99 protein-coding genes and 2 tRNA genes (2 of these 101 cut by a window edge) are annotated in these 115,343 nt (G+C 68.9%); 48 read left to right on the top strand and 53 right to left on the bottom strand.

Features of this window, described 5'->3' with window-relative positions; translation table 11 throughout:
• A protein-coding gene (locus ABZ420_RS14665) for an LLM class flavin-dependent oxidoreductase (RefSeq protein WP_357121994.1) crosses the window boundary here: on the top strand, window positions 1-326 show its 3' end. Its footprint begins 523 nt before the window's first position; 326 of the gene's 849 nt are visible here — the last part of the coding sequence; its start codon lies beyond the left edge, outside the window; its stop codon occupies window positions 324-326.
• A gap of 109 nt (window positions 327-435) precedes the next feature.
• Here the strand turns inward: ABZ420_RS14665 and ABZ420_RS14660 are convergent, their stop codons facing one another.
• A complete protein-coding gene (locus ABZ420_RS14660; protein WP_062972681.1) occupies window positions 436-1,371 on the bottom strand; it encodes a 4-(cytidine 5'-diphospho)-2-C-methyl-D-erythritol kinase in 936 nt (311 codons plus the stop codon).
• 91 nt (window positions 1,372-1,462) lie between these two features.
• Window positions 1,463-2,215, bottom strand: coding sequence for an SDR family oxidoreductase (locus ABZ420_RS14655; RefSeq protein WP_357121991.1), 753 nt, complete (start codon window positions 2,213-2,215; stop codon window positions 1,463-1,465).
• 77 nt (window positions 2,216-2,292) lie between these two features.
• Between ABZ420_RS14655 and ABZ420_RS14650 the strand changes: the two genes are divergently transcribed.
• A complete protein-coding gene (locus ABZ420_RS14650) occupies window positions 2,293-2,886 on the top strand; it encodes a TetR/AcrR family transcriptional regulator (RefSeq protein WP_357121988.1) in 594 nt (197 codons plus the stop codon).
• On the opposite strand, the gene ABZ420_RS14645 is transcribed toward ABZ420_RS14650, so the two are convergent.
• A complete protein-coding gene (locus tag ABZ420_RS14645) occupies window positions 2,883-3,776 on the bottom strand; it encodes an Abi-alpha family protein (RefSeq protein ID WP_357121985.1) in 894 nt (297 codons plus the stop codon). The genes ABZ420_RS14650 and ABZ420_RS14645 overlap by 4 nt on opposite strands.
• Window positions 3,767-5,041 (bottom strand): hypothetical protein, encoded by a 1,275-nt coding sequence (locus ABZ420_RS14640; RefSeq protein ID WP_245549089.1) that lies wholly within the window; start codon window positions 5,039-5,041, stop codon window positions 3,767-3,769. The genes ABZ420_RS14645 and ABZ420_RS14640 overlap by 10 nt, the downstream gene beginning before the upstream one ends.
• Window positions 5,042-5,281: 240 nt before the next feature.
• Between ABZ420_RS14640 and ABZ420_RS14635 the strand changes: the two genes are divergently transcribed.
• Window positions 5,282-6,160, top strand: coding sequence for an Abi-alpha family protein (locus ABZ420_RS14635; protein ID WP_083864042.1), 879 nt, complete (start codon window positions 5,282-5,284; stop codon window positions 6,158-6,160).
• 445 nt (window positions 6,161-6,605) lie between these two features.
• Window positions 6,606-7,133 carry a nuclear transport factor 2 family protein gene (locus ABZ420_RS14630; RefSeq protein WP_357122137.1) on the top strand — a complete coding sequence of 176 codons (528 nt, stop codon included), beginning with the start codon at window positions 6,606-6,608 and terminating at the stop codon, window positions 7,131-7,133.
• 1 nt (window position 7,134) lies between these two features.
• Here ABZ420_RS14630 and ABZ420_RS14625 read toward each other — a convergent pair whose 3' ends face one another.
• Window positions 7,135-8,778: a peptide chain release factor 3 gene (locus tag ABZ420_RS14625; RefSeq protein WP_357121982.1), complete on the bottom strand. Its 1,644-nt coding sequence runs from the start codon at window positions 8,776-8,778 to the stop codon at window positions 7,135-7,137.
• 303 nt (window positions 8,779-9,081) lie between these two features.
• On the opposite strand from ABZ420_RS14625, the gene ABZ420_RS14620 reads away from it, so the two are divergent.
• Window positions 9,082-9,672, top strand: a complete 591-nt coding sequence (locus tag ABZ420_RS14620; RefSeq protein ID WP_357121979.1) for a 50S ribosomal protein L25/general stress protein Ctc — start codon at window positions 9,082-9,084, stop codon at window positions 9,670-9,672.
• Window positions 9,644-10,252: an aminoacyl-tRNA hydrolase gene (pth, locus tag ABZ420_RS14615; protein ID WP_357121977.1), complete on the top strand. Its 609-nt coding sequence runs from the start codon at window positions 9,644-9,646 to the stop codon at window positions 10,250-10,252. The genes ABZ420_RS14620 and pth overlap by 29 nt, the downstream gene beginning before the upstream one ends.
• A 36-nt stretch (window positions 10,253-10,288) precedes the next feature.
• On the opposite strand, the gene ABZ420_RS14610 is transcribed toward pth, so the two are convergent.
• Both ABZ420_RS14610 and ABZ420_RS14605 read right to left on the bottom strand, forming a co-directional pair.
• Window positions 10,289-11,941 carry a fatty acyl-AMP ligase gene (locus tag ABZ420_RS14610; protein WP_357121974.1) on the bottom strand — a complete coding sequence of 551 codons (1,653 nt, stop codon included), beginning with the start codon at window positions 11,939-11,941 and terminating at the stop codon, window positions 10,289-10,291.
• 98 nt (window positions 11,942-12,039) lie between these two features.
• Window positions 12,040-12,699 carry a lysophospholipid acyltransferase family protein gene (locus ABZ420_RS14605; RefSeq protein WP_357121971.1) on the bottom strand — a complete coding sequence of 220 codons (660 nt, stop codon included), beginning with the start codon at window positions 12,697-12,699 and terminating at the stop codon, window positions 12,040-12,042.
• A 105-nt stretch (window positions 12,700-12,804) separates the two neighbouring features.
• Between ABZ420_RS14605 and ABZ420_RS14600 the strand changes: the two genes are divergently transcribed.
• A complete protein-coding gene (locus ABZ420_RS14600; protein ID WP_357121968.1) occupies window positions 12,805-13,359 on the top strand; it encodes a TetR-like C-terminal domain-containing protein in 555 nt (184 codons plus the stop codon).
• A gap of 21 nt (window positions 13,360-13,380) precedes the next feature.
• Here ABZ420_RS14600 and ABZ420_RS14595 read toward each other — a convergent pair whose 3' ends face one another.
• Window positions 13,381-14,571, bottom strand: coding sequence for an aminotransferase class V-fold PLP-dependent enzyme (locus tag ABZ420_RS14595; protein WP_357121965.1), 1,191 nt, complete (start codon window positions 14,569-14,571; stop codon window positions 13,381-13,383).
• Window positions 14,572-14,747: 176 nt separating this feature from the next.
• On the opposite strand from ABZ420_RS14595, the gene egtA reads away from it, so the two are divergent.
• From egtA to egtD, 4 genes are all read left to right on the top strand, one after another.
• Window positions 14,748-16,088: an ergothioneine biosynthesis glutamate--cysteine ligase EgtA gene (gene egtA / locus ABZ420_RS14590; RefSeq protein ID WP_357121962.1), complete on the top strand. Its 1,341-nt coding sequence runs from the start codon at window positions 14,748-14,750 to the stop codon at window positions 16,086-16,088.
• A gap of 100 nt (window positions 16,089-16,188) precedes the next feature.
• The gene (gene egtB / locus ABZ420_RS14585; RefSeq protein ID WP_357121959.1) at window positions 16,189-17,535 is read left to right on the top strand and encodes an ergothioneine biosynthesis protein EgtB; all 1,347 of its coding nucleotides are present in this window, start codon (window positions 16,189-16,191) and stop codon (window positions 17,533-17,535) included.
• A gap of 87 nt (window positions 17,536-17,622) precedes the next feature.
• On the top strand, window positions 17,623-18,432 hold the full coding sequence (gene egtC, locus ABZ420_RS14580) for an ergothioneine biosynthesis protein EgtC (RefSeq protein WP_357035832.1): 810 nt from the start codon (window positions 17,623-17,625) through the stop codon (window positions 18,430-18,432).
• A gap of 17 nt (window positions 18,433-18,449) precedes the next feature.
• Window positions 18,450-19,421 carry an L-histidine N(alpha)-methyltransferase gene (gene egtD, locus ABZ420_RS14575; protein WP_357121957.1) on the top strand — a complete coding sequence of 324 codons (972 nt, stop codon included), beginning with the start codon at window positions 18,450-18,452 and terminating at the stop codon, window positions 19,419-19,421.
• A 22-nt stretch (window positions 19,422-19,443) separates the two neighbouring features.
• On the opposite strand, the gene ABZ420_RS14570 is transcribed toward egtD, so the two are convergent.
• From ABZ420_RS14570 to ABZ420_RS14545, 6 genes are all read right to left on the bottom strand, one after another.
• Window positions 19,444-20,091, bottom strand: a complete 648-nt coding sequence (locus ABZ420_RS14570; RefSeq protein WP_357121954.1) for a DUF2461 domain-containing protein — start codon at window positions 20,089-20,091, stop codon at window positions 19,444-19,446.
• Window positions 20,092-20,141: 50 nt separating this feature from the next.
• A complete protein-coding gene (locus tag ABZ420_RS14565; protein WP_357121952.1) occupies window positions 20,142-20,990 on the bottom strand; it encodes a hypothetical protein in 849 nt (282 codons plus the stop codon).
• A gap of 104 nt (window positions 20,991-21,094) precedes the next feature.
• Window positions 21,095-21,355 carry a hypothetical protein gene (locus tag ABZ420_RS14560; RefSeq protein WP_357121949.1) on the bottom strand — a complete coding sequence of 87 codons (261 nt, stop codon included), beginning with the start codon at window positions 21,353-21,355 and terminating at the stop codon, window positions 21,095-21,097.
• Window positions 21,356-21,449: 94 nt separating this feature from the next.
• Window positions 21,450-22,430 carry a ribose-phosphate diphosphokinase gene (locus ABZ420_RS14555; RefSeq protein WP_357121947.1) on the bottom strand — a complete coding sequence of 327 codons (981 nt, stop codon included), beginning with the start codon at window positions 22,428-22,430 and terminating at the stop codon, window positions 21,450-21,452.
• On the bottom strand, window positions 22,427-23,917 hold the full coding sequence (gene glmU, locus ABZ420_RS14550; protein ID WP_357121944.1) for a bifunctional UDP-N-acetylglucosamine diphosphorylase/glucosamine-1-phosphate N-acetyltransferase GlmU: 1,491 nt from the start codon (window positions 23,915-23,917) through the stop codon (window positions 22,427-22,429). The genes ABZ420_RS14555 and glmU overlap by 4 nt, the downstream gene beginning before the upstream one ends.
• Before the next feature lie 90 nt (window positions 23,918-24,007).
• Window positions 24,008-24,078: transfer RNA gene (locus tag ABZ420_RS14545), tRNA-Gln, on the bottom strand.
• 419 nt (window positions 24,079-24,497) lie between these two features.
• Between ABZ420_RS14545 and ABZ420_RS14540 the strand changes: the two genes are divergently transcribed.
• The 5 genes from ABZ420_RS14540 to ABZ420_RS14520 all read left to right on the top strand — a co-directional run bounded on the left by ABZ420_RS14540 (window position 24,498) and on the right by ABZ420_RS14520 (window position 31,478).
• Window positions 24,498-25,112 carry a TetR/AcrR family transcriptional regulator gene (locus tag ABZ420_RS14540; protein ID WP_040869782.1) on the top strand — a complete coding sequence of 205 codons (615 nt, stop codon included), beginning with the start codon at window positions 24,498-24,500 and terminating at the stop codon, window positions 25,110-25,112.
• A gap of 181 nt (window positions 25,113-25,293) precedes the next feature.
• Window positions 25,294-25,941 carry a TetR/AcrR family transcriptional regulator gene (locus ABZ420_RS14535; RefSeq protein WP_357121941.1) on the top strand — a complete coding sequence of 216 codons (648 nt, stop codon included), beginning with the start codon at window positions 25,294-25,296 and terminating at the stop codon, window positions 25,939-25,941.
• Window positions 25,942-26,681: 740 nt separating this feature from the next.
• Complete coding sequence (gene mfd / locus ABZ420_RS14530) at window positions 26,682-30,293, top strand: transcription-repair coupling factor (protein WP_357121938.1); 3,612 nt, start codon at window positions 26,682-26,684, stop codon at window positions 30,291-30,293.
• A gap of 149 nt (window positions 30,294-30,442) precedes the next feature.
• Window positions 30,443-31,084, top strand: coding sequence for a MazG family protein (locus ABZ420_RS14525; RefSeq protein WP_357122134.1), 642 nt, complete (start codon window positions 30,443-30,445; stop codon window positions 31,082-31,084).
• A gap of 70 nt (window positions 31,085-31,154) precedes the next feature.
• Window positions 31,155-31,478, top strand: a complete 324-nt coding sequence (locus tag ABZ420_RS14520; protein WP_357121935.1) for a hypothetical protein — start codon at window positions 31,155-31,157, stop codon at window positions 31,476-31,478.
• A 241-nt stretch (window positions 31,479-31,719) separates the two neighbouring features.
• Here the strand turns inward: ABZ420_RS14520 and ABZ420_RS14515 are convergent, their stop codons facing one another.
• The 6 genes from ABZ420_RS14515 to ABZ420_RS14490 all read right to left on the bottom strand — a co-directional run bounded on the left by ABZ420_RS14515 (window position 31,720) and on the right by ABZ420_RS14490 (window position 42,423).
• Window positions 31,720-33,096 (bottom strand): aminotransferase class I/II-fold pyridoxal phosphate-dependent enzyme, encoded by a 1,377-nt coding sequence (locus ABZ420_RS14515; RefSeq protein ID WP_357121932.1) that lies wholly within the window; start codon window positions 33,094-33,096, stop codon window positions 31,720-31,722.
• Window positions 33,093-39,491, bottom strand: coding sequence for an SDR family NAD(P)-dependent oxidoreductase (locus tag ABZ420_RS14510; protein WP_357121929.1), 6,399 nt, complete (start codon window positions 39,489-39,491; stop codon window positions 33,093-33,095). Before ABZ420_RS14510 ends, ABZ420_RS14515 begins: the two co-directional genes overlap by 4 nt.
• Before the next feature lie 72 nt (window positions 39,492-39,563).
• Window positions 39,564-40,136 carry a GNAT family N-acetyltransferase gene (locus tag ABZ420_RS14505; protein WP_357121926.1) on the bottom strand — a complete coding sequence of 191 codons (573 nt, stop codon included), beginning with the start codon at window positions 40,134-40,136 and terminating at the stop codon, window positions 39,564-39,566.
• Window positions 40,137-40,699: 563 nt separating this feature from the next.
• Entirely contained in the window at window positions 40,700-41,275 is a 576-nt protein-coding gene (locus ABZ420_RS14500; RefSeq protein WP_040869776.1) for a TerD family protein, read from the bottom strand.
• Between the two features lie 70 nt (window positions 41,276-41,345).
• A complete protein-coding gene (locus ABZ420_RS14495) occupies window positions 41,346-41,825 on the bottom strand; it encodes a hypothetical protein (protein ID WP_357122131.1) in 480 nt (159 codons plus the stop codon).
• Window positions 41,826-41,967: 142 nt separating this feature from the next.
• Window positions 41,968-42,423, bottom strand: coding sequence for a flavodoxin domain-containing protein (locus ABZ420_RS14490; RefSeq protein ID WP_357121923.1), 456 nt, complete (start codon window positions 42,421-42,423; stop codon window positions 41,968-41,970).
• Between the two features lie 544 nt (window positions 42,424-42,967).
• Here ABZ420_RS14490 and ABZ420_RS14485 point away from each other — a divergent pair.
• A complete protein-coding gene (locus ABZ420_RS14485; RefSeq protein ID WP_357122128.1) occupies window positions 42,968-44,392 on the top strand; it encodes a stealth family protein in 1,425 nt (474 codons plus the stop codon).
• On the opposite strand, the gene ABZ420_RS14480 is transcribed toward ABZ420_RS14485, so the two are convergent.
• The 7 genes from ABZ420_RS14480 to ABZ420_RS14450 all read right to left on the bottom strand — a co-directional run bounded on the left by ABZ420_RS14480 (window position 44,340) and on the right by ABZ420_RS14450 (window position 52,916).
• On the bottom strand, window positions 44,340-45,293 hold the full coding sequence (locus ABZ420_RS14480; protein WP_357121920.1) for a phosphodiesterase: 954 nt from the start codon (window positions 45,291-45,293) through the stop codon (window positions 44,340-44,342). The genes ABZ420_RS14485 and ABZ420_RS14480 overlap by 53 nt on opposite strands.
• Window positions 45,294-45,456: 163 nt before the next feature.
• Window positions 45,457-46,545: a glycerol dehydrogenase gene (locus ABZ420_RS14475; protein WP_357121917.1), complete on the bottom strand. Its 1,089-nt coding sequence runs from the start codon at window positions 46,543-46,545 to the stop codon at window positions 45,457-45,459.
• 350 nt (window positions 46,546-46,895) lie between these two features.
• Window positions 46,896-48,299, bottom strand: a complete 1,404-nt coding sequence (locus ABZ420_RS14470; protein ID WP_357121914.1) for an MATE family efflux transporter — start codon at window positions 48,297-48,299, stop codon at window positions 46,896-46,898.
• A gap of 73 nt (window positions 48,300-48,372) precedes the next feature.
• Window positions 48,373-49,404, bottom strand: coding sequence for a cysteine synthase family protein (locus tag ABZ420_RS14465; protein WP_357121911.1), 1,032 nt, complete (start codon window positions 49,402-49,404; stop codon window positions 48,373-48,375).
• 33 nt (window positions 49,405-49,437) lie between these two features.
• Entirely contained in the window at window positions 49,438-50,820 is a 1,383-nt protein-coding gene (locus ABZ420_RS14460; protein ID WP_357121908.1) for an alanine racemase, read from the bottom strand.
• A gap of 16 nt (window positions 50,821-50,836) precedes the next feature.
• Window positions 50,837-51,847: an ornithine cyclodeaminase family protein gene (locus ABZ420_RS14455; protein ID WP_357122126.1), complete on the bottom strand. Its 1,011-nt coding sequence runs from the start codon at window positions 51,845-51,847 to the stop codon at window positions 50,837-50,839.
• A complete protein-coding gene (locus tag ABZ420_RS14450) occupies window positions 51,819-52,916 on the bottom strand; it encodes a TauD/TfdA family dioxygenase (protein WP_357121905.1) in 1,098 nt (365 codons plus the stop codon). The genes ABZ420_RS14455 and ABZ420_RS14450 overlap by 29 nt, the downstream gene beginning before the upstream one ends.
• A gap of 381 nt (window positions 52,917-53,297) precedes the next feature.
• On the opposite strand from ABZ420_RS14450, the gene ABZ420_RS14445 reads away from it, so the two are divergent.
• The 9 genes from ABZ420_RS14445 to ABZ420_RS14405 all read left to right on the top strand — a co-directional run bounded on the left by ABZ420_RS14445 (window position 53,298) and on the right by ABZ420_RS14405 (window position 62,779).
• Entirely contained in the window at window positions 53,298-54,815 is a 1,518-nt protein-coding gene (locus ABZ420_RS14445; RefSeq protein ID WP_357121902.1) for an ABC transporter substrate-binding protein, read from the top strand.
• Window positions 54,812-55,741, top strand: a complete 930-nt coding sequence (locus ABZ420_RS14440) for an ABC transporter permease (RefSeq protein ID WP_357121899.1) — start codon at window positions 54,812-54,814, stop codon at window positions 55,739-55,741. Before ABZ420_RS14445 ends, ABZ420_RS14440 begins: the two co-directional genes overlap by 4 nt.
• The gene (locus ABZ420_RS14435; RefSeq protein WP_357121896.1) at window positions 55,738-56,559 is read left to right on the top strand and encodes an ABC transporter permease subunit; all 822 of its coding nucleotides are present in this window, start codon (window positions 55,738-55,740) and stop codon (window positions 56,557-56,559) included. Before ABZ420_RS14440 ends, ABZ420_RS14435 begins: the two co-directional genes overlap by 4 nt.
• On the top strand, window positions 56,556-58,388 hold the full coding sequence (locus ABZ420_RS14430; protein ID WP_357121894.1) for an ATP-binding cassette domain-containing protein: 1,833 nt from the start codon (window positions 56,556-56,558) through the stop codon (window positions 58,386-58,388). Before ABZ420_RS14435 ends, ABZ420_RS14430 begins: the two co-directional genes overlap by 4 nt.
• A gap of 81 nt (window positions 58,389-58,469) precedes the next feature.
• Entirely contained in the window at window positions 58,470-59,195 is a 726-nt protein-coding gene (locus ABZ420_RS14425) for a lytic transglycosylase domain-containing protein (protein WP_357122123.1), read from the top strand.
• A gap of 114 nt (window positions 59,196-59,309) precedes the next feature.
• Window positions 59,310-60,596: a phosphopyruvate hydratase gene (eno, locus tag ABZ420_RS14420; protein ID WP_040869660.1), complete on the top strand. Its 1,287-nt coding sequence runs from the start codon at window positions 59,310-59,312 to the stop codon at window positions 60,594-60,596.
• 91 nt (window positions 60,597-60,687) lie between these two features.
• A complete protein-coding gene (locus tag ABZ420_RS14415) occupies window positions 60,688-61,302 on the top strand; it encodes a septum formation initiator family protein (RefSeq protein WP_357121891.1) in 615 nt (204 codons plus the stop codon).
• Complete coding sequence (locus ABZ420_RS14410) at window positions 61,299-61,832, top strand: DUF501 domain-containing protein (RefSeq protein ID WP_357121888.1); 534 nt, start codon at window positions 61,299-61,301, stop codon at window positions 61,830-61,832. Before ABZ420_RS14415 ends, ABZ420_RS14410 begins: the two co-directional genes overlap by 4 nt.
• Window positions 61,832-62,779, top strand: a complete 948-nt coding sequence (locus ABZ420_RS14405; protein WP_357121885.1) for a Ppx/GppA phosphatase family protein — start codon at window positions 61,832-61,834, stop codon at window positions 62,777-62,779. Before ABZ420_RS14410 ends, ABZ420_RS14405 begins: the two co-directional genes overlap by 1 nt.
• Window positions 62,780-62,800: 21 nt before the next feature.
• Here the strand turns inward: ABZ420_RS14405 and ABZ420_RS14400 are convergent, their stop codons facing one another.
• Window positions 62,801-63,319 carry an SRPBCC family protein gene (locus tag ABZ420_RS14400; RefSeq protein ID WP_357121882.1) on the bottom strand — a complete coding sequence of 173 codons (519 nt, stop codon included), beginning with the start codon at window positions 63,317-63,319 and terminating at the stop codon, window positions 62,801-62,803.
• 410 nt (window positions 63,320-63,729) lie between these two features.
• Between ABZ420_RS14400 and ABZ420_RS14395 the strand changes: the two genes are divergently transcribed.
• The 3 genes from ABZ420_RS14395 (at window position 63,730) to ABZ420_RS14385 (ending at window position 66,493) form a co-directional block, all read left to right on the top strand.
• A complete protein-coding gene (locus ABZ420_RS14395; protein ID WP_357121879.1) occupies window positions 63,730-65,238 on the top strand; it encodes an amino acid permease in 1,509 nt (502 codons plus the stop codon).
• A 46-nt stretch (window positions 65,239-65,284) separates the two neighbouring features.
• On the top strand, window positions 65,285-66,202 hold the full coding sequence (locus ABZ420_RS14390) for a ribonuclease Z (protein ID WP_357121876.1): 918 nt from the start codon (window positions 65,285-65,287) through the stop codon (window positions 66,200-66,202).
• 217 nt (window positions 66,203-66,419) lie between these two features.
• Window positions 66,420-66,493 (top strand) — tRNA-Leu (locus tag ABZ420_RS14385).
• Window positions 66,494-66,748: 255 nt separating this feature from the next.
• Here the strand turns inward: ABZ420_RS14385 and ABZ420_RS14380 are convergent.
• From ABZ420_RS14380 to ABZ420_RS14365, 4 genes are all read right to left on the bottom strand, one after another.
• Entirely contained in the window at window positions 66,749-67,849 is a 1,101-nt protein-coding gene (locus tag ABZ420_RS14380) for a hypothetical protein (RefSeq protein WP_357121873.1), read from the bottom strand.
• A gap of 41 nt (window positions 67,850-67,890) precedes the next feature.
• Window positions 67,891-68,394 carry a hypothetical protein gene (locus ABZ420_RS14375; protein WP_357121871.1) on the bottom strand — a complete coding sequence of 168 codons (504 nt, stop codon included), beginning with the start codon at window positions 68,392-68,394 and terminating at the stop codon, window positions 67,891-67,893.
• Between the two features lie 422 nt (window positions 68,395-68,816).
• The gene (locus ABZ420_RS14370) at window positions 68,817-69,131 is read right to left on the bottom strand and encodes a hypothetical protein (protein ID WP_357121868.1); all 315 of its coding nucleotides are present in this window, start codon (window positions 69,129-69,131) and stop codon (window positions 68,817-68,819) included.
• A 318-nt stretch (window positions 69,132-69,449) separates the two neighbouring features.
• Entirely contained in the window at window positions 69,450-69,935 is a 486-nt protein-coding gene (locus ABZ420_RS14365) for a DNA-directed RNA polymerase subunit beta (protein ID WP_357121865.1), read from the bottom strand.
• A 205-nt stretch (window positions 69,936-70,140) separates the two neighbouring features.
• Here ABZ420_RS14365 and ABZ420_RS14360 point away from each other — a divergent pair, with 205 nt between their 5' ends.
• Both ABZ420_RS14360 and ABZ420_RS14355 read left to right on the top strand, forming a co-directional pair.
• The gene (locus ABZ420_RS14360; protein ID WP_357121862.1) at window positions 70,141-71,373 is read left to right on the top strand and encodes a hypothetical protein; all 1,233 of its coding nucleotides are present in this window, start codon (window positions 70,141-70,143) and stop codon (window positions 71,371-71,373) included.
• An 11-nt stretch (window positions 71,374-71,384) separates the two neighbouring features.
• Window positions 71,385-72,110, top strand: a complete 726-nt coding sequence (locus tag ABZ420_RS14355) for a 5-formyltetrahydrofolate cyclo-ligase (RefSeq protein ID WP_357121860.1) — start codon at window positions 71,385-71,387, stop codon at window positions 72,108-72,110.
• Between the two features lie 169 nt (window positions 72,111-72,279).
• On the opposite strand, the gene ABZ420_RS14350 is transcribed toward ABZ420_RS14355, so the two are convergent.
• Both ABZ420_RS14350 and ABZ420_RS14345 read right to left on the bottom strand, forming a co-directional pair.
• The gene (locus tag ABZ420_RS14350; protein WP_357121857.1) at window positions 72,280-72,510 is read right to left on the bottom strand and encodes a hypothetical protein; all 231 of its coding nucleotides are present in this window, start codon (window positions 72,508-72,510) and stop codon (window positions 72,280-72,282) included.
• A 6-nt stretch (window positions 72,511-72,516) separates the two neighbouring features.
• Complete coding sequence (locus ABZ420_RS14345) at window positions 72,517-73,320, bottom strand: SDR family oxidoreductase (protein WP_357121854.1); 804 nt, start codon at window positions 73,318-73,320, stop codon at window positions 72,517-72,519.
• A 458-nt stretch (window positions 73,321-73,778) separates the two neighbouring features.
• Here ABZ420_RS14345 and ABZ420_RS14340 point away from each other — a divergent pair, with 458 nt between their 5' ends.
• Entirely contained in the window at window positions 73,779-75,182 is a 1,404-nt protein-coding gene (locus ABZ420_RS14340) for a three-helix bundle dimerization domain-containing protein (protein ID WP_357121851.1), read from the top strand.
• 96 nt (window positions 75,183-75,278) lie between these two features.
• The gene (locus ABZ420_RS14335; protein ID WP_357121848.1) at window positions 75,279-75,614 is read left to right on the top strand and encodes a hypothetical protein; all 336 of its coding nucleotides are present in this window, start codon (window positions 75,279-75,281) and stop codon (window positions 75,612-75,614) included.
• Window positions 75,615-75,620: 6 nt separating this feature from the next.
• Here the strand turns inward: ABZ420_RS14335 and ABZ420_RS14330 are convergent, their stop codons facing one another.
• The 5 genes from ABZ420_RS14330 to ABZ420_RS14310 form a co-directional block, all read right to left on the bottom strand.
• Window positions 75,621-81,788, bottom strand: coding sequence for an amino acid adenylation domain-containing protein (locus tag ABZ420_RS14330; protein ID WP_357121845.1), 6,168 nt, complete (start codon window positions 81,786-81,788; stop codon window positions 75,621-75,623).
• A 204-nt stretch (window positions 81,789-81,992) separates the two neighbouring features.
• Window positions 81,993-82,544 (bottom strand): hypothetical protein, encoded by a 552-nt coding sequence (locus tag ABZ420_RS14325; protein WP_357121842.1) that lies wholly within the window; start codon window positions 82,542-82,544, stop codon window positions 81,993-81,995.
• 137 nt (window positions 82,545-82,681) lie between these two features.
• Entirely contained in the window at window positions 82,682-83,293 is a 612-nt protein-coding gene (locus ABZ420_RS14320) for a DUF305 domain-containing protein (protein WP_357121839.1), read from the bottom strand.
• Between the two features lie 87 nt (window positions 83,294-83,380).
• Window positions 83,381-83,875, bottom strand: a complete 495-nt coding sequence (locus tag ABZ420_RS14315) for a hypothetical protein (protein WP_357121837.1) — start codon at window positions 83,873-83,875, stop codon at window positions 83,381-83,383.
• 48 nt (window positions 83,876-83,923) lie between these two features.
• Window positions 83,924-84,499 (bottom strand): hypothetical protein, encoded by a 576-nt coding sequence (locus tag ABZ420_RS14310; protein ID WP_357121834.1) that lies wholly within the window; start codon window positions 84,497-84,499, stop codon window positions 83,924-83,926.
• Window positions 84,500-84,723: 224 nt separating this feature from the next.
• Here ABZ420_RS14310 and ABZ420_RS14305 point away from each other — a divergent pair, with 224 nt between their 5' ends.
• Both ABZ420_RS14305 and ABZ420_RS14300 read left to right on the top strand, forming a co-directional pair.
• Window positions 84,724-85,875: a methyltransferase gene (locus tag ABZ420_RS14305; RefSeq protein WP_357121831.1), complete on the top strand. Its 1,152-nt coding sequence runs from the start codon at window positions 84,724-84,726 to the stop codon at window positions 85,873-85,875.
• Window positions 85,876-86,009: 134 nt separating this feature from the next.
• Window positions 86,010-86,873 carry a Bax inhibitor-1/YccA family protein gene (locus tag ABZ420_RS14300; RefSeq protein ID WP_357121828.1) on the top strand — a complete coding sequence of 288 codons (864 nt, stop codon included), beginning with the start codon at window positions 86,010-86,012 and terminating at the stop codon, window positions 86,871-86,873.
• A gap of 57 nt (window positions 86,874-86,930) precedes the next feature.
• Here ABZ420_RS14300 and ABZ420_RS14295 read toward each other — a convergent pair whose 3' ends face one another.
• Genes ABZ420_RS14295 through ABZ420_RS14285 form a run of 3 tightly spaced genes read right to left on the bottom strand, consistent with a single transcriptional unit; the run spans window position 86,931 to window position 89,565 of the window.
• Window positions 86,931-88,151, bottom strand: coding sequence for an acetyl-CoA C-acetyltransferase (locus tag ABZ420_RS14295; protein ID WP_040869638.1), 1,221 nt, complete (start codon window positions 88,149-88,151; stop codon window positions 86,931-86,933).
• A 40-nt stretch (window positions 88,152-88,191) separates the two neighbouring features.
• Window positions 88,192-89,043: an SGNH/GDSL hydrolase family protein gene (locus tag ABZ420_RS14290; protein ID WP_357122120.1), complete on the bottom strand. Its 852-nt coding sequence runs from the start codon at window positions 89,041-89,043 to the stop codon at window positions 88,192-88,194.
• A gap of 60 nt (window positions 89,044-89,103) precedes the next feature.
• Window positions 89,104-89,565, bottom strand: a complete 462-nt coding sequence (locus tag ABZ420_RS14285) for a hypothetical protein (RefSeq protein WP_040869630.1) — start codon at window positions 89,563-89,565, stop codon at window positions 89,104-89,106.
• A 103-nt stretch (window positions 89,566-89,668) separates the two neighbouring features.
• Here ABZ420_RS14285 and ABZ420_RS14280 point away from each other — a divergent pair, with 103 nt between their 5' ends.
• Window positions 89,669-91,057 (top strand): cystathionine beta-synthase, encoded by a 1,389-nt coding sequence (locus ABZ420_RS14280; protein WP_357121825.1) that lies wholly within the window; start codon window positions 89,669-89,671, stop codon window positions 91,055-91,057.
• Between the two features lie 95 nt (window positions 91,058-91,152).
• Here the strand turns inward: ABZ420_RS14280 and ABZ420_RS14275 are convergent, their stop codons facing one another.
• Both ABZ420_RS14275 and ABZ420_RS14270 read right to left on the bottom strand, forming a co-directional pair.
• Entirely contained in the window at window positions 91,153-91,632 is a 480-nt protein-coding gene (locus ABZ420_RS14275; protein ID WP_357121822.1) for a DUF4254 domain-containing protein, read from the bottom strand.
• A 288-nt stretch (window positions 91,633-91,920) separates the two neighbouring features.
• The gene (locus ABZ420_RS14270; protein WP_357121819.1) at window positions 91,921-93,555 is read right to left on the bottom strand and encodes an HD domain-containing phosphohydrolase; all 1,635 of its coding nucleotides are present in this window, start codon (window positions 93,553-93,555) and stop codon (window positions 91,921-91,923) included.
• Between the two features lie 278 nt (window positions 93,556-93,833).
• Between ABZ420_RS14270 and ABZ420_RS14265 the strand changes: the two genes are divergently transcribed.
• Window positions 93,834-94,820 carry a hypothetical protein gene (locus ABZ420_RS14265; RefSeq protein WP_357121816.1) on the top strand — a complete coding sequence of 329 codons (987 nt, stop codon included), beginning with the start codon at window positions 93,834-93,836 and terminating at the stop codon, window positions 94,818-94,820.
• A gap of 96 nt (window positions 94,821-94,916) precedes the next feature.
• Here the strand turns inward: ABZ420_RS14265 and ABZ420_RS14260 are convergent, their stop codons facing one another.
• On the bottom strand, window positions 94,917-96,092 hold the full coding sequence (locus ABZ420_RS14260) for an acyl-CoA dehydrogenase family protein (RefSeq protein ID WP_357121813.1): 1,176 nt from the start codon (window positions 96,090-96,092) through the stop codon (window positions 94,917-94,919).
• Window positions 96,093-96,324: 232 nt separating this feature from the next.
• On the opposite strand from ABZ420_RS14260, the gene ABZ420_RS14255 reads away from it, so the two are divergent.
• Window positions 96,325-97,467 carry a cystathionine gamma-synthase gene (locus ABZ420_RS14255; protein WP_357121811.1) on the top strand — a complete coding sequence of 381 codons (1,143 nt, stop codon included), beginning with the start codon at window positions 96,325-96,327 and terminating at the stop codon, window positions 97,465-97,467.
• A gap of 97 nt (window positions 97,468-97,564) precedes the next feature.
• On the opposite strand, the gene greA is transcribed toward ABZ420_RS14255, so the two are convergent.
• Window positions 97,565-98,059 (bottom strand): transcription elongation factor GreA, encoded by a 495-nt coding sequence (greA, locus tag ABZ420_RS14250; protein ID WP_043731660.1) that lies wholly within the window; start codon window positions 98,057-98,059, stop codon window positions 97,565-97,567.
• A 297-nt stretch (window positions 98,060-98,356) separates the two neighbouring features.
• The gene (locus tag ABZ420_RS14245) at window positions 98,357-98,827 is read right to left on the bottom strand and encodes a DUF4307 domain-containing protein (RefSeq protein ID WP_357121808.1); all 471 of its coding nucleotides are present in this window, start codon (window positions 98,825-98,827) and stop codon (window positions 98,357-98,359) included.
• A gap of 102 nt (window positions 98,828-98,929) precedes the next feature.
• Here ABZ420_RS14245 and mca point away from each other — a divergent pair, with 102 nt between their 5' ends.
• From mca to ABZ420_RS14220, 5 genes are all read left to right on the top strand, one after another.
• Window positions 98,930-99,814: a mycothiol conjugate amidase Mca gene (gene mca / locus ABZ420_RS14240; protein ID WP_357035992.1), complete on the top strand. Its 885-nt coding sequence runs from the start codon at window positions 98,930-98,932 to the stop codon at window positions 99,812-99,814.
• Complete coding sequence (locus tag ABZ420_RS14235) at window positions 99,811-100,089, top strand: hypothetical protein (protein ID WP_357121805.1); 279 nt, start codon at window positions 99,811-99,813, stop codon at window positions 100,087-100,089. The genes mca and ABZ420_RS14235 overlap by 4 nt, the downstream gene beginning before the upstream one ends.
• Window positions 100,090-100,249: 160 nt before the next feature.
• Window positions 100,250-101,560, top strand: a complete 1,311-nt coding sequence (locus ABZ420_RS14230) for an FAD-binding oxidoreductase (RefSeq protein WP_357121802.1) — start codon at window positions 100,250-100,252, stop codon at window positions 101,558-101,560.
• 455 nt (window positions 101,561-102,015) lie between these two features.
• Window positions 102,016-102,594 carry a TIGR03086 family metal-binding protein gene (locus tag ABZ420_RS14225; RefSeq protein WP_357121799.1) on the top strand — a complete coding sequence of 193 codons (579 nt, stop codon included), beginning with the start codon at window positions 102,016-102,018 and terminating at the stop codon, window positions 102,592-102,594.
• 533 nt (window positions 102,595-103,127) lie between these two features.
• A complete protein-coding gene (locus ABZ420_RS14220) occupies window positions 103,128-105,182 on the top strand; it encodes a thioredoxin domain-containing protein (RefSeq protein ID WP_357121796.1) in 2,055 nt (684 codons plus the stop codon).
• Between the two features lie 46 nt (window positions 105,183-105,228).
• On the opposite strand, the gene ABZ420_RS14215 is transcribed toward ABZ420_RS14220, so the two are convergent.
• Window positions 105,229-106,857 (bottom strand): adenylate/guanylate cyclase domain-containing protein, encoded by a 1,629-nt coding sequence (locus ABZ420_RS14215; protein ID WP_357121793.1) that lies wholly within the window; start codon window positions 106,855-106,857, stop codon window positions 105,229-105,231.
• Window positions 106,858-106,903: 46 nt separating this feature from the next.
• Entirely contained in the window at window positions 106,904-107,542 is a 639-nt protein-coding gene (locus tag ABZ420_RS14210; protein WP_357122117.1) for a hemolysin III family protein, read from the bottom strand.
• Between the two features lie 261 nt (window positions 107,543-107,803).
• On the opposite strand from ABZ420_RS14210, the gene ABZ420_RS14205 reads away from it, so the two are divergent.
• Entirely contained in the window at window positions 107,804-108,583 is a 780-nt protein-coding gene (locus ABZ420_RS14205) for an isoprenyl transferase (protein ID WP_357121790.1), read from the top strand.
• A 61-nt stretch (window positions 108,584-108,644) separates the two neighbouring features.
• Window positions 108,645-109,244 (top strand): hypothetical protein, encoded by a 600-nt coding sequence (locus ABZ420_RS14200; RefSeq protein WP_357121787.1) that lies wholly within the window; start codon window positions 108,645-108,647, stop codon window positions 109,242-109,244.
• Between the two features lie 6 nt (window positions 109,245-109,250).
• Here the strand turns inward: ABZ420_RS14200 and coaA are convergent, their stop codons facing one another.
• On the bottom strand, window positions 109,251-110,183 hold the full coding sequence (gene coaA / locus ABZ420_RS14195) for a type I pantothenate kinase (protein WP_040869612.1): 933 nt from the start codon (window positions 110,181-110,183) through the stop codon (window positions 109,251-109,253).
• 181 nt (window positions 110,184-110,364) lie between these two features.
• Here coaA and ABZ420_RS14190 point away from each other — a divergent pair, with 181 nt between their 5' ends.
• A complete protein-coding gene (locus ABZ420_RS14190; protein ID WP_357121784.1) occupies window positions 110,365-111,564 on the top strand; it encodes a DUF885 domain-containing protein in 1,200 nt (399 codons plus the stop codon).
• A 182-nt stretch (window positions 111,565-111,746) separates the two neighbouring features.
• Here the strand turns inward: ABZ420_RS14190 and ABZ420_RS14185 are convergent, their stop codons facing one another.
• Both ABZ420_RS14185 and ABZ420_RS14180 read right to left on the bottom strand, forming a co-directional pair.
• Window positions 111,747-112,196, bottom strand: coding sequence for a nitroreductase family deazaflavin-dependent oxidoreductase (locus ABZ420_RS14185; RefSeq protein WP_357121781.1), 450 nt, complete (start codon window positions 112,194-112,196; stop codon window positions 111,747-111,749).
• A gap of 16 nt (window positions 112,197-112,212) precedes the next feature.
• Window positions 112,213-112,680 carry a PaaI family thioesterase gene (locus ABZ420_RS14180; protein ID WP_040869741.1) on the bottom strand — a complete coding sequence of 156 codons (468 nt, stop codon included), beginning with the start codon at window positions 112,678-112,680 and terminating at the stop codon, window positions 112,213-112,215.
• Between the two features lie 85 nt (window positions 112,681-112,765).
• Between ABZ420_RS14180 and ABZ420_RS14175 the strand changes: the two genes are divergently transcribed.
• Together ABZ420_RS14175 and glyA are read left to right on the top strand one after the other, a co-directional pair.
• Complete coding sequence (locus ABZ420_RS14175) at window positions 112,766-113,344, top strand: TetR/AcrR family transcriptional regulator (protein ID WP_357121777.1); 579 nt, start codon at window positions 112,766-112,768, stop codon at window positions 113,342-113,344.
• Window positions 113,345-113,459: 115 nt separating this feature from the next.
• Window positions 113,460-114,755 (top strand): serine hydroxymethyltransferase, encoded by a 1,296-nt coding sequence (gene glyA / locus ABZ420_RS14170; RefSeq protein WP_357121774.1) that lies wholly within the window; start codon window positions 113,460-113,462, stop codon window positions 114,753-114,755.
• Window positions 114,756-115,029: 274 nt separating this feature from the next.
• Here the strand turns inward: glyA and ABZ420_RS14165 are convergent, their stop codons facing one another.
• Window positions 115,030-115,343, bottom strand: partial view of an ESX secretion-associated protein EspG gene (locus ABZ420_RS14165; protein ID WP_357121772.1) — the end only. Its footprint extends 427 nt past the window's final position; 314 of the gene's 741 nt are visible here — the last part of the coding sequence; its start codon lies beyond the right edge, outside the window; its stop codon occupies window positions 115,030-115,032.

Here is a 115,343-nt window from a genome sequence, read left to right as displayed (position 1 = left end):
CGCCGCCCTCCTGGGCGGGCAACCTCTTCGATACCGTGCGCCGTTCCTGGACCGACCACGGCCGCTCGGGTGACCCGCGGATCGTCGCCCAGGTCAACGTGGCGCTCGGCCCGGATCACGTCATCGAGGACGCCCGCGCGTCGATGGGCGCCTACTACGCGTTCAGCGATTACACCGAGGGCTTCCTCGCCGGAATGCTCACCACGCCCGCGCAGATCCGCGCCACCATCGCCGAGTTCGGCGATCTGGGCGCGGACGAGGTGATGTTCTACTGCTACGGGCGCGACGCCGATCAGGTCGATCGGCTCGCCGACGCGCTGCCCTGAGCAACGCGCCCTCGTGCAGCGGCGGAGGACTGGACGCTTCCGTCCGGCCGGGGCTGTCCTCGCGTCGCTGCCGGTCGGGCGCCTTGGTCCGTCGGAGAGGCGCTGCCGGTCAGTGCTTCCCCGACGGGTCGGCGCTGAGGATGCGCGCGCCCGGCACAGGCCCGCCGGCCGTCCGCACGCTGCGGCAGACGCCCGCGCCCGCGAGTTCGGCGGCCACCGAGATCGCCGATTCCTCGCTCTCGCACAGGAACGCGCACGTGGGCCCGGAGCCGGACACCAGCCCGGCCAGCGCGCCCGCCGTGACGCCCGCCCGCAGCGTGCGGCGCAGTTCCGGCTTCAGCGACACCGCCGCCGCCTGGAGGTCGTTGCCGAGCAAGGGTGCGAGCTGGTGCGCGTCGCCGGAGGCCAGCGCCTGCATCAACTGCTGCGGTTCGCCGACCCGGGGCGGATCGCCGTGCTCGCGCAACCGGTCGAGTTCGGCGAAGACCGCGGGCGTGGACAGGCCGCCTTTGGCGAATGCGAGCACCCAGTGAAAGGTATTGCGCGACAGCACCGGCAGCAGGCGCTCCCCGCGGCCGGTGCCGAGCGCGGTGCCGCCGTGCAGGGCGAACGGCACATCGCTGCCGAGTTCGGCCGCCACCGCGCTCAGTTCCTCCCTGGACAATCCCAGGTCCCACAGCTCGTTCAGCCCGACCAGCGCGGCGGCGGCGTCGGCGCTCCCGCCCGCCATGCCCCCGGCCACCGGAATGCCCTTGGCGATGGCGATTTCCACCAGGGGAGCGCGGCCGCCGAGGTGCGCGAGCCGGACGGCCGCCTTCCAGACCAGGTTCGTCCGGTCGGTCGGCACGTCCGCGGCGCCCTCTCCGGTGACCCGGACGGCCAGCGAACCCGAGGGGGAGATCTCCAGATCGTCGCTCAGGGACAGCGCTTGGAACACCGTGGTCAGGTCGTGGTAGCCGTCGGCACGCAGGTCGCCCACTCCGAGATGGAGGTTCACCTTCGACGGCGCCCGCACGGTGACGGGACTCGGCACAACTGACAGCACGGTGCTCAAGCCTAATGGGAGCGGCCGGGCGATGCCGTTCAGTAGCGGGCGTCGCGAAAAGGAACCGGGGGCGGGCCAAATCCCCGGGCCGTTACAGCAGTCCGCCGCCGGTGGCGTCGATCCACTGCCCGGTCACCCAGCGCGCCTCGTCGGAGGCGAGGAACGCGACCACGTCGGCCACGTCGGCGGGCTGACCCACTCGTTTCAGCGGGGACATCGCCGCCACCGCCGCCTGGCTTTCGGCGTTGCGCAGCCAGTTCGCGTTCATGTCGGTGTCGATGATGCCCGGGGCCACCGCGTTAACCGTGATGCCGCGTGTTCCGACATCCTTGGCGAGCACGCTGGTGAAACTGTCGATCGCGCCCTTGGTCATGGTGTAGGCGATCAGCTGCGGCATGTACGCGCCGTGGGTCAGGCCGGTGGAGATGTTGACGATCCGTCCGCCCGGCCGCAACCGATCCAGGCCGAGACGGGTGATGAAGAAGGGCGCCTTGGCGTTGATCGCGAAGACCCGGTCGAACGCCGCCTCGTCGGTCCCGGCGATCGGCTCCCGGATGCCGTCGGTGCCCGCGTTGTTCACCAGGATGTCCAGGCCGTCGGCGTGCGCGTCGAAGGCCGCCCACAGCGCCTCGGCGTCACCGGGCACGCCCAGTTCGGCCCGAATCGCGAATGCCGCGCCGCCCGATGCCTCGATCGCGGCCACGGTCGCCTTCGCGGCCTGCTCGTCGCTGTTGTAGTGAACCGCCACCCGTGCGCCGTCACGGGCCAGTCGTTCGGCTATCGCCCGGCCGATACCCCGGCTGCTCCCGGTCACCAGTGCTGTCTTGCCCGTCAGTGCGCCCATCACGGGCCCCTTTCTCTAGCGGCCGCTACAGAAAGAAAGGTAGCACATTCTCTAGTGACCGCTATAAAATTGGCCGCATGAGCACCACGACCCGCGGGCGGCCCCGATCCTTCGACCGGGACGCCGCGCTGGAGAAGGCCATGCGGCTGTTCTGGGAACGCGGGTACGAGGCCACGTCGATCGGAGACCTGACCGCGGCGATGGGAATCGGTGCGCCCAGCCTGTACGCGGCGTTCGGGGACAAGAAGACGTTGTTCGCCGAGGTCGTCGCGAAATTCGGCGCGCGCTACGGTGGATTCGTCACGCGGGCGCTCGCCGAGGAGGGCACCGCCGACGCGGCGGTCCGGCGCATCCTGCGCGAGGCGGCGGTGGAATACACCCGGCCGGAGTGCCCGCACGGCTGTCTGGTGATCAGCGCGGGCGTCAACACCACGAGCGCCGAGATCGCAGATTTCCTGCGCGACCTGCGCAACCGGAACATCGACGCGTTCGCCGCGCGCATCCAGGCCGACATCGACGCGGGCGTCCTATCGCATCACCTGGACGCGCGCACGCTGGCGCGCTATGTCGGCACGGTGATGCAGGGAATGTCCCAGGCGGCGCGGGACGGCGCGAGCCGGGCCGAATTGCAGCGGGTGGCCGAGCTGGCGCTGCGCGGGTGGGAACCCTAGTGCCCCGAGGCGCGTCCGTCCTGCACCACCACGGGCAGGCAGGTGCGCACGAAGTCCGCGCCGAAGTCGGTGAGCACCACGCTGCGGTAGATCACCTTGGTGCCGAAGCCGGACCGCTTCAGCATCTCCCGCACCGGTGACTGCGCCTCCAGCAGCTGATACCGGTTCGGATTGCCGACCGGCTCGCGCGCGTGCTCGACCAGGCCCAGTCTGCGCAGGTTGGTCAGGTACTGCTGGATTCGGTTGGGGAAGCGCAGGCCGGCGTGCTCGCCGATCAGGGTGAGCATCGAGCCGAGGCGTTCGGAGCCGAGCGCGCGCGGACGTCCGGTGCGGATGTCGATCGAGGGCTGCGGCCCGTCCAAGTGCAGGAAACGCAGGATGCGCGCTTCGTCGGGGGTCAGCTCGGCGAGCATGCCCGCGAAGGCCGGATGGTTGTCGTCCTCGCCGTGCGGGCTCGCCGACAACCGCAGCAGCGCGGCGCCTTGCTCGCGCAGCGTCGGCACGGCGTCCTGCGCGGGCGGTTGCGCGGCGGCGGACAGGCCGAGCGCTTTGCGCATCGCGTCACGGACTTCGGACTCCGCCTCGGCCAGCACTTCTCGCGGCGGCGCTCCCTCGATGCTGCGTCGCACGACGGTCGAGGTGACGTCGACCGCGGTGCCGACTCCCCAGGAGGTCACCCCCGTGACGGCGGTCCACGCCACCCGTGCGACGCCCGTCGCGGCACGCACGGTGGCCACGGGAACCGTGACCCGTCTTGGTAATTCGTCGGTGTGAGCGATGTCCGAAGCCGGCCGCCGGGCGATCTCCTGCGATGGCCCGGCATTCGCCGCCGTCGCGTTGAGGTGCTCGACGGCCTCGAGATCGCCGTCGTCCGGACTCGCTACAGCCATGATGTCGCCACTCCCGTTCCGAAGATCAGGATATGAGCGTATCCGGCGAAGAGCCCCAGCACGCCGCCATGGACGAAAAGGAGCCATTCATCCTGCTTGATGGCCGCGCGGAGCATGTCGACGAAGTCCGGCGGCGACAACATCGCCATCTGCCTGGCGATGTATTCGTTGATCTGCCTGCCCTGGCGGACATTGAACTCCGGGTCCGCGAACGCGATCGGCGCGATGGACATGGCTTCGTTGGTGAAGGTCGATTGCAGCGAGTCGTATTCGCGGCTGCCGAGCATGAACTTGACCGCAGGTCGAGCGGGGCCGAGCGCGCGGTCGGCGGCCGGGCGCAGCGTGTCCTCCAGCATCTGCATGGTGCGATCCGAACGCGGGCCGTTGAGCAACTCGTCGCCGATATTCGCCACGGTGATCACCTGGCTGGAAACCAATTCCGCGTATCCGTCGGTGATTTCGGACTTGCGTTTGATCAGCAGGCCCTGCCGCCACGGGACCCACCACTTCGGATATGCGGGCGCGAAGATCATATTGATGCCGATCCAGTTGACCACCCAGCCGATGATCACGCCGCCGATCGGCAGCACGACCAGGCTGGACCAGCCGCTCAGATGCAGGATGGCCACCAGCAGCACGCCCATCGGCGCGCCGAAGTAGAAACCGAAGTTCTGCATGAATCGCAGTTCCTTCGCGCCGAGCACTTGGAACAGCGTGTTGAGCAGATGCGGTCGGGCCTGGAAGTAGCGGATCACCATCTGCTTCACATCGAGCAGCTGATCGATATTCGCGCCCAATTCCTCGGTCAGCTCACGCAGGATCTCCGGCAGCTGCTGGCGCACCCTGGCATGCACCATGTCGCGCACCTGGGCGGGCAGGTTGTACCAGAGCTGAGGATGCTCGCGGCGCAGGATGTCCTCGACGATGTCCTTGATCTGCGCGTCGGCGATGCTGGTGAGATGCTCGGCCAGCTTGTCCGGCTCGAGCTCCCGGTAGAAGTCGGCTACGCTGCCGAGTTTGGCCAGGCCCTTGTCGACCGCGATGCTCGCCATCTTGTCGGCGCGCGACGGGACGATGCCCTGCCACCCGAACCGGCCGTCATAGCTGAGCAGCGGGAGGACCTGAATTCGCTTGGGCAGGAATGGATACAGCGCGCGCAGCCCGGGAACTCGGACACCGTGGAAGGCGACCGGCTTGAACAGCATGAGCACGCCGGTCCAGTTGGTGATGTAGCCGATCACGCCGGTGAAAAGCGGTATGGTCACGAGCTCGAGGAGGATCGTGGGGTGGATTCCGAATACGCTCTCTAACACGACACCCTCCTGCCGATACACCGGTGATCGCCGCCTCACCGGCAACCAAAACTAGCACCCCCTCCTCGAAGAAACCCTATTGCGCGCCGCGTGCCGGTCGCACTGTCCGAGTCAGGCGGTGCGAATGACCCGCGACACAAGGGGAAGTAATCTGTGGAGCGGATTCGTTCCCCCGGCGATATCGGAGAAAACGTGGCAGACGACAGGACCGGACAGGACGTGGCCCGGCCAGGTTCCCGCGCCGTCGAGCGCAGTTCGGATGTCGAACAGCGGCAGATCAGCAATGAGGCACGGCTGATCCGCGGCGTGTTCCGCGCGGCAGGAGTGGCCGCGGGCACCGTCGTGCGCGGAAGTCAATGGGCGGTCGGCACGACCTACGAGGTCACCAGGGAAATCACCCAGGCCGCGCTGGACGGGGAGTCCTCGGCGGAGATCGCCGAGCGAACCGGAAACGCGTTGCGTTCCATCGCCCGCAGCGCGCTCGGCGTCACCGAGGGCTCGGTCCGGGAGATCGTCAGCTACGTCCCGACCTCCAACGGCCCCACCTCGCAGCAGCCGCTGACCGTCGGCCCCTACCTGCGCTCGGCGAGCACCGAGGAGTTGCGCCGCCGTGGCGACGCGCTGCTGGCCAGGTCCGCCGACGTCTACTTCACCGAGGACGTGCACCCGGCCTACGACCGCATCCTCGACGAACTCGCTCCCGACGAGGCGCGCATCCTGCGCTTCATGGCGCTCAACGGGCCGCAGCCCGCGGTCGACGTGCGCACCAACCGGCCGCTGGGGATCGGCTCGGAACTGGTGCAGGGTGATCTCACCTCGGTGCCCGAGCAGGCCGGCGTGCGCTACCCCGACCGCGCGCGGTCCTACCTGATCAATCTCAATCGCCTCGGGCTGACGCTGACCTCGGACGATCCGGTGGTGCTGAGCCGGTACATGGTGCTCGAGGTACAGCCCGTGGTGGAGGCGGCACTGAAGAAGGCGGGCCGGGCGCCGAAGATCGTGCGCAAGAGTCTCCGGCTGACCGAGTTCGGCGAGGACTTCTGCCGTACCTGCTTCACGATCGGAAGCTGACTCCCGAAGTTGATCTTGACCGGAATGTTCCGCTCGCCGTGATAGCAATCTGATACAACCCTCCCAATCCGGCACTCGGGATGGGATTGTTGAGGGTATGGATCAGCGAACCGGCGGGCAGGGGCGCGGCGACCCAGGTTTGGGCATCGCTGGGCAAGTGCGTAACGACCGGGGCACGGGCTCCGGTGGGCCGCAGCACGACGACCTGGGATTTCCCCCGGGCGGCCGAGAACGCGGCGGGGTGGACATCGATTCCGGCATACCGGAGCCGGAGGAACGAGATTTCGACCCGGTCGGTGCGGGTCCGGACCGCGACAGGGGGGCGACCAGCGCCGGTGAAGGGGATGCCGACGCCGATGACCGGCTGCGCTTCGACGCGGGAACCATCGACTTCGGGCAGGTGCGCGACGATCCGCGGGCGGGCCGCGGCCGCGACGAGCGGGAGCTGGACGACGTCTCGGCGATCTCCCGGCTGAAGTACCGGTACCTGCGCACCCTCGACACCAAATCCTGGGACGACTTCGCCGACACCATGGTGCCCGAGGCGACCGCGACCTACAGCGAATATCTGCAGTTCGAGTCGCGCGAGGCGTTCATCGCGTTCATGCGCAACACGCTCGGGCCGCACGTGATCACCGAGCACCGCTGTGATCACCCGGAGATCGATGTGGACGGCGACACCGCGACCGGCACGTGGTACCTCGCCGACACGGTGCTCATTCCGGGCCACAACATGCTGCTGCGCGGCGCGGCCTTCTACACCGACCGCTACGTCCGCTGTGACGACGGCCGCTGGCGCATCTCGCACACCGGCTACGAACGCACCTACGAAGTGGTGCTCTCCCTCAGCGACCTGCCCAGCCTGCGGCTGACCTCGAGCCGCTGGGGCCTGATCGCGAAAGAAGACGGCATCTCTTCGATCGAACGCGACCCCGGGGCCCCGCCGATGCGGCCGGAGTCCGAGGCCGGCTGACTCAGTCGGCGGTGGCCACCAGGGGCTCCAAGGTGAGCGCCGGGTGCTCCTTCTCGATGTATTGCAGCCGCCATTTATCGCTGAACAGCGCGAGCAGCGCACCGTCTGAGCGGGTGAACACCTCCACCCCGCGCTGCCGCCCGAGTTCGTCCGCCGACGCGGCATCGGTGCGCCGGGCCAGCGTGTAGCCGAGGTGCTCCATCGTGGTCTCGACGTTGAACTCCGTGAGCATGCGCGCGGTCACCACTTCGAACTGCATCGGGCCGACGGCCGCCAGGACCGGAGCGGCGTCGCCGCGGATGTCGTTGCGCAGCACCTGCACGACGCCCTCGGAGTCGAGCTGGTCCATCGCCTTGCGGAACTGCTTGTACTTGCCCGCGCTACGGGCCCGCAGCACGGCGAAATGCTCCGGTGCGAACGACGGGATCGGCGGGAACTCCACCTTCTTGTCCACGAACAGCGTGTGCCCCGGAGCCAGCGCCGTGGCGTTGACCAGGCCCACGACATCACCGGGGTAGGCGGTGTCGACGGTGGCGCGTTCGCGGCCGAACACGGTCAGCGCGTACTTGGTGGCGAACGGCCGCCCGGTCTGCGCGTGGGTGACCACCATGCCGCGTTCGAACTCGCCCGACACGATCCGCATGAACGCGAGCCGGTCCCGGTGGGCGGCGTCCATGCCCGCCTGCACCTTGAACACCACCGCGCTGAACGGATCGCCGGTCTCGCGCGGCTTGCCCTCGACGTCGCGGCGCGGACCCGGGGCCGGCGCGAGCGCCACCAGGGTCTCCAGCAGCTGCCGGACGCCGAAGTTCAGCATCGCGGAGGCGTAGATGACCGGTGAGGTCTGCCCGGCCAGGAACAACTCCTGGTCGTGGTCCTGGCCGGTGGCCGAGAGCAGCTCGCTCTCCTCCGCGGCGGTGGTCCACGGCTCGCCTTCGCGCGCCTGCGCGGCCTCCGGAGTCAGCGACTCCTCCGGCGCGATGGTCGCGCCGCCCGCGGTGCGGGTGAAGTGGATGTATTCGAGCGCCGCGCCGTCCGGGCCGCGGCGCAGCAGACCGCGGAAGTCTCCCGCGATACCGACCGGGAGGAACAGCGGGGTGGGGGTGAGGCCGATCCGCTCGTCGATCTCGTCGAGCAGTTCCAGCGGAGCCCGGCCCGGCCGGTCCCACTTGTTGATCACGGTGATCACCGGGATGCCGCGGTGGCGGCAGACCTGGAACAGTTTCAGCGTCTGCGGCTCCAGGCCCTTGGCGGCGTCGATCAGCATCACCGCGGCGTCGACGGCGGTGAGCACCCGGTAGGTGTCCTCGGAGAAATCGGAGTGGCCGGGGGTGTCCACCAGGTTGATGACGCTGTCGACCTCGGACCCCGCGGCGCGGTAGTTGAACTGCAGCGCGGTCGAGCTGACCGAGATGCCGCGCGCCTTCTCCATCTCCATCCAGTCCGAGACGGTGGACTTGCGCCCGGCCTTGCCGTGGATCGCGCCCGCCTCGGAGATCATCCTGGCGTGCAGGGCGAGTGCCTCGGTGAGCGTGGACTTGCCCGCGTCGGGGTGGGAGATCACCGCGAACGTGCGCCGGCGGGCTACCTCGGCGGACAGCCCGCGGGGTGCGGGCGCGACAACACCCTCAGGGGAGGCGCTCAACGCAAGACAACCTTTCGCAGACAACCGATCGGCAACCACGCCAGCGTACGCGACTCGCTCCAGCGCGAGCCGAACCGCCGGTGACCACCCGATTCAAAGAGCGCCTCTGCGCTGGGGTATGGTGTTCGGGTTGTCTCGGCGAGGGTGACCGCAGACCAGTTTGCGGCACCGTGATCGACGCGGCTCGGCTTCCGGCCGTCCTCGTTCGGTCTTCGCCCCGACGAGTAGACCACCCCCGTCAGGTGTGCGGAACCCCTGACGTGTAACTGCCAGCCCGGAAGAGCCGTAGGAGTAGATCCAGTCATGTCCGACGTCAACCTTCTCGAAGCATCCGTACGTACCGAGTTCGGCAAGGGCGCTGCCCGCCGTACCCGTCGTGCGGGCAACGTCCCGGCCGTGCTGTACGGCCACCAGGCCGACCCGCAGCACCTGTCGGTGAACGCCCAGGCCTTCGCCGCCATCCTGCGTGAGCACGGCACCAACGCGGTGCTGAACCTCGTCATCGACGGCCAGAAGCAGCTCGCGCTGACCAAGTCCGTCGTGGTGCACCCGATCCGTCGCTACATCGAGCACGCCGACCTGCTGATCATCAAGCGCGGCGAGAAGGTCACCGCCGACGTGAACGTCACCGTCGCCGGCGACGCCGCCCCCGGCACCCTGGTCACCCAGGAAGCCACCACCGTTTCCATCCTGGCCGACGCGATGAAGCTGCCCGAGGCCATCGAGGTCTCCGTCGAGGGCATCGAGGCGGGCACCCAGATCACCGCCGGCGAGCTGCAGCTGCCCGAGGGCGTCGAGCTGGCCACCGATGCGGAGATCCTGGTCGTCAACGTGATCGCCGCCCCGGCCGCCGAGTCCGCCGAGGGTGAGGCCGAGGGCGAGAGCGCTGAGTAACAGCGCACCGTCCGCCGGGCCCGCGCTCGTCGTCGGACTGGGCAACCCCGGTCCCGAATACGAGCGCACCCGGCACAATGTGGGTTTCCTGGTCGCCGACGTGCTCGCCGAGCGCGTCGGCGGCCGTTTCGGTGTGCACAAGAAATCCGGCGCCGACCTGCTGCAGGCGCGGCTGGACGGGCGCCAGGTGCTGATCGCGAAGCCGCGGTCGTTCATGAATCTGTCCGGGCGGCCGGTGGCCGCGCTGGCGAAGTTCTTCTCCGTGCCGCCGACCGAGGTGATCGTCGTGCACGACGAACTCGATCTGCCGTTCGGCGCCATCCGGCTCAAGCGCGGCGGCGGCGAGGGTGGCCACAACGGTCTGCGCTCCGTCTCCAGCGCACTGACCACCAAGGACTACCTGCGCACCCGCATCGGCATCGGCCGCCCGCCGGGCCGCCAGGATCCGGCCGACTACGTGCTGAAGCCGTTCTCCGCGCCGGAGCGCAAAGAGGTCCCGGTGATCGTCGAGCAGGCCGCCGACGCGGTGGAGCTGTTGCTGCGCGTGGGTCTCGAGACCGCGCAGAACCGAGTGCACTGAGGCGCACCTCGCTCGATACGCGGTGCGCCCGGCCGATCATCCGCGCGGCAGATGGATCGCGGTCGCGGCCCTGCGCAGTTTGCCCGAAGAGGTCTTCGGCAGTGCGCCGGGCCCGAGCACGGTGACGGTGCGCGGCCGAGCGCCGACCTCCGCGAACACCGAATGCACGATCTCGCGCTCGATGCGCTTGACCTCCTCGGGGTTCTGGTGGCTGCCGCTCTCCACCACCACGGCGAAACTCTCCCGCTTCTGGCCTGCGTCCAGGCGCACCGCCACCGCGTTGCCCGGACGTACGCCGCTCACCCTGGTCGCGGCGCGCTCGATGTCGGTGGGGTAGATGTTGCGGCCGCCCATGATGATCACGTCCTTCATCCGGCCGCACACCACGATCAGCCCCTCGTCGGTGAAGTAGCCGATGTCGCCGGTGTCCAGCCAGCCCTCGTCGTCCTGGGCCGGTTGGAATCCGTCCACCGTCACATACCCGGAAGTGACCGCGGGGCCGCGCAATTCGATCACACCCACCGACCGGGTAGGCAGCGACTGGCGTTCGCTGTCGACGATCCGGCCCTCCAGATGGTCGACCAGATAGCCGAGGGTGGGCAGTCTGCGGATGTTGGCGGGCTGGCCGTGCTCCTCCGGCACGGGCACCGCCTTGCCGATCGCTTCGAGCAGATCGGCATCGATCACGTCGAGCACCTGTCCGTGACCGGCGTCGGGGATCGATACGGCGAGCGTGGTCTCGGCCATGCCGTAGACCGGGGTGAGCGCCATCGGGTTGAGCCCGAAGCGTTTCCCGGCGGCGGCCAGAGCGTCCATGGTGTCCGGGTCCACCGGTTCGGCGCCGTTCCACATGTAGCGCACGCTGCTGAGGTCGAACGCGCCGTCGTCGGCCTGCCGCAGCCGCCTGGCCAGCAGCGAATAAGCAAAATTCGGTGCGGCGGTGACGGTTCCGCGGTACTTGCTGATCAGCTCGGCCCACAGCAGTGGCCTGGTGAGGAAGTCCAGCGGTGTCACACACACCACTTCGGCGCCGAATTGCATCGGGACGCTGAGGAATCCGACCATGCCCATGTCGTGGAACAGGGGCAGCCAGCTGACCATCACGTCGTCGTCGGGCTGGAATTTCACCCGATCGAACATGGCGTGGGCGTTGACGAAGAAGTTCTCGTGCGTGATCCGGACCGCCTTGGGCGAGCCGGTGGAACCGGAGGTCAACTGCTGCAACGCGATATCGCCCTCGGCGGTGGGCACCGGGTCGATATCGGGACCGTCGGGCAGCTGGTCGATGCGCACCACGGTGATGCCGCGTTCGCGCAGCAGCGGCTCGGCCGCCTCGAACGGCGCGCCCAGCACGACCGCGCGCGCTTCGATCATGGTCAGCACGGTCTCGGTGTCGCGCGCCCAGACGACCAGATCGGTGCGCGGAGTCGGCTGGTGCAGCATGGTGATCGACGCGCCGCGCATCCAGACGGCCTGGCAGGCCGGGGCGATGTCGACCGGCATGCCCGCGAGCACGCCGACCGCGTCGCCGTGCCCGATGCCCGCTTCGGCCAGCCCGCCCGCCATGCGCCGGGCGATCCGGTGGATCTCCGCCCATGTGCGCCGCAGCGGGGCGCTGGGCTCGCCGGTTACCAGTCCGCGCTCGGAGTTTCGCGCCGTGGCATACATCTCGTCGGTGAACCTGCTCAACGTTCATCTCCTAACCACCAGCTGTCGCCGGGAACCGGCCTCCCCCCACTATCCCGCCATCGCGGGGCGGCGTTAACCCCTTTTCCGGGGGCCGCAGGTCACAGCGACGAGAAGGTGGCCGCGTAGCGATCGACATAGCACCGGCCCGAGCGCGCGGCCAGCTCGCGCATCAGCTCGTCGGTGGCGGCGCGCACCATGTGGCGCTGTTCCGCGGGCGGGTAGCGGCGCGGCGCCCCGAACTCGATGCGCACTTTGCCGAACCGCGGCAGACGACTGCCGCGCGGGTTCACCCGGTCGGTACCCGACAGCGTCACCGGAACGACCGGCGCGCCGGTGGCCATGGCGACCCGCAGGGTGCCGGTGCGGCCGCGGTAGATCCGCCCGTCCGGTGATCGGGTGCCCTCGGGATGGATCGCCCAGACCCCGCCCGCTTCCAGGATGCGGGTGGCCGCCGCCAGTGCGCCCGCGGCCGCGTCGCCGCCGGTCCGGTCGACCGGGACCTGCCCGGAGACCGAGTAGAACCACCGATTGAACCGGCCGCGCAGGCCCGTCCCGGTGAAGTACTCCTGTTTCGCCAGGAACGTCACGCGCCGGGGGACGACCAGCGCGAGGTAGAGCGAGTCGATCACGGCGAGGTGATTGGCCGCGATGATCACCGGCCCGGTGCGCGGGATGTTGTCCAGCCCCGCGACATCGGGCCTGCCGAGCAGCCGCAGCAGCGGACCGAGCAGCACGTACTTGAACAGCGAGTACCACATGTAGACCTCCGTGGACGAATGCGTAGACACTGTCTACCGCATCGCGTAGACAGTGTCTATGTGCGGGAGTGTGGTTCTGCCGTGGCACGCGTAGACAATGTCCGCATGGCCGAGAGCGAGACGCTGCGAGATCGACTGGTCGACGTCGGCGTCGATCTGCTCGAAGAGGTGGGCGCCGCGCACCTGGGGTTGCGTGCGATCACCCGGGCGGCGGGCGTCTCGCACGGTGCGCCGCGGCGCTACTTCCCGACCCACCGCGCACTGCTGGCCGCCATTGCCGCGCGGGGGTTCGCCGACCTCGCCGACCGGTTCACCGCGGTGGAGGCCGAGTCCGCGCGCGACCGTCTCGGGCGGATGAGCGCCGAGTACATCGAGTTCGCCGCGCGGCGGCCGGAGATGTTCACCCTGATGTTCCGGCACGATCTGCTCGAAGGCTCCGGCGAGAACCTGCGGTCGGTCACCTTGCCGCTGTTCGCGCGGTTCGCCGAACTGGTCGGCGCGGCGGCGGGCACGACCGATCCGCGCGACCGCGCGATCGCCCTGTGGACGAATCTGCACGGCATCGCCACCACGCGGGCCAATCGCAGCCTGCGTCTGGTCGCACCCGGCGCCGACGTCGAGGCTCTGGTGGCCAGGGCACTCGCGGTGCATCTGGCCTGAGTGTCGCGGGCCGCTCGCGGCTCAAGCGCGCAGTTCCGCCACCGCGGTGACGAAGCGATCGAGTTCGTCGAAGCCGACGAAGCAGTGCGGCGAGGCGCGCACGACGGAGTCGAGGCCGCGGCCGGTCATATCCAGCAGGGTCGAACCGGCGTGGCTGACCGTGACCGTGATGTCCTGCGCAAGCAGCCGGTCGCGCACCTCGACGGAGTCGACGCCGTCCACGGTGAACGACACGATGCCGCTGTGCCGCAGACCGATGTCGCGCACGGTCACCCCCGGAATCTCCGGCAGCGCCTTGCGCAGGTGCTCGGCGCGGGCCGCGATCGCGGCGTAGACGTCTTCCGGGCCCAGTTCGAGCAGGTATCGCACAGCGGCGCCCAGGCCGAGCCTGCCCGCGACGTCGCATTCCCAGAACTCGAAGCGGCTGGCATCGGGCGCGAGCCGGTAGTCCTGCGGGCCGGTCCATTGCGCGCCGTGCAGGTCGAGCCGGGCGGGTTCCATCGAGCGCGCCAACTCCGGCCGCAGGTAGAGGAAACCGGTGCCGCGCGGGCCGCGCAACCACTTGCGGCCGGTGGCCGACAAGGCGTCGACGCCGAGCTCGGCCACGTCCAGGGGCAGCTGCCCGGCGGACTGACAGGCGTCCAGCAGCACCAGCGCGCCGACCGAGTGCGCGATCCGGGTCGCCTCGGCCGCGGGATTGACCAGCCCGCCGTTGGTCGGCGCGTGCAGCACCGACACCAGCTTGACCCGCTCGTCGACCAGCGCCGACAGCGCGTCCAAGTCGATCTGCCCGGTCCCGTCGCTGGGAATCCTCTCCACCGTGGCGCCGGTGGCGCGGGCCCGCTGCAGAGCGGCGATGGCGTTGCTGGCGTAGTCGGCCTCGGAGACCAGGATGCGATCGCCCGCGGCGAGCGGTACCGAGTAGAAGAAGTCCGCCCACGAACGCGTGGCGCTGTCGCTGAGCGCGATGCTCTCGGGTGCGGCGTTGATCAGCGCGCCGATCGCGGTCTTGACATCGGCCAGATCGTCGAGCCGCTCGTTCGCGGCGCGATAGCCGCCGATCTCCGCCTCCCTGCGCAGATGCGCGACGACGGTGTCGGTGACGACCCGAGGGGGCAGCGACGAGCCGGCGCTGTCGAGGAAAACGGGTCCCGGTCCGGGCCCCGGCGCGCATCCGGGAGTGTCGGCTCGTACGCGATCGTCATCCAGCATGGAGCCGACCCTATCGGGTGAATTGTTCGGCTTCATGTCGGTTTCTTGTCGGCCTGCGTCGCTACGCTGGATGGATCGCCGCACGCGAATTTCGGCCGGGGAGTGGAATACCGCCGAGCAGAATGGCGATAACCGAAGAGCAGCGGACTACGTCCCGGAGCCCACTGGAGGTTGGCATGGCGGTCACGCTCGAGAGTCCTGAGTCGGCCGGGTGTGCCACCGAGCAGGGAGAACTGTCCTCCCGCGCGGCGGCCGAAGCATATGTCGGAGGGGTGTGTTTCAAGCTCGGGCCACCAGCGCTGATCGGCGCCGAACTCGAATGGCTCACGGTGCAGGGTGAGTGTTCGGCGTCGGGTCCTTCGGCCGCTCCGCGCCCCCAGCTGTCCGCCATGGCGGACGCACTCGGACCGTACGCACCACGGTCCATCGCCCCCGATTCGCCGGCGCTCGCCTTGCCGGGGGGCAGCCGGGTCACTCTGGAACCCGGCGGTCAGATCGAACTCTCCAGCGCTCCCTACGGAGCTGCCGCGCAGCTGTGTGATCGGCTGCGCGATGATGCCCGCCTGTTGCGGGAACTTCTCGAATCCCGGTCCATCCGCCCCGTTTCCGTCGCCGCCGACGCGGACCGCCGCCCCAAGCGCTTGCTTCAGCTGCCGCGCTATCGCGCGATGGAGCGTTCCTTCGGTGGCATCGGACCGTTCGGCAAACTGATGATGTGCAATACCGCGGCCACCCAGGTCAGCGTCGACGCGGGGGCCGACCGCGCGGACGTCATCGCGCGCTGGAGCGCCCTGTACGCCGTCGGACCGGCGCTGCTGGCCGCCTTCGCCTGTTCACCCGGCCTGCGTGGCGCGCCGCCGGGAACATGGGCGTCTCAGCGCATGCGGGCCTGGTTGCGGCTGGACAACACGCGCACCCGCCCGCCGGTGCTGGACTGGGCCGACCCGATCGCCGCGTACGGCAGATGGGCGCTGGACGTGCCGCTGCTGTGCGTGCGCCCACCGGACGGCGGCGCCGAGGGCGGTGACGGCGACTGCGCGGAATGGTCCGCACCGCCCGGTGCGACCTTCGCCGACTGGCTGTCCGGCGCACTGGACGACGAGGTCGGCCGCCGCCCCGGCATCGGCGACCTCGACTACCACCTGACCACGCTGTTCCCGCCGGTGCGCGCTTCGGGCCACCTGGAGGTCCGCTACATCGACGCCCAGCCCGGCGATGCGTGGACCGTGCCGGTGCACGTGATCGACGCGCTCATGTCCAGCCCGGCAGTGGTCGCGGAGGCGAGCTCGATCGCCGCGCCGCTGGCCGGCCGCTGGGTCGATGCCGCCCGCTACGGATTGGCCGATCCCGACATCCGGGCCGGTGCGGTCGCCCTGCTACGCCTGGCGGCCGAGCACACCGCGACCGACGACGCGGCCCGTGCCGTGGAATCCGCCGCGAAACGATGTCGTCACGGACGCACCCCGACTGAAGACGACACCGAGCACAGCACGGAGCCCACGGAGACAGCCCTGTGACCAGCAGCCGACCGCATTTCCCCGACAGCGACCCGGTCGACCACGCCGAGTCGCCCAGCAGCGCAGACGCCGATCAGCACGAATCCCGGAGACGTTTCCCGTGACCACTTCCCATTCCGCCTTCACCGACCACTCCGGTACCGAACAGCTGCGCGACCGGATCGCCGAGGTGCTCACGCGCGCCCGGCAACGAACCCTCACCCTCACCGATTGCCTCGACGAAGCCGAACTGGTAGCCCAGCATTCGCGCCTGATGAGCCCACTCGTCTGGGACCTCGCGCACATCGGCAATCAGGAAGAACTCTGGCTCGTGCGCGACGTCGGCGGCCGCGACGCGGTGCGCGCCGACATCGACGAGCTCTACGACGCCTTCAAACACGCCCGCGCGAACCGGCCCGAACTACCGTTGCTCGATCCCGGCCAGGCCCGCGACTACGTCGGCGCCGTGCGGGACAAGGTGTGGGATGTGCTGGAGCGCAGCGACCTACGAGGCCGGCCACTGATCGATGACGGGTTCGCGTTCGGCATGATCGCCCAGCACGAGCAGCAGCACGACGAGACCATGCTGGCCACCCACCAGTTGCGCGCGGGCGCACCGGTGCTCGCCGCGGCGGCCGCACCCACCGCCGCGGCGCCGGTCACCGGGGAAGTCGTGATCCCCGCGGGCGAATTCACCATGGGCACCTCGACCGACGTGTGGGCGCTGGACAACGAACGCCCCGCGCATCCGGTCCGGGTGCCCGGCTTCGCGATCGACGCCGCGCCGGTGACCAACGAGCAATACCTGGCTTTCGTCGAGGACGGCGGCTATGAGCGGCCCGAGCTCTGGTCCGAGCGGGGCTGGGCGCACCGCACCGAGGCGGGCCTCGTCGCGCCGCAGTTCTGGGAGCGTGATCCGTCCGGGCGCTGGTGGCGGCGGGTATTCGGGGTGATGACCCCGCTGCGGCCGCGGCAGCCGGTCGTGCACGTGTGCTGGTTCGAGGCCGAGGCCTACGCGAACTGGGCGGGTAAGCGCCTGCCCACCGAAGCGGAGTGGGAGAAGGCGGCCAGGTTCGATCCGGCCACCGGCGCGTCGCGCCGATTCCCCTGGGGTGATGCCGATCCCGACGCGACCACCGCGAATCTCGGGCAGCGGCATCTGGAACCCGCCGAGGTCGGCGCGTATCCGTCCGGCGCGTCTCCCGCAGGCGTGCACCAGCTGATCGGTGACGTGTGGGAATGGACCGCTTCGGGTTTCGAGCCGTACCCGGGTTTCCGCGTGTTCCCGTACCGGGAGTACTCCGAGGTGTTCTTCGGCGGCGATTACCGTGTGCTGCGCGGCGGTTCCTTCGGCACCGATCCGGTGGCCTGTCGCGGCACCTTCCGGAACTGGGACCATCCGATCCGTCGCCAGATCTTCGCCGGGTTCCGCCTGGCGCGGGATCTGCGTCCGGGAGAAGGCGAGTGAGCGACGCCCGTCATTCCGGCCGGCGGCCGGACAGTTGTCCCGAGGTGAGCGGTCCGTACAGGTCGAAGGTGGCGTCGGCGGGTGCCGATGTGTAGACACCTGGGTTACATCGGCCCGCCGGTGCGGGTAGGCGACATGTTGACCCTCGGCTCCCATTCGCTGCACACGCAGGCATGGGCGCCGCGCGACATGCGCCACGGCGGCACCATCAACGCCGACGGGTTCGGCGTCGCCTGGTGGCGCGTCGGAGCGGACGACACGGTCACCGCCAGCCGTTACCGCAACGCGGCGCCGATCTGGACCGACCCGGCCGTGGACGAGGTACTTCCGCAGCTGGAGTCCGCCGCCGTGCTCGCAGCGGTGCGGTCGGCGACGGTCGGTATGCCGGTCGAGCGGTCCGCGTGCGCGCCGTTCACCCGTGACCGCTGGGCGTTCAGTCACAACGGCGTGGTGCCGGACTGGCGGCGCACGCTGACCGGCGTAGCCGAGGAGTTCGCGCTCATCGCCGCCGAACTCGGCGCCGAGGATCTGTTCACTCCCGCGCGGTTGCTGGAGGCGGAATCCGCCACCGACGCGGCCACGCTGTGGGTACTGCTGTGTGATCTGCTGGCGACCGGCGCACCGGACGGCGAGTGGTCCGCCGCTCCGGCGGCACTGCGGCTGCTGGTGTCCGCGATCCTCGACCGGGCGCCGGAAGCACGCCTGAATCTTCTGCTCTCCGACGGCGCGCAACTGTGGGCGACCACCTGCCACCATTCGTTGTCGGTGCTGGTCACCGACGATTTCGCGCTCGTGTCCTCCGAACCCTTCGACGACGACCCCCGGTGGCGGTCGATCCCGGACCGCAGCCTGGTGAGCGCCAGACCCGGCGCGCTGTCCGTCGACGCCCTCCTCTGACCCGAAAGGCCCGCGCCATGACCGCAGCCACGCTGGACATCCACCTCACCGAAGACGACCTGAACACGGCCCTGCGCTCGGACGCCACACAGGGCCTGACCGCGACCCCGAAATGGCTGCCGCCCAAATGGTTCTACGACGCCAAGGGCAGCGAACTCTTCGAGCGGATCACGGAGCTGCCCGAGTACTACCCGACGCGCACCGAGCGCGCGCTGCTCGAGCGGGTGGTCGACGAGATCGCCGACGCCGCCCAGGCCGAGGTGCTGGTCGAACTCGGCGCCGGATCGGCGGCCAAGACCCGTCTGCTGCTCACCGCCCTCAGCGCGCGCGGACCCTTGAAGACGTATGTACCGCAGGATGTTTCGTCCGCGGCGCTGCGGGCGGCGGCCGACGAGGTCGCGGCCGAGTTCCCTGGTCTCGGCGTGCACGGTGTGGTCAGCGATTTCACCGACACCCTCGACAACCTCCCGCGCGGCGGTCGCCGGATGATCGCCTTCCTCGGCGGCACCATCGGCAATCTCGTCCCCGAGGAGAGGGCCGAATTCCTCGCCAGGATCCACGCCGTGCTCGAGCCGGGTGAGCAACTGCTGCTCGGCGCCGGGCTGGTCACCGACCCGGCGGTGCTCGTGCCCGCCTACGACGACGCGGCGGGCGTCACCGCCGAGTTCAACCGGAATGTGCTGCACGTGTTGAACGCTCGCCTGCGCGCCGACTTCGCGCCGGAGAAGTTCCGGCACATCGCGGTCTGGGACGCGGCGCGGGAGTGGATCGAGATGCGGCTGGAGGCGAGCGAGGACATGACCGTCACGGTTGCCGACCTCGGTCTCACCGTGCGTTTCGGCCGCGGCGAACAGATGCGCACCGAGATCTCCGCGAAGTTCCGGGTCGATGGACTCGACGCCGAGCTCGCCGCCGCGGGCTTCGCCACCGGGCACGTGTGGACCGATCCGGACGATCGCTTCGCGCTGATCCTCGCCGGACGGCGCTGACCGGGGCTCCGGTCGGCGGCGGTCACCGGGAGGGCGCGCCGCCGACCACCGCCGCGAGCCACTCGACCAGCGGCCGCATCGTCTCCCACGCGGCGCGGACCTCCTTCGCCGTCCGCGGCGTGTCCAGCCAGCCGGGTGCGCCGAATTCCCTTCCGCACGTGATGGATTTGTGCCGCAACAGCTCGATGCGCGGATGGTCGGCGTCGTAACCCTTGGGTTTGGTCTTCAGCTTCTCCCCGCCGATGGTCAAGCCGGCGTCGGCGAGTTTCGCGAGGATCGCCGCCAGTTCGCCGCCGCGCACCTCGTCGTCGATGGTGGCGCGCAGTTGCGCGAGCTGATCGGGCGAGCCCTGATAGAAGCCGCTGCCGACGAACAGGCCCGCGGCGTTGATCTGGACGTACCAGCCGACGCCCGGCGCGGCACGCACCACCGCGCCCTGCGCGGTCTTGTACGGCGTCTTGTCCTTGGCGAATCGCACGTCCCGATATGGCCGGAAGATCTTCGCCGCGCCGAAATCCGGCTCCAGCTCGGCTACGAGCGCCTTCATCGGCGTGAGTACCGATTCGTCGTAAACATTCTTGTGCTCGGTCCAGAAAGCTTTGGAGTTGTCGGCCTCCAAGTCTTCGTAGAAGTCCAGCCCGGCCAGCGGGAAGCCCGTGAATCCGGTCATGCGCGCACACTCGCCGCGCTGGTGTCACCGAAGGAACGCATACCGGAAATCTACGTCGTGAAGTCTCCGCCGAACACGGCGAACCCCACGATGAAGCCGATGACCATCCCGACGGCCGCCGCGATCGCTGCCCATTTGCCGAGCGATTCGCCCTTGTTGTGCCCGACGATCCCCAGGATTATCCCGGCCGGACCGAACAAGATCGGGCAGAACAGCACCGCGGTCACCGCGCAGACGAACCCGATGATCGAGTACACCTGGCTCCCCGGCGGCCTCGGCGGGGTGGCATACGGCTCGTACCCCTCCTGCGGGTAGGACGGGTAGCCGTATTGCGGACCGGCCGCCGGTTGGTCGTACCCTCCGCCCGCCGGGTACTGAGGTTGCCCGGCCGGCGGATACGGTTGCCCGGCGTCGGCGGCCTGTCCGTACGGCGGGTAGGGCAGTTGTCCGCCCGACCCGTATCGAGCGTGGTCGTCCGGTGTGAACCGGCGTGTCTCCTCGTCGGTCGGAGGCTGGGGAGCGGAACCCGACAGCGGGGACCCCGGCGCGGCGGGTTCGGCGCCCCAGGACTGCTGGCCGCCCGGCCCGTCGGCGCCCCAGGGCTGAGGTTCGGCCGGTTGACCGCTGGGTTCCGCGCCCCACTGACCGCCCAGCGGGCCCGCGGGCGGTGTGCCGCCCGACTGCCACCATTGGTCCGCCGAACCCTGCTCGCTTTCCGGTGGCCGCGCGGCGGCCGGATCGTGCTCGGTGGGTGGTGCGCCGGTCTGGGCCGGGGCGGCGCCGGTCAGTGGCTGAGCGGGCTCGTCACCGGAGGTCTCACCGGTCTGTTTCGGCAACGACGGTGCCTCCGGCTCCCGCCGCTCGTCGTCGGTGTGGTCCGGATCCTTCGGCGTGCTCATCGCACCCTCCTCGTGTCGTCCCGGTCACGCAACCTATGCCTACCACGCTGCACGCGTCGTGATAGCCGATTGCTACAGCGTGGCGAGTCGGGGCGGTACTCGGCTCAGAGGTCCTCGTCGTCGACGATCTCGATCGCGGCCACCTCAGCGGACCGGTCGTCCGCCTCGTCGTCCTCGGTGCGGCCGTCGTGCGGCGTCCACTCCTGATCCAGCTCGTCACCGATGCCGAGCCTGCCGTCGTCCTCGTCCTCGTGGTAGCGGATGCGCAGGTCGTCGGGCGGATCCTCGATATTGCGCTGATACTCGCGGATCTCGTCCTCCTGGTCGTCATCCCCCATCTCGGTCTCCAACGGGTCAGTGTCCATACCCTCGGTATCCCCACCGATCGCCGCGGCTAACGCGAACGCGGAAACGGCGGCCCGGACCGGAGTCCGAGCCGCCGTTTCCGCGGTGTGAGGCTTAGGCGTTGCCGTTGAAAAGGCCGGTGACCGAACCGTTTTCGAAGACCTCGCGGATGGTGCGGGCCAGCAGCGGCGCGATGGAGAGCACGGTGAGCTGCGGGAACTTCTTCTCTTCCACCAGCGGGAGGGTGTTGGTCACCACGACCTCCTTGGCGCCGCAGTTGGCGAGGCGCTCGGCGGCGGGCGCGCTCAGCACGCCATGGGTCGCGGCGATGACCACGTCACCCGCGCCGGCCTCCTTCAGCACCTTGACCGCGCCCGCGATGGTGCCGCCGGTGTCGATCATGTCGTCGATCAGGATGCAGGTGCGGCCCTCCACCTCGCCGACCACGCGGTTGGACTTCACCTGGTTGGGCACCAGCGGGTCGCGGGTCTTGTGGATGAAGGCCAGCGGCGAGCCGCCCAGCGAGTCGGCCCACTTCTCGGCGACGCGCACGCGGCCGGAGTCAGGGGAGACGACGGTGATGTGTTCGAGGCTGTAGTTGGTGCGGATATACTCCGCCAGCTGCAGCTGCGCGTGCATGTGATCGACGGGGCCGTCGAAGAAGCCCTGGATCTGGTCGGTGTGCAGGTCGACGGTGATGATCCGGTCCGCGCCCGCGGTCTTCAGCAGATCCGCGACCAGACGGGCCGAGATGGGCTCGCGGCCGCGGTGCTTCTTGTCCTGGCGGGCGTACGGGTAGAACGGCAGCACCGCGGTGATCCGCTTGGCCGAGCCGCGCTTGAGCGCGTCGATCATGATGAGCTGCTCCATCAGCCACTTGTTCAGTGGCGCGGGGAAGCTCTGCAGGACGAAGGCGTCGGAACCACGGACCGACTCCTCGAACCGGACGAAGATCTCGCCGTTGGCGAAGTCCCGCGCGATCTGCGGCGTGACGTGGACGTCGAGTTCCTTGGCGACCTGCTCGGCCAGCTCAGGATGAGCGCGTCCCGAGAAGAGCATGAGGTTCTTCTGGTTATCGATCCATGACGCGGTCACTGCTGATTGCCATCCTTTTGCTCTATTGCCTGACCCGACATCTCCTTGGCCGCGACGGCTTCCGCCGCCGCGCGGGCCGCGTCCGTCCCCGGACGGTGTCGCTGCACCCAGCCCTCGATGTTCTTCTGCGGTCCGCCGGAGACCGCGAGAGCTCCGGGCGGAACGTTTCTGCGCAGTACAGTACCCGCCGCCGTATAGGCTCCGTCACCCACCGTCACCGGCGCGACGAACATGGTGTCGCTGCCGGTGCGCACATGCGAACCGACCACGGTGTGGTGCTTGGTCACCCCGTCGTAGTTGACGAAGACGCTGGACGCACCGATGTTGCTGTGCTCCCCGATGGTGGCGTCGCCGACGTAGGTCAGGTGCGGGACCTTCGAATGCGCGCCGATCGAGGCGTTCTTGGTCTCGACGAACGCGCCGAGCTTGCCCACCTCGCCCACGACGGTGCCGGGCCGCAGGTAACTGAACGGGCCGATGGTCGCCTTCGGGCCGATGGTGGCGCCCTCGCCGTGGGTGCGGATCACCCGGGCGCCGTCGCCCACGACGACGTCGGTGAGCGTGCTGTCCGGGCCGATCTCGGCGTCCTCGCCGACGACGGTGTTGCCGATAAGTTGCACGCCGGGGCGCAGCACGGCGTCCCTTCCGATGCGCACACCGGCGTCGACCCAGGTCGAGGCGGGATCCATGATCGTGACGCCCGCGCGCATGTGGCGTTCCAGGATGTAGCGGTTGAGCGTGTGCGCCGCCGAGGCCAGTTGCACCCGGTCGTTGACGCCGGTGACCTTGGCCGCGTCGACCAGGCGTGCGCCGTGCACCGGGTGACCGGCCTCGCGGGCCAGGCGCAGCACGTCGGTGAGGTACAGCTCGTGCTGGGCGTTGGCGGTGGACAGCCGGCTGATCATGGTGCGCAGCACCGCCGCGTCGAACGCGTACACACCGGAGTTCACCTCGGTGATCGCGGCCTGCTCCGGGGTGGCGTCGGCGTGCTCGACGATCTCGGCCAGCTGGCCCTCCGCGTCGCGCACGATGCGGCCGTAGCCGTTCGGGTCCGGCGGTACGAAGGTCAGCACGGTGACGGCGGGGCGTTCGGCGTAGCTGCGGTGCTCGTCGAGCAGTGCGGCCAGGGTGTGCCCGTCCAGCAGCGGCACGTCCGCGGAAGTGACCAGTACGTCACCGGTAAAGCCGACCGGCAGGGCGGCCAGCGCGCACTGCACGGCGTGCCCGGTACCGAGCTGCTGTTCCTGGATCGCCGGGGTGATCTCCCGGCCCAGCTCGTCGGCCACCGCGGTCACCGCCGCGCCGACTTGCTCGCGGTCGTGCCCCACCACGGTGATGAGGTACGCGGGGTCTATCTCGTTCGCCGCATGCAGCGCGTGGGCGAGCATGCTCCGACCGGCCAGCGAATGCAGGACCTTGGGGGTCTTCGACCGCATTCGCGTCCCGGCACCGGCTGCGAGAACGACGACGGCGGTCTGCTGTGGCATGGATCTCCCTCGGCTGCCTGTCCTCGTGCGGGGCATCGTCGTGCTTGGTCAGCGATCTGCGGGCCAACGATAGGGCATCGTGCTCTCGAGCTCCGCCGCCAGGACTCGAACCTGAACTCTCTGAACCAAAATCAGATGTGCTGCCATTACACCACGGCGGATTGCCACACCGGCGGTTGGCGAACACCCCGCCGCTGTGCCACGGCACGGGATGAATCCTCGCATACTCGGCCGCCTCCCCGCGAATTGTTCGGCCCGCCTGTCCGCGTATTCCGGCCGTACCAGGGCGGAGCCGGGACGGCCGGAGACACGCCGGCGGCGGACCGGTGGGCCGGGCGGGTGGATCCCCGTCCGGTCTGGGACAGTGGTATCCGAATGCCGGTGTCGTGCGTCGGAGCCCCGGTGCGACGGCCGACTCGACACGCACGAGGGCAACTCGCCGGGCTCGCCCGCGACCCGCCCGGCATGCGACCGTCGGTCGGAGGGAAACCGCCGAGGCACTCACGACCGGCAACAACGCGGAGAGGGCGGAGGAGCAGGGGTGTCTTCGGGTGAGTCGCATCGAGTGTCCCGGCCGCGGATGACCGGCACGCAGCGGCGTCAGCAGCTCATCGAGATCGGGCGCGCGCTGTTCGCCGAACGCGGTTACGACGCGACCTCCATCGAGGAGATCGCGCAACGCGCCCAGGTCTCCAAACCCGTGGTGTACGAACACTTCGGCGGCAAGGAGGGGTTGTACGCGGTCGTCGTCGACCGCGAGATGTCGATGCTGCTCGACATGATCACCTCCTCGCTCACGCAGAACCGATCGCGTATCCGGCTCGAACAGGTCGCGCTGGCACTGCTGACCTACATCGAAGAACGAACCGACGGGTTTCGAATTCTGGTGCGCGATCAGCCCGCCGCGGCGGCCGAGGGCAGGTACTCCAGTTTGCTCAACGAGGCGACCAATCAGGTGGCGCACATCCTGGCCGGAGATTTCGCGCGGCGCGGGTTCGACACCAGTCTGTCCACCCTCTACGCGCAGGCGCTCGTCGGCCAGGTCGCCACCGCCGCGACCTGGTGGCTCGATGAGCGCCAACCCTCGAAAGAGGTTGTGGCGGCACACTTGGTGAACCTGTGCTGGAACGGGCTGAGCCATCTGGAGGCCGAGCCGCAACTGAGTTCGGAGTGGCGCGCGAGCGCGGGTGAGTGACCCGGATTGTTAACCAGCAAATTGCGCGGCGGGTCTTGTCGAATGCTCGAATTGGCTGCCGGGCGCGCGCCTGGTGGTACGGTTCACCCATCCTTTGGGTGCTGTTCGGGCGGTAAGTCGGTCAACTTCGGGATGTCGGTCTACTTCAGGATGGCTGGTTTTGGGATGACAGGCGGATCTGATGGCTAGGCAAGCGCGCGCGGAGATCACCCGCGACTCCGTCCTGGCAGGCGCGGCCGATGTCTTTCTGCGCTTGGGATATGCGAATGCGAGCCTGAGCGAGATCATCGCGCAGTCCAATGTGACCAAGGGCGCCTTGTATTTTCACTTCGGTTCGAAGGAAGAGCTGGCGCGCGCCGTGGTCGACCAGGGCAACGAGCGACTGACCAGCTCGTGTCAGGGCTTCTTCGATCCCCGGGTGCCCGCGCTGGAAGCGTGCATCGGCATCACCTATGTCGTCGCCGATCTATCGATGAACGACCCGATGGTCGGCGCCATGCTGAAGCTGACCCACCAGATCGGCGACTACCGCGGCGCCCAAGGCGACAACATCGCCAAGAACTGGGGCGACACCTACCGGCTGCTCGCCGAGCGAGCCATCGCCCAGGGCGACCTGATCGCCGACCTGGACGCGGAGGTCATCGGCCTGCTCTGGCAGGAGATGGCCGCGGGCGTGCACATCATCGCCGTCGGCACCGAATCCATCGACCAGATGGCGGCCCGGATGGAGCGCGCGTGGTACTTCCTGCTCCCGGCCCTCGTGCCGCCGGAGAAGTTGTCCTACTTCCGCGAGTTCGCCGCTAGGCGCCTGCGCCGCTACGTGCCGTAGTCTTTGGCAGCGCCTTCGGCGCTGCGTGTTCGCGGCCCCTTTTTGGCTCGCGTTTGCGCGACCGCCGCTTGCTCCTTCGTCGCCTACGCGACGGCCGCGCAAACGCGAGCCGGGCCGCGAACGGCGCATGCTCGGTCTCGCTTCGCTCGGAACCGGGAGTTGGGGTACGCGGGGCGCGTCGGTGTTCGAAGTCGGGATGAAGTGCGCGCGGCTCGGGTGGGTGGGGTTCGGGTCGACCGGTGTGGGTGATTCGTTGACGGTATGGCCGCGTTCGGGCTCGCGGCGGGCCGGGAGCGGCGCATGCTCGGTGTCATTTGGCTCGAAACTCGGGGTTGGGTGAGCGGGGCCGCGTCGGCGTTCGAACTCGGGATTGCCCGGGAGCGGCTGACCGGTGTGCGCCTCGGTGCTGGTCGCGGCGGACGGGGCGGTGCCGGCACGAGTCCGGTCCGGGTTCGCTTCGCTCGTCCTCCTGGAGTCGCGCATGTCCGCTTATCGTCGAAGCCGGGGCTGACTCTCGGGACCTCCGCGACACGATGCGATCGCCGGTGCTCCGACCGGTCCGCCGGAGTGCAACCAGGTGATCGCGTGTTCGCGGCGGAGTCGCCCGAACGTGGTCGCTCCGGCGCACGCCGGCGGTAGCCGTGAGCGCGCGTCCCCGCAGGCGCTGCAATTACGGGACACCCGCTTAACTAGACTCGGTTGGCCGCTCGAACCGTGTCGCCTGCGCTCAGGAGTTGTCGATGTCCACCCACCGCCCACCGTTGGCGGGACTGGCCGCTGCGGCCGGTGCCGATACCTCGCTACGGACCGTCGCGGAGCTGATCGGCACCACGTCGGTCGAGCTGGTCGCGCCGTCGGCGGTGCGGCCGTTCGTCGCGGCGCGGGTGGCCGCCGAGCGGCCGCTGGTGGTGGTCACGGCCACGGGGCGGGAGGCCGACGACCTGACCGTCGAGCTGGCGGAGATGCTCGGTCCCGCGGTCGCGCAGTTCCCGTCCTGGGAGACGTTGCCGCACGAGCGGCTCTCGCCGGGCGCGGACACGGTGGGGCGCAGGCTGGAGGTGCTGCGCCGGATCGCACACCCCGACGACCCGCATTTCCCCGCGCCACTGCGCGTGGTGGTGACCACGGTGCGATCGCTGATGCAGCCGATGGCGGGCGGTCTCGGCGACATCGAGCCGATCGTGCTGCGCGTGGGCGTCGAGCTGGACTTCGACGAATTGCTCGTGCGGCTGGTGGAATTCGCTTACACCCGGGTCGACATGGTGGGCAAGCGCGGCGAGTTCGCGGTGCGCGGCGGCATCCTCGATGTCTTCCCGCCCACCGCCGACCATCCGGTGCGTGTCGAGTTCTGGGGCGACGAGATCACCGAACTGCGGCCGTTCGCCGTCGCCGACCAGCGCTCGCTGCCGGACGTCGCGGTGGACGTCGTGGTCGCGCCGCCGTGCAGGGAGCTGCTGCTCACCGCCGAGGTGCGCGAGCGGGCCGCCGAGGTGGCCGCCGCCAACTCCGCCGACGCGGCGCTGGTGGAGATGCTGGAGAAACTGGCCCAGGGCATCCCGGTAGAGGGCATGGAAGCGCTGCTGCCGGTGTTGCGACCGGGGCAGCTGCGGTTGCTCACCGAGGTGCTGCCGGAAGGCACCCACGTGCTGCTGTGCGATCCGGAGAAGATCCGCACCCGCGCCGCCGACCTGGTGCGCACCGGTGAGGAATTCCTGGAGGCGTCCTGGACGGCTGCCTCGTTCGGTGGCGCCGCGCCGCTCGGCGGCCATGGGCTCGACCTTGCCGCGTCGGCCTACCAGCCGCTGTCCGACGTCCACGCCAGCGCCGACCGGCAGGGTCTGCCCTGGTGGACGCTGAGCCCGCTCGCCTCCGGCGATTCGTCCGAGGTCGTCCTGCGGGTGCTGCCCGGCCCCACCGCGCGCGGGTCCGACGAACTGGTGGCGACAATGTTCGCCTCGTTGCGCGCCCACGTGACCACCGGCGGCAGGGCCGTGGTGGTCGTCGCAGGTCACGGCACCGCGCAGCGCATCATGGAACGGCTGGCGGATGCCGACGTGCCCGCCGCGGCGCTGGCGACCGGCGCCGAGCCGAACGAGGGTGTGGTGGGCGTGCTGTGCGGCTCGCTGCACGACGGCCTGGTGTTCGAAGACGCCCGTTTGGTGGTGGTCGCCGAGTCCGACCTGACCGGCAACCGGGTCACCGCGCCGACCGAGGGCAAGCGGATGCCCGCGAAGCGGCGCAACCAGGTCGACCCGCTCGCGTTGAGCGCCGGTGACATGGTGGTGCACGACCAGCACGGCATCGGCAAGTTCGTCGAGATGATCGAACGCACCGTCGGCGGCGCCCGCCGCGAGTACCTGGTGATCGAGTACGCGCCGGGCAAGCGGGGCCAGCCCGGCGACCGGCTGTTCGTGCCGATGGAGTCGCTCGACCAGCTCTCCCGCTACGTCGGCGGCGAGATGCCCAGCCTGTCCAAGCTCGGCGGCTCGGACTGGGCCAACACGAAACGCAAGGCGCGCAAGGCCGTTCGCGAAATCGCGGGCGAACTCGTGCAGCTGTACGCGGCCCGCCAGGCCGCGCCGGGCCACGCCTTCGGGGCCGACACGCCGTGGCAGAAGGAGATGGAGGACGCGTTCGCGTTCACCGAGACCGTCGACCAGATGACCGCCATCGCCGAGGTGAAGGCGGATATGGAGAAGCCGGTCCCGATGGACCGCGTGGTCTGCGGCGACGTCGGCTACGGCAAGACCGAGATCGCGGTGCGCGCGGCGTTCAAGGCGGTGCAGGACGGCAAACAAGTCGTCGTGCTGGTGCCGACCACGCTGCTCGCCCAACAGCATCTACAGACGTTCGCCGAGCGTGTCGCGGGTTTCCCGATCACAGTGAAGGGCCTGTCCCGCTTCACCGATCCGGCCGAGGCCCGCGCCGTGCTGGAGGGAATGGCCGACGGCAGCGTCGACATCGTGGTGGGCACCCACCGGCTGCTACAGACCGGCGTGCGCTGGAAGGACCTCGGCCTCGTCGTGGTCGACGAGGAGCAGCGGTTCGGTGTCGAGCACAAGGAGCACATCAAGGCGCTGCGCACGCACGTCGACGTGCTTACCATGTCGGCGACCCCGATCCCGCGCACCCTGGAGATGAGCCTGGCGGGGATCCGCGAGATGTCGACCATCCTCACCCCGCCGGAGGAACGCCACCCGGTGCTCACCTATGTGGGCGGATACAACGACAAGCAGGTAACCGCCGCGATCCGCCGCGAACTGCTGCGCGACGGGCAGGTCTTCTACGTGCACAACCGGGTGTCGTCGATCGACAAGGCCGCCAAGCGGATTCGTGATCTCGTGCCGGAGGCGCGGGTGGTGGTCGCGCACGGCCAGATGAACGAGGACGCGCTGGAGTCCACCGTGGAGGGTTTCTGGCAGCGCGAATACGACGTGCTGGTGTGCACCACGATCATCGAGACCGGCCTGGACATCTCCAACGCCAACACACTGATCGTGGAACGCGCCGATGCGCTGGGCCTTTCGCAGTTGCACCAGCTGCGCGGCCGGGTCGGGCGCAGCCGGGAACGCGGCTACGCCTACTTCCTGTACCCGCCGGAGAAGCCGCTCACCGAGACGGCCTACGACCGGTTGGCCACCATCTCGCAGAACTCCGACCTCGGCGCGGGCATGGCGGTCGCGATGAAGGACCTCGAGATCCGCGGCGCGGGCAACGTGCTCGGCGCCGAGCAGTCCGGTCACGTCGCGGGCGTCGGCTTCGATCTCTACGTGCGGCTGGTCGGCGAGGCCGTCGAGGCGTACCGCGCCGCCGCCGACGGCAAGCCGATCACCACCGAGGAGGTCAAGGAGGTGCGCATCGACCTGCCCGTGGACGCGCACATCCCGCCCGACTACATCGCCAGCGACCGGCTGCGCCTGGAGGCGTATCGCAAACTGGCCGCCGCGCAAGAGGATGCGGCGCTCGCACTGGTCGTGGACGAACTCGTCGACCGTTACGGCCCGCTGCCGGTGGAGGTCGGGCGCCTGGTGTCGGTGGCCAAGTTGCGGCTGCTCGCCCGCGAGTACGAGGTCACCGAGATCGCGGTCACCGGGACGACGTTGAAGATCTCGCCCCTGCATCTGCCCGATTCCAAGCAGATGCGGCTCAAGCGGCTCTACCCGAGCGCGGGATACCGCGCCGCGTCCGGAGTGGTGCAGCTTCCGTTGCCGCGTGTCGAGGACAGTGTCGGGGCCGAGCGCGTCCGAGATGTTGTGCTGCTGCAATTCGTCGCCGATCTGCTGCTGGCGTTGGACGGGAAGGCGCAAGGGGCGGTCGATCTCACCGTCGCCGCCGAGATGGCGCCGCGATGAGTTCTACGGGTCGCGACGAGTCCGTCCTTCGAGCCGCCCGGCATCGTGCCGCCGCGGGCGTGCCGTCCGGTAGCGCGCCGAACGGCGACTCGCTGCCGCCCACGGACACAGCGGTGGTCGCGGCGGGGCTGGCCGGTGCCGTCGAGGTGATGGACCGCCTCTGGCATTTCGGTGGGTGGGAGGTCACCCAGACCCACGATTCCCTGCGTCCCTATCTGCTCGAGGAGACCTACGAGCTGCTCGACGCCATCCAGCACAGCGATGCAGAGACGATCAAGGAAGAACTCGGAGACCTGCTGTTGCAAGTGCTGTTCCATTCCCGGATCGCCGAGGCAGCGGGGGAATTCACGGTCGACGACGTCGCCGCAGCCCTGGTCGCCAAGCTGGTCAACCGCAGCCCGCACCTCGTCGACGCCCCGATCGATCCGTCCGCCTCGGTAGCGGAGAAGATCGCCGCGCAGGAACGCGCCTGGGAGGAGCGCAAATCCGCCGAGAAGTCCCGCCGCTCCTGCCTGGACGGCATCGCCATGGCCCAGCCCGCCCTGGCACTCGCCGAGAAGGTCATCTCCCGCAGCACCAGGGCCGGTCTCCCGCCCGATCTCGTTCCCGAAGCGCTGCGGGTGGTGCGTCTCGGTGGTCCGGAAAGCGCCGAGGAACGTCTCCGCAAAGCGACGCTGACGTTCGCCGCCGCTATCCGTGCGACGGAGGACGCGGCGGAAAAAGAGCGCGGTGAACGTTTGCCGCTGACCGCCGAGGATTGGCGCGCTTTCTGGCCGGAGGAAGACGAGTAGGGAAGCCATGGTGCTCGGAGGCGGTCGGTGAAGAATCCTCGCGAACTTCCGGATCACGGACACTGAGAGAATGTCGTACCCCGAACTGAACGCGCAACCGCAATGGCACTCGACAGCGAACGGCAGATTTCCCGTCGCCGCTCACGTCGGCGGCCAGTGGTGGGTACTGCGGATGAATAGTTTCCCCGACCACCCGCTGTGGACACTGTTCATCGACGGCGCAGCACGTTTCGACATGGATGACACCCCGGCCACCTGGGGCCGGCCGAGCGCCCGATCCTTACCGCCGCTCGAGCCCAGCACCGCCGAACAGATCTTAGTGCCTATCCGGGACTTCACGGCGTACGGCAGTGAAGCAGGAAAACCCTGCGACGACCCAGTTTGCTGCGGATGACGAACGTGCGCATGGACATCTGGCCGAACCGACCTGCCGCGCGGAACGCCTGCGCGAGGACACCCGCCTTTGCGCAACCATCCGCGCGGCGGAAGGCGCCGGCCGAGAAGATCGCGGTCGGCGCCTTCCGGTCACCGTCCGCGATCGGCGCGAATTCCGGTCGAAGCGAATCCGGATTCGTAAACCTCGGGTTCGCCGATGCGCGCGGTCGACAGGCTGCCGACAGCGTGGCCGATGCGGATCATCTGTCGACCGTGCTGTCGGGGATCTGCTCGGCTCGGGCGATTGTTTCGGTGAGCAGATCCACCGTTCTGGTCAGCTGCTCTGCGGTGTGCTCGGAGGTGATGAAGAAGCGGAGGCGTTCCTGTCCGGCCGGGACCGCGGGCGAGGAGATCAGGCCCGAGTAGACGCCGTTCTCCAGCAAGGTGGAGGAGACGTACCCGGCGCGGATCTCGCCGGGAACGATGACGGGCACGATCGGCGTGCCATGGGAGACACCCAGATTCACGCCGCGTTCGGAGAGCGCACCGTGGAACAGGGCGGCATTCGCCCACAGGCGGGTCAAGCGTTCCGGCTCCTGCTCGAGCACGTCGAGTGCCGCGAGTGCGGCGCCGATCGCCGCGGGCGCGGGTGCGCCGGTGAGCATGGCCACGCCCGGCGCGGACGACTTCATCGCGCCGATGAGATCCGCGTCGGCCGCGACGAATCCTCCGGTGCTACCCAACGCTTTGGATAACGTCGCCATCCAGATGTCCACGGCGTCACCAGGCAGACCGTAGTGCTCGCGAATGCCGTGTCCCTTGGTGCCGAAGACTCCGAAGGAGTGGGCCTCGTCGACCATCACCGCACAGTCGTACTCCCGCGCGGTGGCGGCCAATTCCTCGATGCGGCCGACGGTGCCGTCCATGCTGTAGTGGCCCTCGAGCACCACCAGCGCACGATCGAAGCCGCTGCGCGAGGTACGCAGCACGGACCGCAGCGACTCGGGGTCGTTGTGCCGGAAATTGATGCGTCGCGCACCGGACCACTGAACGCCGGAGATGACGCTGCCGTGGATGAGCGAGTCGCAGACCGCTACATCACCCTCGCCGAGCAGAAAGCCGATCACACCGGCATTGGTGAGGTAACCGCTGGTGGTCACCATGGCGTCGCCGACACCGTAGATGTCGGCGAGGCGGCGTTCCAACTCTTCGTAGAGCGGGATCTCACCGGCGACGATGCGGCTGGCCGACGCCGAGGCCCCGAACTGATCCAGGGCCTTCTTAGCGCCGTCGACCACCCGCGGATGGTTGGCCAGGCCGAGGTAGTTGTAGGCGCTGAAGTTCACCAGATCCATGCCCGCCAGCCGCGGCTCCGTGACGTGGATAACCGTGTCGTTGGGTCCTGTCCGGGGCAGGAACAACGGGTTCACCAGCTGGGTCTGCTCATACAGTGACGCGATCACCGCTCGCTTCTGCACGGCCGCCGCCACGTCCGGATGATCGGCGAACTGGCGGCCCTGGCCGCGGCGTTGCCGCGACCGCGTCACCGGTCGCACCGGCGGCGCCGTCGCCGCGGTGCTCCCGGAACTGTTATCCGCCAGTAGTTTTCGCGCCAAGTCACGCGCCGACTCGGTCATGCCTGCACCGTCGCCGCGCCGATCGGTGCCCCATGTGAGCCGACGCCTTCGACGATCGCCTCCGCGGCCTTGGCGCCGGCTTGCTCCAGACTGAACGAGCGTCCGAGCTTCAGGGAGATCAGTTCGACACCCAAGGATTGCGTGACGAGCGAACCGAATTCCACCGCCATGAGCGAGTCCAGGCCCAGTTCCGGCAAGGGCAGGGTGAGGTCGATCGATTCAGCGGACACTCCCATCACCGACGCCAGCTGCTCGGCCAGCATGTGCGCGACCACCTCGTTGCGTTTGGCCTCGTCGAGGGCGGCGAGCTCGGTACGAAGGCGGCTGGCGGCGGAATCGTTCTGCGCCGCCGCCGCGATCATGGACTCGATCCGGCCGGTCAGGGCCAGCTGCGGGCCGGTGGCGGCGACCCGGGTCCAGTTGATCGGGAAGATGTCGACCCTCGTGACGCCGAGTCGCAATGCCTCCTCCAGATATTCCGGTCCCTCATCCATTTCGATCGTGTCGAATCCCGTGTTGACCAGGTAGCGCGCGAGATTCTCGTCGGCCGCCGCCATACCGGCTCCGGCCATATGGCCCCAGCCCACCGCCAGCGCGTTGACTCCTTCACGGGCGAGGACTTGCGCATACGCGTTCACCGCGATATTGGCCGCGGTGTAGGAGTAGTGGCCGATCCCGCCGAAGATGGCACTACCCGAAGAGAACAGGACGAACTGGTCGAGCTGTGCACCGGCCGCCGTGACTCCGGTGTACAGGGCTCGCGCCCCGTCGAGCTTGGGCAGGAAAACCTTGGCCAGGCTGTCGCGATCCATCGCGTGGATCCGCTTGTCGTCCACCGCACCGGCCGTGTGGAAGATGCCCTTGAGCGGATGATCGGGCCGGTGCGCCCGTGCTATCACCGCACCCACGGCCTCCGGATCGGTCACATCGACCAGCTCTGTGGTCACTTCGACACCCTGCTGCTCCCAGACGGCCAGTTGTTTCCTGGCCTCCTCGGTGGTCGCGCCACCGCGTCCGAGCAGGGTCAGGCGCCGAACGCCCTTGCCGACCAGCCAGCGGCCGATCGCCAGCCCGAACCCACCGAAACCTCCGGTGATCAGATACTGCGCGTCGGAGTGGAAGACGACATCGGGAATCCGCGGGCGCACCTGTGGCGCCTGTTCGTCCATGCGCAACACGACGCGGCCGATCCGCGTGGATCGCGCCACTTCCTCGAACGCCTGGGCTACCTCGGCAGTGCCGAACGTGTCGAAGGGCAGCGGCCGATAGGTTCCGTCGTTGAGTCTGCCGTTGACCGCTTTGACGAAATCGAAGACCTTGTGCTGCCGCAGCTTCATCATCCGGTCCAGGTCGAACGAGGAGTACGTCACGTTCTTGTCGAAGTGCCGCAGCTCGAGGACGCCGCCGAAGTAGATGTCCGCCTTGCCGACCTCGATGATGCGCCCGAATTCCGCGACCGCGGCGAAGTTCTGCACCACGATCTCGCCGGGGGCGGAGCTGATCACCACATCCGCGCCGCGACCGCCGGTGAGTTCGAGGACGTCGTCGACGAAGTTCAGCGACCGAGAGTGCAGCGCGTGGTCCGCACCTTGTTCCAGCACGTAGGCACGACGCTCGGCGGTGCCGGCGGTGCCGATCACCGTTGCGCCGTGGAGTTTCGCGATCTGCACTGCCGCCGAACCGACACCGCCGGCCGCGCCGTGCACGAGCACCGTCTCACCCGGCTGTAGCCGGGCCAGCTCCAGCAGCGCGTACTCGGCGGCGACGAACGAGGTCGAACTGCTGCATCGGCCGGGTTCGAAGCCGTCGCCGACACGCCAGACCAGGTCCGTGCTCAGGGTGTTGAAGCGGCCGATCATCCCCTTGCACGCCAAGCTGACCTGGTCACCGATCTCGAATCCGGTGACACCCGGTCCGACGCGGACGATGGTCCCGTCACCCTCCATACCCGGCGCGGTGCCGAAGAAGGTGTCGCCGAGTTCGCGATCACCGAGCAGTCCGATGACCCGCAGCGAGTCCTTGTAGTTGAGGCCGATGGCCGCCATGCGCACCTCGACCTCACCCGGACCGGGCTCCCGCCGCTCGCTACGCCGCCAGCCCAACCGCGAGAAAGTCTTGGTCCTGGGGATTTCCAACCGGAAATCGGCTTCCGGATCGGTCAGCGGCTCGGCCTCGTCCAGGGCGTCCAGGCGATCCTGCAACGTCCGGCTCACCACGGTGGTCCAGCGCAACCCGTTGCGCAGGAACACCTCGTCGGCACGGTCGAAAACGAAGGCTCCCGGAATGGTCAGTTCCGCGCGCAGATCCGCATCGGCGACGTCGGCTTCGACGTCGATCAGTCGCCACCGCAGCCGGGTCTGCTCATTGAGCAGCGCACGACGGGCGCCGGCCAGTGCGGCATGGCTCGGATTCGGCGCGGCATCGCCCTCCGGGTGGGTGTAGGCGCGCTCGGTGACGAGGGAGGCGTAGAAGGTGTCGTCACCGAGGACATCCCGGTCGGAACCTTGCTCTACCAGCCAGCTGTCGAGGAAGTCCTGCGCGGTGGAGTCGAGGAACTGTTGCGCGGCCAAAGCAACCCGCCGCAGTGTCCAGAGGTTGTCCATATCGTCGTAACTCGACCCGGCGACCACCACCAGGTGCAGGCGGCCGACGCCCGGCTGCGTCCGAGCGGCCCGAAGCCGTTCGGTCACCACGGATTCCAAATCGTCACGGTACGGGTCGCCGGTGACGATCAGGGGCGAAACCTCGCCCGGTACAACAGGAGCGGTGATGCGGACGATATGCTCGGCGCGCTCCGTCGCCGCGTGGTCCATCGCGACGACCACGGTGAACAGGTCGTCCGTCGCAGGCAGTGCCGCGCGGTCGATGGGATCGCGCATCTCCCAGCGGTCCTCGTAGAAGAAGTCGATCATCCGCTGCATCGGGCCGGGTCGCGGCGCGATCGATCCGAACCTCATCCCGACGATCTGCATGCGCAGGTTGTGGTCGGCATCGAGCAGGTCGATGTCCGCCGTCGGCTCGTCCGTAGTGTCCAGCCGAGCCACCACGGTGACCTCCTCGGGCAGCGACGCGAACAATCGCACCGCACCGACCGCGACCGGGACCATCGCGCCGTCCTGCTTGCTGCCCGCGCCCGCGAGCAGGGCGGCCACGCTCTGCAACGCCGCATCGACGACCGCCGGGTGTGCTGGATGCCCCGCCTTGCGGGCGATGGTGCCATCCAGGGTGCCGACGACCGTGGAGCCGGAGATCCGAATCGAGGTCGCGCGGCGGAATGTGGGCCCGTAATCGAGTCCGTGCGCCGCGAGGCCGGTGTAGAAGTCGACGGGATCGATCTCGAGCATGGAATCGTCGTCGGGCACGTCGATCTTGGCCGGTTCGTACACGCCCTCCACGAGCCGTCCGACGGCATTGATCGTCCACACCGAACCCGCCACGCCACGCGAGCGAATGGTGAAGCGCCGGGTCGACTCCTCGAGGTCGAACTCCATGATCGGCGTCTCACCCTCGTCGATCACCAGTGGTGCGACGAAACGTACGTCCTCGACCGCCACGGACGCGGACTCGGTCCGCAGCGCCGCGGCGCTGAGCGCGGCATCGAGATAGGCCGAACCGGGCAGGATCCGCGATCCGCCGACGACATGGTCGGCCAGCCACGGCAGCGATTCGATGCCCAGCTCGACCCGCCAGGTCGAGGCGTCGTCCGGATCCTGATCGCCCAGCATCGGATACGCGTCGGGAGTGCCGTGCCGCTTGCGCTGGTATGCCGGGATGTCGTTGCGCAGATGGGTCCGCTGCCACGGGTAGGCAGGCAGATCGATATGCCGTGTGGGGGAGGCCGAATCGGCGAACAGCGCGTCGATATCGAGTGCTCCGGCGTTGTACAGTCCCGCGATGGTCTGCCTGATGCTGTCGGCATCGGACTGCTTGCGGTTGAGCGTCGCGACGGACGCTCCGGTCTCGCCCGCGGCGATGAGGATTTCGCGGATATTGGCGCCGAGTACCGGATGCGGGCCGGCCTCGAGGAACACACGGCTGCCCGCGCGCACGAGTTCGGTGATCGCGTCGTGGAAGCAAACCGCCTGCCGGACGTTTCTGCACCAGTACTCGGCATCCCAATCCGCTCCGGTGACGCGCGCACCGGTGACGGTGGAGTACAGCGGGATGCGGGGCGGTCGCAGCTCCAGTTCGCTCAGTACGGAGCGCAGCTCGTCCAGGATGGGGTCCATCAGGTGGCTGTGGTACGGCACCTCGACCTGTAGTCGACGGGCGAAAACACCCTGTTCGGTGAGTGCTTCCGCGATTTCGTCCAGGCGGAGGGCGTCACCGGCGAGCGTGACGGCCGACGGACTGTTGACGGCCGCGACATCCACCCGTCCATCGCCGGCGATCAGTTCCCGCACGTCGGCGAGCGCCAGGCCGACCGCGAGCATCCCGCCGGATCCGGCGGTCGTGGCCTGTAGCCGGGCGCGGTGATAGCTGACCAGCAGGGCGTCGCGCAGCGACAGCATGCCGGTCACGTAGGCGGCCGACACCTCGCCGACGCTGTGACCGACGATTGCCGCGGGCTTGATGCCGAGCTCGTCCAGCATGGCGTACAGGGAGACCTGAACGAGGAAATTCGCGGGCTGCGCCACAGCGGTCGTCGTCACGCGCGACTCTTCCTCGGGCCGCAGCAGTTCCTCGACGATCGACCAGCCCGCGATCTCTCGGAACACCGCATCGATGCGCTCGGCTTCCGCGGCGAAAGTGCCACCCTCCTGCAACAGTTCACGACCCATCGCCCACCATTGCGGACCCATACCGGTGAACACGAATACCGGTTCGGGCACGTTGCGAGCGACGGTCCGGCTCACCCGTCCCGCGCCGCCTGCGAATTCGATCAACGAGCGGACCAATTCGGTGTCGTCGCCGAAGGGTATCCCGGCGCGAAGCAGATGGTGATTGCGGCGGGTCCAGGCGGCCTCGGCGAGGCGGCCCGGGTCGGCGCCATCGGCAACGCGTTCGGCGAAACCCCGCGCCAGATCCCGCGCGGCCTGCTCACTGCGCGCGGAAATCGGCAGCACCCCGAAGTGTTTCGGCTGACGTTCCGCCGCGATCGACGGGCGATATTCCTGCAGGATCGCGTGCGCGTTCGTGCCGCCGTAGCCGAATCCGTTGACCGCGACGGTCATCCGCTCGACCTCCGGTCCGACTTCCTCGGCCTCCAACTGCAACCGGAGCCCGAGTTCGTCGAAGGGGATGTCCGGATTCGGCGTTTCCAGCCAACCCTGCGGTGCGATGGTCCGTTTGGACACCGCCAGCGCCGACTTGATGACGCTCGCGATACCGGACGCGGCCTCGGTGTGGCCGAGCTGGGCCTTGACCGAGCCGACGCCCAGCGGTGTGCTGCGGCCCTCGACGGCGCCATACGCACGGCCGATCGCTCGTAGCTCCAGGGGATCTCCGACAGGGGTTCCGGTGCCGTGTGCTTCCACGTAGGTGACCTCGTGCGGCCGGATGCCCGCGCGACGGGTCACCATCTTCGCCAGCGCCTCCTGCGAGTCGGCGTTGGGTACCGTGATCGCCGTGGTGCGGCCGTCCTGGTTGGATCCCGTCGCCTTGATCACCGCGTAGACCCGATCACCATCGCGTTCGGCGTCGGCCAGCTTCTTCAGCACCACCATCCCGGCGCCCTCACCACGACCGTAACCGTCGGCGGCGGCGTCGAAAGGCTTGCTGCGGCCGTCGGCGGCGAGGAAGCCGCCCTTGCACATGGAGACGAACGGCTCGGGCTCTGCCAGCACGGTCACACCGCCCGCGACAGCGACCTCGCAGTCGCCGTTGTCCAGGGCTTGGCAGGCCAGGTGCACCGCGACCAGCGATGACGAGCATGCGGTGTCCACGGTGATGGCGGGGCCGACCAGGTTGAGCGCGTACGCGATCCGGTTCGAGATCATCGTGTAGGAGGCGCCGGCCGCGGTATGCATGTCGACGAACGGCAGCGCCGGGCCGCCGACCGAAACACCCAGCTGGTCCATGGTGAACGCGCCGGCGTACACGCCCAGCGGCGCGCCGTTGACCCGCCCTGCGATACCGGCGTCGTCGAAGGCCTCCCAGGTGACCTCCAGAAGGAGGCGCTGCTGCGGGTCCATCGCCGCCGCCTCGCGCGGTGAGATGCCGAAGAAGTCCGGGTCGAACGCCCACGGGTCACCGGTCATGAAAGCCGCGCGCTTGGTGTACATCCGGCCCGGTGTCCTGCGATCCGGGTCGTAGAAGCGCCGGTAATCCCAACGGCTCTCCGGGATATCCATGACACCGTCGCCTTTTCCGACGATGAATTCCCAGAAGGATTCGGGGGAATCGATACCTCCGGCGTACCTGCAGCCGATACCGATGATTGCAATGTCGGACACAACACTCCCTGGATCGAACTCGAAAATTTTCCCCGACGAGAATGGGAATTTGAATCGCGCTGCCGGTCCCGGCTACGCGTCGTCGTCGCGCAGCGGCCGACGAGCCACCACGTTCATTTCCGGACCATTTTTGCCCAGCACCGTCTTGGCCACCGGTTCGAGGCCGAAGGCGCGGTAGTAGTCGACATTGGCGTCCTTGCAGAGTCCGTACAGCAGAACCGATTGCGCGTCGGACTTGTCCACGAGTGAGCCGAACAGGGCGCGCCCGACACCGCTGCGCTGCACCCCGGGGTCGCACCCGAGGTACACACAGCACAGATTCGGCTCCGCGGGCGCCGCCCGCTCGATGGTGGTGTCCACGACGACTCCGCGTCGCGTCGCGGTGCCCATCGCGAACAGCAGCTGAACACCCGAGACGAGTTCGCGCCAAAAATCTTTTCGGTATCCGGCCGGATACCAGAGCAGCACTCCGGCCACCTTGTCGTCGACGATGGCAACCTCAGCGCCGCCCGCGGGCAGGAATCGGTACTCGATCATCAGCCGCAGCATCCGCGCAGCACGACGATGACGCACGCGCTCGTCCGGGAAGACGAAGTCCTCGATCGGATCGTCTTCGGCGAAGGCGGCACTGAGTACGCGCACCATTTCGGTCACATCATCCCGCGTCGCCGGACGCACGACCGGTCCGTTCGCCTGCTTCAAAACTGTTGTCCCTCATGGCATATCGATCATCTGCGGACTGCGCGGCAGCACTGTGAAAGAAGCTACCGACCAGTAGACTACATGAGTCCGCGTGCAGTACTACCCGCCGGTAGTGTGCAATATGTAACGCGTTCCAATGTCGTCCCGTGCGGCAGTCTTGAGTGGTTGGGCGCCACTCTGCAAATCTCTGGCTTACCATTCGTGGGAGTACCGGGACCGGCGGTGGGCCTCGAATTGGACATTTCAGGCCAAAGCAAAGTGCTATCAGTCGATGTGGTCGCGGCGATAATGCCGGCGATATCAGAGACGGCGAGCCGCACGCCATCGGCATCGTCGAGTGAGTGTCCGTCGCGGACGTCCGGCGGGCGCGCAGCGTCGGCACCTCGTCGTATCAGCGCCCCGCGAGAACGCGACAGATCGGCTCGCGCGCACGAGTCTCCCCGAACGGTGCTATGCGCACCGTCGAGCGGAAGACCCGGCGCGGCGGGCGTGCAAAGAGAACGCGATCAGACGTTGACGCCGTAGTCGCGGGCGATGCCCGCCAGGCCGGAGGCGTAGCCCTGGCCGATGGCGCGGAATTTCCACTCGTTGTTGTGGCGGTACAGCTCGCCGAAGATCATGGCCGTCTCGGTGGACGCGTCCTCGGTGAGGTCGTAGCGAGCCAGTTCGACGCCCGTGCCCGCGTCGACGACGCGGATGAAGGCGTTGCGGATCTGGCCGAACGACTGGCCGCGGGCGTCGGCGTCGTGGATGGACACCGGGAAGAAGATGTTGGTGATCTCCGGCGGGGCGGCGGTGAGGTCGACGTTGATCACCTCGTCGTCGCCTTCACCCGCGCCGGTGAGATTGTCGCCGGTGTGCTCGATGGATCCATCGGGCGAACGCAGGTTGTTGTAGAAGATGAAATGCTGATCGGACAGCACTTTCAGGTTCGGTCCGCAGGCCAGCGCGCTGGCGTCGAGGTCGTAGTCGGCGCCGGTGGTGGTGCGTACGTCCCAGCCGAGTCCCACCGACACTTTGGTGAGATTCGCCGCCTGCTTCGACAGCGAGACGTTGCCGCCTTTGGCCAGAGTGACGCTCATGATCCCCTTCCGTGCGGCACGGCCGGTGCCGCCTTCTCTCTGCTCCCGGAAACGTCGGGCTGGTTCAGTTCTAGTGGTCGACCCAGGACCGCAGTGTGCTGACCCGGTCCTTCAGCGCGCGCAGTTCGCTCTCGTCGTCGAGCACCGTGCGCTGGATGCCTTGCACGACCGCGAAGGCCGATTGGCGGTGGTCGTCGATCACGTCGACGTCGATGCGGACGGCGACGTAATCGTCGGCGCCGGGCATCTGCTCGGCGACCACATGCGCGGTGCCCCGGGCGCACATCGCCACGTTGCCCCCGCCGAGGATCAGCAGCGCCACCTCGGGATGGTCGCGCAGCCGGGCCAGCGAGCCGCGATCGTACTTCAGGCTCAGCAGGATTCGCCGGTCACCGGCCCGCACCGGCCAGGACACCGGAATCGCATGCGGCGCGGGATCGGTCGTCACCAGCACGCCGATCGTTTCCAGGGGCCATTCCGGGAGCACGTCCAGCTCGGGATGATCTGTCGAGTTGTGCTGACGTTGGGCGGGGCTCGCTCCGGCTGCCATCTTCGTCACCTCATGGATCGTCGAGCGCGGCGGGCTGTGCCGCGCTTGATAGCAGTCTAAGGCGCTGTGCCGCTTGCGCGCTGGCGCTGGGTGCTTTGTCCGGACCTCACTTCGGAGACCCGCGGCCGGTGCGCGGCGCCGGTCAGGCCGAGAGCAGCGCGGGAATGTCGAGCGCGGCGGCCCATCGCCGAGCCATGTCCCGGACGCGGATCTCGGTCGAGGCGTCGTGCCGCGCGTGTTCGCCGAGCTGGACGGCGCCGCGGGCGATGAGCTTCTCGGCGATGATCTCGCCGCCGCGGTTGAACGTGTCGCCGTAGACGGTGTCACCGAGCCCGAAGACGGCGAATCGCAGGCCGCTCAATTCGGGCGCGAGGCGGTCGAGCGCGTCGGCGAAGGGCTCGGCGCCGGTCGGCAGGTCGCCATCGCCGTAGGTCGAGCACACGACGACGTGGAAGTCGCGGACGTCCAGATCCTCGATGTCGAACTCCGCCATATCGTGCACCGAGACGTCGTGCGCCCCGCGCAGTTCCTCGGCGATGCTGTCCGCCGCGGACTCCGCGGTGCCCATCTCGGTTCCGAACAGGATGACGACACGCACCGGCGTGACCCTTTCTCCAGCATGAATATGGTGAGGCTACCCTAACTGTAGCCGAAGATGCGCTGCGGCTTCCACGGACGGCCGTCACCGGCGACAGCGGGCGAACACGGGCGGTCCAGCTGCAACGATTGACGGATTCCCCAGAGCGTTGCATCATTCGTAAGGGTGCCCGGTGTTTTCTGGGCTGATCCCTTTCCGCCGGCCGATGACCGTCCGGCTGCGCGGTTGCCACCCGTGCCCTTCGAGTTCTCGCACGAGTGCAGCGCTTCCATCCATGACGCTTCGCGCGTCCGGCCGTGAGTGAGGTGAAAACGAAATGGTCTACCAGTCGTCTGCGTTCCAGGTGATCAATTCGCGCGCCCGCTTCGGTTCCCTTCCCCACTTCTGAATGTCACCGCGCCGGGCGCGGTCTTCTCTCGCCGATGTCTCGCATCGGTGGACTCGCGGCTCGGCGCGGTGCCCCGGACATATCGAAACCGGTGGATCGACGGATGTGGAGACAGTCATGGTGGACAGGGGAGCAGTGGATTCGGGGGCTGTGGAAATGGTGACGCGGCTCATGGCGAGCAACTTCGCCGTGTCGGCCGCGACGATCGCGGATCTCGGGTATCTGCGCGCGGAGCTGGCGGCCGCCGAGGTGCCGTTCCTGCTCGTACGCGACGGCGAGCACCGGCTCGTGCTCGCGGCGGACGCGGCGCACCGCCTGATGGTGCGCCGGGTGACCGCCGCGGCGATCTCGGCCGGATTCACCTGCGTCGAGGTGCAGCACAACGTCTTCCGGCTCGGTCGCGACCATGATCCGGCGCATCACGTCGAGCTGGAACTGTGGGAGTACCACGGTGACACGGTGACCTGTCCGCGCCCGAACGCGCTGACCCGGACGGTCTTCGACGTCGCCGACGTCCAGCGCACGCAGGTGCGGCTGTTCGACCGGACCTGGCCCACCCTGGTGGACATGTTCGCGCCGCAGACCGACGACGTCGGTTTCGACATCGACCTGGTGTTCTCCTGGGTGGACGGCTCCGATCCGGAATTCCGTGCCCGCCGCGCCGGGATGCTCGCCCAGGTCGTGGTCGGCGAGGGCGACGACGCGGACGCCAGGATCCGGCAGATCGACGAGTTGAAGTACGCCCTGCGGTCGGTGCACAAGAACGCGCCGTGGATCCGCAGGATCTTCATCGCGACCGACTCCACGCCGCCGCACTGGCTGACCGCGCACCCGAAGGTGACCGTGGTGCGGGCGGTGGACCACTTCCGCGACGTCAGCGGTTTGCCGGTGTTCAACTCGCACGCGGTGGAATGCCAGTTGCAGCACATCGACGGGCTCAGCGAGCACTTCCTGTACTCCAACGACGACATGTTCTTCGCGCGGCCGGTGCGTCCGTCGATGTTCTTCACGCCGGGCGGCGTGAGCCGGTTCATCGAAGCGGACCTCAGGATCGGTCCGGGGCACAGCGACGAGCGGCGCAGCGGTTTCGAGAACGCCGCGCGGGTGAACCGGGCGCTGCTGGCCGATCGCTTCGGTCATGTCATCACCCGGCACCTGGAGCACACGCCGGTGCCGTTGCGGCGCAGCGTGCTGCTGGAGATGGAAGAGGAATTCGCCGGGGACTTCGCGCGCACCAGCGCGAGCCGGTTCCGGGCGGCCACCGACATCTCGGTCACCAATTCGCTATACCACTACTACGCCATGCTGACCGGGCGCGCGGTGCCGCAGGAGGCGGCGAAGGTGCGCTACGTCGACACCACCAGCTACCGCGGACTGACCTTGCTCGACGGGCTGGCGCGCAGGCGTGACATCGACTTCTTCTGCCTCAACGACGGCAGTTTCCCTGAGGTCGCCGAGTCGGAGCGGGTGCGGATCGTCTCGGAGTTCCTCGCCGCGTACTACCCGGAGCCCGCGCCGTGGGAGCGGTTCAGCACACCGCCTCGTCATCCGCTTCCGGAGTCGACGCAGGGCGCCGCATGACGTGCGGGATGCGCCCGGCGGGCGGGATCACGATGCCCTCCTCGGCCAGCCGCCGCTGCGCCTCCTCCGGCGTCGCGGGAACGCCGACCGTGCGGCCGCGTTCGATGGGCACCACCGAGTGCACCACGGTGTCCGGGTAGATGTGCACGTAGTTGAAGGCCTGCGCGCCGTCCCGGCCGCGCAGGCCGCCCTGCGCCACACCGAGATCCTGGCTGTAGCAGGTGGCCGACGCCACCGAGACCGGGATGCCCGCGAAGGTCGCGCTGGTGGAGAAGTGCAGGTGTCCCGCGAGGATGGCGCGCACGTCGCTGCCGTCCAGCACGTCGGCCAGTCTGCGCTGATCGCGCAGTTCCACGGTGACGGCGAGGTCGACCACGCACGGCACCGGCGGGTGGTGCATGGCCAGGATGGTGCCGAAGGGAGCGGGCTCGGCCAGCACCGAGCGCAGCCACTCCAGCTGGCCGTCGGAGATCTCGCCGTGGTGGTGCCCGGGGACCGAAGTGTCCAGGGCGATGACACGCAGCCCGTCGATCAGGTGCACTCGATCCAGCGGGGAAGTCGTGGGGTACTCGCCGAGCAGGCGGGCGCGCAGGGCGGCGCGGTCGTCGTGGTTGCCGGTCACCCACACAATGGGCGCTTGCAAACTTCTAGCGAACGGCTCGATGATCGACTTCAGCTTGGAATACGCGGCGGGCTCGCCCCGATCGGTGAGGTCGCCGGTGAACACGATCGCGGTCGGCCGGATCCGGCTGGCCGCGGCCTGCTCGAGCAGTTGCCGTAACCGCAGGTCGGCGTCGACATCACCGTACAAGGGGTCGTCGCCCGCGATGAGATGTGTGTCGCTGAAGTGGAACAACACGTGATCCGGACGCGGATACTCCGCGACTCTGGTGATGGACACCGGACCGAACTCCTCCTGGCGGTTTGCCCGCCATTGGCTTGGCTCCGTCGCCACGATAGCGTCGGTTACGGACAGGTTTCCCGACGTTCGATGAAGACACGCTTGCGGGAAGGTGAGTTTTCGGTGTCGAACGCTGGGGAAACGCCAGCCGGTGTGGGATTGGTCACCGGCCGAGCGCGTCGGCGGTGCGCAGGGCGTCCACCACCATCGCGGCGTCCACCGTGAAGGGTTCGTTGTGGATGGTCTCGCCTGCGGCGGTCGCCCGCTTCGCGATGGCCCACAGCGTCTCGTCGTCGGCGTCGTCCAGACCGAGTGTGGCGAGCGTGGTCGGCAAGCCCACCTCGGCGCAGAAATCGAGCACCGTGCCGATCTCGGACGCGGGCGCGCCCTCGAGCACCAGCTGGGTGACGGTGCCGAAGGCCACCTTCTCGCCGTGCAGGAACGGGCGCGTCCGCGCGGCGGCGGTGAGACCGTTGTGCACGGCGTGCGCCGCGGCCAGCCCCGACGATTCGAAGCCGAGCCCGGACAGCAGCGTGTTGGCTTCGACGACGCGCTCCAGCGCGGGTGTGACGCTGCGCGAGCGGACTGCGGTCAGCGCCTGCGCTCCGTCGGCGAGCAGGGTGCGGTAGCAGAGTTCGGCCAAGGCGGTGGCACTGCGCGTGGAGGCCCCGCCGCGCATATTGCGCACCTGGGCGGCGCTGCATGTGCGCGCCTCGAACCAGGTGGCCAAGGCGTCACCCATACCCGCGGCGAGCAGCCGGGCGGGGGCCTGCGCGACCACCGAGGTGTCCACCAGCACCAGCGCCGGATTCCGCCGGACCAGCTGATACGCCTCGAACTCGCCCGCATCGGTGTAGATCACCGACAGCGCGCTGCACGGCGCGTCGCTGGAGGCGGTGCTGGGGCAGCTGATCATCGGCAGGTCGAGATCGTCGGCGACCGCGCGCGCCGCGTCGAGCACCTTGCCGCCGCCCGCGCCGAGGACCACCGTGCCGCCGGACTGTTCGACGGCGTCGGCGATCCGCGCGATCTCCGTCCTGCTGCATTCCCCGCCGGACAGATGGATGGAATAGGCGATCTTCGCGTCGGTCAGCGAGCGTTCCCAGGTGTCGGCGAGCAGCCGGAAGGCGCTCGATCCGGCCACGATCAGCACCGGACCGCCGATCCCGAGCCGCGTCATCTCCGCGCCGAGCGCGGCGGTGGCATCCCGGCCCTGCACATAATGTCCCGGCGAGGAGAACACGCTCAGCACCTGGCACCTCCCGATCCCGCCCGCACGTCATCCCGGACCGGCCGACGACGATTCAACGTTACGCGAGGCTCCGCCTCCCGTGGCCGTGGTCAGCCGAACTTGCCGGCCCCTCGTTCGGACGGCGCGTCGCTTCCTGCGACGGTGCTCGGCTCGCTTCCGGCCGGGAACCGCGGCCCTCTGGGACTGCCGGTGCCGGAACGAATCTTGCGCTCCCGGGGACCAGGACTGCCGCAGCCGGAAACGATCTGCCATCCGCCGTGCGGTCGCTTGTCCGGTCCGAGGCGGCCGCTGCGATCGCGAGCGCCCCCTTCCCCGGCCCGTAGGTGGCGTAAGGAGCGCTCGCGGCCGGATCAACTCGGCGTGGTGAGGGTTTCCGGGAGCAGGCGGGGCCGGTCGCGTTCCCGCTCGCCGAGCAACGCGAAGTAGCGGCGCAGCATGAGGACGGCGGTGGTGGCCAGGCCCGCGGTGAGGCCCCACCAGACGCCCGCCGCGCCGAGACCCGCGGGGTAGGCCAGCAGCAGGGCGACGGGCAGGCCCACGCCCCAATAGCCGATCAAGGAGAGCCGGAAGCCCGCGTTGGTCGCCTTCAGCCCGCGCAGCAAACCGTTGCCGATGTTCTGGGCGGCGTCGAAGAACTGGAGCACGATGCCGATCAGCAGCAGGGTGTGCGCGACCCGGATGGTGTCGGTGTCCGAGGAATCCAGGAAGGGGCGCAGCACCAGATCGGGGGCGACCACGTACACCGCGCCGGTCACCGCCGCGATCACCGCGGCGTGCCGCAGCGCGAGCCACGCCAGCGCGCGTGCGTGCGAGTGCTCGTCGCGCGCGACCGCGTGGCTGACCAGGATCGACGCACCGTGCGACAGGCCGATCGCGACTTGGAAGACGATGTAGATGATCTGGTAGACGACGTTGTGGGCGGCCAGCGCCGCGGGGCCGATGCTGCCCATGACGAGGGCGAGCACCGAGAACATGCCCGCCTCGGAGCCGTAGGTCAACGCGATCGGCGTGCCGAGTTTCAGCTCGGCGCGCACGGTGCTCGGCCGGACCGGCAACGGCGTCACGGGCAGGGTGCGGCCGAGTTCCTCGTCACGCCACACCATCGCCCAGAACACGCCGAAGGTGATCAGGAAGACGAGCGAGGTCGCGACGCCGATACCGGTCAGCCCGAGCTCGGGCAGCCCGCCCTTGCCGTGGATGAAGCCGAGGGCCAGCAGCAGGTTCAGCGCCACCGAGCCGAGCGTCACCAGCAACAGCGCCTGCGGGCGCTGCATGCCGACCGTGTATTGGCGCAGCACCTGGAACCACAGGCAGGGCAGCAGGCCCGGTGCGAGCGCCACCAGCAGGGGACGGGCGTCGGCGAGCACGCCCGGGTCCTGCCCGAGCCACGGCAGCACCCAGCCCAGCCCGATCAGCACCGCGCCGCCGAGCAGGCCCGCGACCGTGGCGATCGCGAAGCTCGACCGCAGCAGGTCGCGGATCTCCGGATCCGGCGAATCGCCGCGTTTGCCTGCCGCGCTCACGGCGGTGGCGATCTGGTTGCCGCTGCCGGTGATCAAACCGACGCACATGGTGCGGATCTGGTTGAACAGCACGATCGCCAGGCCGCCGGCGGCCACCTGCCGCACGCCGAGCGTGCCCATCAGCGCGATGTTGGTGGTGGACACCGCGATCTGGGCCAGCTGGGTCAGCGCGATCGGCGTCGCGAGCGCGGTGAGCCGCCCGCCGTCGCCGTGGAAACTCGTCACGATCACCGGTTCTCCTTCGCGGAAGGCGGGAGCGCGGTCCCGCGCGGGCGCAACGTCATGCGGTACGAGCGACCGGACCTCACCGCGCTTGCACCAGCGTGTTCCTGGCAGCGGGCGTGTAGCGCCGCAGCAGTTCCGCGACCTCGTGTTCGGCGTCGGCGTCGAGCAGGTCGCGCTCGTTCATCCAGTCGTCGTCGAACACGGTGTCCAGGTATTTCTCCCCGCCGTCGCAGACGATGGTGACCACGGTCGAGCCCGGCGGGAACTCCTCGAGCCGGGTCAGCCCGGCGTGCACCGAACCGCCCGCCGACCCGCCGATCATCAGGCCGAGCTCGGCCGCCACCGCCCTGGCGGTCGCGAAGGCCGCCACGTCGGAGACCTTCACGCCCTCGTCCAGCAGCGAATAGTCGACGGCGGTGCCGATGGTGGCGCCCGGCGGGGTGCCGGTGCCCGACTGCCAGTACGGGCCGCCGGGCCCGCCGAAGGCGATCGAACCGACCGGCTCGACGCCGATCACGTAGGGCGGGCAGCCGAGCTGGCGCAGCCGGGTCGCGGTGCCGAACAGCGAACCTCCGGTTCCCACCGCGGACAGCAGGATGTCGACCCGCTCGACGTCCTCGAGCAATTCCTCCGCCACCGGGTAGTAGCCCACGGCGTTGGCGTCGTTGTTGTGCTGCTCGGTGAAGAACGCGTCGGCGCGCTCGGCCGCCATCGCCTCGGCCAGGTCCTCCCGTGCCGAGGTGGCGAGATTGTCGTCGCCCTCGTCGGCGACGTACACGAGTTCCGCACCCATTGCCCGCATCGCGCGCAGTTTGTCCTTACATGCGTGATGGTCGACCACTGCGGTGAAGCGATACCCACGTTCGGCGGCGACTACCGCCAGGCCGAGCCCGGTGTTGCCGGACGTGGACTCGATGATATGTCCGCCACTGCGCAGCAAACCGCGACGCTCGGCATCGAGCACCATTTCGCGCGCCATTCTGATCTTGGCCGCGCCGGTCGGGTTGAACTGCTCGAGTTTGAGCAGCAGGCGGGTGCCCGTCGCGGTGGCCGCGAGCTCGAACAGCGGCGTGCGACCGATCAGATCCGTCACGCGCGTGACGAGCGGCATTGATGTCTCCTGGTTCTGGTCGGGAAGTCGGGGTCAGCTACCGTCGCGGGTCCAGCGGAAGCGCTCGCCGGGTGCGTCGTGCAGCACGACTTTCGGTGGGATGGGCAGTTCGTGGAAGGCGGACTCGTTCGAATCCATTTGATAGCCCGCGGTATTCGGGTAGATCAGCAGGTCGCCGACCTCGGCGGGGCGCGGCAGCGGCACCCGGCGCCAGCTCAGCATGTCGGAATCCAGACAGCTGGCCGCACCGACGCACGTCGGCGTCACGGTGCCGGGGCGCGCGGGCCACAGCACCGGATCGGGCAGGTACTCGCTGTCGAACCATTGCTCCGAGAGGCTGAGACTGGTGCCGTCGACGGTGAGCAATCGGTAGGGCTTGCCGTGCGCGTGCCTGGTCTTGCCGCCCTGGACGCGGAAGACGGTGCAGCCCGCGTGCGCGAGCAGCGCGCGGCCCGGTTCGATCGCCAGGCGCACGGCGTTGTCGCGCAGTCGCCCGGCGAGATCGGCGTGGTCCAGGATCTGTGTGAGCATGGCCGCGCCGGGCACCGGAAAGTGGTACGGGTAGTACGAATCGAAGGACTTCCCGGAGTGGAACCACTGCCTGCCCATCCCCGCGGCGAACTCCAGGGCGGCGTCCGCCGGAACGTAGTCGACGCCGAAGCCCCCGCCGATCGAGACGGTGGTGGCCGGATGCCCCAGTGTGCGCGCGTGCAGGCAGCGGGCGATCAGCTCGCCCGCCAATTCCGCCCGCGCGACCGCGTCGTAGCCGGACAGGTGAAAACTGAAACCTTCCAGCCGGATCGATGCGCGAGCGCCGCACAGCGCCAGCGCGTCCTCGATTTCGCCGGATGTCATGCCGAATCGGCTGGCCGAGGCGGCGGGCAGCACGCGAAGCAGCACGCGCGCGGGCTCCCCGGCAGACGTGAGCGCGGCGAGCCGCTCGAGTTCGCCGAGGTCGTCCACGGCGATCAGCGAACCGTGCCGGGCGGCCAGCCACAGCAGGTCGTCCGCCTTGGCCGGGCCGGTCACCATGAGGTCGGGGCCGCGCACGCCCTGCGCCAGCGCGGCGGTCAACTCGCCGACGCTGGCGACGTCGACGCCCGCGCCGTGTTCCGCGCACGCGCGCGCCACACAAGCGGCCTTGTTCGCCTTCTTGCCGTAGTAGATCGTTCCGTGCACTCCGGCGCGAGTGAAAGCGGCGCGGAAGGCCCGGATGTTGTGGCCGACCCGTGCCGGATACATCACATGGAACGGGCCGCCCATCGCGAAAGACAGGTCACCGAGCAGGTTCGGATCGGCGAGCAGGCGGCGCTCCCATGGGTCCAGATGCGCGGGCATCGGTGACGCGCTGATCGACTCGTGCGCGTTCGCGTCGGCCCCCGGCTCCACGGCGATACTCGACTGTTCTAGTCCCACCGCGTGCCTCCGTGCGCTAGTCCCACAGCGGCACCTCCGTACCGCGGCCCTCCGCGATCGCCCGCTCGGCCAGCGCGTGGGCCACCGCGATGTCGGTCAGCACCAGTCCGCTGTTGTAGACGAAGACGCGTTCGTCGTCCGAGCGGCGCGCCACCGCACGGCGATTCAGGATCTGTGGCAGCTCGGCGTCCACCGCGCGCAGCGTGCCGTCCGGCCCTGCCATGTCGGTGCCGGTCAGCGCCATCTGCTCGGCGCTGGTCGCGATCACGCGATCGGCATCCGCCAGCGTCGATGGCGCGAGTCCGTAGCCGACCAGCACCGCCACCGAACCGGGTGCCAGATCCTCGGATTCGAGCGCCACCTCGGTGGCCGGGCCCGCGGTGGCCAGCACGACATCGGCCGTGGCCGCCGCGGCGCGGGGATCGGTCACGGTCTCGAGCAGGGCGTGCGGATGATGCTCGGCGAGCCCGCGGTGCACGGCTTCCAGCCCCTCCGGGTGGGTGCCGTAGACCATCAGCTTGCGCAGCTGCGGGTTGGCGGCGAGCAGATGCGGCAGGGCGTTGCGGCCCTGGGTGCCGGTACCGATCAGCAGCACACTCTCCGCGCCGCGCCGGATCGTCTCGCGCACCAGCAGCGCCGAGACCGCGGGCGTGCGCAACGCGCCGACCCGGGCGCAGTCCATCATCGCGATCGGCGCACCGGTGCTGTCGTCGTAGAGCGTGATGGTCGTGTAGTACCGCTTGGTACTGCGATCGTGGCCGGGGTCGAACTTGTAGGAGGTCTTCATCGCCACCACGCGCCTGCGGCCGTCCCGGCCGAGCATGGCGTAGGCGACCGACCAGCCGTCCGGGTTCGCGACGCTGAGTTTGCGCGGGTTGTCCGAATCGCCCGCCGCGAAGGCGAGATACGCCTCCTCCACCGCGCGCACCACCGCGGCCGGTGTGATCGGCACGTCGGCGAGGTCGCTGCGGCTCAGCACCCGCAAAGGTGTGCTTCGGTCACGCGTGCTCAAGGGGTCCTCGATCATGTCGTACTGCATCCCGCTCATGAGTGCCGCTCGCGACCGGCGGGGTGTCCGCCGTCCGGAACGGGGCCACGGTTTGTTGCCCGTAGCCATTCTCGTCGGCTTCCTCGGCCCGCCGCTGTCGTTCCGGAAGCCGGATGTTCACTCGCTTGAGCCATCGGTCGGTGCCGTCGTATCGCGCGGTGAACGGTACCCGGCCGTGCACGGCGACATCGTTGTCCACCAACAACAACTCACCGGGGGACAGCGTGGCGGTCACGCAGACGCGTTCGAGTTCGGCGGCGAGTTGTTCGTAGGCTGCCCGGAATTCGGCGTCCGCCTCGGCGAGCGGAGTGTATGCGGGGTCGTAGCGCAGTGTCTGCCGGTCGGGGCCTGCAGCGCTCCACAGCGTCGGAATCGCTGCGGCAGAGTAGGTTTCGTGTCCGTCGCCGTAGGATACGTCGGGCAGGATCGGCAGGACGGGAGTGCTGAGCAATGCGCGCTGCTCGGTGGTGAGTTCGATCCGGCGCGCCGACGACACGGTGGTGCCCACCAGGTCCGGATTGCGTAGGCAGCCGAGCATCAGTATGTGGGCGCGTTGCGGATGGAAGGCGTCCTCGGTGTGCGGGCTCAGCAGCACTTCGCTACTGGCGCCGGACTGTTCGTATTCGTGACCGGCCGCGGGAACGATGTTGTTGACCAACCGTCCGCCCTGCTGCCCCTGCCAGCCGAACGGCTCACCCGTACTGCGCGCGAGCAAGAGCATGACCAGGTCGAGTTCGAACGAACGTGCGCGACGCACCGGATCGCCGCTCCAGCTCGCCGCCTCGCGCCAGCTCGGCGGAGTGGGCCCGAATTCGTTGTCCACCAACGGAAGACGTCCTACAACCGCGGCGCCTGCCGCGGTGGCCGGCGGGCGCATGGCATCGCGCACCTCGGTCGGGAGTTCCGCGGCGCCCGCATCGATCCGTTCGATGATCGCCGGGTCCGTGAGGGTGCGCGCGGCGGTGGCCGGATCGGTGAGCGTGTGATCGAGTGTGGCGGATATCGCTCTGGCGAGCTCCCGCACCGCCCGGCCCGCCTCCGCGGACATCTCACGTCGTTCGAGGTCTTGTGGGTGAAGCGTCTTACGTTCGGAGAGAACGCCTTTCACCAAGGGTCCCTTCTTCGCATCGGTTCGAAAAGCAGGGGTCACGTTCTTTATGCGAAGGTATCCCTTCCGCCTTAGTGAAGCAAGGCTTACCTAAGCGAGTCGGCGAAAAATAGCCGGATCGTATAACCACGCTTCGGTCCGGGCCGGCGGTCGGCGGGTGCGCTCGCGCTCGATTCGGGAGTTTGCGGGCGGTACGCCCTTGCGCTGCCGTTTCGGTGCCGGAATCGGCGAGTCGCGCAATCCATTAGGCTAGCCTGTCCTGATCAATACACTGGGTGGGCGGCACCGAGGTGGGTTCGGTTCAGGAATGAGGGCAGCGCAATGGTTTTGAATCGACGGCAACTGCTGCGGTCGAGTCTCGGGGCGGGGGCGGTGTTGCTGGTAGCCGCCTGTTCCGACGGCGCGGACTCGTCCGGCCCCGCGCGGCGCGGCGGCACGCTGCGGGTGGGCGCGCTCGGCACCGCGGCTCGCACCGAACGCGACCCACACGCCAACCTCAGCAACGACAGCGACTTCCTGATCGCCTCCCTGGTGTACGACGCCCTCACCGTGCCGGGCGGTAACCCGAATGTCGTGCCGCGCTTGGCCACTCGCTGGGAGCCGGATGCCGATCGGCGGCGCTGGAGTTTCACCCTCGCCGAGAATGCGACCTTCCACGACGGATCACCGGTGACCTCCGAGGATGTCGTGTGGTCGCTGCGCAGGCTGCGCGGGGTCGGCGGCGCGTCGAAAATGCCGGTGGCCGTGGAGGACATCACCGCCGACGGGCCCAACCGCGTCATCCTCACGGTGCCCGAGCCGAATAACCAACTGCCGCTGCTGGTCCGGCTGATGACCTTCACGGTGAAGAAGGACAGCACCGATTTCACCAAGGCGGTCGGCAGCGGACCGTTCCGGTTGGAGTCCTATCAGGGCGGCAACGCCCGGCTGGTGCGCAACGAGCAGTGGCACGGCGGGCCACCGACGCTGGACGCCATCGAGGTCACCATGTTCGAAAGCGTGACCGCGCTGAGCAACGCGGTGCTCGGCGGGCAGATCGACCTCGCCTCGAACGTCGGCGCCATCGCGGGACGCACCGCCGAGGGCCGCGGTGATCTGACAGTCGTGCGCCGCGCGAACGACACGGTGGTCGGCGTCGCCATGCGCACCTCCGACGGGCCGTTCGCCGACCCGCGGGTGCGCACCGCTCTGCGGCTCGGCGTCGACCGCACAGCTCTGGTCAACCAGGTGCACTCCGGATACGGAACAGTGGCCAACGACGTCCTCGGCACCGGCGACCCGCTCTACGACACCTCTCTCGCCCAGCGCACCCGCGACGTCGACCGCGCGAAGGCGCTGCTGCGCGAGGCGAATTTCGATACCGGGCGCGGCTATCCGTTCGTCACCAAGGCCGAGGCGCCCGGTGAGGTCGAGTCGGCGAAGGTGATCGCCACCCAGCTCGCCGAGATCGGTGTGCGGCTGGACGTGGTCACCCAGGAGCCGAACGCCTTCTACGACCAGACCTGGCTGAAGGCGCCGCTGTACACGATCTCCTGGGGCACGAACGATTCCACGCTCTTCTTCGCGAGCAAGTTGCTGGCGGGCGGATCGAATCGCAACGAGACCGCCTTCAAGGACACGGCGTTCGACGCGGCCACGGCGAAAGCGCTCGGCGCGCACAGCGACGAGGAATATCGGCAGGCCGCCAAGGAACTACAGCGCATCCAGTACGAGCGCGGCGGATACCTGGTCTGGGGCATGGCCGACGGTATCGACATCGCCGCGTCCCGGGTGCGCGACCTGCCGACGCTCGGCGGCTTCGCCCGCGTCCAATTGGAAAGGGTCTGGCTGGCCGGGTGATCTCCTTCGCGCGACTCCTGCTCCGGCGCGTCATCCTGCTGGTGACGCTACTGGCCTGCGTCTTCGTCGCCGTGGACCTGCTGCCGGGCAACACCGCCCGCGCCGTGCTCGGCCGGGAGGCGACGCCGGAGCAGATCGCGGCCAAAGAACACGAACTCGGACTGGACCGCCCCCTGACGGTGCGGTTCTGGCACTGGATCTCCGGCGTTGTGACCGGTGATTTCGGGCGTACCGCGCGCGGACGGCCGGTCAACGACCTGCTCGTCGACAAGTTCCCGCCGACGCTGCTGCTCGGTGGGCTCGCCCTCGCGGTGACCGTGCTCGCGTCGCTCGCGCTCGGCGCGTGGTGGGCGACGCGTCCGGGCAGCGTGGCCGCGCGCGTGTTGCAGCCGACGACGACCACCGCCGTGGCGGTTCCCGAGTTCGTGATCTCCACGCTGCTGATCCTGGTGTTCGCGCTGGCGCTCGGGTGGCTGCCCGCGGTCACCATCACCGGCCGTTCCGGGATGCCCGCCGGGCCCGAAATGCTGGTGCTGCCGGTGCTCGCGCTCGCACTGCCTCAGGCCGGCTGGAACACCAGGGTGGTGCGTGCCGCCCTGGCCGACGCCGCGCTGGCGCCGCACGTGGAAAGCGCGGTGCTGGACGGGATTTCGAGCCGGACGGTGCTGATTCGGCACGTGCTGCCGTTCGCGCTGCCGACCATCGTCGCCAGCTTCGCCACAACGGTGGGGATGCTGCTCGGCGGGGCCCTGGTGGTGGAGACCGTCTTCAATTACCCCGGTCTCGGTGCGGTCCTGGCCGGCTCGGTGGCCGATCGGGACACCTCGGTGGTCGCCGCGGTGGTCGCGCTGTCCGGGGTGATCATCATGATCATGCTGGCCGCCGCCGACGGCATCCGCAGCTGGTCGTTGCGGGGGTGGCGATGAAGCCCTCCTCCGAGGTCGCGAGTCCGGCGCGGCGACGGCTCGGCCGTCTGACGGTCGCGCCGGCGCTGCTGGTCACCCTGCTGGCGGTGCTGGGCCCGACGCTGGCGCCGCACCCGGCGGAGCAAGCGATCGGCATCCCGTTCGGCGATCCCGGCGCGGGCGCGCCGCTGGGCACCGACCGGCTGGGCCGCGACGTGCTCAGCCAACTGCTGTACGGCGGTTGGGGACTGCTGTTGGTGGCCGGGATCATCGCGGTGACGGTGACCGGGGTGTCGTGTGTCCTCGGCGCGGTCGCGGCGCTGCGCCCGCGGATCGGCGAGTGGATCGAACTGGGCACCGACCTGTTCATCCTGCTGCCCGCGGTGCTGGGGATCCTGCTCGTGCTGACCTCGTGGCCCGACGCAGGCACCTGGGGCCTGATCGTTCTGGCGCTGCTGTTCGGCGTCCCCTATTGCGCGCGGATCTTCACCGCCGCCGCTGCCGGGGTCGCGGCATCCGGATATGTCGAGAGCGCGCGGGCCGCCGGTGAGTCACTGACGCACCTGGTGTTCCGGGAGGTGATCCCGAATCTGCGCGAGGTGTCGACGACCCAGCTCGGGCTGCGTTTCGTGGCTGGGGTCTATCTCGTGAGCACGGCGTCCTTCCTGCAACTGCCCACGACGCTCGGCGCGACAAACTGGGCGGTCATGGTGCGCGAGAACACTTCCGGCATGCTGCTCAATCCATGGGCCGTGCTGGCCCCGAGCCTCGCCATCGCGATCGTCGCGGTGAGCGTGAACCTGGCGGTCTCGGCGTTGGGGCGAGGGGAGCGGGAATGAACGTGAACGTGACGGTGCGGGACGGCCGGACGGTGCGGGCGGATGATGCCGGACGGGTGACCGGCGATCTCGTCGCGGTCGATGACCTGACCGTGCTCGACCGGGACGGGCGGAACTTGGCGGGTCCCGCGACGTTCCGCATACCGGCGGGAACGGTGACGGCGCTTACCGGTCCTTCCGGTTCGGGTAAGACGACGGTGATGCGGGCTCTGCTCGGACAGCTGCCCTCCGCCTCGGCGCGAGCGACAGGTTCGGCGTCGGTTGCCGGTCACGACGTGCTCATGCTCGATCCTGCGGCGCTGCGACGATTTCGGCGGCGGCACATCGCCTACGTCGGACAGGATCCGGGATCCGCGCTGAACCCGCTGTTACGCGTACGCGCTCTGCTGCGTGAGGTGTCGCCCAAGGTGTCGGAGTCAACGCTGACCGAAACGCTGGCGCTCGTCGGCCTCTCGCCGGATTACCTGCGCCGCCGTCCCGGTGAACTCTCGGGCGGCCAGCAGCGCCGCGTCGCCCTCGCCAGAGCGCTGATCCGCCGCACCGGAGTGCTGGTGCTCGACGAGCCGCTCGCCGGGCTGCACGGCGCGCTGCGCACCGACATCGCCGGACAGCTCGCGGCGCTCGCCCGTGAGCGGTCGACGGCGATCCTGCTGTCCGGTCACGACACCGCCCTCGTGCACTCGATCGCCGACGACATCGTCGAACTCGGTGTGGTGCCTCAGGTATCCGTGCCTCCGGTTCGTACGACCGCTTCGGCAGCGAGAACATCCGGTGTGGTGACCGGGTCCGCACCGGGCCCGTCGACCGCCACGTCCGCTGATCCGGTCGGCGCCATGGCGGTCGGTGGCCGGGCCGAACTCGCGCCGGTGCCCGACAGCGGATGGTCGCGGCCCGGCGGCCCCGATCCGGCACGAACCGCGGCGGCGGGCGGACGCGAGCAACGCACCGGTCCGACCTCTTCGTCACGGCCCGCCGGTCGGCCGCCCAACGGTGTGGCCGTTCGACGCGACAAGCCGAAGCAGGCGGACGAAAGTGAGCCGACGAGCAACGGTCACACGTCCTCCGTTGTCGTCGCGACGGACGATCGACCGCCGGACCTCGCGCTGCGCGCCGAGGGGATCAACGCCTCGATCGACGGACACCAGGTGCTCGCCGACATCGATTTCGCGCTCGAAGCGGGTTCGGCGCTCGCGGTCGTCGGCGCGTCGGGCGCGGGCAAGACCACTCTGGCGCGCGTCATCGCGGGGTTGCACCGTTCGGCGACCGGATCACTGGAGTTGCGCGGGAACCCGATCGTCGTGGGCGCGAACAGGCGAATCCGATACGGCGCGGGCGGCATTCAGTTGGTCACCCAGAACCCTCGCTCCGCGCTCAACCCGCGCCGCACCATCGCGCAGACGCTCGGCCGTCCGCTGCGGCGGATCGGGCGCGTAGCGCGCCGGGACCTCGCGCGGCGGGTCACCGAACTGCTCGCCGCTGTCGAACTGTCCGCCGATCTGGCCACCCGCTACCCGCACGAGCTGTCCGGCGGACAACGCCAGCGCGTGGCCCTGGCGCGCGCCCTCGCCGCCGAACCCGCCGTGCTCCTGTGCGACGAGATCACCTCGGCACTGGACCACACCACCGCGTCCGCGATCATGGCACTGCTGGACCGGATCCGGGCCGAACGCGACACCGCCCTGCTGATCATCACCCACGACATGGCCTTGGTCGCCGAATACTGTCCCGGTCTGCTGGTCCTCGATCAGGGGCGGATCGCCGAATCGGGTCACACCGGAACCGTTCTCGCCGCGCCGACCCACAACGCGACCAACGAGTTGCTCGTCTGAACCGCCGCGGGTCATGCGCACGGCCGACACGCCGTGGGCTCCGTCACCGGCTTGCCGCAGGCACGAGCCGTCACCTGGATCATGGAAGGGGTGTTGCGAAAGACCGGCGTCTCGGCCGCCGTCGTGGTGATTCTCGGGCTCGCCGGTTGCGGGATCGACCGCACCCCGATCCCGGAGGGCATTCCGCCCGGACCAGGGGCGCCGCTGCCCGTGATCGACCTGGACGCTCCCGGCCGCACGGCCGTCCAGTTGCGCGGCTGGGCAGGCGAGCAGGCCGGGCGGCTCGGCATCCCGCCGGTCGCCCTGGAGGCGTACGGCTACGCGGCGGCCGTGATGACCAGGGCCCGCCCCGACTGCGGCATCGCGTGGACGACATTGGCCGGCATCGCGAGCGTGGAGAGCGGGCACGGCACCCATCGCGGTGCGCGGCTCGGCGATGACGGCTCGATCCGCCCGCCGATCATCGGCATCCCGCTGGACGGCTCACCCGGCGTCGCGCTGGTCGAGGACACCGACCGCGGCGCACTCGACGGCGATCCGGTGCACGACCGCGCCGTCGGCCCGCTGCAGTTCATCCCGGAGACCTGGAAGCGCTGGGGCGTCGACGCCAACGGAGACGCGACCGCGGATCCGCAGAACATCGACGACGCCGCGCTGACCGCCGCCAGGTACCTGTGCGCCAGCGGCGGCGATCTCACCTCCGAGCACGGTTGGCAGCGCGCGTTGCTCACCTACAACCAGTCGCGCAGCTACCTGCTGACGGTGCGCGATCGAGCCGCGAGCTACAGCGTCGGCCGCCGGGTGTGATCCTCCGGTCCCCGGAGTGCCGGTTACCCGCCTCGCTGCCGGGACGATAGGCTCGCAACGCACGGCCCATCCCGTGAGACCAACCGTGTCAGCAGCCGAAGGAGTGTCGTTTTCGTGGCCATCATCGAACAGGTCGGAGCTCGCGAGATCCTGGATTCCCGCGGTAACCCCACCGTCGAGGTCGAGATCGCTCTCGACGACGGCACCCTGACCCGGGCGGCCGTGCCCTCCGGCGCGTCCACCGGCGAGCACGAGGCCGTCGAACTGCGCGACGGTGGCGAACGCTACGGCGGCAAGGGCGTGCGCAAGGCGGTCGATGGTGTGCTCGACGAGATCGCGCCCGCCGTCATCGGCTTGGACGCCGTGGAGCAGCGTACCGTCGACCAGGTGCTGCTGGACCTGGACGGCACCCAGGACAAGTCCCGGCTCGGCGCCAACGCCCTGCTCGGTGTCTCGCTGGCCGTGGCCCGCGCCGCCGCCGAGTCCTCGGGGCTCGAGCTGTTCCGCTACCTCGGCGGTCCGAACGCGCACGTGCTGCCCGTCCCGATGATGAACATCCTCAACGGCGGCGCGCACGCCGACACCGGCGTCGACGTGCAGGAATTCATGGTCGCCCCGATCGGCGCGCCCACCTTCAAGGAGTCGCTGCGCTGGGGCGCGGAGGTCTACCACGCGCTGAAGTCGGTGCTGAAGGCCAAGGGCCTGTCCACCGGCCTCGGTGACGAAGGCGGTTTCGCACCCGACGTCGCGGGCACCAAGGCCGCGCTCGACCTGATCAGCGAGGCCATCGCCAAGACCGGCCTGAAGCTGGGCAGCGACGTGGCGCTCGCGCTGGACGTCGCGGCCACCGAGTTCTACAGCACCGGCAGCGGCTACAAGTTCGAGGGCGTCGTGCGCTCGGCCGAGGAGATGGCGCAGTTCTACGCCGACCTGATCGGCGCCTACCCGCTGGTGTCCATCGAGGACCCGCTGTCGGAGGACGACTGGGACGGCTGGGTGACCCTGACCGACCAGATCGGCGAGAAGATCCAGCTCGTCGGCGACGACCTGTTCGTCACCAACCCGGAGCGCCTGGAAGAGGGCATCGCCAAGGGCGCCGCCAACGCCCTGCTGGTGAAGGTCAACCAGATCGGCACGCTCACCGAGACCCTGGACGCGGTGGAGCTGGCGCACCGCAACGGCTACAAGACGATGATGTCGCACCGGTCCGGCGAGACCGAGGACACCACCATCGCCGACCTCGCCGTCGCGGTGGGCAGCGGCCAGATCAAGACCGGCGCCCCCGCTCGCAGCGAGCGGGTCGCCAAGTACAACCAGCTGCTGCGCATCGAGGACGCGCTCGGCGATTCGGCTCGTTACGCCGGCGACGTCGCGTTTCCTCGCTTCGCGTTCGAAGGCTGACCTGCGGTACGAGCGACGGGCCCTGAGGAGGTAGCGGTGCGTGACCACCCAGGGCCCCGGGAGTGCCGCGAAGCAGAGACCGAGGCGTGAGATGACGGAGCGACGTGCGCGTGGGACCAGTCCGGCCGGACGTGGGGACCGCCGCACGTCGCGTGCCGACGGATCGCGCCCGGCCGATGCCGCGGCCAAGCGCGGCCGCAGGCGATCGGAGACCGCGGAGAAGCCGAAACCGCGCAAGAGCGCGCGGGGTTCGGCCGTCGGCAGGCACGACCACACGTTCCTTGGGCTCTCCACCGGCAAGGCGGTGATCCTCGCGATGGTGGTGTGCGGGCTCGCGCTCACCCTCGCCGTGCCGATGCGCACGTACTTCACCCAGCGCGCGGAGGCCGCGCAGCTCGCGCAGCAGCGCGAGGAACTCGAGGCGGATCTGGCCCGGTTGCGGGATCGCCGTGCGCAGCAACAGGATCCGGCCTACATCCGGACCGAGGCGCGGGACCGCCTTCGCCTGGTGCTGCCCGGCGAGACGCCGTACATCGTGCAGGTGCCCGGCATCGAGGCGCCCGCCCCGCCCCCCGCGCCCACCAGAGCCAGGGAACCCGATCCCTGGTACACCGAACTGTGGCGCAGCATCGCCGAGCCACAGCCGACGCCCGGAGCCGCTCCGCCGCCGCCCGCCGCGCCGCAAGTACTGGAAGGACCTAGGTGACCGCCCCGAACGACCAGGATCTCGCGATCATCGCCGAGCAGCTCGGCCGTGCGCCGCGCGGCGTGCTCGCCATCGCCTATCGCACCCCGGACGGGATCCCGGCCGTGGTGAAGACCGCGCCCCGGTTGCCCGACGGCACCCCCTTCCCGACGCTCTACTATCTGACCGATCCCCGGCTCACCGCGGAGGCGAGCAGGCAGGAATCCGCCGGTGTGATGCGCGAGATGACCGAGCGGCTGGCCGCCGACGCGGAGCTGGCCGCCGCCTATCGCGCCGCACACGAGAGCTATCTGGCCGAACGGGACGAAATCGAATCGCTCGGTACGGATTTCACCGGCGGCGGGATGCCGGAGCGGGTCAAGTGCCTGCACGTCCTGATCGCGCACGCACTGGCCAAGGGGCCGGGGGTGAATCCGCTCGGCGACGAGGCGGTGGCGCTGGCCGCCGAGCACGGCCTGCGTGGCACCGCCGTTCCGGCCGACTGGCCCGCGCCGCGCCCGACCGGCTCGCGAGAGACTGGAGCACAGTGATGAGTGACCGCGTAGCCGCCGTGGATTGCGGCACGAACTCCATCCGACTGCTGATCGCCGACGTGCTCGGTGACGGGCGCCTGGCCGACGTGCACCGCGAGATGCGCATCGTCCGCCTGGGCCAAGGAGTCGACGCGACCGGTTCGCTGGCGCCCGAGGCGATCGAACGCACCCGCGCCGCCCTGGCCGACTACGCCGCGCTGATGCGTGCGGCGGGCGTCGGCCGGGTGCGGATGGTGGCCACCTCCGCCACCAGGGACGCCGCCAACCGCGAAGACTTCTTCGCCATGGCCAGGGCCGAACTCGGCACCGTGGTCGCGGGTGCGGAAGCCGAGGTGATCACCGGAGACGAGGAGGCACGCCTGTCGTTCGCCGGCGCGATCGGCGAACTGTCCAGCGCCTCGGGTCCCTTCGTGGTGGTGGATCTGGGCGGCGGGTCGACCGAGCTGGTGTTCGGGGACAGCGCGGGGGTGCGATCGGCGTTCTCCGCCGACATCGGCTGCGTCCGGATCACCGAGCGCTGCCTCGCGGGCAACCCGCCCACCGCCGAAGAGATCGCCGCCGCCCGCGCCTTCGCCACCGAGCGGTTGACCGAAGCGTTCACGCACGTCCCCGTGGAGGGCGCGCACACCTGGGTCGGCGTGGCGGGCACGATGACCACCTTGGCCGCGGTCGCGCTCGATCTTCCCGAATACGACTCGGAGCGGGTGCATCTCACCCGATTGACCATGGACCAGGTCCGCCGGGTCTGCGACCGGCTGATCACCATGGACCACGATCAGCGCGCCGCGCTGGGGCCGATGCACCCAGGCCGGGTCGACGTGATCGGCGGCGGCGCGGTCATCACCGAGGTGCTCGCGGAGGAACTGTCCCGGCGCGCGGGCATCGCCGAGCTGGTCGTCAGCGAGCACGACATCCTCGACGGCATCGCCCTGTCGATCGCCTGACGGAGCTTCGTCCGGGGCCGGTCAGCTCTGCGGTTGGTGACCGTCGAGCCGTGCCTCGGCGTGTGTCTCCGCTCCCGGGCGGGCTTCGGTGCGGCCCGCGATACGGGCTTTGCCGACCGCGATATCGGCGAGCCGGGACAGCGATTCCTTGTTCCGCGGCACCAAGAGCAGCTCTTGCAGCACGTTGGGCATCAGGTTGCCCAGTCCTCGCTCGGCATGCTCGTACATCCGGATCTGGGTCTCGCCGGGTGCGGTCTCCACGAGTTCCAGACGGATCCACGCGGCGCCGAGCGGCGAGAGTTTGGCCTCGAGTTCGAGCATGTGCGGCGGATCCACCGACACGACCTGCGTGGTGTCGTTCACGGTGAACGGCCATACGCCCGCGCTGTAGTGCAGCTGGGAGCCGACGCCGGGCCATTCGCCGTCGACGTCGCGGATGTGCGTGGCGCCGACCACCCAGGCGCAGAACAGCCATCCGTCGGCGAGGATGTCGAAGACCTGTTCCGGTGTCGTCGGCACGGTGATTTCCACGTGGACCATCAGCTCAACGCTTTCTGGAGGTAGGCCGTTGCGGGTTTGCCTGTCGATTGCGGGGTGCCCGGTGGTGCGGCGGGCAAACCACCTGCCGCGACCCGGTCGCCGCACGGGCGTGAACAGAACATACGAATCCTCCACAACGCTGTCCGAGCTGCGATCTTCTAAGGATGGTTGAAGCGGCAACACCACGGCTGGGTTGGTCTCGGAATGTCGATGTCGGGTAGTTTGGCTCGGTTCTATGACCCAGGTCACGAGTTCGCCGATTTCCGGTACCGCCGGGACGGTCATGGTTTGTGCGGGGACTGATCGTCGCCGCCATCGCACCATGGCTCAGCAAATTCCTGGCCGGCGTGCATCACCTCGCCGTATGGGTACAGAACACCAAGCACAGCAGCACGAACTAAGGAGAACGCGTGACTAACCCCGGGCCACAAGCCGATCCGGCGGGTGATGTCTCGTCTCGGTGGGGCGGTTTGTTCCGAACCAAGTCCATCGAACAGTCGATCCGCGACACCGACGAACCCGACTCGAAACTCCGCAAGGACCTGACCGCCTGGGACCTCACCGTCTTCGGCGTGGCCGTCGTGGTCGGGGCGGGCATCTTCACCCTCACCGCGCGCACCGCGGGCAATGTCGCGGGACCGTCGGTCTCGCTGGCCTTCGTGTTCGCCGCGATCGCCTGCGGGCTGACCGCGCTGTGCTACGCCGAGTTCGCGTCCACCGTCCCGGTGGCGGGCAGCGCCTACACCTACTCCTACGCCACCTTCGGCGAGCTCGTCGCCTGGATCATCGGCTGGGACCTGATCCTGGAGTTCGCCCTCGCCGCGGCGGTGGTGGCCAAGGGCTGGTCGCAGTACCTCGGCGAGGTGCTCGGGGACATCTCCCCGATCGCGCACCTCGGCCCGGTGACCTTCGACTGGGGCGCGGTGCTGCTGATCGCCGTGCTCGGCGTGCTGCTCGCGACCGGCACCAAGGTGTCCTCGCGGGTGTCGGCGGTGGCCGTCGCCATCAAGCTCGGTGTGATCGCGCTGGTGCTGGTCGTCGGCTTCACCTATTTCAAGTCCTCGAACCTCACGCCCTACATTCCGCCGTCGCAACCCGGTGAGCGGGGCGAGGGCCTGCGGCAGTCGCTGTTCTCCTATCTGACCGGCGCCGGGGACAGCAACTTCGGCTGGTACGGCCTGCTCGCCGCGGCCAGCCTGGTGTTCTTCGCGTTCATCGGCTTCGACGTGGTCGCCACGACCGCGGAGGAGACCCGCGACCCGCAGAAGGCGGTGCCGCGCGGCATCTTCGGCTCACTGCTGATCGTCACCGTCCTGTATGTCGCGGTGTCGCTCGTGCTCACCGGCATGGTGCCCTACACCGAGCTGTCCGGCCGCGACGCGACGCTGGCGACGGCGTTCGCCATCCATGGGGTGACCTGGGCGAAGAACATCATCTCCATCGGCGCCCTCGCCGGGCTCACCACCGTGGTCATGGTGATGTACCTCGGACAGACCCGGGTGCTGTTCGCGATGGCGCGCGACGGACTGATGCCGCGCAGGCTCGCGCACACCGGCACCAACGGCACTCCGGTGCGGGTCACCGTCATCGTCGGCGTGGCGTGCGCGCTGCTGGCCGGGTTCGTGGATTTCGGCACGCTGGAGGAGATGGTCAACATCGGGACGCTGTTCGCGTTCGTGCTGGTGTCGATCGGCGTGCTCATCCTGCGACGCACGCGTCCGGACCTGCCGCGCGGATTCCGGGTGCCGCTGGTGCCGCTGATCCCCATCCTGGCGGTGCTGTCGTGCCTGTGGCTGATGCTGAACCTGTCGGTGGAGACCTGGCTGCGGTTCCTGGTGTGGATGCTGATCGGCTTCGTCGTCTACTTCGCCTACTCCCGGCGCCACTCCCTGGTCCGGAAGGCCGCGGCCACCCGGTAGCGCGGCCCTGTTCGGCGTGCCGGAGGCAGGCGGATAGCCTGACGCGGTGTCGCAGCGTGAGTTGGTTGTTCTCGGAACCGCGAGTCAGGTGCCGACGAAACAGCGAAACCACAACGGGTACCTGCTCCGGTGGGACGACGAGGCGATCCTGTTCGACCCCGGTGAGGGTACGCAGCGGCAGATGACCTACGCCGGTGTGTCCGTCACCGGGATCACCCGGATCGCCATCACCCATTTCCACGGCGACCACAGCCTCGGGCTGGCCGGGGTGGTGCAGCGGATCAACCTCGATCGGGTGCCGCATCCGGTCGACGTCTGCTTCCCGGCGTCGGGCGGCGAGTACTACGACCGCTTGGTCAACGCGACGTCCTACTATCACCGCGCCGAACTGCGGCCGCGTCCGGTCGCAGGCCCCGGCGCCGTGGACTTGCCGGGGGCGCCGTTCACGGTGACGGCGGTGCGGCTCTCGCATCCGGTGGACACCTTCGGCTATCGGCTCAATGAGCCGCCCGGCCGACGCATCCTGCCGGATCGGTTGCGCGCCTTGGGGTTGCGCGGGCCGATCATCTCCGAACTGCAACAGCGAGGCGAGGTCGAGTTCGACGGTCGCACCATCACTTTGGCGGAGATCAGCGAGCCCCGAGCCGGTCAGAGCTTCGCCTTCGTGATGGACACCCGGCTGTGTGCCGGTGTCGGCGAACTCGCGGCCGACGCCGACATGCTCGTCATCGAAGCCACCTTCCTGGACGCCGACGAAGAGCTCGCCGTCGAATACGGCCATCTCACCGCGGGCCAAGCCGCGCGGGCCGCCGCCGACGCGGGCGTCCGCGCCCTGGTCCTCACCCACTTCTCCCAGCGCTACCGCGACCTCGACGAGCACCTGGCCGAAGCGGCGAAGTACTTCACCGGCGAGATCCACATCGCCACCGACCTCGCCCGAATCCCGGTGCCACCCCGGCGCTGACGCCCGACACGCCGAGCCGACCGGCGGACGTTAACACCGGCCCGCCGAGACCGATCTAGTTCTCTGGGACGCCTGCCGACCCGGGCTCGAAACAACCGCCACCGGCGCCGGTCACCCGACCGCGCCCTCCGGCATCCGCCCACGGCCGACGCCCCGCCACCCCGAGGAACACTCGGAATTCCGGTACAGCCGTACGACTCGGTACGCTGTCCCGGACGCCCCCATAGCCCAATTGGCAGAGGCAGCGGACTTAAAATCCGCCAAGTGTCGGTTCGAGTCCGACTGGGGGCACTCAGGAAACGCACGTAGAGGCGTTTCCGTGCGCCCGGCACGCCCCCGTCGAATCCTGCGTTCCGCAGTGAGTCCCCAGCGGCTGCCAGGACGCCCGGGATCATCGCGTCCGCGACCGGTCCAGATCGTCGTCGGACACATGCCCTAGGGGTCCGAGGTCGGCGTCGCTGTACGAGCCGACGCACGGACCGTTGACAAGTGCGATCCGAACCCGACCAGGGTCGGCCGCACTGCGAACTGGTAGAGCGCAGAGGGTTATCGGTCGCGGGATATTCCGCGTGTGCGGTCCTGTCCGTGCCCGGTGCCGCCACGCGCAACACTCGGTGCGTGACCATGTGGCTGCCTTACCGCCGCTTGCGGGTGGTGCGCCTGACCCAACCACACAAGTCTTTCCACCTCGGACAGACGCCCCTTCTCGTCCAACTCCCTGAACGCCGCGTTCCTCGCTTCGTCTAGAGCCTTGAACGCGGCCTCGCGTTCCTTCTCCGCTGCTGCGCGCGCTTCGGCCGCTGCACGCTCGGCGCTGATGGCGTCGGCCGCTTCTGGGGCGGCGTGTTCTCCGGTGTCGGCGGATTCCCGTTCCTGATATTGGTTGGGTACTGGGAATGCCTGCGCTACTCGTTGGGCGGCTTCGCGTTCAACCCGTGCTCGCTCGGTTTCCGGTGTTCGGCCCGCTTGCCTGGCAAGATCGGCTTGCTCTCGCGTCTGCCGATCGCGTCCGGCTTTCTGCGGTGCATCCGCCCGGCCACGCACAGCAGCTTCCCGGAACTGCTGCATCTTCCGGAACCGTTCGGCTCGCTGCTGTGCCCGCTCGATCTTGCGTATCTTGGCAAGGCGTTGACGTGCGCGGTTGGCGCGTTTCAGTTCGTATCTTGTCTTCAATTCCAGCTGGCGGGCGTCGTTTTCGCGTGCCAGCCCTCTGGTGAATGCCTCACGAGCCTGCTCCCGTGTCAATTCTTGGTGGATCACCCGGTCGCCGAATTCTTGCTTCAGCGTTACCAGTAATTGGCGGTATTTCGGCGACATCTGTTCACCTGCTACGGTCCGAATGCGAAGCGATTCGATTTCGCGTTTCGCGAGAAGCTCGCGGTCCTTTTGCAGCTCCCGGATGTCGTTTTTGCTGCCCATCTGGCCCGACTTGTCTTCGATGGCGTGAATCCGCCCGTGCTCATCGGCTCTGGCCTTATCGTAATGTCGGGGCCCGAGCGACGTGGAGTGCCGGTTCGGTTGCTGCACGTAACCGTTCTGGCGATCACGGAAGAGGTGTTCTATGCCGTTCTCGAAAATTCTTCCGCGAGTCGGATTATCGTATTTATCTCGGATTCTGTCGTACTCATCAGGCATGACAGTACCCACCCCCGAAAGTATTGCACGTGTCTCAGTGCGGAGCTATCAAGCTACTTATCGTCAGGTGACGATGAATATTCTTCTGCAAATTCGCGCAACATCTCGGCCATGCCGGAGAACATCCCGCCGTCGGTCACGTCATGATCGTCGATCATGAGTTTCATCAATCCGTATGCGGTATCGCCATCGGTGTCGAAACCGTATTCGAGCATCGGGTTGACGTGATCGTAGAATGAATTCTCGCGGCCGAACCATTCGTAGTCCTCCCAGTGTGCGCCCGCGTATCGGATAAAGAGTTCGCCCATAAAACATATGAAGGCGTCAGCCATGTCGGCGTTTTCGGCTCTCATGGCGGTAGCCATGTCCGGAAACAATTCGGCCACAACGGTGTCGAGCTTGGACAATTCTGGATCGCCTTCGGGCCACGGCTCGGAGGGAATATCACGCAATCCCGCATAATCGAGGAACTTTCGTACTTGTGCGGCCCGCCGATTTGGGTCGACCCATTTGCCCCATTCGGTCTGCTCGACCTGAACGCCTAGATCCATCGTCATCTGCTCGTCCTTCCCCACCGTCTACTCCCTCTCGTCATGGTCGGAACAGGTCAGTGTCTCGCCCGCACGCGCATCAGGCAACCAGCGCAGATGGAGGCGCGGTGTCACATCGGAACCGTCCTCGCTCGATATACAGGCGTTCGCACGGTAGAAGTCATGCCGTGCAAGAAGTGGTGCGGTCCGGCTGGTTGGGGGTGCATGTGAGGCCTTCCGGGGACGATGCACCTTGGCGTGAATACTGTTGTGGTGCAACGAATGTCATAGCGTAATTACTGAAAAGGGTAGCGGGCGGGCTCGGTGGGGCACACCGATGCGGAGCCCGTCCGCGCAGCCTTCCTTTTGGGTGCCCCGGCACGTGCCTGCGTCCCTGTGGGGTTAAAGGGGGGCAGGGGCGGTTATCCGTACGGGCCGGTCTGGGTGGTTCAGGTGTTGTTGAGGTGCTGGCCGATGATCGCGGGGATCAACAGGTCCAGAAAGGTGATGTCGTCGGCGGCGGGGATGTTGTCGATGATCGGGTCGAGTAGCGGTGCGGCGTACAAGCGGCCGGTGTGGGGTCCGGCGGCGGTGCGGGCACTGCTGATCAGTTCATAGACCACCATTGCCATCACATGCACACGGGCTGTGTCACTCATCCCGTCGCGCACCGCGTCCGCGGTGGCGGCTACCAGGGTGCCGATCACGTCGGTGAGGACATCGAGTTCGGCGGCGGATCGCTCGGCGTCCTGCTCGTCGGTCACCGACCCGCCTGCGGCGGCTGGACCGGTGTCGACGCGGGCGGGGCGTGTTCCGGGTATCGGGTGGGGTCGAACACGACGCGGATACCGACCCACGGGCATTTCTGGCCTCCGAGTGCGATGTCCATCGGGGAATCGTTCTCAGCCATGCGGCCGTTGACGACCTCCACCATCTTTGCGAGGCAGTTCATGGATGGGCATTCAACCGAGGACACCGCACCGGTCGCCGGATCCAGGGTGGCGATGCCGCAGTGCTCGACGGTCATCCACGAGTCGCAGCCTGGACCGCACCCGAATGGCGCTGCGGCCGTGCTGCTGTGCTCAGGCATACACCACCGCCCGCCGCTGCCGCGCATGCTTGGCGGCGCATCCCCGGATCGCCTCGATCACAACCCGCCCCGGTGGACGGTAGCCGTCGCGGGGCGGCTGCACCCACGCCCGGAACAATCCGGGCCGCTGCCCGGGACCGGGCAACGCGATCTGTCCGGCGCGCACGATGGACACACCAAGCCGTGACATCTCCGCGAACAACCGAATGTCCTCCGGCAAGTCCGGACCGGTCAGGAAGGTCCATCGCTGCGAGCGCGGGTGGGTCAGTACCGGCCCGACCGGCTGGCCGTGCTGATGCATCCAGGTTTTGACTTCCGAGCCGATGAACGCGGGCATCATCACCCCGCACACCCACCCCGCCCGCATCGTGATGCGACCCAGATGCGGCGGCTGGACTTCAGCGGGCAGATCGCACACGTGCCGGTAGAAGTGACACGCAGACAACGGTGTACGCCCGAGCTGTCTAGATGAATTCACTAACGCCTCCCCTGATCGATGTACTGGTGTGCACCCGACGCCGAGGCCGAACCGCTGGCTGTGCGTCGCGGGCCGCCTGGCGGGCGCCGGGAGGAACCGGCAGCACCCGGCGTCGGGGCTGACCATGAGGGTTGTTCATCGCCGACGTGATCGGAACCGTCTGAGTGCTACGGAAGCGCTACGCTCGTGCCCACCAAGGACCGGTGTGCGCGATTGGACGGATGCGATGATCGTGACCAGGTGGACGGGTGTTGAGGTGCTGCTGCTGCGCACCCAAGCGCTTCGTCTGACGCAGAAAGAGCTTGCGGCCGTGTCCGGGTTCTCTCTAGGTGCGGTGCGGAAGTGGGAGCGTCGCGGATCAACAATCACACTTGCGAGTGAGTTCGCTGAGGGTATGGATACGCTGCTCCGGCGCCTCGATGACCGGCAGCGGGCGCGGTTTCAGTCTGCCCTCGCCAACGTACGAGATGGTGGTCGCGGTTCGGTGAGCGACGACGAAGGAATTCACCAGGTGCAGCGTGGTATTGCCACTATGGAGAAATTGGATGTCGGCACGATCGACCTTATTCGAGGCCACCTCTACGATCTGAATGCATCTTATGAAATTGAGCCCTCCACGTCCCTTCTCGGGCAGGCTGGACAACATCTCGGCCAAGTGCGACTCTTTTACACCCATGTGACCACTGAGTCGATCCGCAGAAAATTACTTGCTGCCGAAGCTCAAGGTGCAACACTTATGAGCCGTCTTGTCTGGGACGCTTCTCAGCGCCGCGACAATGCAACGGCGCACTATTATCTGGACCAATCAATTGCGGCGGCGCAGGAGCTGGGCGATCCGGTCACCGAGGGCCAAGCGCTCCTGCGAAAAATATACATTTCACTCTATGGCGAAAAGAACCCTATTGTTGCATTGAGTTTGTCTACCAGACTACTGGATGCTGGACAGTCATTTAGTCGAGAGTTGGCGTTCCTGGCACTTCTTCATCAGGCTGAGGCATTTGCGATGATGGGTAGGCAAACCGAATGCGAGAAGGCATTGGGGCGTGCTGACTGTATCCATGGGGGCATTGCAGACGGCGAGGTCGTATTGGGGATAGATGCCCTAATGGAATATAATAGGCTTGCTGGATCGTGCTACCTCTTCCTTGGTAAAGAAAAGCGTGCTCAAGTCATGCTGGAAGAAGTGGCCGGCAAGGTGGGCAAGAACTCGAAGACCGATGCCATCGTCTTGGGCAACCTCAGCCTTGCTCAACTCAGACAGCATAGGCTCGAAGAGGGCGCGCATGTTCTCAATAAAGCAATCGATTCTGTGGAAAAGACGCGCGGCGGCGCTGGGTTGAACATTGTGTTCAATGCTTGCCGAGAGCTCAAGTCGTACCGCAATTCCGCAGTTTTGCGTGACGTGTACGACCGCGTTTTCGAGCTGATGACACGATAGGAGAGGGCGCAGTGAGTGTTGAGCAGCGGAAGCAGAAGCTTCGCGAAGAGATCTGGGACGTACTGGAGCATGAAGGAGTTACGGAGCGAGGCGCTCCACGCCATATCCCGGCATTCGCGGGTGCCGAATTGGCGGCTGACCGCTTGGCTGGTCTGAACGAATGGAAGCGCGCTAAAGTTCTCAAGACAGTTCCCGACACCGCTCAATTACCCGTTCGGATTCGTGCCCTTGCCGAGGGGAAATTGGTCTATATGGCGGTTCCTCGCCTGGCTGCGCCGAAGCCTTTCTATTTTCTTGACCCCGCTGCTTTGGTCGAGTCGCCTGAGCGTGCGGCGCAAAGGGACGTAGCCGCCGCGATCGGCCGGAACGTGGATGTAAATGAGATGCATGCAGTTGACATGGTGGTCCTCGGCAGCGTAGCGGTTGACCGCAGTGGCGCTCGATTGGGCAAGGGCGCAGGGTACTCCGACATCGAACTTGCACTTCTGCAAGAGGGTCACCGAATCGGTCCGGATACGGTGATCGCAACAACCGTGCATCGACTTCAGGTGCTGAACGAGCCATTGCCGGAGAGTGCGCATGACTTCCGGGTGGACATGATCGTCACGCCCGAGGACGTTATTCGGTGCGACGAACGCCGTCGCCCAGTTGGACTCCTCTGGGACTCGTTGCCGCAAGAGAAGATCGCGGCGATCCCAGCGCTCGCGGCCCGGCAGGCGGCGGCGAGGCCGGATTGACGGCTTGCGCCCGTGTGCTCGAGTTCTCGAGGACCGCCTAGTGGAGGCGATCCGCGAGCGCATCGAGGATGAAGGCGGCCTGCCGTCTACGCGGTAGCCTCGGCTGCTCGATCGCCCTCTGCCGACACCCAACCGTTGCGGCCACAATTGCTGTGGTTCAAGGTGCTGTTCATGACTGGACGATGAGACGATCAGGTGCGCCCATGCCGTTCAACCACGCCGAGGCGATCTTGCGCGCGACCGCGCGGAAGAGTATGTCCTCGGTGCCGGTCTCGGGGCGTATCGTCTCGGCGACCTTGTCGAGGAGAAGGGCTCGCTCGAGTCCCGATGCGGTGGTGTAGGCGTAGCGGACCTGTTGCTGGTCTTCCGCTATCTTTCGGATCTCCGCGTATAGTGCCATGCGTTTTCAGCGCGAAAGGCCGTGGGCGTGGGCGATGATGCGTTCCATGACCGTGCGGGGTAGGAGGCGGCGGAGGGTGAAGAGGGCGGGGGCGTTGCTGCCTATGGCGTAGAGGGGTTGGGGGCGGTCGGCTTCGATCGCTTTGACGATCGTGGTGGCGACCTTCTCCGGGGTGATGCCCTTGCCCTGCTTGTCGTCCAGTTTCGCCATGAAAGTCGTGAAATCGGCGGTGTGGGGGGAGTTTTCGGTGAGGTACTTGGTGCGGCGCTCGCGCAGGCCGGTGTCGATCTGGCCGGGCTCGACGGCGGTGATCCAGACGCCGAAGGGGGATTCCTCGAAGCGGGCGGCCACCGCGAAGCCGCGCAGTGCCGCCTTGGTGGCGACGTAGGACGAGCGATAGGGCATCGGGAAGCTGGCGAGCATTGATCCGACCATGACGACGCGGCCGTACCGGCGTTCCCGCATGCCGGGCAGCACGGCACTGGTCAGGGCGACAGGTCCGAGCACATTCAGCTGGAACAGCCTTTCGACGGCGTCGGTGGGTAGTTCGGCGAGCGGGCCCGCCTGGCTTTCGCCCGCGTTGTTCACCAGTACGTCGACTTGGTCCAGACCGGCGGCGAAGGCAGCGATCGACGCCGGGTCGGTGAGGTCGAGCGCCCGGTACTCGACGCCGGGCACAACGGCGTCGGAGCCGATGGTGCCGGGGTTGCGGCTGGTTCCGATCACGCGATATCCCCGCCCGGCCAGTGCGGCGGCCGTGGCCTTCCCGATTCCGGACGACGCACCGGTGACCACAGCGACGCGAGACATAGGGCTCCTTTCGACAGCAATACGCTGACGATATCGTCAACTCCTCGGTTCGCGCTACCCGGAAGTAACCTGCCTCTGACGAGGGAGTCCGGGGGATGTGGAACCGAGCGCCACGAGTGTGGCGTCGGTGGGCCCGTCTCGTCCGCGCGCTGGCGGGAAACGGGAATACAACGTGTGGTGGCGGCTCGGGGATTGCCCATTGAATTCTCCATGGCGGGTTCGGCGCCGCCCGCGGTGGCGCGGCGCTGCCGCGAGCGCTCTGCTCGGATCACTCGCGAGCCTGTGAGCTGGGCAGACGGACCCGCGCATCGTCGTGAGATGCGCACCGGCGCAGCCGAAATCGTTCACCGGAGGGAAGTCCGCGCGGATGTCGGCGGTCGCGTGATGGGGCTAGTGTTGGCCGGCGCGGTGCAGGCCGGAGACGCTGCCGCGCTACCCCCGACGCCGAGGAGACTGTGGTGGTTGTCGATACCGTCCGCGAGGAACAAGCGATCCGTCAGATGACGGAGCGGCTGGTCGAAAACTACACCGAGACCTATTCTCCCGAGCATATCGAGAGCACCGTGGGCGCGGCCCGGCAGAAGTTCGCGGGCCATCCGGTGCGGCAATTCGTTCCGATCCTGATCGAGCGCGTGGTGCGACGGGAGTTGGAGAAGTCTCCCGAAGCGGAAGTCCAACCCGCCACGGTCCCGATGGACAAGGCGCCCAAGCCCTCCGCGAGCCCTTCGGGGACACTGTCGCGGCTGCGTGACTTGTGGTCGTCGAAGAGGCGTTTCGCACCCTATGCGGTGGGCGCCGTCGTCATCCTGACGGTGATCGCGGTCGTTCTCGCCGTGCGGCAACCCGGTCCCGAAGCGCCCGCGGCCGCTCCGGCTCCCGTCGCGCCGCTCACGGTTGTGCGCGGCGCGGTCGGGTCGGAGAAGATGCCGTTCTTCCAGGACCAGAAGGTGATCGACGCGCTGGCGCGGGGCGGCGTGCGGGTGGAGGTCGAGCCCGCCGGGTCGCGCCAGATCGCCACGTCCGTCGATCTCGCGAAATTCGACTTCGCCTTCCCATCCAGTGAGCAGGCGGCCGAGCGAATCCAGCGGCAGCGCAATGTGACCGCCAAGTACACGCCGTTCTCCTCACCGATGGCCGTCGCGACGTTCGCGCCGATCACCGATCTGCTCACCCGGGCGGGCGCGGTGCGCCCAGGCCCGGTGCCGACGCTGGACCTGCGCCGCTACCTCGAACTCGTTCGCAACGGCACGCGCTGGGACGAGCTGCCCGACAACACCGCCTACCCGGTGCGCAAGAACATCTTGATCTCCACCACCGACCCGCGTAGCTCGAATTCCGCCGCCATGTATCTGGCCGCGGCGAGCTATGCCGCGAACAACAACACGATCGTGCAGGGACAACCTGCCGAGCAGGCCGTCCTGCCCGCTGTGTCGCGGCTGTTCGTGGGCCAGGGCTACACCGAGAACACCACCGAGGGCCCGTTCAACAACTACCTCGCCACGGGGATGGGCCCGACGCCGATGGCGTGGATCTACGAGGCGCAGTACGTCGAGGCGCTGATGCGCGGCCAGATCAAACCCGGGATGACGCTGGTGTACCCGTCCCCGACGGTGCTGTCCCGGCACACGCTGGTGCCGTTCGGCGAGACGGGTGACCGGCTCGGTCGCCTGTTGTCCACCGACCCGGAGTTGCAGCGGCTGGCCGCCGAGCACGGCTTCCGGACCAACGACGGCGCCCAGTTCGCGAAGGTCGCCGCCGAACGCAACGCTCCGGTGGCCGCTGATCTGCTGGACGTCGTCGCCACCCCGACCTACGACACGCTCGAGCACCTGCTCGAGGGAGTCACCAAGACCTACAACTGAAGCCGGGGGCGGCGGTTTCGGTGGAGATGATCCGGGCATCCTCTCCGCATCAGGTACCGGAAGAAACGGCCGGTATCGCGGCGGGAGGAAACACCGGTGACAGCGGACGACGGGCCATGGGAGATCCCTCCGATCGATAACGCTCCGGACATCGCGCGCGACCCCGCGCCCGCGCCCGGAGCGACGATGGCCGACACCAGGAACTGGCCGGGATACGGGCTGCTGCTGGTCGCGGCGGCGGTCGCGATAGCCGCCGCGGTACTGGCGGGCTGGGGGTTGGCCCAGCTATCGGCCGTAGCCGCGATCATCGCGGCCGTCTTCCTGGTGATCGGGGTGGGCTTGATCGTGCTGGAGCAGGTGCGCGCTCGAGCGCAGGCCCGCGAGCACACCGAACAGCCCGCCGAGCGGGCCACCGTTCCGCCGGGGTACTGAGCTTCCTCAATCCCGGGGCAGGAAACCGGACTCGATGAACTCGCGGACGAAGGTGTCCACCACCGTGCGGTCCACCTTCGGGCAGTCCACGCCGGTGCCCGCCAGCGCCGCGCGGGTGTGTTCGTCGGCCCAGTCGAGGTGACCGGCGAGTTCGGCGAAATCGTGACTCAGCAGCGCCGCGCGCACCAGCGAATCGTCGCCGAGCGCGTCCCGGCGGCGCGCTTCCCTGACCAGACCCGCGCGCACGGCGTCCTCCGGCATCGTCGCCACCGGCAGCCCGTGGGCGCGCAGACTGGCGAGAATGTCGCCGACCGCGACGGGGGCCCGATTGACCAGGTGAAACACGGTTTCCGGGCGCGGGCGGGCCGAAATCTCCACCACCGCGCCCGCCACATAGCTCACCGGAACCAGTGAGACGGTGGCGTCGCCCACATCGGGCGCCATACCGAGCATCACGGCGGCGCGGACCATGTTCCACAGCGAATCGTCCGGGCTGTTCACCCCGACCTCCGGGCAGCCGCAGATGGTGCCCGGCCGGTAGATGGCGATCGGCAGCCCGCGCTCACCCGCCTGGCGGACCAGTTCCTCGGCAACCCATTTCGACGCGAGATAGCCGTTCCCGGGTATCTGGTCGGCACGCAAGCGGACGCCCTCGGCGACCACCGGAGATTCCGGCGCCGCGCCGACGGCCGCGCCCATCGTGGAGATCAAATGGAACGGCTTCACCCGGCGAGTGGTCGCCAGCCGCAACAACTCCCGGGTGCCCTCCACGTTGGCCTGCCGTAGCCGGGCGTAGGGGTCGACGTGGTTGACGCGCGCGCCGTTGTGGTAGATCGCATCGATACTGTCGGCCAGGCAGTCGTAGTCGGCAGGATCCAAGCCGAGGCGCGGTGCGGTGAGATCGCCCGCGACGACGACGATCCGCTCCGCTGCGGTGGTCCCCGAGAGCCGGTAGTGGTTCAGCGCGTTCAGGATCCGGTCGATGCCCTCTTCGGCGTCGTCGGCGCGCACCACGCACCACACGCGCGCCTCGGTGCGATCCAGCAGTTCTTGCAGCAGGTGCGCGCCGAGGAATCCCGTCGCACCGGTGAGCAGGACTTCCTGCGGCGGCCCGCTGTGCGCGGGTTCGCAGCCCGCGATGCCGATCTCCGGCTCGAGGACGGCGTCGCGTTCGGGCGTCGGCGCGGCGGGCGCGCACTCGCCGGTCAGCCGCGCCGCGAGGCCGCCGACGGTCGGGGCCGCGAGAATCGCCGACATGGGCACGTCGCGCCGCAGCCGGTCCGACAGCCGCTGGTGCAAGGTGAACGCGAGCAGTGACGACCCGCCGAGTTCGAAGAAGTCGTCGCCCACCCCGATCGGGGACACGGCGAGCACATCGGCGAAGACCTCCGCGATCGTGCGCTCCAGCGGGGTGCCGGGGCGCACGCCGGCGCGTGCGGTGAACACCGGCTGGGGCAGCGCGGCGCGGTCGAGTTTCCCGCTGGTGTTCACCGGGAACGTGTCGAGCGCCAGCACCGCCGACGGCACCATGTAACCGGGCAGCACCCGGGCCACCGAGTGACGCACCGCGTCCGGATCGACCGTGGCCCCCGGCGCGGCCACCACATAGCCGACCAGCCGGTCTCCGGCATCGGAGCTTTTGACCGCCACCGCGGCCCGGCCGACCGCCGGATCGGCCAGCAAGGCCGCTTCGATCTCGCCGAGTTCGATGCGATGACCGCGGACCTTGACCTGGAAGTCGGTGCGACCCAAATAGTCCAGTGTGCCGCCGCGGTTCCACCGCACCAGGTCGCCGGTCCGGTACATCCGCTCGCCGGGGTGCAGCGGATCGGCGACGAAGCGTCCCGCGGTCAGGCCGGGCGCGCCGTGGTAGCCGCGGGCCAGCTGAACTCCACCCAGGTAGAGTTCGCCCGCCACGCCCACCGGGACCGGCCGCAAACGGTCGTCCAGGACGTGGCAGCGCGAATTCCATTCCGGCACACCGATGGAGACGCCGGGAGCGGTGCGGTCGGCAGCCGAGACGGCGTGCCGGGTGATGCTCACCGCGGCCTCGGTCGGTCCGTACAGGTTGTGCAAGTCGGCCCGGGCCACGCTCGCGAAAGCCCGTGCGGTCTCCGGAGGCAGCGCTTCACCGATGACGAAGACCGCGCGCAGCGAGGACAGTTCCTCCTCGGTCGCGTGCTGGGCGAATACGGTGAGCATCGCGGGAACGAAATCGGTGAGCGTCACCCGGTGCTCGGCGATCAGCCGGACCAGCGCCGCCGGATCGCGATGCTCGTCCGGCCCGGCCAGGACCAGCCGCGCCCCCGCGCGCAGCGGCAGGAAGTAGCCCCACAGGGACACGTCGAAGGTCGCGGGGGTCTTGTGCAGATAGACGTCGGTGGCGTCGACGTCGTATTCGGCCTGCATCCAGGCGAGTTGGTGCACGATCGCCCGATGGCCGACCACCACGCCTTTCGGGCGGCCGGTCGACCCGGAGGTATAGATGAGGTAGGCGGGCTGATCGGCGTGCCATGGCGCTCGTCGCTCGGCGTCGGCCACGGGCTCCGGACCGAAGCGGTCGAGGTCCAAGGTGTCGACGTCGTACGCCTCGGCGGCCGTGAAGCCGTCGGCGGCGGTGGTGAGCACGCAACGCGGCGCCGCCGATTCGAGCACGTAGCGGATGCGCTCGGCGGGATGGCCCGGATCGATCGGCACCCATGCCGCGCCCGCCTCCACGATCGCGTTCAGCGCGACCACCTGCTGGATCGACCGCCGCATCGCCACCGCCACGACGGTCTCGGGACCCACGCCCCGTTCGATCAGCCAGCGCGCCAGGCGGGCGGTCCGCTCGCGCAGTCGCGCGTAGGTGAGGGTCTCGGTTCCGCAGACCACGGCGATCGCGTCCGGGGTCGCCGCGGCCTGCCGCGCCGTCGCGGCAGTGAGTGGCTCGGCCGGGACCTCGTGCTCGGCTCCGGCGCCCCAGGAACGGATGCGCTTGTGCTCGACCGGGTCCATGATGTCGATGTCACCGACGACGGCACCGGGGTCGGCCGCGACCCGGAGCAGGATGCGGATGTAACCGTCCAGGAAACGTTGCACGGTGTGTTCGTCGAACAGGTCGGTGCTGTAACCGAATCGGATGATGATCTCGCCCGGCTCGCCGTCGTCGTCGCGGGTGTCGACCACACCGATGTGCAGGTCGGTCTTCGCCGTGTCGGCGTCCACGTCGAGGAACGACACGCTGGGCCCCGACAGCTCGAGGGTGGCCTGCGTGAAATTCTGGAACGCGAAACCGACCTGGTAGAGCGGGTGACGCCCGGGCGAGCGGGTCGGATCGACCGCGTCGACCACGTGCTCGAAGGGCACCTCGGAGTGCGCGAAGTTGACCAGATCCCGTTCCCTGGTGCGCCGCAGCAGCGCGGTGAAACTCTCCGCGGGCTCGATCCCGGTCCGGGAGACGGTCGTGTTGACGAACATGCCGACGACGTCGGCGAGCGCGGGCTCGGCCCGGTTGGTCATCGGCACGCCGATCGCGATGTCGGTACTGCCGGACAGGCGGGACAGCAGCACCGCGAGCGCCGAGCGCATCACCATGAACAGCGTCGCCCGGTGAGCGCGGGCGACGGTGAGCAGGTCGCGATGCAGGGTCGCGGGCACCGACCGCTGGGTGGCCGAGCCGCGCAGCGTGGCCACCGGTGGGCGCGGCCGGTCGGCGGGCAGGTCGAGTTCGTCGGGCAGGCCCGCCAGCTCGCCGGTCCAGTACGCCAGTTGCCGCGACAGCGGCGAATCCGGGTCGTCGCGGGAACCGAGCAGATCCCGCTGCCACAGGGCGTAGTCGGCGTACTGGACGTCCGGCGGCTGCCAGGCCGGAGCGGCGCCCGCGCTCCGCGCGGCGTAGGCCAGGGCCACGTCGCGGGCCAGCGGCGCCAGCGAGGACCCGTCGGCGCAGATGTGGTGCAAGGCGCAGACCAGCACGTACTCGGTGGGGGTGCACAGCAGCCGGACACGCAGCGGCACCTCGGCCGCTACGTCGAACCCGTGCCGCAGGATCGCGCGTACCCGGCCGGGCACCGCGTTGTCGGACAGTTCCTCGACCGCGAAGTCCTCGACCACCCGTTCGGTGTCGAGGATCAACTGCCGCGGTCCGGCTTCGTCGGCGGGGTATCTGGTACGCAACGACTCGTGCCGTTCGACGGTGTCGGCGAACGCCGCGCGCAAGGCGGGCACGTCCAGCTCCGACAGCCGCAGCGCGAAGCCGATGTTGTCCACCGAGGACGTCGTGTCGAACTGGTTTCGCAGCCAGAACCGCAGCTGGGCGGGGGACAGGGGGATGCGTTCCGGCCTGGTTCGCGCACGCAGAACCGGGCGCGCCGTGTCGAATTGCTGCGAGCGGATCGCCTTCGACAAGCCCGCGACGGTGGGATGGTCGAACACCAGCCGCGGCGGAATACGCAGCCGCCAGATTTCGCTCAACCGCGCGGCGACCTGCGTCGCCAGCAGCGAATTTCCGCCCGCAGCGAAAAAATCAGCGTCGGCGCCGAAGCGCTCCCGGCCCAGCACGCGGGCGAGGACCTCGGCGACCGTTTCCTCGCCGAGGTCCGCGGCGGGCCGATAGTCCGGCTCGTCGAGGGCGCGCAGGCGCAGTGCGGGCCGATCGGCCTTGCCCGTGGGAGTGCGCGGGATCCGTTCGACGACGGTGATCGTGTTGGGCACCATGTACTTCGGCAGCAGCGCGGCGAGCGCGTCGGCCAGAGCGGTGGGGTCCGGGGCGTGTCCCGGTTCGGGCTGGACGAACGCGGCGAGCGTGGTCTCGCCCACGGCGGTCTTGCGGTCGACGGTCACCGCCAGCCGGACGCCGGGCTGCGTCGACAGGATCGCGTCGATCTCGCCGAGTTCGATCCGGAAGCCACGGACCTTGACCTGGTCGTCGGCCCTGCCGAAATAGTCCAGATCACCGGTGGTGGTGCGCCGGACGAGATCGCCGGTGCGGTACATCCGGGAACCGGGCGGTCCGAACGGATCGGCGAGAAACCGTTGCGCGGTCAGATCGGGGCGTCCGTGATATCCCCGCGCCACGCCGGGTCCGGCCACGTACAGCTCGCCGACGACGCCGATGCCGACCGGCCGCAGCCGGTGATCGAGCACCTGGCAGCGCGTGCCGGGCACGGCAGATCCGATGGTGACCGGTGTGTCCGGCGACAGCGCCGGGCTGAGTGTCGCCACGATGGTGGATTCGGTAGGGCCGTAGGCATTGTGGAACAGGCGGCCGTCGGTGGCCCAATGCTGCGGCAACATCGGGGGACAGGGCTCACCGCCGACCAGGACCGACCGCAGGGCCTGCAGTCCGGCCGGCTCGATCGTGGCCAGCGCGGACGGGGTGAGGAAGGCATGGGTGATCGCGTGCCGCGCGAGCAGTTCCACCAAGGCGGTGCCGCCGTAGAGGCCGGGCGGGGCGATCACGAGAGTCGCCGCGGAGCAGATCGCGAGCAGCAGCTCCAGAATCGAGGCGTCGAAGCTCGGTGACGCGAAGTGCAGCACCCGCGAGTCTTTGTCCAACCCGTGCCGCGCGGCCAATTCGGTGCACAGCGGGGCGAGCCCGGCATGGGTGACGGCGACGCCTTTCGGGCGTCCGGTAGATCCCGAGGTGTAGATCAGGTAGGCCGCGTGGGTGGCTCGAATTCGCGCCGTCCGTTCGAAGTACGCGATCGGGTTCGCGGGGTTCGCGGCTACCCGCGCGATCACCTCCGCGTCGTCCAGTGCGAGCCAGTGCACCTCGGTGGGCAGCGTGGTCGCGAGCCCGGTTCGGGTCAGCCCCAGCGATGCGCCGCTGTCGATCACTTGGAACGTGATGCGCGACAACGGAAGCGCCGGATCGATCGGGACGAAGGCGGCGCCGGTCTTGGCGATCGCCCACACCGCGAGCACCGATTCGATGGATCGCGGAAGCGCCACCGCCACAATCGTTTCGGGCCCCGCGCCCGCGGCGATCAACGTGCGGGCCAGCTGGGAGGAGCGGGCGTCGAGGTCGCGGTAGGTGATCGTGGTGTCGCCATCCAGAACCGCGGCGCCGTCGGGATTGTGCTCCGCGGCGGCGGCCAGCAGGGCGGCGAATGTGGGCGTGGCGGAGTCGGCTGATCTGCGGCGGCGGCTGTTCCGAGCGGGTGGACGAGGATTCCGGATACCGCTGGTCATATCTTCGTCCCGTTCCGCGTGGCAGTAACGCGCCAGATGCTATAGCCGGGCGGCGGGATTCTTCACCGATGAGAAGGCGGCTGCACCGGCTTCACACGCCGCTGGGCCATCCGGTGGTGTGTGCCGCAAGGTGGTCCGGCATGCCGGGTCGCGTCGGATCGGCTGGGTCGCGCTGAGCCTCGTGTCGGCCGGAACCGTTGCTCGTCAGCGGGTGCCGTGCCCCTGACAGGCGGTCAGCGCGGTGTTCTTGGTGGCGTTGAACCGGTCGATCACCGCGTTCAGAGTGTCGGTGTCGGCGCGGCGGGCCAGCGTGTCGGCCAGGGCGTTCGTGTCGTCGCGGTAGGCGCGCAGTGGGTCGGCGACGCCGGACGGCACCTCTCTGGTCACCTTCTGGTCGACCGAGCGCGCGTTGTTGCGCAGCGTCGACACCGCGGTGTCGGCTTTGCTGTTCGTATCGGGATCGCCGCGGCCTTTGGCGTTGCTGGCATCGATGTAATCGTTGAATGCCCGTACCGAGCTGCCGTTCGCGGCCAGGAAGGCGTCGCACGCCGATCCGGTCGCGCGTTCGACGGCCGCGGCTTTGGACGACGAGGCGGCGGCCGAGGAGGAAGTGACCTCCGAGGCGTACGCGGCCAGGTCGGTCCGGTTGACCTCCGCCGTGCCGGAAACTTGCTGTGCGCAGGCGCCGATGAGCAGCACGCCGGCCGTGGTGGCCACCGCGGTCGCCAGCAGGCCCGCGCGTTCGAGTCGTCGCATGGTCGGTCCCCTCACTCCCCTCGAAAGTCCGGCCGGGACAGCAGGCGCGCCGGACAATCCGACCGTACGTCGCGTGGGCGGGACACGCCCGCCCGCGCCGATATCGATGGCCAACCGATATCGGCGCGGGGTGGGGTTCAGCGCTGGCCGAGCATGGTGCGCATCTGCTCGATCTCGGTCCGCTGAGCGGCGATGATCGTCTCGGCGAGCGCCTTCGCGTCGGCATTTCGGCCTTCGGCCAGTTCCGTTTCCGACATGGTGATCGCGCCCGCGTGGTGCTCGATCATCATGGTCAGCCACTGGCGGTCGAAGTCCGGACCGGAGGCCGCCTGCAGCGCGGTCATCTGCTCGGCCGACATCATGCCGGGCATCCCGTGGCCGCCGTGCCCTTCGTTCGCGGTGGGAGCCGGCTTGCCGAAGCTTTGCAGGAGGGCGGTGATCTGCTGCATCTCCGGCGCTTGAGCTTGCTCGACCTGCGTGGCGAGCGTCCGCAACTGCGGGTTGTCGGTGTGACTCGGCACCAGCCGCGCCATCTCCACGGCTTGGGCGTGATGCGGATACATCATCTGCAGAAACATCACGTCGGCGTCGTCGTACTCCGCGCGTGCGGGTGCGCTCGTGACGGCCGAGGCGGTTGTCGAGGTGCCGTGCTCGGTGGTGTGCCCGGTGTCGGCGTCGCCGCATCCGGCGAGGCTCACCGCTGCGATCGCGGCGAGGGCGAGGATCGAGCGGGTGCGAGTGATGAACATGGGTTGCTCCTTGCGAGGTGCGAAGTCTGAGGGACGGAGTGGACAACGCCGCGACCGTGGTTCGGACACACGGCCGCGGCGGACCTGTCAGATCCGCAGAATCGCCAGTTCGGCCAAGGTGAGCACGGTCCATGGCGGTGGTCGTTCCTGCCGCGCCCGCCAGTGCCGCGGCCGTGCCGCGCCGCCGCCGGGACGATCGACAGCCATCCGGTAGAGCAGCACCAACGCGGCCAGCGCGATCAGGCCGGTCAGGATGAACACACAGCTGTGCAGCGCGCTGTGGGCGCCGTCGCACCCGCCGCCCGCGCAATGCGGGAGCGTTACCCGTTTGGGGCTGTCGGATGTCGCGTGGCTCGACCGGGCTACATCGTGACCGGTGGTATCACGGACTGCGGCATGCCGTCCGAGGCCGTGGGCCGGTGCTCCGGACGCGAGCGCAGGCGCGGCGTGCGCACCGGCGGCGTGGACGTGGCCCGAGGACACGAAGACCGCCGAATGCATAACGACCACCCCGGCGAGCAGCGCAAGCATCCCCAGCAGCCGGGCAGGCCCGGTGGCGTCGAGTATGCGGCGTTCGACCACGAGCGCACAGTCTACCCCTGCTCGCATACCCGATGGTGGTACCGGTATCTAGAGGTGCGCGATGTCCACGACGAGCCGGGTCGGGTTGGAGAGCGCGGTGACGGTGAACGGGGGCCGGTCGGCCTGTATGCCGATGAACGACTGCGTCACGCCCTCGAACACCGTCGTCCGGTAAACGCCCGCGATGCCGGGGACCTCCGGGTTCACGGCGGGGTCGGGGCCCTCGTACGGCGTCACGCCGCTGTCGAACGGGTAGGCCGACCCGAGAATGCGCACTTCCAGGATCGACCGCCCCGCCACGTCCACCGGATTGCCGCTGCCGTCCTGCACGGCACGGTCGGTGTACCGGACGAGCCAGCCGGGCGTGCCGACCCCGCCGAGGTCGTAGACCACGCGATCGAAGCCGGGCTGGCGCCCCAGGCGAACGTCGGTCACCGTGAGCGCGGCGTCGCCGGAGGGCTTGCCCTGCTTCGGTGCGGTGTCCCCCGGCACAGGGGCTTGCGCGACCGCGGCGGGCGTCGCGGTGCTGGAGGCGACCGGGAGGCCCGGTTGCGAGTCGCCGTCACCGCAGCCCGCGAGCAGTGCCGTCGCGACCGCGACCATGAGCACCATCCTGTTGCGCATGGCCCGATGCTACTCAGCGAAACGCGCCGGATGGCGTAACCGGAGGGCGTTGCGGCTGATTCGCCTGTGGTCGGCCACGGCGTGGCGGCGAGCGGCAGCGCAGTGCCCGCCGAACCGCTTGTCCCGCAGCGGTTCAGTGCGCGAGCCGCGCTGTGGAGAAGGCCGCGAGAACGATTGGGCGGGGTGGGCGCGACTGTTCGGCAACGATCTAGCACACTTGAGGTGTGGGAGATGTCGAGGACGTACTGAGCCGGCTGCGCCGGTATCCGGACGTGGAGGCACTGAACCTCTACGCCGTGGACGCCGCCGATCGGCTGATCCTCGACGTCGCGGCCGACGCCCTGGCGACGGTGGATAGCGGGAAGGTAGCCGTTATCGGTGACACCTACGGTGCGCTGACTCTCGGCGCCATCGCTGGGCACGATCTGCGCGACGTCCGGGTGCATCAGGATCTGCTCACCGGTGAACTCGCCCTTGCCAACAACGCCCGTGCGGCGGGTCTGTCGGATCGCTACACGGCGCACCCGCTCGGCCCGGGGTTGCTGCGTGATGCCAGGGTGGTGCTGCTTCGCCTGCCCCGGGTGCTGGCCGGGCTGGCCGAGGTCGCCGATGCCATCGCGCGGTACGCGGATCCGGCGGTCGAGGTGTTCGCGGGCGGCCGGGACAAGTATCTGACCAAGTCGATGAACGACGTTCTGGCGCAATCGTTCTCCGAGGTGCGCGCCAGCCGTGGCAGGCAGAAGTCGCGAACGCTGCTGGTGACCGGACCCAAACCCGTGGCGGATCGGCCGTTTCCGGTGCGGGATCGGCTGGACGAACTCGGTCTCGATGTGGTCGCGCACGGCGCGGCCTTCTCCGGGGCGCGCCTGGACATCGGCACCAGATTCCTGCTCGAGCACCTGAAACTGATGAAGCCGGACGCCCGCGACGCCATCGATCTCGGCTGCGGCACCGGCATCCTGGCCGTCGCGCTGGCCACGGCGCGGCCGGGCATCAAAGTGACCGCCACGGATCAATCCGCGGCCGCCGTCGCCTCGGCGCGGGCGACCGCCGAGGCGAACGGCGTCGCCGACCGGGTGTGCGCCGTGCGTGACGACGCCATGTCCTCCGCCGCGGACAACAGCGCCGACCTCGTGCTGTGCAATCCGCCGTTCCATGTCGGCGCGGCCGTGCACACCGGATCGGCGATCAAGATGTTCGCCGAGACCGGGCGGGTGCTGCGCCCGGGCGGAGAGCTGTGGACGGTGTACAACTCGCATCTGAACTACCGGGCCGTGGTCGAACGGATGGTGGGCCGGACCGAAGTGGTCGGCCGCAACCGGAAGTTCACCGTGACTCGCTCGGTGCGTGGCCTGCACGACTCACGGCAGCGGTAGAGTCCGAATTGTCCGTCTCGGCGAGACTCTCCGGGAACTCGCGACGGATGACAAACGTTGGACAGGGCAGTTGGATATCGAGTGAACGAACTCGATGAACAGCGGCAACGACTCCAGAAAGGGACGCCGTTCACATGCGTACCACGAGCAATCCGGTTTTCAGGAACCTGCCAAGGCAGGAGGGCGGTGGATACGCCAGCTTCGGTTCGGGCGTGACCTCCGCGGGCCAGTTCGGCAACCAGTACGGCCAGCATCCGCAGCAGTACGGCGAGCACCCGCAGCCCTATCAGCAGGCTCCGGCCACCACCCGGTCGATGACCATCGACGACGTGGTGACGAAGACGGGTATCACCCTCGCGGTGCTGGCCCTGTCCGCCATCGTCTCCTACGGCCTCACCAACGCGAACACCTCGCTCGCGCCGTTGTTCGTGATCGTCGGCGGCTTGGTCGGCCTGGTGCTGGTGCTGGTGGCGACCTTCGCGAACAAGATGGACAACCCCGTGCTCGTGTTGTCCTACGCCGTCGCCGAGGGCCTGTTCCTCGGTGCGCTGTCGTTCATGTTCACCAATGTCGAGTTCGGCGGGGTCGGCGGTAGCGCGCTGATCGGTCAGGCGGTGCTCGGCACGTTCGGTGTCTTCGCGGGCATGCTGGTGGTCTACAAGACCGGTGCCATCCGGGTGACGCCGCGCTTCACCAGGATCATCGTCGGCGCCATGATCGGCATCCTGGTGCTGATGCTGGGCAACCTGGTGGCGAGCTTCTTCATCGACGGCGGCCTCGGCCTGCGCGACGGCGGCCCGCTGGCCATCGTGTTCAGCCTGGTGGTCATCGCCATCGCCGCGTTCAGCTTCCTGCTCGACTTCGACGCCGCCGATCAGCTGATCCGCGCGCAGGCTCCGGAGCGGGCGGCCTGGGGTGTGGCCCTCGGCCTCACCGTCACCCTGGTCTGGCTGTACGTCGAGATCCTGCGACTGCTGAGCTACTTCCAGAACGACTAGCCATCCAGCAGAAGGGCGGTCACCGGAGTTCCGGTGACCGCCCTTCTCGTATCCGGGTCAGCTCAGGCGCTCGATGACCATCGCCATGCCCTGACCGCCGCCGACGCACATGGTCTCCAGACCGAACTGCTTGTCGTGGGTCTGCAGGTTGTTGATCAGCGTGGTGGTGATCCGGGCGCCGGTCATGCCGAACGGGTGGCCCAGCGCGATCGCGCCGCCGGAGACGTTCAGCTTGTCCTCGTCGATCTTCAGCTCCCGGGCCGAGCCGAGCACCTGCACCGCGAACGCCTCGTTGATCTCGACCAGGTCGATGTCGTCGATGGTCTTGCCCGCCAGCGCCAGCGCGCGCTTACAGGCCTCGATCGGGCCCAGGCCCATGATCTCCGGCGACAGGCCGGACACGCCGGTGGACACGATCCGCGCCAGCGGCGTCAGGCCCAGCTCCTTGGCCTTGGTGTCGCTCATGACGACCAGCGCGGCCGCGCCGTCGTTGAGCGGGCAGCAGTTGCCCGCGGTGATGGTGCCGTCCGGACGGAACACCGGCTTCAGCCCGGAGACCGCCTCGTAGGTGACGCCCGCGCGCGGGCCGTCGTCCTTGCTGACCACGGTGCCGTCCGGCAGCGTCACCGGGGTGATCTCCCGCTCGAAGAAGCCGTTCTTGATGGCCTCCTCGGCGCGGTTCTGCGAGCGCACGCCCCAGCGGTCCTGGTCCTCGCGGGTGATGCCGGTGGAGGTCGCCACGTTCTCTGCGGTCTGACCCATCGCGATGTAGACGTCGGGGATCAGGCCGTCCTCGCGCGGGTCGTGCCAGATGCCGGCGCCGCCCTCCGCGGTCTTCGCGGTGCGCGCCTGAGCCTCGGCGAACAGCGGGTTCTGCGTGTTCGGCCAGCTGTCGGAGGAACCGTTCACATACCGCGACACGGTCTCCACACCGGCGGAGATGAACACATCGCCCTCGCCCGCCTTGATCGCGTGGAACGCCATCCGGGTGGACTGCAGCGACGAAGCGCAGTAGCGGTGCACCGTGGTGCCGGGCACGAAGTCGTAGCCGAGCTGCACGGCGACGACGCGGGCGATGTTGAAGCCCTGCTCACCGCCCGGTGAGCCGCAGCCCAGGATCAGGTCGTCGATCTGGGCGGGGTCCAGGGCAGGCACCTTGTCGAGCGCTGCCCGCACAATCTGCGTGGTCAGATCGTCGGGCCGCAGATCGACCAGCGAACCCTTGCGGGCACGGCCGATCGGGGAGCGTGCGGTCGAAACGATGACGGCCTCGGGCATGAGGACTCCTTGGGTCGGACGGTTCTGGCGAACCCTTTTGTTACTTGTGCGTTCGTACCGAATCTACGTCCCGTCGCCGAGTACCGGAAGCGTGCGTCCCGCCCAGTGCGTCCAGCAGCACCGGCAGCAATTTCGCCGCGGCCAGTTCGTAGCCCGCGGCCGAGGGGTGGAATCCGTCGGCGGCGAACAGGAGCTCGGGCGCGGCCCGGAACTCGGGAGCGAGCAGGTAGCCCATCCGAACCGGGTGCCCGCCCGCCACCGTCGTCGCCACGTGCTGCGCCTTGGCCAGCCGCGTGCTCCAGTTCTGCACGACGGTGCGCAGCGGCTGCGGGATGGCGGTCACGATGCCCAAGTTCGGGCAGGTGCCGACCACCACCACCGCGTCGGCGCGGCGCAACCGGGCGACCGCCGCGGCGAGTCTGCGCGCGGAGGCCCGGATCGAGTGCTTCTTGGTCACGTCGTTGGCGCCGACGAGGATGACCGCGGCATCCGGCGGCGGGCCCGCGACGAACATCGCGTCCACCTGGCCGGCCAAGCCCTTGGAGGTGGCCCCGGAGATCGCTTTGGTGCTCAGGCGGATCCGCCGCCCGGTCGCCTCGGCGAGTCCGCGGGCCAGGCGAACGCCGGGCACCTCGTCGGCCACCGTGCAGCCGAGTCCCGCCGCGGTGGAGTCGCCGAAGATCATCAGATGCAGGTCGGCGTGCTTGCCCGCCCGCCACGGCTCGGGCTCCGCGCAGCCCGCGGTATAGATGCCGTCGGCTTCCGGCGGCTTGGAGGTGTCCCGGCCGATCATGCCGCGCGCAACGCCCGCCTGCGCCATGAGCAGGCGATAGGTCGCCCACCACGCCGTTCCCGCACCGGAGCCGGCGAGCACGGCCGCGGCCCCGGTCATCGCCGCGGTGCGCCAGCGGAACTGAGGTGCGCTCACGCCGGGAATTTTACGAAAACGAGGTCAGCCCGGTACGACGAAGCTGCCGCGAGCGGGGATGCTCGCCGCGTCGGTGGAGACGGTGACCTCGACGAGGCCGGGGCCGGTGTCCTGGAACAGCGCGTACTGGATGCTGCCGTAGATGCCGGTGACCACGACGTTGTCGTAGCTGCCCGTCGCCCCGGTGGTCACATTGCGCCACGCGACGGTGGTGCGGACCTCGCACAGCGGCGCCAGCGGGTAGATACCGGGCCCGATACCGTTCACGGGCAGCGCGCGGACGTTGAGGATGGCGCGCCCCGGCCATTCGGGACCGGTGTCGGCCCAGGTGCGGATGCTGGTCCAGCACAGACCGCCGCGTGCGAGCGTCGGCACCTGCGGGAATTCGACGGTCGCCGCCTCCGCCTGCGCGCCGGATCCGACCACTAGGGCCAGCGCCGATCCGGCCAGAAGCGTTGCGGCGCGGGCGATGTTCGGCTGCCTCATGGCAGCGATCCTAAGGCTGCGGGCGCCGGTTCGCGCGCACTCCGAGGCCGCTGCGCGCGGCGTGCGCGAACTCACAGTTAGTGCGTCTGCAACTATGGGGGCCATGCGCATCGCGGATCATGTCGTGGATCTCATCGGCAACACGCCGCTGGTCCGGTTGAACTCGGTCGTGGGATCGAACGCGGGGCTGGTCGCGGCCAAGATCGAATACCTGAACCCGGGCGGCAGTTCGAAGGACCGGATCGCGGTGAAGATGATCGACGCCGCCGAGCAGTCCGGGAAGCTGCGGCCGGGCGGCACCATCGTCGAGCCCACCTCCGGCAACACCGGCGTCGGCCTCGCCCTGGTCGCGCAGCAGCGCGGCTACAACTGCGTGTTCGTCTGCCCCGACAAGGTGAGCGAGGACAAGCGCAACGTGCTGCGCGCTTACGGCGCCGAGGTCGTGGTCTGCCCGACCGCGGTGCCGCCGGACCACCCGAACAGCTACTACAGCGTCTCCGACCGCCTGGTTCGCGAGATCGACGGCGCGTGGAAGCCCGACCAGTACTCCAACCCCGGCGGTCCGGCCAGCCACTACGAGACCACCGGCCCGGAGATCTGGCGCGACACCGAGGGCAAGGTCACCCACTTCGTCGCGGGCGTCGGCACCGGCGGCACCATCACCGGCACCGGCCGATACCTGAAGGAGGTCTCCGGCGGGAAGGTCCAGATCATCGGCGCCGACCCGGAGGGCTCGGTGTACTCCGGCGGCACCGGGCGGCCGTACCTGGTCGAGGGCGTCGGCGAGGACTTCTGGCCGTCGGCCTACGACCCCGCCGTGCCGGACGAGATCATCGCGGTCTCCGACGCGGACTCCTTCGACATGACCCGCAGGCTGGCCCGCGAGGAGGGCCTGCTGGTCGGCGGTTCCTGCGGCATGGCGGTCGTCGCGGCCGTCGAGGTGGCTCGACGCGATCCGGACGCGGTGGTCGTGGTGCTGCTGCCGGACGGTGGCCGCGGCTACCTGTCGAAGATCTTCAACGACGAGTGGATGAGCTCCTACGGCTTCCTCCGCGAGCGGCTGGACGGCACCGCCGAACCACTCGTGGGTGACGTGCTGCGGGGCAAGTCCGGCGCGCTGCCGGACCTGGTGCACACCCACCCGTCGGAGACGCTGCGCGACGCGATCGAGATCCTGCGCGAGTACGGCGTGTCCCAGATGCCCGTGGTCGGCGCCGAGCCGCCGGTCATGGCGGGCGAGGTCGCGGGCAGCGTGTCCGAACGCGATCTGCTGTCGGCGGTCTTCGAGGGCCGGGCCCACCTGACCGATTCGGTGGCCCAGCACATGAGCCCCTCGTTCCCGCTGATCGGTTCGGGCGAGCCCATCTCCGCCGCGACGAAGGCGCTCTCGGACACCGACGCGCTCATGGTCGTCGAAGACGGCAAGCCCGTCGGCGTGATCACCCGCCACGACCTGCTCGGCTTCCTCAGTACGGGCAGCCTGGGCAAGTAGGCGGACGCCGACCGCTCCGGCCAACGATGCTCCAGCGCCGACTCGCCGTACCGCACAGGGCAGTGCGGCGAGTAAGGCGTCTTTCGGATGTCGTCCTACGCCGGTCGCCTGCCGCGCACCGTTTCGCGTACGCCGCCGGTGATCAGGTCGGTCCATTCGTCGGCCAGCAGGGCCAGCCGGTACCAGGCGGCGTGCACCCGCGCGTCGGACACCTTCTCGGCGGTGTGCAACAGGTGGCTGGCGTGGACGTGCGCGGCGGCCATGCGGTCGACCGTGGCGCCGACGGATTCGGCGCGCAGATGATCGGCCGACCGCTTCCCGGGCAGCTGGTCGATCACCCACGCGTCGATGGTGGCGACCAATTCCGCTCGGCGGCAATCTATTCCGGCTGCGGCCAGCGGATCGCGGTGGCGCCTGCGGTGCAACGCGGCGAGCGTCGCGGCCCAGCCGAGCAGGGGGTGGTCCTCCGCGGGATCACTCGGATGACCGCCGAAGGCGGCCACCAGTTCGCGCTGATCCGGTAGCCGGCGGGCGACGCCGTGGGAGCGACGGGGCAGATGGTCACGCACGAACATGGCAGGCTCCCAGTGCATTCGGAACCGACCACGGTGCGCGAGGGTCGATCGTCAACGTGTGCATCTTCGCACCTCCGATGGTGTGGCGGTGGAGGCATCGCCCCAATGCCCTGGTCCCCCACTATCATCCGCGTTCCCCTTGGCCTGACGGTGACACCCATATGGCACCTGAATGACAAGAGGTAACAATCCTCTACCCATCCCGCCTGTGACTCGTGTGAGGCCGGCCTCGCGCCCCCGTGCCTTTCGAGCCCTGTGCGCGAACGTGTTTCGGCGGCGCCAGCCGGGTCAGCCGGGCAAGAGGTGGTGGGACATGGCGAAGACGGCGGCGCCCGCCCGGGTGCGGTGGCCGGTCTTGGCGCGCAATTCGGTGAGGTGGTGGGTGACGGTGCGTTCGGGGAGGAGCAGTTCGGCGGCGATCTCCCGGCCGCAGCGGCCGCGCGCCGACAGGCGCAGGACGTCGATCTCGGCGGCGGAGAGGCCGTGGCCGCCGGGGTCGGGGCGGTCCGCGGCGGCGGCGATCACGGCGGTGCACGCGTCACCGTCGAGGCGGCCCGCGGCGACTTCGGCCCCGAGGTGTGCCGCGGCTTCCTCGGGACGAGCGGCCGGACGATAGGGTCGCGCTTCGGTGCAGGCCGCGAAAATGTTCGCGGCCGCGAGTAATCGGGCCCCCGGCGAAGCCTCCCGCTCACCCGGGGTATGGCCGCTGGGGTCGAGCCGCTCGTGGTGTCCTGCGGCCAGCTCGGCCAGCCCCGCCAGCCCGGGGCAGCGGCGCAGGATGCGTTCTGTCCAATAACCGCGCAGCCGTACGCGTTCCCAGTCCCGCGGTCCGAGCGGGCCGCCGCGGTCCCATACCGTGCTGGACACCGCGGCCCGGCCCAGATCGTGCAGCAGGGCGGCGGCGCGCAGTGCCGCCCGGTCCTCGGCGGGCACGCCCATCCGGCCGGCCGCGGCATCGGCCAGTCCGGCCACGTGCGCCGAATGCCCCAGCAGGTAACGGCCTTTCAGGTCGACGACCATGGCCAGTGCGAGGCCGGGCCGGTCGAGTTCGGTGGACGGAAGCGTGGCCTGCGCTCCCGGTTCCGCGGCGAGGACGGCGGCGAGCAGGTCTGGGACGTCGAGCACCGCGCGCAGGGCATCGGCGTCACAGACGGCGACCAGGTCGGGGTCGAGGTGCCCACCGGCCCGTCGCCGCAACTCGCCGAGGACGACACCCTGCCTGATCGCCACGGCGCTCAGCACGGGACGTCCCGGGTCGCGCCCGGACCCATCCGCCCGAAGCTCGGTTTCTTCGCGCGGGAAGCCGACCCGCACCGGCAGGACGGCCGCGTGTTCCGCGCCGACCCCCTCCAGCGCGAGCACCGCCTGTTCGGCCACGTGCAGGATCCGTCCGGCGAGCGAGATGGCCTCCCCGCGCAGCCGGTCCGGCGCACCGAGTCCGTCCCAGCGTTCCTCCACCTCGGTCAGCGCGCGAACGGCGGCATCCGGCAGGCCCAGTCGCGATCCGAGCGCCCGGACCATCTCGCTCGACGAGCGCAGGGCCCGCGGGGCCCCGGTCCGCACCTGCGCGACGAATCGATTGCGCAGCGCGGATTGGGCGGCGGGCGACCAGTTGCCGAATCGGCGCAGCTGCGCGGTGAAGACGGTGGGATCACCGGGATCGAGCACATGGCACGCGCGTTGGAAGGCGATGTCGTCGGCATACGACTCCGCGTTCTCCGAGGCGCGGCCGGTACACCCGAGGGCGGCCAGCAGTGCGGCGAGGAAGACAGCGCGGCGCTCGGCGTCCGGCAGTCCGATCCGCTCGGTGAGGTGGGTGGCTATCAGGCAGGTGGCCAGCCCCTTTTCCAACGGCATCCCGGTGGCGAGATCGGTGGTCAGCGACAGTGCCGCGAGGACCTCGGCGGCGCGGATCGACGACATGCACCGACAGTAGTGTCCGTTCGCGGCGCGCGCAGGACCAATTCGGTTCTCCCGGACCGTAATCCGCGTCCGGATCACATCACGGGACCGAGCCCGCGCCTGCTCGCCCGCTGGACCGCCGTTCGGCCCGGAGGGGCCTGTTTCGGTGCCGTGTCTCGTCCATCAGATTTTGGCAACTTATTCGCAAAACGCGCTGCCGAGAGAATTCCAGAGATATAACCGGGAAATATGTCATCGTGGCAAACGTCATGTTGTCGACGGATAGCGAAGGGCAGGTAATGCGCACCTCCAGTTCGGCTATCGATTACCAGCAGGGATTGTCCGACGCGTGGAGTTCCGTGGTGAGGTTCGTGCCCCAACTCGCCGGGTTCCTGCTCATCCTGCTCATCGGCTGGCTGGCCGCGAAAGCGGTCGCCACGATCGTGGGGAAGGTGCTGGAGCGGGTGGGTTTCGATCGCCTCGCCGAGCGCGGCGGGATCCGGCAGCTGCTGTCGCGCAGTCGCTACGACGCCCGCGATCTGCTGGCGAAACTGGCGTACTACGCGATCCTGCTGCTCGCGCTGCAACTGGGCTTCGGGGTCTTCGGGTCCAATCCGGTGAGCGACACGATCGACGGCATAGTCGCCTGGCTGCCCAAGGCGGGCGTCGCGATCATCATTCTGGTCGTCGCGGGCGCGGTCGCCCACGCGACGCGCGAGATGGTGGGCAGCCTGCTCGGCGGTCTGTCCTACGGCGCGATGCTCGGCCGGATCGCGGCGGTGTTCGTGTGGGGTATCGGCATCGTGGCGGCGCTGAACCAGATCGGCGTGGCCACCTCCGTCACGCTGCCGATCCTCATCACGGTGCTCGCCACCATCGGCGGCATCCTGGTGGTCGGCCTCGGCGGCGGGATGGTCCGCCCGATGCAGCAACGCTGGGAGAGCTGGCTCAGCGAACTGGAGGAGGAGATGCCCGCGGTTCGCGGACATGCCGCGGCCTACCAGCGCGGCCGCTCGGGCGCGGCTCGTGAGCAGCTGTGGATGGATCAGCAGGCGGCGCGGGGGCAGCAGTGGGAAGACCGGCCGGACCCCGGTGCGGAATGGCAGTGGGACCGGCGGGTCGACCGCGGGGAGGGCGTGCCGTGGCAGGACGGTCCGGGGCGGCAACGGCACCAGCACGGTGCGCGAACTCGGGGGCAGCACCGGGGCGATGGGGCGAGGTCCGGCGGCGCCCACCCGCCGGCGCGCGAATACTTCGACTTCCCCGACGAGGACGATTTCCGTTAGATCAGCAATTTTTCAGTTTTCTTCGGTCCCGAACTCACCTCTGGGCAGTACTGTTATTAGAACGCGATTCAGCAAATATCCATCCGAAATCGCTTGTCAGCGGAAGGCATTCGCGTCGGTCAGGGCCCGGCCGAGCACCAGCTGATGCACCTCCGCGGTGCCCTCGTAGGTGAGCACCGACTCCAGATTGTTCGCATGGCGGAGCACGGGGTAGTCGAGCGTGATGCCGTTGGCGCCGAGGATGGTGCGGCATTCCCGGGCGATGGCGATGGCCTCGCGCGTGCTGTTCAGCTTGCCCGCGCTCACCTGCTCCGGTGTCACCACGCCGCGGTCCTTCAGCCGCCCGATGTGCAGCGCGAGCAGCTGCCCCTTGCCGAACTCCAGCGCCATGTCGGCCAGCTTGGCCTGGGTGAGCTGGTAGGCGGCCAGCGGCTTGTCGAACACCTCGCGGGTCCTGGCGTACTCGATGGTGGACGCCAGGCACTCGCGTGCCGCGCCGAGCGCGCCGAAGACGATGCCGAAGCGCGCCTCGCTCAGGCAGGCCAGCGGCGAGGCCAGCCCTCGGGATCCCGGCAGCACCGCGTCGGCGGGCAGGCGCACATCATCGAAGTCGAGTTCCGCGGTGACCGACGCGCGCAGCGACAGTTTGCGGTGCATCTCCCGCGCCGTGAACCCGGGCGTCCCCGCGGGCACCAGGAACCCGCGGATCACCTGCTTGCCCTCGTCCTCGGTTTGTGCCCAGACCACCGCGACGTCGCTCACCGACCCGTTGGTGATCCACATCTTCGCGCCGTTCAAAACCCAGTCCGCGCCGTCGCGCTTCGCCCTGGTGCGCATGCCGCCCGGGTTCGAGCCGAAGTCGGGTTCGGTGAGCCCGAAGCAGCCGATCGCCCGGCCCGCGGCCAGTTCCGGCAGCCACTGCTGCTTCTGTTCCTCCGAGCCGAATTCGTGGATCGCGGTCATCGCCAGCGAACCCTGGACCGAGACCATGCTGCGGATACCCGAGTCGACCGCCTCCAGCTCCTGGCAGGCCAGGCCGTATGTGGTCGCCGACATGCCCGCGCAGCCGTATCCCTCCAGATGCATGCCGAGCAGTCCCAGCTCGCCCAGCTCGGGGGCGAGCTCGCGGGCCGGGAAGGAGCCCGCCTCGAACCAGTCCGCGATGTGCGGTCGCAGCCGCCGGGCCGCGAACGCCGCGACGGTATCGCGGATCTCGCGCTCGTCCTCGGACAGCAGTGTGTCGGTAGCGAACAGTTCTTCCACAGTGACCATGGATTCAGCCTAAATGGGGGCGAGTCCGGTGAGACCGAACTCACGTCCCCTGCCAGCGGGCGAAAGATTTCCGATCGAACTCCGGCAGTCGCGTAAATCGACCGGACCGACGGGGCGGGATCCCGCCGCACCGACGCTGTTGCGGAGGTTTGCCCGATTCTCTTGCGGGCGCGGCCGAGATATGCGCACACCTGGAAGTAGCCCGGGGATCGCCCCGATTAGGCTGACCCTCATGAGCGAGCTGGGATTCTCCACACGGGCCGTGCACGCCGGGTATGAACCCGATCCGCAGACCGGCGCGGTGAATGTGCCCATCTACGCGAGTTCGACGTTCGCCCAGGACGGCGTGGGCGGTTTGCGCGGCGGTTTCGAGTACGCCCGCACCGGCAACCCGACGCGCTCCGTGCTGGAGGCGAACCTCGCCGCGCTGGAATCGGGCCGCTACGGCCGGGCGTTCGCCTCCGGCATGGCCGCGACCGACTGCGCGCTGCGCGCCACGCTGCGTCCGGGCGATCACATCGTGATCCCCGACGACGCCTACGGCGGCACCTTCCGGCTGATCGACAAGGTCTTCAGCCAGTGGGGGATCGAGCATTCGCCCGCACACGTGTTCAACGTCGACGAGATGCGCGCCGCGATCCGGCCGAACACCAAGCTGGTGTGGATCGAGACCCCGACCAACCCGCTGCTCAGCATCGGCGACATCCCGGCACTGGCCGAGGTCGCGCACGCGGCGGGCGCGAAGCTGGTCGTCGACAACACCTTCGCGACCCCCTATCTCCAGCAGCCCCTGCTGCTCGGCGCCGACATCGTGGTGCACTCCACCACCAAGTACCTCGGCGGCCACTCCGACGTCATCGGCGGCGCGCTGATCACCGACGATCCGGAACTCGACGCGGCGTTCGCCTTCCTGCAGAACGGCGCGGGCGCCGTCCCCGGCCCGTTCGACGCTTTCCTCACACTGCGCGGTATCAAGACCCTCGCGCTGCGGATGGACCGGCACTGCGACAACGCCGAAACCGTTGCCGAGTTCCTGTCCGGGCATCCCTCGATCTCGCAGGTGATCTACCCCGGTCTGCCGGAGCACCCGGGCCACGCCGTCGCGGGCAAGCAGATGCGCCGGTTCGGCGGGATGATCTCGGTGCGATTGCACGGCGACGTGGAGGCCGCGCGGAAGTTCTGCTCGCGGACCGAGGTGTTCACCCTCGCCGAGTCGCTGGGCGGCATCGAGTCGCTGATCGAGCATCCGGCCGCGATGACGCACGCCTCCACCGAGGGGTCCGAGCTGGAGGTGCCCGCCGATCTGGTGCGGCTCTCGGTAGGTATCGAGGATGTCAGCGACCTGCTCGCGGACATCGAGCAGGCATTGAGCTAGGTTCACGGATATGAGGAAGCGGCCGCACCCGATGATCGGGCGCGGCCGCTCGTGTCCGCGGGGGTGTCGGCCGGGCGCGGGGCCGCGGCCGAGTGCATCAGCTGTGGTAGGGCTCGGCGCTGATCAGGGTGACCTTCATCGTGTTGCCGTTGGGCAGCGTGTATTCCCTGGTCTCGCCCACTTTGGCGTCGATGAGCGCGCCACCGAGCGGGGAGTTCGGCGAGTAGGTCTCCAGCTTCGAATCGTTGAGACCTTCCTCGCGGGTGGCGATCAGGAAGGTTTCGGTGTCCGTCTCGTCGCCGTCGTAGTAGACCTTGACGACCGACCCGGGAAGCGCGACGCCGGACTTGGTCGGTGCGACGCCGACCTTGGCATTGTTCAGCAGTTCCTGAAGCTGGCGAATGCGCGCCTCCTGCTGACCCTGCTCCTCGCGGGCGGCGTGGTATCCGCCGTTCTCCTTGAGGTCGCCCTCTTCCCGGCGTTCGTTGATCTCGGCGGCGATGACCGGACGGTTGGCGATGAGCGCGTCGAGTTCGCTCTTGAGCCTGTCGTGCGACTCCGGGGTCAGCCAGGTCACTTGCGTCTCAGTCATCTCGATCACTCCCTAGTAGTTGTTCCCGGCAGGCCGGGATTCCCTGAGCACTGGCGTGTACCCACCCGGAAGCGGGCATGCACCAGTCGACGGCTAGAGCGATCCTGGGAAGTTCATCGAACCCCGACAGGCCCTGGTCGCGGGCAAGCTCGCAAGCCCGAACCGTCAGCGCTGGCCGCCAATGCAGCAAACACGGCTCCGAGCCCCGGAACCGTGTATCACGCCATTTTAGCATGATTCACAAATGTGCAGGTCGGAGTTGATTTCGTAGGCAGGTCGCCGGTGTATGCGCGGAAATCAGCCAGCTCGCAGGTAGCCGGGTACCCGATCGCTGCACGCGTACACACTGCCCGACGCGGGCCGCGCGGACGAGCGCACCACGGTGGTCAGCTCCACCGTCCCGCTGCTCGACGGTTCGACCAGCACTTCGCGTCGGCCGAGTTCGGAGCCGTCGCGCGCCATCGCGCGGACGAAACACACCACCGGCCGCTCCGGGTCGGCGCGGGTGACCTTGAGCCGGATGGTCATGGTCGAGTCGTCGATGACGACATAGCCGAGCTGCTCGGCCTCGATGTCCTCCGGCCCGTACTTCTGGTACCCGAGATAGGCCACGCCGAGTCCGGCGAGCACCACCAGTACGCCGAGCACCGGCACGATCCACCGGCGCGGCTTGCGGGGCCGGGTGCCGTACCGGTCGGCGGGAGGCAGGCCCGGTGACGCCGCCGCGGCCTTCGCGTCACCGCCGGGCTCCGGCGCGGGCTGGCTCATGGTGGTCGCTCCCGGGGGGTACGTCGGAACAAATGTGGGTCGAATGGAACTATAGGTAACGAAGCCCCGACACCCGCGACCGAGAGCGACGGAGAACGAGACGTGAGTGGCCTTCGCCTCATGGCGGTGCACGCCCACCCAGACGACGAATCCAGCAAGGGTGCCGCGACGACCGCCCGTTACGCAGACGAAGGACACGACGTCCTCGTCGTGACGCTGACCGGCGGAGAGCGCGGAAGCATTTTGAACCCGGCCATGGACACCCCCGGCGTCCTGGAGCGGATCCACGAGATCCGCCGCGAGGAGATGGCCGCCGCTGCGCGTGCGCTCGGCGTGCGCCAGCACTGGCTCGGATTCGTCGACTCGGGGCTGCCCGAGGGTGACCCGATGCCGCCGCTGCCCGAAGGCAGTTTCGCGCTGGTTCCGCTGGAGGAGGCCACCGAGGCCCTGGTGCGCGTGGTGCGCGAGTTCAAGCCGCACGTGATGACCACGTACGACGAGACCGGCGGCTACCCGCACCCCGACCACATCCGCTGCCACGAGGTGTCGATGGCGGCGTTCGAGGCGGCCGGGGATCCCGAGCGCTTCCCCGAGGCGGGGGAGCCGTGGACGCCGCTCAAGCTGTACTACGACCACGGCTTCAGCATGCGGCGGATGGAAGCCTTCGCCGCGGAGTACGAGCGTCTCGGCGAACCGTTCCCGATGCAGGAATGGCTGGACCGGATGCGCAAGTACGCCGCCGAGCGCGGTGACATGTTCGCCCGGATCACCACCCAGATCGAGTGCGCCAAGTACTTCCCGCAGCGCGACGACGCCTTGCGCGCGCACGCGACGCAGATCGACCCGAACGGCGCGTTCTTCGCCGTTCCGCTGGAGATGCAGCAGCGGTTGTGGCCGACCGAGGAGTTCGAGCTGGCCAAGACCAGGGTGCGCACCGAGCTGCCGGAGACCGACCTGTTCGCGGGCATCGAGGACGAGCGGTCGTGACGCTGGTCCTGCTCGCCCAGACGCCCGGAACGCCGACCGGCCCCGAGTTCGGTAAAGCGTCGCCGCTGGGTCTGGTCATCGTCCTGCTTCTGCTCGCGGGGACCTTCCTGCTGATCCGCTCGATGAACCGGCACATCAAGGGCCTGCCCGCGACGTTCGAGCCCGAGCACCCCGAACCGGACCAGGAGGCCGACGAGGGGACCGAGCACGGCATCACCCGTCACGCCGACGGGACCGAAGGCGCGGGCCCGGAAGGGCGCGCCGAATCGAGCTGACCGGGCGCCGAGCCCACTGATCCGCTCTTTGTCACTATTCCGCACTCTCTTTCGTCGATGAGGTAGTCGCGGCACGAACCACGGCCCGTCCCGTCCGGAGGGCCGGCTCACGCATTCGTCGCTCGCGGCTGCTTCCGAACGCTGAGAGTCAGGACGAGCAATGACATTCGACGAACTGCGCACCGCGCTGCCCGGTCGCGTGCTGGTGGCCGGTGACGAGGGTTTCCAGGCCGCGGCCAGGCCGTGGACGACGACGGTCACCCAGCCGGTGGCCGCCGTGGTGCGGGCCGGCGACGCGGGCGACATCGCGACCGTCGTCCGGTACGCCGCCCGCGTCGGCGCGCCGGTGGTGACCCAGCCGACCGGTCACGGCGCGTCCGGCGGAGTGCCCGACGCGATCCTGGTGCGCACCGGGCAGCTGGACGACATCGAGATCGATGCCCAGCGGCGGGTGGCGCGCGTCGGCGCCGGGGCGGCGTGGGGCCGGGTGCAGGCCGCCGCTGCCAGGCACGGCTTGACCGGCCTGGCGGGCAGCAATCCGGTGGTCGGGGTCACCGGCTACACCCTCGGTGGCGGTATTGGCTGGTTCGGCCGCAAGTACGGCTGGGCCAGCGACGCCGTGCGCGCGTTCGAGGTGGTGGACGCCGACGGCGCTCGGCGGCGGATCACGGCCGAGGACGATCCGGACCTGTACTGGGCGCTGCGCGGCGGCGGTGGCGACTTCGCCGTGGTGACGGCGCTCGAGTTCGACCTGTTTCCCGCGCCGGAGCTGTTCGGCGGCCGCACACTGTGGCCCGAAACGCGGATCCGCGAGGTCTTCGACGTCTTCCAGGAGATCACCGCCGCCGCGCCCGAGGACCTGAGCGTGTGGTTCCAGCGCTTGCAGATCCCGGACGCACCGCCCATGGTCGGCCTGGACGCGGAATACCTCGGCGATCCGGATCGCGGGCGTGCGCTGCTCGCGCGGCTCGACGCCATCGGCAACCCGATCCTCGACCGGCGCGGCGTTTTCGGGCCCGCCGATATCGGCGCGGTCACCGGCGAACCGACGGACCCGAGCCCGTCGCTGTCGCGTGCCGAGCAGCTCACCGATCTCGGCGACGCCGTGGTCAAGACCCTGATCGATGAGCCGGTCGCGCCGCTGGCGAACCTGCAGATCCGGCACCTGGGCGGCGCCATGGCCACCGCCCGGCCGGACGGGGGCGCGCGCGGCCCGATCGCGGAGCCGTACCTGCTCTACTGCCTCGGTCTCGGGCTGCCGCACCTCGCCGACGCGGTGACCGCGCGGCGCACCGCCCTCGTCGACGCGGTGAGCGGGCAGATCAGCGGCGGCAAGCCGTACACCTTCCTCACGCCCGGCGAAACCGCCTCGGCCGCTTTCGATTCCGCGACGCTCACCCGGCTGCGCGAGATCAAACGCGCCCGGGACCCGCACGGCGTCATCCGGGCCAACTACCCGGTGCTCGGATAGACCACGGCGGCGGCGGGGCCGAGACCGGCTGGTGGTCTCGGCCCCGCCGCCGTTCAGAAGGCCAGTCGGCGTCGCGGCCCGCCTCTGGAAGCGGATCGTCCGGAACGCACCGCGTCGGTCAGGCCGCCGAAGATGCGCCGGTACGGAGTGTCGGGGGCGTAGTGGTGACCCATTTTGTTCGCGGGTCTCCGAGAAAGGCGGCGACAGCCCGATCGCTGTGTCGAGCGACCGAATTGTATTCGTCGGGAGTTGAACCCGAAGTATCCGTTGCCTGCGCACCGGGTGCGTCGCCGAGTTCAGCCGGCGCGTTCGCCTCGCGCATCCGACTATTGAGCGTGGTCCCGAGAAGCACACCGCCGGCAACTATCCCGGCGCAAGGTGGTGTTCGCATTACCGCGCACTTGTCGGCGTCCTGTGTTACCAATTCAGCCAAACCGCTCGACCGAAGGATGCTCATGGACAACGTGATCGGACAGATCGACCGTGCACTGGATGCGACCGGAGCGATCGTCGCCGCCGTGGGAGAAGCGGGTCTGGCAGCGCCGACGCCGTGCCGGGAGTGGGATGTCCGAGCCGTGCTCAACCACACCGTCGGCGGCATGCACATCTTCGCGGCAGCGCTGAGCGGCACGGACGCGGGCGCCGAGCACGAATCCGACTGGCTCGGAGGTGATCCGCAGGGCGCGTACGCCGCGGCGGCGGAGGTGGACCGCGCCGCCTGGCACCGGCTCGACGCGTTGGACGGCACGGTGGCCATCTCGCTCGGGGAACTGCCCGGTCCCGCGGCGGCACTGGTGCATCTCACCGAGCTCCTCGTGCACGGCGTCGATATCGCGGTGGCCATCGATCGGCCGGATCTGGCCGACGACGAGCTATGTGGCGAACTGCTCGCCACCATGCGAGCAATGGGAGGCATCGACACATTCCGCGGGCCGGGCATTTTCGGGCCGGAAGTCGCGGTCGCCGACGACGAACCGGCGCACCGTCGGTTGCTGGCGTACGTGGGTCGAGAAGTACTTGCCCGAACCGCCTAGTCGGCGGGAACGAGCCCATCCGTCGCGGCAGGGGGCTTGCGCACTTCATCCGGTTGCCGTGAATTCTCCACAGGCCGCCGGAACCCGTTCCGGCTGTGTGATCGGATATGACTCCGAGCCGAAATATCCTACTGATAATCGATATTCACATTTCTCGTGCGGGAGCGGCCGAACCGAAATCGGCCGCTCCCGCACGGCACATCGGACGCCCGATCTCCAGGCGACGAAATACCGGCCCGGGCGAATCGAGCCCGACTGATCTCAGGACCCCGCCGTGGACCGCTCTACCGATTGGGCTACCGGATCGCACCGATCCAAGCGGGGCTCGAACCCGCAACGAATCCGGTGAACACGGGAAGTAACCGTTGCTCGCGCATCGGGTACGTATCGCCCACATCCGCGGCGCTCGAATCGCCCCGCCCTGGATGAGTCGTTCCGAGGTCGCGCTGGTGACCCTATCGGCGGCGGATGTCAGGGCCACGAGTCGAGCCGTGCCGCCCGCGCGGCGCCGGGATGCGCCGTACGGTGGAGCCATGAACCGGCTCGGAGAGGCGACGTCCCCGTACCTGCGCCAGCACGCGGACAACCCGGTGCACTGGCGGGAATGGGATGCCGAGGCACTGGCCGAAGCGCGCGAGCGGGACGTGCCCGTTCTGCTCTCGGTGGGGTACGCGTCCTGTCACTGGTGCCACGTGATGGCGCACGAGTCGTTCGAGGACACGGCCACGGCCGAGCAGATGAACGAGAACTTCGTCTGCGTGAAGGTCGACCGGGAGGAGCGGCCCGATCTGGACGCGGTGTACATGAACGCCACGGTCGCGATGACAGGTCAGGGCGGCTGGCCGATGACCTGCTTCCTCACCCCCGACGGCGAACCGTTCTACTGCGGCACCTACTACCCGAAGCTTCCGCGCGGCGGCATGCCGTCGTTCACCCAGTTGCTCACCGCGATCACCGAGACCTGGCGCACCCGGCGAGACGAGGTGAACCAGGCCTCCGCGCAGGTGGCAGCGGCCCTGCGCGACCAGACGGCGGGACTGCCGGACACGGAGCTGACGATCACCCCCGAGTTGCTCGCCCACGCCGTCGCCGCCGTGCTGCGCGACGAGGACGCCGAGCACGGCGGGTTCGGCGGGGCTCCGAAATTCCCGCCGTCGGCGCTGTTGGAGGGACTGCTGCGGCACTGGGAGCGGACCGGTGACGGCGCGGTGATCGACGTGGTGGCCCGCACCGCCGAGGCGATGGCCCGCGGCGGCATCTACGACCAGCTGCGCGGAGGATTCGCGCGGTATTCGGTCGACGCCGCATGGGTCGTGCCGCATTTCGAGAAGATGCTCTACGACAACGCGCAGCTGCTGCGCGCCTACGCGCACCTGGCCCGGCGCAGCACCCCGGCGCCTCCGGAATCGTTGTCGCGGCGAGTGACCCGGGAGATCGTACGGTTCCTGCTCGACGACCTGGGGACCGCACAGGGCGGCTTCGCCTCCGCGCTGGACGCCGACACCCACCTGGAGCCCGGCAAACCCGGCGTCGAGGGCGCGACGTACGTGTGGACGCCCGCCGAGCTGGCCGGTGAACTCGGGCCGACCGACGGCGCATGGGCGGCCGGATTCTTCGGCGTCACCACCGCCGGAAACTTCGAACAGGGCACCTCGGTGCCGACCAGGTACGTCGAGCCCGCCACGGCGGAGGACGCCGCGCGGGTGGAACGCGTGCGAGCGGCGTTGATCGCCGCCCGCGACCGCCGCCCACAGCCGGACCGGGACGACAAAGTGGTCACCGCGTGGAACGGAATGGCGATCACCGCGCTCGCCGAGGCCGCGGCCGCACTGGACGAGCCGGAGTGGACCGCCGCCGCCGTCCGGTGCGCGCGCTTCCTGCTGGCCGAGCACGTGGTGGACGGGCGGCTGCGGCGCGCATCGCTCGGCGGCGTCGCAGGCGCCGCGCCCGGCATCCTGGAGGATCACGCCTGGCTGGTCACCGGCCTGCTCGCGCTGCACCAGGCCACCGGTGAACTCGGCTGGCTGGAAGACGCCCAGCGCTTGCTGGACCTCGCGATCGAGCACTTCGCCGACCCGGACCAGCCGGGCAGCTGGTTCGACACCGCCGACGACGCCGAAACCCTCGTCGCCCGCCCGCGTGACCCGGTCGACGGCGCCACTCCCGCGGGCGCCTCCGCGCTGGCCGAAGCGCTGCTCACCGCCGCGGCCACCAGCGACCCCGAACGAGCCGTCCGCTACCGCGAACTCGCCGACCGCACCCTCGAGCGCGGTGCGATCGTGCTGGCACGCGCGCCCCGTTCGGCGGGTCAGTGGCTCGCCGTCGCCGAGGCGGCCCTGCGCGGTCCCTTGCAGGTCGCCATCGCCACCGCCGAACCGGCCGCCCAGCCCACCGAATTGCTCGCCGCGGCGCGTTCGGCCGCCCCGGGTGGCTCGGTCGTCCTCGCCGCCGCGCCGAACGCCGTGCCGCTCCTGGCCGACCGGCCATTGGTCCGGGACGCGGCCGCCGCCTACGTCTGCCGCGGCTCCGTGTGCGACCTCCCGGTCTCCACTCCGGACCAGCTCCGGGCGGCGCTCCAGCGGAACTAGCGGCAATAAGGCGATCGATGACTTCCCGCTTCGAGGGAGCCAGGGTCTAACGACGAGGTGGGGCGTCGAGTTCGGTGTCCGGGGTCCTGGCAGCCTCGGGCTCGGGTGCTGCGGTGTGGATTTCGATGATGGGATTGGGGTCCGGCGGCAGCTCGGGCTGATCGGTGCGGGTGTTCGTGTACTCGGGCCGCGTGCCGGAACTGTCGATGTCGGTCCAGCAGACCGTCGGCTCCTTCATGCCGCGTAGCACGATGGTGTCGTAGAACGTCCATTTGGCGCGTTCGTGTTCCGCGCCGGCTTCGATCACCGCCTGGCTGACCAGGATTCGCCGCGGCACCTCTTTGGCCGCCGTGGTGAGGCGGGCGGCCTCGTTGACCGCGTCGCCGATCACCGTGAACTCGAGCCGGGTGTCGGAGCCGACGTCGCCCGCGAAGACCGGTCCGTGTGCGACGCCGATCCCGATGTCGAGTTCGCCGGTGGCGAGCACCTCGTCCCGGATGCGCCGCGCCGCCCGCAGGGCAGGGGTCGCGTTGTCGCGCAGCGCGATCGGCGCACCGAAGACACACAGTGCCGCGTCGCCCTCGAACTTGTTGACCAGGCCGTTGTTCTCCTCGGTCGCCGCGACGACGATCGCGAGCAGCCGGTTGAGTTTGGCCACGAACTCCTGCGGCGGCAACCCGGTGGACAGCTCCACCGACCCGGTCACGTCGACGAACAGCGCCGACACCTCGCGCACGTCGCCGGTGAGGTCCGCTCCGCCCGCGAGCGCGCGCTCGGCCACCTCCGTCCCGACATGCCTGCCGAACACCTCCCGCATCCGATCGCGTTCGCGCAGGTTCGCGGCCAGCTCGTTGACCGAATGCTCCAACCTGCCGATCTCGCTGGTACTGCCGATCGGCACTCGGGCTCCCCAGTCACCCTGGGCGATCCGGTCCAGGGCCTGGCGCAGGGTGCGCATCGGCGCGGCGACCGCGCGAGCGAGGAATGCCGTGGCCAGCGCGCCGACGCCGATGCCGACCCCGGACAGGTAGATGGCGGTGCGCACCCGGTCGGACGCGGCCGCCGCCGGGTCGGCCAGCACGACGATCAGCATGAGCAGCGGAAGCGCCGCCGCCACGGCCCAGGTCAGCACGACCCGCACCAGCACAGAGGAACTCCAGTGCATGGTCCAGCCGAGCACTCGGGCCACCACCGGAATCGTCGGGCGGATCAACCGGTCCACGATCAGGAAGGTGACCGCCGCCGACTCGAAGGCGCCGATCGTGAACAGCGCCGCCGTCACGCCGGGGTCGTTGTGCGGGCTCAGCTGCGCGAAGATCACGGTCGCCACGATCACGCCGGGAATCCACAGCGCGAGCGCGCGCATGGTGATGGCGACCGGCAGGTGCAGCAGGCGCCGCGCCTCCACCTCGGTCGGCTTGCGCGCGGCGTCGAGCCAGCCGAAGTACGTCTTGCGGTCGCGCACCGCCAGCACGATGCCCGCCACGAACCCGACGGCGGGGTAGATGCCGACGAAGGCCAGCGCCCGCGGCCAATCCGGGCCCAGCCTGCCGAGGAACCCGTTCAGCCACAGCTGGGTGACGATCACCGCGAGTCCGCTGAGATTCGCCGTGGTGACCAGCGCGGCCAGACCACCCCTGGCTTTGAGCGCCCAGACGACGAGCTTCGCGATCATGGGATCCGCCCCTCCTCGTCCGACCTCCCCTGTCGACTCTATGCGCTCAGCGCAAGACGACGAGCCAGACCGCCGCGTAATGGGTCAGTGCCGCGAGCACCGTGGCCGCGTGGAAGAACTCGTGGTGGCCGAAGACGTCCGGCCACGGGTTCGGCCACTTGGTGGCGTAGAGGATCGCGCCGCCGCTGTAGAGAAGGCCACCGATGAGCAGCAGAATCAGCGGCGCGATGCCGATCTGGTTGTTCAGCTGTCCGGCCACCGGCACGATGGCCCAGCCGAGCAGCAGATACAGCGGAACGCCCACCCAGCGGGGAGCGGTCGGCCACAGGAGTTTCAGCGCCACTCCGGCCAGCGCGCCCGCCCAGACCACGGTCAGCAGGGTCTGTCCGGTGCGTCCGGGCAAGCCGAGCAGGGCGAAGGGGGTATAGCTGCCCGCGATGAACAGGAAGATCATCGAGTGGTCGGCTCGCTTCATCCGGATGCGAGCGCGAGCGGTCGGCCAGGTCACCCGGTGGTAGACGGCGCTGACGCCGAACAGCCCGCACACGGTGAGCCCGTAGATCAGCGTCGACCATCCCGCGGTCGCCGAGATCCTCGCGGCGGTGGCGATCAGCACGACCGCCGCGATCGCCGCGACGCCGACGGCCCAGGTATGGATCCAGCCCCGCATGCGCGGCTTGACCAACGCCTCGGCGAGCGCTTCGCCCGCCGAGCCGGGGGCCGGCGTGACCGGTGCCTGGTGGGTGGCGCCGACCGATTCGGACACGAGTACCTCCTCGAGGGGCAGCCGGACGAGTCTGTTCGGGGCCCCGCGCCGGGCCCGGTATCGACGAGCCGGCTAACCCGTCAGTAACCTACGCAACCGTAACTTGTACGCTTCCGGCCACTCTACCGGCCTATCGCGGTCGATGCCGTGATCGTGCCCCCGAGGCGTAGGGTTGCCCGCGTGGAACTTCCGAGTCAGGTGCGGGGTCTGCCGTATCGCATCTACGAGGCCCGGCTGTCCAGGCAGCTGGCCGGCAAAGAACATCCCCGCCACGTCGCGGTGATGTGTGACGGCAATCGCCGCTGGGCGCGGGAGAACGGTTTCACCGACGTCAGTCACGGCCACCGGGTCGGCGCGTTGAAGATCGCCGAGCTGGTCGGCTGGTGTGAGGCCGAGGGCATCGAGATGGTGACCGTCTACCTGCTGTCCACCGAGAACCTGCAGCGCGATCCCGACGAACTGGAAACGCTGTTCGAGGTGATCACCGATGTGGTCGAGGAGCTGTCGGCGCCGGAGCAGAACTGGAGCGTGCGCATCGTCGGCTCGCTCGACGGCTTCCCCGAGCTGATCGCCAAGCGGTTGCGCACCGCGGCCGAGCGCACCGACGGCCGCGACGGGGTGCACGTCAACGTCGCGGTCGGCTACGGAGGCAGGCAGGAGATCACCGACGCGGTGCGCTCGCTGGTCCGCCAGGAGATCGCCGCGGGCGAAACCGGCGAGGACCTGGTCCAGTCGATCACCGTGAACGCCATCGGCCAGCACCTCTACACCTCCGGTCAGCCCGACCCCGACCTGGTCATTCGCACGTCCGGCGAGCAGCGGCTGTCCGGGTTCCTGCTGTGGCAGAGCGCATACTCGGAGATATGGTTCACCGAGGCGTATTGGCCGGAGTTCCGGAGGGTGGATTTCCTGCGGGCGCTGCGCGACTTCGCCGCGCGCCATCGCCGTTTCGGCGTCTGAGTCGATCTCGGCCCGGTGAATTCGGCGCCACCTCCGCCGTTCTCGCGTACCGTGCGGTCTCATGAGCGCGTTCGGCCAACGGCCCGCCGAAGCCGTCCGGCGCGAATCGGGCGACTTCATCAGCTATGCCGATTTCGGTAGACGCTTCCTGGAGTACGCCGCCTCCGAAGAGCGCATCTCCGGCGCGTTCGCGCAGTTGACCGGCACGGCCTTCGATTTCGGCCCGATCGGCGTCGGACCGGGCCGCCTGGCCAAAGTGACCGCGGAGGTTCAGCTCGGCGCGTCCCGGCTGCGCCGTCACGGCGACGAGCCGATCGCGTTCGAGCTGATCATCCCGCTCGAGGTCGACCTGCTGCTGGACTTGACGGTCGATCGGCACCGCTTCCACGTCGAGGGCGCCGTGGACCTGCACCTGACGGTACGCACGGCCGCGCCACTGCGGGTGGTGATCGATATCGCCGAACCGCGCCCGAACGACGTGCGCGTCGATGTGGCCGCCGCCACCAAGCGCGGGCAGCTGCTGCGCATCCTCGCCAGCGTCGATCACGAGATCAAGCGTTTCGTCGCCCGCTACATCTCCGCCGAGATCCGTAAGCCGCACATCGCCGCGGTCCGCGATATCGATGTCGCCCGGCGCCTGGACGAGGCGTGGAAATTGTAAGCGGAATCACAATTTCCGTAGCCGCAGCCGGTTGATGCTGTGATCGGCGTCCTTGCGCAGCACCAGGGTGGCGCGCGGACGGGTGGGCAGAATGTTCTCCACCAGATTCGGCCGGTTGGTGTTGTTCCAGATCTCCTGCGCGGCGGCGGTGGCCTGTTCGTCGGTGAATCCGGAGTAGTGGTGGAAATGCGCGTTCGGATCGGCGAAAGCGGTGTTGCGCAGGGTGAGAAACCGTTGCACGTACCACTTCTCGATGTCCTCGATGCGCGCGTCGACGTAGATCGAGAAGTCGAACAGATCCGAGACCATCAGGCGCGGACCGGTCTGCAACACGTTCAAACCCTCCACGATCAGAATGTCGGGCTGGCGCACACAGTGCTGCTTGCCCGACACGATGTCATAGGAGATGTGCGAATAGACCGGTGCGCAGACTTCGGCCGCACCGGATTTCACCTCGGTGACGAATCGCAGCAGCTTGCGGCGGTCGTAGCTCTCCGGGAAACCCTTGCGGTGCATGATCCCGCGCCGGGTGAGTTCCGCGGTGGGATAGAGAAATCCGTCGGTGGTGACCAGGTCGACCCGCGGGTGGTGATCCCAGCGCGCCAGCAGCGCCTGCAACACGCGCGCGGTGGTCGACTTGCCCACCGCGACACTGCCCGCGACGCCGATCACGAACGGTACCTGCTGGTCGGGGTGGGTTTCGCCGAGGAAGGTCGCGGTCGCGGCGAACAGCCGCTGACGGGCGGCCACTTGCAGGTGGATGAGACGAGCGAGCGGAAGATAGACCTCCGCGACTTCCTCGAGATCGATCTGTTCCCCGAGACCGCGCAGGCCGATCAGTTCTTCCTCGGTGAGCACCAGGGGAGTCGATTTACGCAGGGTCCGCCACTGTTTCCGGTCGAATTCCACGTAGGGACTCGGCTCGCTCATTCGTGCCACTTACCCGACGCTCCATTTCGGCAAACACGCACAGTGCGGGTGCGGATCCGGTGAGATTCGGTCTAGCTGTCGCCGCATAGCCGAATTCTGCTCCGCGTCAACATCGTGGGATGAGCGGGGTACCACTACCCGTTGGTAACCGACTCGATGCCCCAGGTGTGAACCGCTAATGTCGGCTGGCATGGATGCGCATGCGCTCGTGACCGAATACTTGCGGCTCGGCCTCGCCTTCGACCGGCTGGAGGAGGGGTTCGTCGACGCCTATACCGGCGACCCAGCCCTGCGCCGCGAGGTGCAGAACGCGTCCGCGCCGCAGCCGCGTGAGCTGGCTCGCCGTGCCGCCGAGTTGCGTGCCGCGGTGCCGGAGGCCGGGCTGGCGCCGCAGCGCGCCGAATTCCTCGACGTGCACCTGCGCGCGCTGGAGTGTTCCGGGCGGAAGTTCGCCGGGGACGATATCGGGTTCGTCGAGGAGGTCAGCGCCTACTTCGACGTCGACATCGCGCCCGGCGACGTGGACGACTACCGCGACGCGCACCGGCAGATGGACGAGGTGCTCGCGGGGGACGGTCCGCTGGCCGAACGGGTGGCCGCGCACCGCAAGGCCGACGAGATCCCGCCCGAGCGTCTGCAGGCCTGCGTCGAGGCGTTCTCCGGCGCGCTGCGCGAATTGGTCCGCGCCCGATACCCGCTGCCCGACCACGAGCACGTCACCTACGAGGTGGTCGGGGACAAGCCGTGGTCCGGGTTCAACTACTACCTGGGCAACTACCACTCCCGGGTCGCGATCAATTCCGACCTGAAGCAGCACATGGCGCACCTGCCGCAGTTGATCGCGCACGAGTCCTACCCGGGGCACCACACCGAGCACTGCCGCAAGGAGGCCGGGCTGGTCGCCACCGGGCAGGCCGAGCAGACGTTGTTCCTGGTGAACACGCCGCAGTGCCTGATGGCCGAGGGGCTCGCGGATCTGGCGCTGCGCTCGATCGTCGGACCCGGCTGGGGCAAGTGGGCGCAGGAGATCTACGCGGACCTGGGGCTGCGCTTCGACGGCGAACGAGCCGAACGCCTTTCGAACGCCTCCGCCAAGCTGCTGAGCGTGCGCCAGGACGCCGCGTTGCTGCTGCACGATCGGGGGCGGTCGCACGACGAGGTGGCGGAGTTCCTGCAGAAATGGAACCTGACGACGCCCGAGCGGGCGCGCCAGTCGCTGCGCTTCCTGTCCTCGCCGCTGTGGCGGGCGTACATCTCCACCTACGTCGAGGGGTACCGACTGCTGGGCGGGTGGCTCGATCGCGCGGCCGACGCCGAGGACCGGGCCGACCGCTTCCGCAGGCTGCTCGACGAGCCGCTCACGCCGGGAGCGTTGCGCGCGGCCGCGTGAGCCGGTGTCCGGCGGGAACCGGCTGAGCGGTTATCGGATGACCGCGCAGGGCTGCCCGCCCGTCGAGACGCAGCAGCGAGAGAGTGCGCAGCAGCGCGGGGCAGGCCCTGCGGTCGCGGCTCTGGAGCGATCCCCGGCCCACGGCCGCCGCGTCCGAGACGCCGGGCCACGCGGTCACGGGTTCAGGCGCCCGCGAACGTGATACGCACCGAGATCGGGTCGCTCTCAAGGGCTTTCATGGTTCGTTCGGCGACCGCGGCCTTGACCCGCCCTTCGGCGAACGTGCGCGAGCGGGCAACCACATCGTCCTCCGGCACGAAGGCGGCCGTGCCGGTACGCCAGTGGCTGCCCTGTCGCAGCCGCACGTGCGGGTCGGCGGCGATGTTGCGGGCCCACCCGGAGCGGTAGCCGTGCTGCGAGATCAGCCACGCGCCCGTCTCGTCGATCGACGCGGTGACCGGCACCCGCCGCGGCCGACCCGATCGCGCGCCGACGGTCTCGAGTTCGGCGATCAGCGGCGACCGGACGCCGAGCCGGTCGAGCAGGCCGACGGCCGGGTTGACCAGGTAACGGCCGATCAGGCGTTCGCGCCGGAATTTGCGTACCGCGGCGCTCGGTGTTCGTGCGGCCATGGCAGTGCTCCTCGGGTCACTGTTGTGCGCGAAAGATGACGCAGGTGGTGGTCGCGTGCGCGACCAGGCGGCCCTGCTCGTCGACCACCCGTCCCTCGGCGGTCGCGGTGGTGCGCCCCACGTGGATCGTGGTGCCGGTGGCGGTGAGGCGCTGTCCGCCGGTGGGCACGGCCCGGATGTAGTTGATCTTCAGCTCCAGCGTCGTGTACCCGACGCCGGGCTCCAGTGTGGTGTGCACCGCGCAGCCCATCACCGAGTCGAGCAGCGTCGCGCAGATGCCGCCGTGGGTGGTACCGAGCGGGTTGGCGAAGTCGGGCCGGGTGCGCAGCGCGAAGACCACCTTGCCGTGTTCGAGTTCGTCGACCTCCATGCCGAGCAGATCGCCGATGAACGGTGGGCGATCCGTCCGGCTCATCGCGGTGCGCAGAAGTTCGAGACCGGACAGTCGCGCCGGGTCGACCGTGGCTTCGGACATCAATCCCATCCTTTCGATGAACCGATCGGTCCACATCTGCCATGATTGCAACATGGACCGATCGGTTCACGCAACCCTCGAGCAAGGAGTTCGCATGACCGCGGGGCCGCGCGCCAGGCTGATCGAAAGCGCCATCGAACTGGTCCGCGAGCAGGGTGTGCACGCCGCGGGCCTGGCCACCCTGCTGGAACGCAGCAACGCCTCACGCAACTCGCTCTACCAGCACTTCCCGGCGGGGAAGAGTGAGCTGGTCGAGACCGCGACCCGGGTGGCGGGCGCGCGGATCGGCGAGGTGATCGACAAGGTCACCGCCGCGCCGCCGCGCCGCTGGTTCGATTCGCTGCTCGGTTGGTGGGTGCCCGCGCTGCGGAAGACCGGCTATCGCGCCGGGTGCCCGGTCGTCGGGGCGGCGCTGGCCGAGTCCGAGCCCCGGGTGCAGGCGGCCGCGGGAGAGGTCTTCGCCGCCTGGCACGAGCGGCTCGGCGCTGCGTTGGTCTCGGCGGGCATGACCGCCGCCGACGCGCGCTCGTTCAGCAGTTTCGCGTTCAGCGCGATGGAGGGAGCCATCATCCAGGCGCGGGCCATGAAGTCCACGCAACCGCTGGAAGACGCGCAGCGGCATCTCGCGGTGCTGTTGGAGAGCTACCTCCCGGAGGACGGTGACTCCCGCTGACCGTGGGGTGGCGGCATGCGCAGGGAGTGTCACACGTCACGGCCGTACCGCCCGACGCGCCGGCGGGGTGAACCCCCTGCTCTAGGGCCGGGCCCGCGGCCCATAGACTGAGGTCGTGACGCAGACGACCGCCTCTGTCAATTCCCAGTCTCTCGGTGAGATCGATCCGGAGCTCGCTGCCGCGATGGCAGGCGAGCTCGCCCGCGAACGCGACACACTCGAGATGATCGCCTCGGAGAACTTCGTGCCGCGCGCGGTGCTGCAGGCGCAGGGCAGCGTGCTCACCAACAAGTACGCCGAGGGGTACCCGGGGCGGCGCTACTACGGCGGCTGCGAGCACGTCGACGTGGTGGAGACTCTGGCGCGCGACCGCGCCAAGGAGCTGTTCGGCGCCGAATTCGCCAACGTCCAGCCGCATTCCGGCGCGCAGGCCAACGCCGCGGTGCTGATGTCGCTGATGGACCCGGGCGACAAGCTGCTCGGCCTCGACCTCGCGCACGGCGGTCACCTGACGCACGGCATGCGCCTGAACTTCTCCGGCAAGCTCTACGAGGTGCACTCCTACGGGGTGAGCAAGGAAGACCACCGCGTCGACATGGACGAGGTGCGCGAGATCGCCCTGCAGGCGCGTCCGAAGGTGATCGTGGCGGGCTGGTCGGCCTACCCGCGTCATCAGGACTTCGCGGCGTTCCGCTCGATCGCCGACGAGGTCGGCGCGTACCTGTGGGTGGACATGGCGCACTTCGCAGGCCTGGTCGCCGCCGGTCTGCACCCCTCGCCGGTGCCCTACGCCGACGTGGTGTCCTCCACCGTGCACAAGACCCTCGGCGGTCCGCGCTCCGGCCTCATCCTGGCCAAGCAGGAGTACGCGAAAAAGCTGAACAGCGCGGTGTTCCCGGGCCAGCAGGGCGGTCCGCTCATGCACGCCATCGCCGCCAAGGCCGTCGCCTTCAAGATCGCCGCGGGCGATGAGTTCAAGAACCGTCAGGAGCGCACCCTGTCGGGCGCGAAGATCCTGGCCGAGCGGCTCACCGCCGCCGACGTCAAGGACAAGGGCGTCAGCGTGCTCACCGGCGGCACCGACGTGCACCTGGTGCTGGTCGACCTGCGCAACTCCGAACTCGACGGCCAGCAGGGCGAGGACCTGCTGCACGAGATCGGTATCACCGTGAACCGCAACGCCGTTCCGTTCGACCCGCGGCCCCCGATGGTCACCTCCGGCCTGCGGATCGGCACCGCCGCCCTGGCCACCCGCGGCTTCGGCGACACCGAGTTCGCCGAGGTCGCCGACATCATCGCGAGCGCGCTGGCCGGCAACGCCGACCTGGACGCACTGCGCGCCCGGGTGAGCAAGCTGGCGCAGGACGTTCCGCTGTACGACGGCCTCGAGGACTGGCGCCTGCTGGGCTGACGCCGGGTTCCGCGCAGCGGCGCGAGGTGAACCGCCCTGAACCGACGGCCGCTCGCTACCCACTCGGACAACCGCGAGTGGCGCAGCCGGGAGGTTCCTTTTCGGGAAATGCCGCGGCCTGTGTCGCTCGTCGCCGCTGAAGGGAGGCCTCAGCGGCGGGTGCTTCGGACGGAGGGGCGGCAGGACTCCGCCGCGGAGATTCGGCCGGAATCACGGGGCGGCTGCCGGGTATCGCCCGCTTCGCAACCGGGCTGTTCGGGGCGAGCGGTCGCGACTACCGGTCCAGACGCGCCTTGGCCCGCACGATCGACTCGTCCAGGTATCGGGTGATGTCGGCGCTGGTGCCGGGGCGGATCATCAGTGCGCGATTGGCGGGCACCTCGCAGTAGCGGCCATCGGCCGTGTCGATCCAGCGGAGGCGGCCGGTGCGCAGCGGTTCGGCGTTGCGCGGGCCGAGTAGCACGACCGCGGTCCCGCGAGTGGTACACGATTGCCGCCAGAAACGCCGGTAGCGTTCCTTGGCCTGACTGGCCGGCGCGTTTCCGAACACATCGGGGCGATCGTCGTTCAGGTCGTCGAGCAGGAAGC

This window comes from Nocardia sp. NPDC005745 (assembly GCF_040630775.1).
In the GTDB taxonomy this organism is placed as follows: Bacteria; Actinomycetota; Actinomycetes; order Mycobacteriales; family Mycobacteriaceae; genus Nocardia.
This window is presented reverse-complemented; position numbering and strand designations above follow the sequence as displayed.

Excerpts from the sequence above, each read along its gene's own strand:
- ABZ420_RS14655 (WP_357121991.1), bottom strand. The coding sequence starts at position 2,215 with ATGGGCGCACTGACGGGCAAGACAGCACTGGTGACCGGGAGCAGCCGG.
- ABZ420_RS14650 (WP_357121988.1), top strand. The coding sequence starts at position 2,293 with ATGAGCACCACGACCCGCGGGCGGCCCCGATCCTTCGACCGGGACGCC.
- ABZ420_RS14645 (WP_357121985.1), bottom strand. The coding sequence starts at position 3,776 with ATGGCTGTAGCGAGTCCGGACGACGGCGATCTCGAGGCCGTCGAGCAC.
- ABZ420_RS14620 (WP_357121979.1), top strand. The coding sequence starts at position 9,082 with ATGTCCGACGTCAACCTTCTCGAAGCATCCGTACGTACCGAGTTCGGC.
- ABZ420_RS14605 (WP_357121971.1), bottom strand. The coding sequence starts at position 12,699 with ATGTGGTACTCGCTGTTCAAGTACGTGCTGCTCGGTCCGCTGCTGCGG.
- ABZ420_RS14600 (WP_357121968.1), top strand. The coding sequence starts at position 12,805 with ATGGCCGAGAGCGAGACGCTGCGAGATCGACTGGTCGACGTCGGCGTC.
- ABZ420_RS14595 (WP_357121965.1), bottom strand. The coding sequence starts at position 14,571 with ATGCTGGATGACGATCGCGTACGAGCCGACACTCCCGGATGCGCGCCG.
- egtA (WP_357121962.1), top strand. The coding sequence starts at position 14,748 with ATGGCGGTCACGCTCGAGAGTCCTGAGTCGGCCGGGTGTGCCACCGAG.
- egtC (WP_357035832.1), top strand. The coding sequence starts at position 17,623 with ATGTGTAGACACCTGGGTTACATCGGCCCGCCGGTGCGGGTAGGCGAC.
- egtD (WP_357121957.1), top strand. The coding sequence starts at position 18,450 with ATGACCGCAGCCACGCTGGACATCCACCTCACCGAAGACGACCTGAAC.
- ABZ420_RS14570 (WP_357121954.1), bottom strand. The coding sequence starts at position 20,091 with ATGACCGGATTCACGGGCTTCCCGCTGGCCGGGCTGGACTTCTACGAA.
- ABZ420_RS14565 (WP_357121952.1), bottom strand. The coding sequence starts at position 20,990 with ATGAGCACGCCGAAGGATCCGGACCACACCGACGACGAGCGGCGGGAG.
- ABZ420_RS14560 (WP_357121949.1), bottom strand. The coding sequence starts at position 21,355 with ATGGACACTGACCCGTTGGAGACCGAGATGGGGGATGACGACCAGGAG.
- glmU (WP_357121944.1), bottom strand. The coding sequence starts at position 23,917 with ATGCCACAGCAGACCGCCGTCGTCGTTCTCGCAGCCGGTGCCGGGACG.
- ABZ420_RS14540 (WP_040869782.1), top strand. The coding sequence starts at position 24,498 with ATGACCGGCACGCAGCGGCGTCAGCAGCTCATCGAGATCGGGCGCGCG.
- ABZ420_RS14535 (WP_357121941.1), top strand. The coding sequence starts at position 25,294 with ATGGCTAGGCAAGCGCGCGCGGAGATCACCCGCGACTCCGTCCTGGCA.
- mfd (WP_357121938.1), top strand. The coding sequence starts at position 26,682 with ATGTCCACCCACCGCCCACCGTTGGCGGGACTGGCCGCTGCGGCCGGT.
- ABZ420_RS14525 (WP_357122134.1), top strand. The coding sequence starts at position 30,443 with ATGGACCGCCTCTGGCATTTCGGTGGGTGGGAGGTCACCCAGACCCAC.
- ABZ420_RS14520 (WP_357121935.1), top strand. The coding sequence starts at position 31,155 with ATGTCGTACCCCGAACTGAACGCGCAACCGCAATGGCACTCGACAGCG.
- ABZ420_RS14515 (WP_357121932.1), bottom strand. The coding sequence starts at position 33,096 with ATGACCGAGTCGGCGCGTGACTTGGCGCGAAAACTACTGGCGGATAAC.
- ABZ420_RS14505 (WP_357121926.1), bottom strand. The coding sequence starts at position 40,136 with ATGGTGCGCGTACTCAGTGCCGCCTTCGCCGAAGACGATCCGATCGAG.
- ABZ420_RS14500 (WP_040869776.1), bottom strand. The coding sequence starts at position 41,275 with ATGAGCGTCACTCTGGCCAAAGGCGGCAACGTCTCGCTGTCGAAGCAG.
- ABZ420_RS14495 (WP_357122131.1), bottom strand. The coding sequence starts at position 41,825 with ATGGCAGCCGGAGCGAGCCCCGCCCAACGTCAGCACAACTCGACAGAT.
- ABZ420_RS14485 (WP_357122128.1), top strand. The coding sequence starts at position 42,968 with ATGGTGACGCGGCTCATGGCGAGCAACTTCGCCGTGTCGGCCGCGACG.
- ABZ420_RS14465 (WP_357121911.1), bottom strand. The coding sequence starts at position 49,404 with ATGCCGCTCGTCACGCGCGTGACGGATCTGATCGGTCGCACGCCGCTG.
- ABZ420_RS14455 (WP_357122126.1), bottom strand. The coding sequence starts at position 51,847 with ATGATCGAGGACCCCTTGAGCACGCGTGACCGAAGCACACCTTTGCGG.
- ABZ420_RS14450 (WP_357121905.1), bottom strand. The coding sequence starts at position 52,916 with ATGTCCGCGGAGGCGGGCCGGGCGGTGCGGGAGCTCGCCAGAGCGATA.
- ABZ420_RS14445 (WP_357121902.1), top strand. The coding sequence starts at position 53,298 with ATGGTTTTGAATCGACGGCAACTGCTGCGGTCGAGTCTCGGGGCGGGG.
- ABZ420_RS14435 (WP_357121896.1), top strand. The coding sequence starts at position 55,738 with ATGAAGCCCTCCTCCGAGGTCGCGAGTCCGGCGCGGCGACGGCTCGGC.
- ABZ420_RS14430 (WP_357121894.1), top strand. The coding sequence starts at position 56,556 with ATGAACGTGAACGTGACGGTGCGGGACGGCCGGACGGTGCGGGCGGAT.
- ABZ420_RS14425 (WP_357122123.1), top strand. The coding sequence starts at position 58,470 with ATGGAAGGGGTGTTGCGAAAGACCGGCGTCTCGGCCGCCGTCGTGGTG.
- ABZ420_RS14415 (WP_357121891.1), top strand. The coding sequence starts at position 60,688 with ATGACGGAGCGACGTGCGCGTGGGACCAGTCCGGCCGGACGTGGGGAC.
- ABZ420_RS14405 (WP_357121885.1), top strand. The coding sequence starts at position 61,832 with ATGAGTGACCGCGTAGCCGCCGTGGATTGCGGCACGAACTCCATCCGA.
- ABZ420_RS14400 (WP_357121882.1), bottom strand. The coding sequence starts at position 63,319 with ATGGTCCACGTGGAAATCACCGTGCCGACGACACCGGAACAGGTCTTC.
- ABZ420_RS14375 (WP_357121871.1), bottom strand. The coding sequence starts at position 68,394 with ATGACGATGGATCTAGGCGTTCAGGTCGAGCAGACCGAATGGGGCAAA.
- ABZ420_RS14350 (WP_357121857.1), bottom strand. The coding sequence starts at position 72,510 with ATGGCACTATACGCGGAGATCCGAAAGATAGCGGAAGACCAGCAACAG.
- ABZ420_RS14345 (WP_357121854.1), bottom strand. The coding sequence starts at position 73,320 with ATGTCTCGCGTCGCTGTGGTCACCGGTGCGTCGTCCGGAATCGGGAAG.
- ABZ420_RS14330 (WP_357121845.1), bottom strand. The coding sequence starts at position 81,788 with ATGACCAGCGGTATCCGGAATCCTCGTCCACCCGCTCGGAACAGCCGC.
- ABZ420_RS14325 (WP_357121842.1), bottom strand. The coding sequence starts at position 82,544 with ATGCGACGACTCGAACGCGCGGGCCTGCTGGCGACCGCGGTGGCCACC.
- ABZ420_RS14320 (WP_357121839.1), bottom strand. The coding sequence starts at position 83,293 with ATGTTCATCACTCGCACCCGCTCGATCCTCGCCCTCGCCGCGATCGCA.
- ABZ420_RS14310 (WP_357121834.1), bottom strand. The coding sequence starts at position 84,499 with ATGCGCAACAGGATGGTGCTCATGGTCGCGGTCGCGACGGCACTGCTC.
- ABZ420_RS14300 (WP_357121828.1), top strand. The coding sequence starts at position 86,010 with ATGCGTACCACGAGCAATCCGGTTTTCAGGAACCTGCCAAGGCAGGAG.
- ABZ420_RS14295 (WP_040869638.1), bottom strand. The coding sequence starts at position 88,151 with ATGCCCGAGGCCGTCATCGTTTCGACCGCACGCTCCCCGATCGGCCGT.
- ABZ420_RS14290 (WP_357122120.1), bottom strand. The coding sequence starts at position 89,043 with ATGACCGGGGCCGCGGCCGTGCTCGCCGGCTCCGGTGCGGGAACGGCG.
- ABZ420_RS14285 (WP_040869630.1), bottom strand. The coding sequence starts at position 89,565 with ATGAGGCAGCCGAACATCGCCCGCGCCGCAACGCTTCTGGCCGGATCG.
- ABZ420_RS14280 (WP_357121825.1), top strand. The coding sequence starts at position 89,669 with ATGCGCATCGCGGATCATGTCGTGGATCTCATCGGCAACACGCCGCTG.
- ABZ420_RS14275 (WP_357121822.1), bottom strand. The coding sequence starts at position 91,632 with ATGTTCGTGCGTGACCATCTGCCCCGTCGCTCCCACGGCGTCGCCCGC.
- ABZ420_RS14270 (WP_357121819.1), bottom strand. The coding sequence starts at position 93,555 with ATGTCGTCGATCCGCGCCGCCGAGGTCCTCGCGGCACTGTCGCTGACC.
- ABZ420_RS14265 (WP_357121816.1), top strand. The coding sequence starts at position 93,834 with ATGCGCACCTCCAGTTCGGCTATCGATTACCAGCAGGGATTGTCCGAC.
- ABZ420_RS14260 (WP_357121813.1), bottom strand. The coding sequence starts at position 96,092 with ATGGTCACTGTGGAAGAACTGTTCGCTACCGACACACTGCTGTCCGAG.
- ABZ420_RS14255 (WP_357121811.1), top strand. The coding sequence starts at position 96,325 with ATGAGCGAGCTGGGATTCTCCACACGGGCCGTGCACGCCGGGTATGAA.
- greA (WP_043731660.1), bottom strand. The coding sequence starts at position 98,059 with ATGACTGAGACGCAAGTGACCTGGCTGACCCCGGAGTCGCACGACAGG.
- ABZ420_RS14245 (WP_357121808.1), bottom strand. The coding sequence starts at position 98,827 with ATGAGCCAGCCCGCGCCGGAGCCCGGCGGTGACGCGAAGGCCGCGGCG.
- ABZ420_RS14230 (WP_357121802.1), top strand. The coding sequence starts at position 100,250 with ATGACATTCGACGAACTGCGCACCGCGCTGCCCGGTCGCGTGCTGGTG.
- ABZ420_RS14225 (WP_357121799.1), top strand. The coding sequence starts at position 102,016 with ATGGACAACGTGATCGGACAGATCGACCGTGCACTGGATGCGACCGGA.
- ABZ420_RS14220 (WP_357121796.1), top strand. The coding sequence starts at position 103,128 with ATGAACCGGCTCGGAGAGGCGACGTCCCCGTACCTGCGCCAGCACGCG.
- ABZ420_RS14215 (WP_357121793.1), bottom strand. The coding sequence starts at position 106,857 with ATGATCGCGAAGCTCGTCGTCTGGGCGCTCAAAGCCAGGGGTGGTCTG.
- ABZ420_RS14200 (WP_357121787.1), top strand. The coding sequence starts at position 108,645 with ATGAGCGCGTTCGGCCAACGGCCCGCCGAAGCCGTCCGGCGCGAATCG.
- ABZ420_RS14190 (WP_357121784.1), top strand. The coding sequence starts at position 110,365 with ATGGATGCGCATGCGCTCGTGACCGAATACTTGCGGCTCGGCCTCGCC.
- ABZ420_RS14185 (WP_357121781.1), bottom strand. The coding sequence starts at position 112,196 with ATGGCCGCACGAACACCGAGCGCCGCGGTACGCAAATTCCGGCGCGAA.
- ABZ420_RS14180 (WP_040869741.1), bottom strand. The coding sequence starts at position 112,680 with ATGGGATTGATGTCCGAAGCCACGGTCGACCCGGCGCGACTGTCCGGT.
- ABZ420_RS14175 (WP_357121777.1), top strand. The coding sequence starts at position 112,766 with ATGACCGCGGGGCCGCGCGCCAGGCTGATCGAAAGCGCCATCGAACTG.